This is a genomic window from Aequorivita iocasae, assembly GCF_016757735.1.
Lineage (GTDB): Bacteria > Bacteroidota > Bacteroidia > Flavobacteriales > Flavobacteriaceae > Aequorivita > Aequorivita iocasae.
In genome coordinates, this window is sequence record NZ_CP068439.1 from 691,762 (window position 1) to 807,104 (window position 115,343).

The window sequence follows — 115,343 nt, forward strand, 5'->3', positions numbered from 1 at the left end:
GGTGAACGGCGGCGAGGAAACGGTGACGGTCGTACCGGCAGTGCCCTCACAGCCCGTCGCCAGCTCGGTATAGGAAACCGTATAGGCACCTCCCTGCAGCGCTATGATGGAAGGGCCGTTCTCGCCCACGAGGATCATACCGTCGAGCTCCCAAACGAAGGAATACAGGGCCGGGTCAAGGCCCGTATCGATCACGGGGGGGGACGGGCTCCCCTCTTCCTCGGCAATGGGGTTCCCGTTCTCGTCCACGCAAAGGCGGTATTCGCCCTCAAGCAGGACCTCGGGCAGCTGCTCCACCTTAAGGATGACCTCCGCCACCGCATAGCACTGGGGCGAGAAGGGGTTGGCCGTATTGGTCACCCGCGCATAGATGCGCTGCGGGTTGATGATGTTCGTATAGGGGAAAGCGATGGCGGGAGCCCCCGCCTCTGCAGACCCCACCGTCTCATGGAAGGTGATCTCATAGACCGCCGGATCCTGGCCCGCCAGGATCCCGGCGCGAAGGTCCGATACCTGCTGGCTGGAGAGATCGCCAAGGTCGAACTCGGCAAAACCGTCGCTGGGGGCCACGTTGTCACAGATCACGAAGGGCTCCGCCGGCGCGACCGCGACCGCACCCCGCTGGACAATGAGCTCAAAGCTCTGGAGCCCACCGATGTAGCAGCCCGTCTCAGTGTTCAATATGCCCGTATAGATAAGCTGCGGGTTGATCGGGTCATTGTTGGCGTCCTTGTTCTGGTGGGCGGTCGTATTCACGATCGCATTATCCCCGCTCTCCGCATCCGCCGGGTCCAGGTAGAAGCTTACCGCGAAAGGCGGCTGCGGCTGTCCGCCCAGGATCTCCCCGACCTTGGTCTCCAGGTTGAAGACCCCGATCTCGCTATCGTCCGGCGCGCAGAGTATGTACGGCGACACCACGGCGGTATCGTCGGGCAAGGGGTTGACGATCAGCTCCAGCTCCACGATCTCAAAACAGAGCGAGGCGGCATTGGTGGTCCGCACATAAATGGTCTGGGGATTGGAGGTGTTCTGGTACGCGGTGAGCTCCGGCGCGACAATCTCCGCGTTCTGGTTGACGGCGTCGTCGTAGCTCTCATAGTAGCCAAGCGTCCAGCCGTTCCCGTTGAGTATCTGCGCCTCCCGAACCGTCAGGTCGAAAAGCTCGGTCTCATCGTAGGGGCCCGGGGGCACGATCACCGTCACGTCGCACAGTTCGATCGGGTCCGGGGCGACGGGGCTCGGGTTGGCCACCACGCTGATGGTAAGGGTGGTATAGGCGATACAGCCGCTGTTGCTGTCCTCCACGCGCACGTAGAGCACCTGCGGGTTCGAGGTGTTCGCATAGGCCGTATCGGGGTCGATCGGGTTCTGGCCCTCCTGCGCGTCCTGCTCCGTCTCAAAGTAGTGCACGCCCTGGGTGAGCACCCCGTTGGTGATCTCCGCATTGCGCGAGGTAAGGTCGAAAAGGGCGGTGCCGTCAAAGGGAACGCCCAGGTCATCGCACTTGGCCCAGGGCTCGGGATCGGTTATCGGGAGGCCCTCGGTGACCACCAGGTCAAAACTGCCCACCTTGTAGCAGCCCGAGGCGGTATCGGCCAGCCGCACCCAGATGGTCTGCGGGTTGGAGGTGTTGGTATAGCTCTCGGGCTGCGCGATGAACGGCGTGCCGGCCTCGGCGTCAGCCCGGCTCAAGTGGTAGGTAACCGTAAAATCGTCCGGGTCCTGGCCGCCCAGGACCAGGTCCTCGTTCTCGCGGAGGTTGAACTCATGGAAGCCGCCCTGGTCACAGGCGGTAAGGTCCGGCAGGTCCTGCGGCAGCTCGGGGCTCTGCGCCACCACAAGCTCCATCTCAAGGACCGTGTAGCAGCCCGTGCCCGCCGGCGGTGCGGCAAAGGCAGCCCGTACATACAATGTCTGGTTGAAGAGCACGATGTTCTGGTAGGGGCTCGTCAAGGCGTACTGGCCGTTCACAGCGTCCAGACGCGTCTCGTGGAAGGTGACCGCCAGGGTCGGGTCCCCGCCCTGTATCTCGGCAATCTTGCTGTCGAGATCAAACTGGGTAATGCCGTCATTGTCCACATCGCAGCCGAACAGGGGCGAGGGCTGCACGGGCTCCGGGTTGGGAAGGACGGTAATAAAAAAGCTCTCGGCCGCCCGGCAGCTGTTCTGACCGGCGATCGACACGAAGATCTCCTGCTGCGGGACCACCACGTTCTGGTAGGCGCCCGGGGCCGCGATCGGGATATCGTTGTCCAGGTCACCCTGGCTGGCATAGTACAGCACCGTAAGGGTCGGGTCGCCGCCCAATATCAGCGGGGTGTTCTGCGTAAGGTCGAAGGTCGAGACGCCGTCGTCACCGGTGCTCCCGTTGAGCTCGTCGTCGCAGGCCTCCAGGTCGAGCGGGCTCCCGTGGACGGGGAAGGCGCCTACCTCGAGCTGGAACTCCGTGATGCGCACGCAGCCCGTGACCGCGCTCTCCAGGCGCACCCAGATGGGCTGGCCCGCGCTCGGGAAGGCACCGGCGGGATCGATAGGGTTGGCCCCGGCCTGGGCGGCCACAAGGTCCGTATAATAGGTAACGGGAAGAAAGTCCCCGGGATCCTGGGCCCCATAGACCGATGCGTCCTGGGCCGTCAGATCGAAGATGGCCTGGCCGTCGCCGTCAAGGTCGCACACCAGGTACGGGTCCATAAAGGTCGCGTCCGGGGCATCGGGCAACGGGACCACGATGAGCTGCAGCTCCACGAGGGCATAGCAGTCCGTGCTCACGTTCTCCACGCGTGCCCATACGGAGTCGCTGAAGGGGTCGTCGTTCGTGTAGAGGAAGGGCGCGATGATCTCACCGGGGCCACCGGCCTCCGCCAGCGCACGCTCCGGAAAGTACCGGACCACTACCCCGGGCTCCCCGTTGATGATCTCAGCGGTACGCAGGCTAAGGTCGAACTCGGCAAAACCGCCCCCCTGGTCGCAAAGCTCCAAGGGCTCCGGCTGCGCCGGGGTGGGCAACGATTCCACTACCAGGGTCAGGGTCACGAGATCCCTGCAGCCGAAACCGTTCGAGAGACGGGCCACCACCGTCTGGGCATTGGATATGTTCTGGTAGGCGCCCGGGACCGCGATGGGGAGGTCCGCCGCCTCGTCGGCAGGGGTCTCGAACCACGTAACCAAAAGACCGGGAACCCCGCCCGAGACCTCAAGGTCACGCGTGGTAAGGTCGAAGGTGCTTATCTGGTCCGTGGGCGTGCTACCGTTGAGCTCGTCGTCGCAAAGACGGTAGTCCGCCGGCTCGACGGCCGTGGGCGCAGGGTCCACGATAAGCTGAAGCGGCACGATATCGTAGCAGCCGCTGGCACCGTTGTTGGGAGTGGTGTTGGCAGCCGTGCCCACCCCCAGCACGTAAATGGTCTGGGAATTGGGCGTGGCATTGGTATAAGAGCCCGGATTGCCGATGGCAAGCGAAAAATCCGGCGCCGTAAGGGCAGCCATACCCGCATCGATCGCGTCCTGCTCCTGCTGGTAGAAGTAAAGGTCGTAGCGCAGGGGGTCCAGACCGTTGAGAACCTCCGAGCGCTTGGCGTTGAGATCGAAAACCTCGAAACCGTCACCGTCACCGTCGCAGAGACGGTAAGGCGTGGGCTCGGTCAGGACAGGGCTGTCACGGACCTCGAGCAAAAGCTCAACGATGGCATAGCAGCTGGTGGTAGTGCTCTCCACGCGCGCCCAGACACGGTCGTCGTAAGGGTTGATGTTCACGAACGGGTCCAAAAGCTCGTTCTCGTCCGTCTGCGCGTCAAGGTACGTGTAGTGGTAGGTCACCGTGAGGGCAGGATCGCCGCCCGTAATGGCAAGATCAGCGTCATGGAGGGTGAACTCCGTATACCCGTCACTGTCAGGATCGCACGAAACCAAAGGATCCGGAGGGGTGTTAGCAATGGGGGGTGAATCTACGATTATTACAATGGTGGTAGTGTCAAAACAATTTATATCTATAACAGGCTCAATTCTTGCATAAATAGTTTGTCCAGGAACTGGAACTGTGTATAAATCTGGCAATGGATTGATTCGCATATCGGCATCGTTCTGAGAAATATGATATGAGATATTGTACGCGGCTGCATTTTGACCATTTAAAATTGTTGCATTAAACTGAACAGGTAGGTTTATTTCTTCACCCCCATTGCCATCTTGATCGCAAGTTGTAAATGGCGGCACAGTATGCGCTTCAACAGGAGTAAAATATATCTCAAATTGAGCGAGGTCATAACAGAACTCTTGTGCCCTATCATGAATACGGACATAGATAGTTTGTTGAGGAGGAGTAGCAATGGGATATGCGCCCGGGTTAGGTATGGCATTAACATTATTTTCGCTATCTGCTTGTGTGGTGAAATATTTTACTTCAAAAACAGTGGGATCTTGTCCTCCTAAAACGTTTTCATCATTCTGTGTAAGATTAAAAATTCCAGTATGTGCTCCATTATCACAACGAAAAAGATCAGCCGGAGTATTAGCGATTGGCTGTGGACTAAAGTTAACGACAAATGCCGGTGATTCTGAGACAAAGCAAGCTGCCTTAGTTCCGCTTACGGTATAGATTCCTGACTGGGTAACTTGAAGTGTTGGGGTATTGCCACCAATAGGGTTTCCATTAATGAACCAGTTATAAACATCCAAATCGTTAAAATTAGCAGTTAAGGTTTCGGTTCTGCCCTCACAGCTTTGGTTGTTGCCCAAAATTAACAAGCCTTGCTGCGAAAGGTCTATGTTCTGTGAATATTCGTTATTGCCTTCATCGGTTTCCAAAACCACACCATTACCAGTTCCGTCGTCATCTACGACGGCTCTTAAGGTAAATAGCTGTGGAGTTCCCAACGGTATATTCAAATTAATCGTTCCGCTTTCAGTACCATCTATAGGGATGTCATTAACTGTCTGGGCTTGACCTAACAATACTGCATCGGCATAAAAGGCGATAGGTGTGTTGGCGGGCAAAACTGCTGTGCTGTTGAAATTTGCGACAGTATATTCAACCTCCATATTCCTATCTTGACAAAGCACACCAATATTGTCTATTACGATTGTGGCATCCGGAAGCTCCGAATTTACGCTCACAATAATATTGTTTACCATAATAAAATCTTGACCAGAACTTAGTTGGATATCTATCTGGTCGTCTCCCGGCTCTATGATATTCAACCCCTGAAGATCGTAATAATCCAGATCCATATTATACAACAATTCTGAATTGGTATAGCTATTGGTACCGTTAAAAGCATTATTGCCAGGATTAAGAGGGGGATTATCTATAAGGATATTGTTAAGTCTGAGACTTTCATTTATGTCGATGCCCCGGTCACCTTCCCAAGCCAAGAAGCCTATCTTGGCTGCTTGATCTGAAGCAGCATTTATATTTCCGAGAACAATATTTATATCATTATTATTTCTATCTACATAATCTAAGCCATCAAACAAGGTTATTTGGTTTAGTAATAAGGATGGATCTTCATAAATAACAATAATGGCCCAACCACCAAAATTTGTACCGCCAGCGCAATAGGGACCTATAGCGCCGGTTAAATCAAGGTTAGAAAGTGTATAGAGTCCTTGTCCATTAAAAGCAACAAGATTGGTAACATCTGCATAAGCCGAAAAATAGGTTAATCCTGTATTAGCAGTTAATGAAAAAGTACGCTGGGCTGTTATATTTGTACCATTGAGAGTAACATTAAAATCACCACTTCCCGGACCTGACCAGTAAAGATGGGCAGAGACAAAAGTTTGCGTAGGGCTTAATTGAAAATCTGCACTACTTTGGGTTAAAATTGTACAGTTTGAGAAAGTCCCATTTTCTTCCGTATTCAGCGTATTTCCAAAGGCAGTAAAATCATAGCGACCATTAAATTGCAAATAACGAGATATTGGAACAACTTGTGAAAAAATCAATAGGGGCATCAAAAAAATTAAGATAGAGAGTAGAAGTTTTTTCATAATTTAATTAATTAGAATATCAAATATATCGAATACAATGCTTTATATTAATATTTTACATGCAAAACCTGATAAAAAACAAAAATTTTTATATTAATCAGAAAAATTCTGTGCATTTTTTAAGATTAATATTTTTTTTAAAAGTATCAATCCTCCAAAGCTTAATAAAAAACAGAGCAGGAATTTTACTTTAAAATGTAGGTCTTTAAGGTTGTGATTTCTACATTTGTATTCCTTTTAAATATAGCGTATGAAACCAGATTTATTTGAAGCTCCAGATTATTACAATCTAGACGAATTACTTTCCGACGAACACAAATTGGTACGCCAAGCGGCCCGTGAATGGGTGAAGCGCGACGTATCACCCATTATAGAGGAATATGCCCAAAAAGCTGAATTTCCCGAACAGATAATCAGCGGGCTTGCTGAGATTGGCGCCTTTGGCCCCTATATTCCGGAGGAATATGGAGGCGCTGGGCTCGACCAAATTTCATATGGATTGATCATGCAGGAAATTGAACGCGGCGATAGTGGTGTTCGCAGTACTGCTTCGGTACAATCTTCTTTGGTTATGTATCCCATCTGGAAATATGGTAATGAGGAACAACGTAAAAAATATTTACCAAAACTCGCTTCCGGTGAATGGATGGGTTGTTTCGGGTTGACCGAGCCAGACCACGGTAGTAATCCCGGGGGCATGACTACCAACTTTAAGGACAATGGAGACCATTATCTTTTGAATGGCGCTAAAATGTGGATAAGCAATGCACCTTTTGCGCAGGTTGCCGTAGTTTGGGCAAAAAATGAGGAAGGTAGAATTCACGGATTGATCGTGGAACGTGGCATGGAAGGTTTTTCAACTCCTGAAACACATAACAAATGGTCGCTTCGTGCTTCGGCAACGGGAGAACTTATTTTTGACAATGTAAAAGTTCCCAAGGAAAATCTGCTTCCAAATAAATCTGGATTGGGCGCACCCCTTGGCTGTCTTGATTCCGCACGCTATGGAATCGCTTGGGGCGCAATCGGTGCGGCGATGGACTGTTACGATACGGCGCTTCGCTATTCAAAAGAACGGATTCAATTTGGAAAACCTATTGGGCAATTCCAACTTCAACAAAAAAAACTGGCCGAGATGATTACCGAAATCACAAAAGCACAATTATTGGCTTGGCGCTTGGGCGTTATGCGAAACGCTGGAACCGCAACCAGTGCACAGATTTCAATGGCAAAACGAAACAATGTCGAAATGGCTATTAATATTGCGCGCGAAGCAAGACAAATGCTTGGCGGAATGGGAATCACAGGTGAATACAGCATTATGCGCCACTCGATGAATCTTGAAAGCGTTATTACCTATGAAGGAACACACGATATTCATTTGTTAATTACCGGTTTGGACATCACTGGTTTAAACGCTATTCAATAAATGAAAAAAAATCTTTTTCTACTAGCGATACTGATATGCCTGCAATCTTTTTCACAGGAAAAAGATAAAAAAAACGTAAGTCTAGATGCGCTTTTAAGCGATACGCAGTTTAGTAGCGATAACCCCGAAATGTTAGAGTTTGTATGGTGGTTACCAAGAGAATTTTGGGAAGTCTCCTATGCCCAAGACCCAACCTCTTCGGAAGAAGAATTTAAGGAATTGAACAACATTTTTGGTGATTACGAACTTTTTGGGGTGATTAGAGGAAATATCGGTCATTTTGGCGGCATTACATACCATACCGAGGAAGCCATACTGAAAGAACTAACCGTACATTATAAGGGAGAGAATCTAATGGTGGTACCAGAAGATGAAATTTCAGCAGATTTTATGAATTTCTTTATGATTATCCAGCCCATGATTGGCAATATGCTAGGACAGATGGGCAACAATATACATTTTGTTCTTTATAAAAGCATTCGAGGCAACGAAGTGTTACCCGTAGATCCCTTAGGCAATGGTGAACTAACCATAAAGCTAGGTGATTTTGAGCGCACGGTGGATCTTCCATTAAATAGTTTATTACTTGAGAAAAAATGTAATGAGGACGGTAAATTATATTCGGGCAAGTATATTTTTTGCCCCATCCACGGTAAAAAGTTAGTTAATCAATAAAAAATTGATTATTTGAAAAGCTTCTCCAACTGGGAAGCTTTTTTTATTTGCCATTACTTTTGTACTGTTTCAAATTGTATCTTTAAAAAAACAATTGATACATGTCTTCTAGAAACCGAATGTCCCGAGCCTACAAGAATGCCCGACGTATTCAGTTTAATGACGACTCAAAGTTTATAATTTTTAGCGACTGCCATCGAGGCGACAACAGTTTTGCAGACGATTTCGCCAATAATCGGAATATCTATTTCCACGCTTTGCAGGATTACTATAAAAAAGAATTTACTTATTGTGAAATAGGCGATGGAGATGAGCTATGGGAAAACCTTTTTTTTAAGGATATTTTTGAAGCCCATCAAAATGTGTACGAGCTTTTGAAGCTTTTCTATGCAGAAAATAGACTTTATAGATTGGTCGGCAACCATGACATGGTCTATATGAATCAAAGATTTGTTGAAAAAACACTTTACACCTATTTTGATAAAATCACAGGTAAGGATGCACCTCTCTTTCCAGGAATTAAATTTACGGAAGGCCTTATTTTAGAGCACGAAAAAACTGGACAGGAAATCTTTATGATGCACGGGCATCAAGCCGATTGGATGAACTACGTAGGTTGGAAATTTAACCGTTTTATGGTTCGGGCACTATGGCGACAATTGCAAATTTTTGGCATTGGCGATCCCACAAGTCCCGCAAAAAATTACAAGGAGCTTATAAAAGTTGAAAGACGCACCAAGCGATGGATTGTTGAAAATAAAAACATTTTTACCATAATTGGACATACGCACAGACCGCGTTTTCCAGAGCCGGGAGACATTGCTTTTTTTAATGACGGAAGTTGTGTACATCCACGAAGTATAACCGGATTGGAAATAGAAAATGGTGAAATTACATTAATAAAATGGCAAATTTCTACAACAGAAGACGGGACGCTAAAAGTTGTGAAAATGCTTCTCGAAGGACCACAAAAATTAATTGATTACAAAACTGAATCGTAATATGTTAAATTTCAAGAATTTATTGCTTTTTATAATTTTATCCACATTTTCCTGCGCAGTCTCGAAAAAGAATACTCCATCGGAAAAACCAACATATAAATATCTTGCGCTTGGCGATAGCTACACCATTGGCGAAAGCGTTTGCAGTGACTGCAATTACCCAAAACAACTTACGGATAGTTTAAATACAATTTTAAAAGAAAAAATTTCAGTTAAAATTATTGCCAAAACAGGCTGGACAACAACTGATTTGTTGAAGGCGATTGCTGCTGAAAATCCTTCCGAAAATTATGATTTGGTAACATTGCTCATAAGCGTAAACAATCAATACCAAGGGAAACCTTTCTCGCTTTACGAAAAAGAATTACCAAAATTAATGGATATGGCTATTGATTTTGCAAAAGGCAAAAAGGAAAATGTGATTGTGCTTTCCATTCCAGATTATGCTTTTACGCCTTTTGGACAGAAATCTGGAAAAAGTGAAAAGATTACTTCGGAACTGATAAAATATAACGCTTTCGCGGAAAAGACTGCTGATGAAAAAGGAGTGCGGTTTGAAAATATCACACCGATAACGCAACAGGGATTGGAAAAACCAGCATTGGTTGCTTCAGATGGGTTGCATCCTTCAGAAGTTGCCTATAATATGTTTGTGAAAATGATGCTTGGCGACGTGTTGAAAATACTCCGCTAAACTTCGGGAGCCAATTCTACTTGCAGGCCATCGAGTTCTTCCTTTATAAAAATTTGACACCCCAAACGGCTATTTTCCTTCACATTAAAGGCTTCGGAGAGCATTAAATCTTCATCATAGCTCATTTCGGGAAGTTCATGATTGCTCAAGACATAACATTGGCAGGACGCGCACATTGCCATTCCACCACAGATGCCTATGGTTCCTTCTGGGGCTAATTCGTAAGAACGAACTATCTCCATTAAATTCATGTTCATATCTGTGGGCGCGTCTACCTCATGTTTTAAGCCTTGACGGTCTATGATAGTAATTTTTACGTCGGCCATCACTTAATCAATTGATTTAACAATCGCTTTTGGTGCTTCCTTTTTACTTCCATCAAAACCTTCCACACCTCCAACGGTAGTATATTTCATTACATAACGTTTGTCTGGAAATATGCGTTGGTAGGCGCTTTGGCACATTAAGGTTGCTTCGTGAAAACCGCAAAGAATCAATTTCAACTTTCCGGGATAAGTGTTTACGTCGCCAATGGCGTAGATACCGGGAATATTTGTTTGATAGTCTAGGGTATTATCTACTTTAATTGCATTTTTTTCAATTTCAAGGCCCCAATCGGCTATTGGGCCAAGTTTTGGCGACAAGCCGAACAAAGGAATAAAATGGTCGCACTCACGGTTGAAGACTTCAGCTCCTTGTTTTATTACTACTTCTTCCAAAGTATTAGTTCCTACCAAACCTATTACTTCGGCAGGAGTTATAAGTTCAATTTTTCCAAGGTTTTTTAATTCCTGTACTTTTTCAACACTGTCCAAAGCCCCGCGGAATTCATTTCTTCGGTGAATAAGTGTAACACTCTTTGCGACATCGGTCAAAAAAATACTCCAATCCAAGGCTGAATCGCCACCGCCAGAAATAACTACATTTTTATCCCGATACATTTCTGGGTCGCGAATAATGTATTCCACACCTTTATCCTCATAGTCTGAAAGATTGGTAATAGGAGGTTTGCGAGGTTCAAAACTTCCCAGTCCACCTGCAATTGCAACAATTGGGGCGTGATGCTTTGTGCCTTTATCTGTAGTAACTATGAAAGAACCATCCTCGAGTTTTTCAATTGTATCAGCGCGTTCGCCAAGTGTAAAGCCAGGTTGAAATGGTTCAATCTGCTTCATTAAATTTTTCACCAACTCCCCCGCCAAAACTTCTGGAAAACCGGGAATGTCGTAAATTGGTTTTTTAGGATATATTTCTGTACACTGACCCCCTGCTTGTGGAAGTGCGTCAATCAAATGACATTTCAGTTTAAGTAATCCTGCTTCAAAAACAGTGAAAAGACCCGTAGGTCCCGCACCAATAATGAGAATATCTGTTTTTATCATGAAAGACTATCTCTTAAATTTTTATTCAAATTAAGTGGTTAAAATGTTAGGAATAAATGACGATGGTCATTGTTGTGCAACGCTAACAACCCTTTCTATTTGAGGAGCGTATTTTTTAATGGTTATTTCAACCCCGCTCTTGAGTGTCATTTGGTTTACCGAGCAACCCACACAAGCACCCTGAAGCTGAACGTTTACCACTTTATTATTTTCAATGGAAACAAGTGAAATATCTCCACCATCACTTTGTAAAAATGGACGGATTTCATTTAATGCTTCCTCTACCTTGATTGTTAGTTCTTGCGTTGTCATATTACTTTTTTACGGCGCTGCAACCTGCCATGGTTGTTATTTTTATCGCTTCGGTTGGCGGAAGGTTTTCATTTCTTCTTACGGTTTCTTCAACAACGTTTCTTGTAATTACTTCAAAAGCCTCCTCAATTTGTGTGGCGGTTTGAAGTGCTGCAGGCCTTCCGGCATCACCAGCTTCACGAATACTTTGTACTAATGGAACTTCGCCCAAAAATGGTACTTCCAAATCTTCAGCCAAATGTTTTGCACCTTCTTTTCCAAAGATATAATATTTATTATCAGGAAGTTCGGATGGTGTAAAAAAGGCCATGTTTTCAATGATTCCCAAAACTGGGACATCTATATTTTCTTGACGAAACATAGCCACGCCTTTTCGCGCATCGGCCAAAGCAACGTTTTGTGGTGTGCTAACAACGACCGCGCCCGTAATGGGCAATGACTGCATAATGCTTAAATGAATATCTCCCGTTCCCGGAGGAAGGTCTATCAACATAAAGTCCAGCTCTCCCCAAGCGGCATCAAAAATAAGTTGGTTTAAGGCCTTGGCGGCCATAGGACCGCGCCAGATAACAGCTTGATCAGGTTGAGTGAAAAAACCAATGGAAAGTATTTTTACACCATAATTTTCTATGGGTTTCATTTTACTTTTGCCCCCACTATTTACCGAAAGTGGTTTTTCCATGGCAACATCAAACATTATGGGGATTGAAGGTCCGTAAATATCGGCATCCAAAACACCGACCTTAAAACCCATTTTGGAAAGTGTAACTGCCAAATTTGCCGCAACTGTAGATTTGCCAACACCGCCTTTTCCGGACGCTACAGCGATTATATTTTGGATTCCAGGAATTGGTTTTCCTTTAATTAAATTAGGGTTTTGTGGTTTTGTGGGTGCTTCTACTTTTATATTTACTTGTACTTTGGCATTTGCATCCACTTTTTCGTGAATGGTTTTAATAACATCTGCCTCGGCGCGTTTTTTTATATGAAGTGCTGGCGTGGAAAGTTTCAAGTCCACGATAATTTCATCTGCGAAAGTCACCACGTTTTGCACAGCGCCACTCTCCACCATATTTTTTCCTTCACCTGAAACGGTAATATTTTCAAGGGCTTGAAGGATATCTTGTTTTGAAATGCTCATTTTTTATCTGTAATATTTAGATTGATTCTAAAGTGCAAATATAATGGGAATACTTCGGAAAACGAAGCCGTAGGATTGAAATGATTTATGGCTGGATAGTTAGAATTTTAGATTGCTGGAATATTAGTTTTCTGAAGTTTTTGAATTTCCAATTATTTGTAAATTTTTAAAAATTAGGAAATAAATCAGAGTTCCTTCATTGGGTCCCAAAAATACTTCTCAAAATTTTGTATTTTATTTTCCACAACTTCAACACCCTCACTCTCTAAAAGTTGCTGCATCAAATTTGTGCCTTGAAAATGATGTTTACCTGTTAGCAAGCCATTTCGGTTTACAACCCTATGTGCCGGAACATCTTTTTTTACACTTCCGTTCATTGCCCAGCCTACCATTCTGGCACTTCCCGAGGCGCCCAGATAGTTTGCGATTGCGCCATAGGATGTCACTCTTCCATAAGGAATTAATTTTGCTATTTCATAGACTTTTTCAAAAAAACCTTCATGGGCCATTTTTAGATCTGTCTTAAAATTTTGAAGAATGTAATTATGGAAATGACCGCTGTAACCAGCCCAATAACATAATTCATATTTAACTTTAGTTTTCGAGAATCTTCTTTTGGCCTAAAGAACTGCACATATAGTGCAAGGCTCGAAAAAGTGCCTATGCCAGAAGCTATAACAGCTACCAAAAGTTGCGGTTGTGTAAAAGAAAATGCGCCAAAGGCTGAAAAAGTAATGCTGAGGTACATCCAGTATGGCAATGGAAGCAGGTTGAGCATTGCTATAAAAATTCCTAAAAAGAAACGATTTTTTTTTGAGTTTTCGCCGTGGTCGCGAAATTCCCTGCGCGTATCTTTTGCTATAAAAATAAAGTAAATGGTAAGGCTTATGAAAATGCCCAAAGCCACCTTTTGAAGCATACTTACAATCTCGGGATGTTTGCCTATATAGCGTGCAAAAATCAAAGCTATGTATGTTTGCAACATAACGGTAATGCACACACCTACTGAAAAAAGCAGGCCTCTCTTCCTGCCTTCTTTCATGCTTATCTTGGCAGCGTACATATTTATTAAACCAGGTGGAAGTACCCCAATAAATGACCCAAAAAATCCTATGATTAAATTATAAAAAAGAGCCATTTAGGGCGGTTGTTTCTGTGAATATACTGAAATTATTTCTAACGGAATTTAAACCGGATGTAAGTGATTTTTTTTCCTATCTCAAGATATTGCTGTTCATAAAAGGTTTGAATGTTCGTTACAGCTTCTGGAGTTCCTTGGCTTCCATATACATCGTGATGGGCGTATTCAATTTCTTCTTCCAAACCATGGAGCAGCCCGAGGGTGTAGCCGTGCATAAATTCACTGTCGGTCTTTAGGTGAACCACACCATTGGGCTTTAATATTTTTTTATATTTCCGAAGAAAATCTTTGTTGGTTAAACGGTGTTTGGTACGTTTATACTTTATTTGTGGATCGGGAAAAGTTATCCAGATTTCCGCTACTTCGCTCTCTTCAAATATAAGATCCACAAGTTCAATCTGTGTTCTTAAAAAACCAACGTTATTCAGGTTTTCCTCCAAAGCGGTTTTTGCTCCCCGCCAAAAACGGGCACCTTTAATATCTATTCCTAAAAAATTTACATCGGGATATGCTTTTGCAAGATTTACCGAATATTCCCCTTTTCCACAACCCAGTTCCAAAACCAAAGGATTTTCATTTTTGAAGAATTTTTTGCTCCAGTTCCCTTTTAATTTCAGCGCATCGCTTAACACTTCCTCTCTTGAAGGTTGTACTACATTGTCAAAAGTTTCATTCTCCTTAAAACGCCTCAGTTTATTTTTACTTCCCAAAATTTTAAATTTTCGGTAAAATTAAGGAAATATACTGCCGCAGCAATTATTGCTACCTTTGTTTTTATGCCAAACAAGAAGAACATTCTAGTTGCTCCCTTGCATTGGGGGCTGGGCCACGCAACACGTTGCATTCCTATAATAAGGGCGCTTTTGGAGTATGGCTTCAATGTTGTCGTGGCTTCAGATGGGGCTGCGCTGCTATTGCTGCAAAAAGAATTTCCTCATTTGGAAGCTGTGGCACTCCCTTCTTACAATATTACGTATCCAAAAAAGGGGGGGCTTTTTAAATGGAAAATTCTTTTAAAATTTCCGCAGATTAAAAAAACCATGGCTGCAGAAAAAAGGTTAGTCAATCAACTTGTGGAGGCAGGAAAGATTCAGGGAATCATTAGCGATAACCGTTTTGGGGTTAGGAGTAAAACCATTCCTTCGGTTTACATTTCGCATCAACTAAATGTTCTAACCGGAAGCACTTCCTTTTTAAGCAGCAAATTGCATCAAAATGTCATTAAAAAGTTTGACGCTTGCTGGGTACCGGACGTCGATGATGTGGTTATGAACCTAAGCGGAAAATTAGGCCACCTTAAAAAAGAACCGTTCCCCATTCAGTACATGGGGATTTTGAGCCGCCTGGAGAAAAAAGAACTTCCCAAAACGATAGACGTTCTGTTATTACTTTCTGGACCAGAGCCTCAGCGCACCTTGTTTGAGGAAAAATTGAAAAATATTTTTAAAGGAAGTGAAAAAAATATTTTATTGGTCCGTGGTTTGGTTGAAAAAACACAGAAATGGATGAATTTTGAAAACATCCAAATGGTGAATTTTATGCAAAGCGCAGAACTGCAAGAGACCATCAATAAAAGTGAAATAGTTGTTTCCCGGTCTGGATATACCACAATTATGGATTTGGCATTACTCGAGAAAAAAGTATTTTTCGTGCCCACACCGGGTCAATATGAGCAGGAATATCTGGCAAAGCGCCTAAAGAGTTTAGGGGTAGCCCCTTCATGCAAACAAGAAAATTTTAAACTGAAAAAACTAAATAAGGTGGCAGTTTATAAGGGATTGAAAACTTTATCTCAGCAACCAGTAAATTTTTCAGAATTATTTTCCCTCTTCGAGCGTAAATGAAAACTCTGAGCCAATAGCCAGTTGGCTTTCCACATAAATTTTTTCATTGTGGGCTTCCACAATATGCTTTACTATGGAAAGTCCAAGTCCACTGCCCCCTTCCTTTCGGGAGCCACTTTTATCAACACGGTAAAAACGTTCAAAGATACGAGGAAGGTTTTCTTTTGAAATGCCTTCGCCATTGTCTGTTACGCGTATTAAAAATTTATTTTTTGAGAGACTTTCAACACCCACTTCTGTAGTTCCGTCCTGTTTGCCATATTTCAGAGAATTTACAATAAGGTTGGTAAGCACCTGTTCAATTCGCTCTTTGTCTGCATGCACGATTATTTCATCAAAATATTCCTTGTCAAAAACAAGTGAAATGTTCTTCTTTGCGGCTTTCATCTCAAGCAGGTCAAACACATTCTGTACCATAGTGAGAATATTAAAATTTTCTTTATTGAGAATTAGCCCGCCCACTTCAAGTTTGGTAATCATATCCAAATCCTTGATAATATAAATGAGTCTTTCCACCCCTTTATTGGCCCGTTGCAGATATTTTTTACGCACTTTTTTGTCTTTCATTGCCCCATCTAAAAGGGTAAGGATATAACCTTGAACGGTGAAGAGGGGGGTTTTAAGTTCGTGCGATATATTTCCCATGAACTCCTTCCGATAGTTTTCGCGAATATTTAAGGTTTCTATCTCTAGTTTTTTGTCTTGGGCAAATCGTTCCACTTCACGCGTTAGCACTTCCATATCAGTTGTAATGGAGGGCTTTGTAAAGTTATTTTCATCTAAAAGGCGAACGTCTTCGTATATTTTTTTTATTCGAGTGTAAATAAATTTTTCCACACGATATTGAAGTATGAAAAACGAAAGTATAAAGGAAAAAAGGAAAAAAAGTAGCAGCCAAAGGAATACAATCTCTAAAACTGCGTATAAAAAAATGGCCATTGCGAGTGTTGAGAAGACCGCAATTAACAAAGATGTGGAGGCTGCAAAATTATATTTTTTGGAAAATTTCATCTGCTTTAATATTTTTTTAAGGTCAGATGGAACATCTTACTTGCACCTTTAAATAAATAATGCACACGTTAAACTTAGATGTTTCATTTCCGCTAAACTACAAACTTATAGCCAACTCCTTTTACTGTTTTAAATTTATCGTCGCCTATTTTTTCACGAAGTTTTCTAATATGAACATCTATGGTGCGCCCACCTACGATAACTTCATTGCCCCAGATGGAGTCAAGAATGTCCTCGCGTTTAAAAACTTTGCCGGGTTTAGATGCTAAAAGGGCCAATAGCTCAAATTCCTTTCTAGGCAGGACCATTTCTTTTTTACCCAGTATAATTTTATATTCCTCGCGATTTATCGTCAGGTTTCCGAGTTTTATTTTTTCATCTTCTTCTTCCTCCTTAAATCTACGTAACAATGCTTTTACCTTACTCACCAACACTTTTGGCTTTATGGGCTTTGTTATGTAATCATCCGCACCCGCTTCAAAACCTGCCATTTGGGAGTAATCCTCACCTCTAGCGGTTAAAAAAGTAATTACGGTTTCGGCTAGTTCAGGGATGTTTCTTATTTTTTCACACGCTTCAATACCATCCATTTTTGGCATCATTACATCCATGATAATTAGCTGGGGCCTTACATTTTTTGCTTGTTCTATTGCTTCTAGCCCGTTTTCGGCAGTTTCGACTGTATAGCCTTCGGAAGTAAGATTGTATCTAATTATTTCAAGAATATCCGGTTCATCATCAACCAACAAAATTGTAATATCCCTTTTTTTCATCTTTATAGCTGTTTATTAAAGTGAAATACAGGCTGTGAATATCTGGAGGCGTGCCTCACTGATTGCGAGTATTTCATAATTTTAATGTTTCAAAGATACCATTATTTAACCTGAGCCCAAGTTTAGCACGTTTATTGTTAACCATTAAATAACGTTATGGTAACATCTCGAATTAGGTGTTTATAATACGAAGTTATCATTTCGTTAAAATAAGAATTTCCTTTAATATCAATCTTTTAAACCTAAAACATTTATTTATCTTTGCACAATAATTTTAAAAAAACTCTAATGAAAAAAATTACATTACTTGCGGCTCTTTTTATTGGCGCCGTTTCTTTTGCCCAAGTTGCGGGAACCAGTTTTGAAGAGCCAGCACTTTTTCCTGGCCAATATACAGACACAGGAGACCCAAACACAGCACATGATTTAGTAAACAATACAGATGAACCACTAGTAGATTACACAAATACTGGTGCCGAATTGGGCTTTGATGCTTCTTACGCTCCTTACGACACGCCTGGGGAAGGTTTGACTGACGGTGATTTTGTGGGCGTTACTGATTTTGCCCCAACTCCTTCCGATCCTTATACTGATGGAACTCAAGGCTACCAAATAAGTGACGTGGACGGCAACTACACTTTAACTTTCGATGCAGTAGACCTAACCGGAGTAGCCAATCCAGCAATCAGCTTGGATTATTTTATTTCTGAAACCGGATATGAAGGCGATGGAACTTCAAACGAATCTGGTTCTGACAGATTACGCATCTATGTAAGGGATTTAACTAACAGTACCGAGATTGATATTCTTAATACTCAAGGAAACGATATCAACGATCTTGGCATTGAAGGTGCTTGGATTACGGGAAATGCAGTTTTAACCTCAAACACAAATGTGCAGTTGGTTATAGAAGCTAGAACAAATGCAAGTGCAGAAGCTTTCTTTTTTGATAATATTATTTTTTCAGGAACTTTGGGAACAAACACACAATCTGAAACTCAATTTGCAGTATATCCAAACCCTGCAAGCAAAGGGTATGTGAATATTATTTCAAAAGTTGCCGGCGCCAAGAATGTATCTATCTTTGATGTACTTGGCAAGCAGGTTGTTAAAACTACACTTATTGGTGATAGATTAGACATTTCAAAATTGAACAGTGGTGTTTACATTGTAAAAATAGAACAAGGAAAAACTTCAACTACCAAAAAATTGGTCGTTAGGTAATCCACTTCAAAAATATATTTTAAAAGCTCCTGTTTCGGCAGGAGCTTTTTTATTTGCCTATTTTTGGAAAAAATTGCCTAGTACAAAGACATGCTTGAAAACGAAATTTTTAAAATTAAAACCGCAACGGAATTTCAGCGCCTTGCTATTGAAGTATTCCGCTTTCAGTATGAAAATGTCCGTGTTTATCGTAATTTCTGTAATCTTTTGAACATTAAAGTTTCCGATGTAAAAACCATTAAAGACATTCCGTTTCTTCCCATTCAATTTTTTAAAAGCCATAAAATAATTGCTGAAAATATTTCCGAAGAAACAATTTTTACCAGCAGTGGCACCTCAGGTAGCATCACCAGCAAACATCACATTGCCAATTTAAAAATATACGAAACAAGCTTCTTGAAGGCTTTTGAAATGCAATACGGCAATCCTTCAAATTTTGTGATTTTGGCCTTGCTTCCATCATATTTGGAGCGCGAAGGCTCTTCCTTAATTTTTATGGCTGAAAAGCTCATTGAAAAAAACAATAATCCCCACAGCGGTTTTTATTTATATGAAATGGATGCGCTTATTGAAAAGTTGGATGCTTTGGAAAAGAGCGGCCAAAAAACATTACTTATTGGAGTTTCCTATGCCCTACTCGATTTAATCGAAAAAAGAAAATTCCAGCTAAAAAATACAATTGTCATGGAAACCGGCGGAATGAAAGGCCGCCGAAAGGAAATGATAAAGGAGGAACTTCACGAAATTTTAAAAAAAGGTTTTGGCGTAGCCAAAATACACAGTGAATATGGTATGACCGAATTGCTTTCCCAAGCCTATTCCGTTGGGGATGGAATTTTTAATTGCCCTCCTTGGATGAAAATCTTAACGCGTGATGCGGAAGATGCGCTTACCTACATTTTTGGAAAAACTGGCGGAATAAACGTAGTTGATTTGGCCAATATTTACTCCTGCGCCTTCATCGCCACCCAAGATTTGGGAAAAACCTTTCCCGACGGATCTTTTGAAGTTTTGGGGCGCTTTGACAGTAGCGACATCCGTGGTTGCAATCTGATGGTTTTTTAAAAAAAATTTAACACAAACCAGTGAAATACCGCGTAAGCTATTAAATAATTGTCCGACCAAACCATTGTGAAAAACTGATGATTTTTCATAATTTGGTTGGTTAGTTAATTGAGAAATCCCCGTGCAATCTTTGCCGGGGATTTTTTATATAGTTATAAACCTGAAATTATATCGCCTTGATGATGAAATAATTTTTCTTGCCTCTTTGCAGTAATACAAATTGCCCGTTTATCAGATCATTTTCCGAAATAGTATAACCCTCAGAAACCTTTTCTTTGTTTACCGAAATTGAATTTTCTTTCAATGCCCTACGTGCTTCCCCATTTGATTTTAAAAAGCCCGTTATTTCGGCCAAACCTGTCACAATATCAATTCCTTGTAATATTTCTTCTTTTGAAATTTCTGCTTGTGGAACGCCTTCAAAAATATCGAGAAAGATTTTCTCGTCAAATGTTTTTAAATCTTCGGAAGTAGAATTGCCAAACAATATTTCAGAAGCCTTTACGGCCTTTTCAAACTCTTCAGCACTGTGTACCGTCGTGGTCACCTCCTGTGCCAAACGTTTTTGAAGCAAGCGCATATGTGGTGCTTCCTTATGTTCAGAAACTAGAGAGTTTATGGTTTCCTTATCTAAAAATGTAAAAATCTTGATGTATTTTTCGGCATCCTGATCGCTGGTATTCAACCAATATTGGTAAAATTTATAGGGTGAAGTGCGGTTTGCATCCAGCCAAATATTTCCGCCTTCACTTTTACCAAATTTGCTGCCGTCACTTTTAGTGATTAATGGGCAGGTTAATGCATATCCTTTTCCGCCAGCGATTCTACGTATTAGTTCAGTACCCGTGGTAATATTTCCCCATTGATCGCTACCGCCCATTTGAAGGGTACAGTTCTGATTTCTGTAAAGGTGAAGAAAATCGTAGCCCTGTATTAATTGATATGTAAATTCAGTAAAGGAAAGTCCATCGGCACTCTCGCCGCTCAATCTTGTTTTTACGGAATCTTTCGCCATCATATAATTTACGGTGATGTGCTTGCCCACATTTCTGATGAAGTCAAGAAATGAAAACTCCTTCATCCAATCGTAATTGTTCACCATTAAAGCTTGATTTTCCGCTCCCGATGAAAAATCCAAAAACTGGGAAAGCTGGTTTTTCACACACTCTTGATTGTGGCGCAAGGCAGCCTCGTCCAGCAGATTTCTTTCGGCGCTTTTACCTGAAGGGTCACCAATCATTCCCGTGGCACCGCCCACCAATGCGACGGGTTTGTGGCCACAGCGCTGATAGAACGACAAAAGCATAATGGGCACCAAATTGCCAATGTGCAACGAATCTGCAGTAGGGTCAAAGCCCACATATGCAGAACGCATGGTTTCCATAAGGTGTGCTTCGGTTTCGGGCATTACATCGTGTACCATGCCCCGCCATTGTAGTTCTTCAACGAAATTTTTCAGCTTCATTTTTATAAATTTTGTGCAAAGATAGGGTTCTCAGCGAATAATTAAGAATGGAAGTGCTGAATATAATCTGCTAAAATTTCTTCAGTAAAAAACAGTATTTTCGCTTTATGATATTAGTTACCGGCGGCACAGGCTTAGTAGGTTCGCACCTATTGTATTTTCTGTTGATGGAAAATGCACACGTGCGCGCCATTCACAGGAAGAACAGTAACATACAGGGTGTAAAAAACGTTTTTGAACTTTATACTGCTGAAGTTGATGCGCTGTTTAACAAAATAGAATGGGTTGAAGCAAATATTACTGATATTCCCGCGCTTACGGAAGCTTTCATGGGTGTTACAAAAGTGTACCATTGCGCAGCTTTTATCTCTTTTAATCCTTCAAAATATAAGGCTCTTAAAAAAGCCAATGTGGAAGGCACTGCAAATATTGTGAACCTCTGTTTGGCCAATAACATTGAAAAACTTTGCTATGTAAGTTCTGTTGCCACTTTGGGAAGCAATTTAAAAGATAAATTAATTTCCGAAGAAACACCCTGGAATCCTGACGCTAAAAATAGCGTTTACGCCATAACAAAATATGGAGCCGAAATGGAAGTGTGGCGTGGCACCCAAGAAGGTTTGGATGCCGTCATTGTAAATCCCGGTGTAATTCTGGGCACCTCGCCCGATGGTGATGGAAGCAGTGTAATAATTTCTTTGGGCGCCAGCGGTATCCCTTTTTATCCGTCGGGGGCAATGGGCATCGTAGATGTAAAAGATGCTGTGAAAGCCATGATGGAATTAATAAAGTCTGAAATTAAAAACGAGCAATTTATTTTGGTGGGAGAAAACGTAACCTATAAAGAATTGCTTTCAAGACTTGCACCGCTATTTGGAAAAAAAACGCCCACAAAAAAACTTTCGAAAAACTTGATGTATTTTTTAAGCGGAATGGATTGGCTCTCGCATAAGCTATTCAATACAAAAAGAAGGGTTGTGAAAGCTACGGTGCGGTCTATGTTTACAATTTCGCTTTATGATACATTTAAAATAAAAAACGCAATTGACTTTCAATTTACACCTACGGAAGATACGTTAAAGCGAATTGTAGCAGAAAAGAAAAATGCATCAGATTAAGCTGTCCTTTACAGGTTCAACACTTGCTTTTTCTTCAATTTTTTTTATTTCTATAGTGTCTTTTCTGTTTTTCTCTACTTCGCGGATACTGTCCATTTTCTTTTGCATTGCTACAAGTCTAGCTTCCACTTTTTGAAAAATTTCCATATACGTATTCACATCGGCTGCATAGTAGGCATTACTATTTGCAAACTGAAGGCTGTCCACCCCAAAATTTTTATAGATTAAAGAATCCATTTTTATTCCTTTATCAATAATAGCTTGATTATTCACGCTTCGTGCCGCATTTGCCAAATACGCCTCAGTAAGCAAATCGACCATTTTTTCTTTTGAAATAAGGTCTTTTGGCTTTTCAGGCTGCGCAACATTTTGACAGCCAATAAAGCTTAAAGCTAATAGTAAAAGAAGAAGCAGGTGTTTCATTATCTGTTAAAGGTAAGTCTTTCCGGATTGCTTTTGTTTGGGAACTTTGAATTCTCATAAACCACTATTCCGTTTACCAACGTATGCGTTACTCGCGATTTAAATATGGTTCCTTCAAAAGGAGACCAGCCACATTTGTATAGCAAATTTTCCCTTTTAACGGTCCAAGGGGAATTGAGATCTACTAAAACCAAGTCTGCTTTGTAACCTTTTCGAATATATCCCCGCTCTTTAATTTGAAATAAAATCGCTGGGTTGTGTGCGGTTTTTTCCACGATTTTTTCCAAGGAAATTTTTCCTTTGTGATACATTTCCAAAAGAACAACCAGTGCATGCTGCACCAAAGGTCCGCCCGATGGGGCGTTTAGATATTTATTGTTTTTTTCCTCTATAGTGTGTGGTGCGTGGTCTGTAGCAATTACATCTATGCGGTCATCCAGTAAAGCTTTAAGCAAACCATCTTTGTCTTTTTCTGTTTTTACCGCAGGGTTCCATTTTATTTTTGTACCCTTTGTTTTATAATCCGCATCCGTAAACCATAAATGATGAATGCAAACCTCTGCCGTTATCTTTTTTTCGGAAAGGGGCTTTTTATTGCTGAAAAGATGCGTTTCCTTTTCGGTTGAAAGGTGAAAAACATGAAATCGCGCCCCTGTTTTCTCGGCCAGTTTTATGGCTTTTGAAGAAGAAATATAGCAAGCCTCTTCGCTGCGTATTTTCGGGTGAAGTTCTATAGGAATATCTTCTCCGTATTCGGCTTTATATTTTTCTAAATTCTTTTTAATTGTACCCTCGTCCTCGCAATGTGCCGAAATGAGCAACTTAGTTTTGCTGAAGATTTCTTCCAATGTTTTAGGGTCATCAACTAGCATATTCCCTGTGGACGAACCTAAAAACAATTTCAGGCCGGCGACCTTTTGAGGATCTACTTTTAAAATTTCATCTAAATTATCATTCGTGCCACCAAACATAAAGGAATAATTGGCCCAAGAGGTATTGGAGGCGATATCAAATTTTTCTTCCAGCAACTCAATGGTTGTAGCCTGCGGAATGGTGTTGGGCATTTCAATAAAAGAGGTGATTCCGCCTGCAACAGCAGCCTTTGATTCGGTTTCAATGGTTGCTTTGTGCGTTAATCCCGGCTCACGAAAGTGTACTTGGTCGTCTATCATGCCAGGAAGCAAGTAGCTTCCGTCTGCATCAATAACTTTTGTATCGGAAGATTTTGCACTAATGGTTTCGGAAATTTCCGCAATACGGCCATCCTGAACAAGCACGTCACCTTTTACGATTTTTCCTTCGTTTACAATATTTGCGTTTTTAATTAAAACTGCTTTCATTAAATTTCTTTCTGTTAAATACACTTTTAAATTTCATTGCGAGCACTCCAAAAATAGCTTCAGAGATAATTCCCGAACTCATTTTTGACTCGCCTTTTGTACGATCTGTAAATATTACGGGCACTTCCTTAATTTTAAATTTGCTGAGATACGCCTTAAATTTCATTTCAATCTGAAAAGCATAACCCACAAAACGGATGTTGTCTAGGTTTATTTTCTCAAGCACGCTACGTCGGTAACAAATAAATCCGGCAGTGGTATCATAAATATCAATCCCCATCACGAACCGCACATATTTTGAGGCCAACCAAGACATTAAAACTCTGCTCATGGGCCAGTTTACCACATTAACGCCCTTCACATAACGCGAACCTATGGCTACATCGCTACCACCTTTATGGCAGGCGTTAAAAAGCCTGATAAGATCATTGGGGTTATGCGAAAAATCGGCATCCATCTCAAAAATGTAGTCGTAACCGTTTTCCAACGCCCACTTAAAACCAGCAATATATGCAGTTCCCAGACCATTTTTCTCGGCTCTTTTCAGCAAAAAAAGTTTTTCTGGATAATTTTTAAAATTTGCCTCAACAACTGTTGCTGTGCCGTCGGGTGAATTGTCATCAACTACCAAAACGTGAAACTCACGCTGCAACGAAAAAACAGTACGCAGCAGTCGCTCTATATTTTCAATTTCATTGTAGGTTGGCACCACCACTACCGCCTTGGACATACTGCTATTTTAGCGCAAATGTACCTTTTTTTGAATAAATAAATGGGAAGTAAATTCTAATTAGACACTAAAAAAGGGAAAATATTTTACACTACCTTTACCAAAAAATTGAAGGTGGATTTCAGCGAAAGACTTATAGACTCAACCGATTGGGCGACCTATATGCTGCTGTTATGTTTTGTCCTTTTGGCACTAGCAAAGTATTTCTATCCAAAAAGATTCCATGAATTTTCACTGCTACCTTTGACCAACCAGTATTTTTTTGTGCACGGTAAAAATGACGAGTTGAACCATCCCTTCAACATGATGTTATTTGTGGTACAAATAGTTTGTGTTTCTATCTTTGTTTATCTGCTTTTTGAGGTTTTAAACCCTACTGAGGTTCAACAAAACGAATGGCTTTTTCTTCAAATTTGTACAGCGTACAGTGTTTTCATTTTAGTAAAATTTTCCATGGAAAAAATTGTCGCAAATGTTTTTTCCATAGATGCCGTAATCAATAATTATCTCTATCAAAAGTTAAGCTATCGAAACTTTTTGGGCATTTTGTTTTTTGCCGGCAACCTATTCTTTCTTTATGTATACCCTCCCACAACTTCAGCATTGTTTATTTTTGGGGGAAGTTTATTAATGCTTAATGCTATTGCGCTGCTTTACAGCTACAAGAAAAATGGAAAATTGATATTAAGCAATTTCTTCTATTTTATTTTGTATCTTTGCGCACTTGAAATTTCACCATATATTATCCTTTACAAAACCTTTGTTTAAGGCGTAATATTTAAAAAAATCAGGACTATCTATGAAAGTGAAAACTATTTTGGTTTCCCAGCCCGAGCCTAAAATTGAGAATTCTCCCTATTTTGATTTAATAGAAAAACAAAAGGTAAAAATAGATTTTCGGCCTTTCATACACGTTGAAGGTGTATCAGGCAAAGATGTACGGGCCCAAAAAGTTGACCTTACTAATTATACTGCAATTATTCTTACCAGCAGAAATTCGGTAGACCATTACTTCAGAATTGCCGAGGAGCTACGTTTTAAGGTGCCGGATACCATGAAATATTTTTGTTTAAGTGAGGCTGTAGCCTACTACCTTCAAAAATATGTAGTCTACAGAAAGCGAAAAATCTATGTGGGGAAAAGAACTTTTTCTGAACTTGCCCCGCTCATCAAGAAATATAAAAACGAAAAATTCCTGCTTCCCACTTCAGATAAGTTGAAGCCCGAAGTCCCACAGGTTTTAAATGAGTTGAAAGTAGATTGGAAAGAAGCTACTTTCTACAAAACGGTTATCAGCGATCTTTCAGATTTGCGCGATGTATATTATGATATTTTGGTGTTTTTCAGCCCCAGTGGAATACAATCGCTGTTGGAAAATTTCCCAGATTTCAAACAAAACGAAACGCGTATTGCGGTATTCGGAAATACTACCGTAAAAGCCGCCACCGAGGTAGGCTTACGCGTGGACATTCAGGCCCCAACCCCCGAAACCCCTTCAATGACGATGGCTCTGGAAAAGTATATTAAAGAAGTGAATAATAAAAAATAAGCTAGATACAATTGCAATAAAAAAGGCTTGCCGCACTGGCAAGCCTTTTTTTGTAATATATTTTTAGACTCTATGCCGAAGCAGGGGCGCCGGAAAGAATTTCTTCATTAGCATAGGCTTCAAACTTGGCGAAATTTTCTTTAAATGAATTTGCCAATTCCTTTGCTTGAATGTCATAAGCCTTCTTGTTTTTCCAAGTTTCCTTCGGGTTTAAAATTTCTGAAGGAACATTTGGGCACGATTTCGGCATCATCAGATTGAAAATTGGATGCTTTTCAAATTCAACATTCTTTAATTTTCCTTCCAAAGCAGCAGCAATCATGGCTCTTGTGTATTTCAATTTCATTCTGCTACCTACTCCATAAGGACCGCCGGTCCAGCCAGTATTGACCAGCCAAACGTTCACTCCAGAATCTTTCATTTTCTTGCTCAACATTTCGGCATATTCTGTAGGGTGAAGAGGCATAAATGGCGCACCAAAACACGCAGAAAAATTTGGCGTTGGCTCGTTAACACCTTCCTCAGTTCCGGCAACTTTTGCCGTATAGCCACTAATGAAATGGTAAGCGGCCTGTCCTGGAGTCAATTTTGAAATAGGAGGCAAAACACCAAATGCATCTGCCGTTAAAAAGAATATATTCCTTGGGTTGTGGCCAATGGATGGCACTTGAATATTGTTAATGTGATAGATAGGATAACTTACCCGTGTATTTTGTGTGATAGAAGTATCGGAAAAATCAACTTCGCCATTTTCATCCATTACCACATTTTCTAAGATTGCCCCGGGTTTAATGGCGTGATAAATATCTGGTTCGTTTTCTTCAGAAAGGTTAATAACCTTTGCATAACAACCGCCTTCAAAATTAAAGATTTTGTTATCCTCAGTCCATCCGTGCTCGTCATCGCCAATTAATTTACGGTCGGGATCTGCAGATAAAGTGGTTTTACCGGTTCCGGAAAGGCCAAAGAAAATTGCAGTCTCGCCATCTTCGCCAACGTTGGCAGAGCAGTGCATTGGCATTGTATTTTTATCTACCGGAAGAATAAAGTTAAGGGCAGAGAATATACCTTTTTTAATTTCGCCAGTATAACCAGTTCCGCCAATTAAAGCAATTTTTCTCGTGAAGTTCAGAATGGCAAAATTATGTTGCCTGGTTCCGTCAACTTCTGGGTCAGCTTTAAAACCTGGTGCATTCACAATAATCCACTCTGGATCAAAGGATGCCAATTCCTTTTCCGTAGGGCGCAGAAACATATTGTGGGCAAACATATTGGACCAGGGCGTTTCGTTAATTACACGGATGTTTAATTTGTATTTTTCATCGGCGCAGGCATAGCTGTCGCGCACATAAATTTCCTTTTCAGAAAGATAATTCACAACTTTATCATAAAGCCTGTCAAACATATCTGGAGGAAATGGAATATTTATATTTCCCCACCACACTTTTTCGCGCGTTACGTTGTCTTTTACGATAAACCTGTCTTTCGGGGATCTTCCAGTAAACTCTCCGGTATTTACCGCCAAGGCGCCGCTAGCAGCTTCTTTTCCTTGACCTTTTTGCAATGTTTCGTGGTGAAGTTCTTCAGAAGAAAGTTGATATTTAACTTTTGCGTTTTTGATTCCGTATTTCTCAACGGAAATCGTTTTTGTAGCTTGGTTTTTATCGACCATACCTTTTTTAAATTTTGTAGAGTACAAAAGTAGCAAATCTTAGAGAGATTGAAGAAAATATGAAAAACATTTATTGCTTCTTTAACGAAAGCATTTTAAACGCAAACCAAATCCAGCCAATTATAAATAACAACCCGCCGATTGGGGTAATAAATCCAATTTTTGCCGAATTGAAGGGCAAAACCTCATTCAGCGCAAGCAGATAAATAGAGCCGGAAAAAAGCAATATTCCTAAAATGAAAAGCCAAAAGACGGTTTTTTTAATTTTTTCTGGAATGGAAGGGGCCAATCCCAATATCAGCAAGGCAAGACAATGATACATTTGATACCGGATGCCAGTTTCAAAAGTATTTAATGCCTCAATTTCCACCATATTCTTTAAACCGTGTGCCCCAAAGGCTCCCATTGCAATTGTAACCGCCGTAAGAAAGGAAGCCGTTATCACTATATTTTTATCAAAAACCGTCATTTTTAAAATTTGGAATTAGTAATTTCGTTCTTTACAAAATCTATCCTCAAAGTTAACAAAAAACTCCCCCAATGAGAAACATATTAATAATAGGCGCAGGGAGATCTGCCACAAGTTTAATCCGCTATTTGCTAGACAAAAGTGATGAAGAAGAACTCTTTATCACCATAGGGGATATATCCATTCAATCTGCGCAAAAATTCACTTCTAACCACCCCAACGCCCGTGGAATAATGCTTGACGTTTTTAATGACGTTCAGCGAAAAGAAGCCGTTGAGAGCAGCGATTTGGTAATTTCCATGCTGCCCGCACGCTACCACATTGAAGTGGCGCGCGACTGTATTGAATTTGGAAAACATATGGTTACGGCCTCATACGTAAGCAATGAAATGCAGGCCCTGAACCACAAAGCCGAATCAAAAGGCTTGGTCTTTATGAATGAAATCGGCCTCGATCCTGGTATTGACCATATGAGTGCCATGCAGATAATAGATAGAATTCGTGCCAAAGGAGGAAAAATGCTGCTTTTTGAATCATTTTGTGGCGGATTGATTGCTCCGGAAAGTGATGACAACCTTTGGAATTATAAATTTACCTGGAACCCTCGCAACGTAGTTTTGGCAGGGCAAGGTGGCGCTGCGGAATTTATTCAGGAAGGAAAATACAAGTATATTCCGTATCACCGATTGTTCCGAAGAACAGAATTCATCAATATTGAAGGCTACGGTAAGTTTGAAGTCTACGCCAATCGAAATTCATTGAAATATCAATCTGTTTACGGTATGGAAAACATTCTCACTCTATACCGTGGAACTATACGCCGAGTAGGCTATAGTCGCGCTTGGAATATGTTTGTGCAGTTGGGCATGACGGACGACAGTTATACCATTCCCGATTCTGAAAATATGAGCTATCGCGAATTCGTAAACCTATTTCTTCCCTACTCTCCCTCAGATACGGTGGAATTGAAGCTTCGCCATGCGTTAAAAATAGACCAAGACGATTTAATGTGGGAAAAGCTGGAAGAACTTGATCTTTTTACCAAAGAAAAAAAGCTGGGGATTAAAGACGCAACACCAGCGATGGGACTTCAAAAAATATTAGAAGACAAATGGACGCTGGCGCCACACGATAAAGATATGATTGTGATGTACCACAAATTTGGTTACGAACTTGACGGGAAAAAATACCAGATTGACAGTCATATGACGCTTATTGGTGAAGACCAAACCCACACGGCGATGGCAAAAACCGTTGGACTTCCGGTAGCAATTGCCGCCCTTAAAATTTTAAATGAAGAAATAACCACACCTGGCGTTCAACTTCCAATTGCGAAAGAAGTTTATGAACCAATCTTAAAGGAACTGGAAGAAAATGGAATCATTTTTCACGAAAAAGAAGTGAAATATTTGGGCTATAATCCTGATAATGTGCAGTAATTGTAAAGTAATATTCAATAAAAAACCCGCACTATTTGCGGGTTTTCTATTTTATTAAAATTTTATTTCGTTTATCTTCTTCCCAAGAAAATTGAGATGAAATATAGCAAGGTTGCCAAAGAACCAAGTGCTGCAACTACATATGTTCTGGCGGCCCATTTAAGTGCATCTTTTGCACCAGCATGTTCCTGTGGTGTAACCATATTATTAGTTTCCAACCAAACAAGCGCTCTTTTACTCGCGTCAAATTCTACAGGAAGTGTGATAAAAGCAAATGCAGTTGTAACCGCAAAGAGTAAAATTCCTACTCCGAAAATCCAAGTTCCAAAAGTAGAACCAGTTGCAAAAAGAATAATCCCAGCCATTATCACAAAATTGGAAAGTTTGCTCGAAACACTTACCGCCGGAACGATAGTGGAACGAAGTTTCAACCAACTGTAAGCAGTAGCATGTTGCACAGCGTGACCACACTCGTGTGCCGCAACCGCTGCCGCCGCTGCATTTCGCTGCATATAAACCGGCTCGCTCAAATTCACCGTTTTCTTTGAAGGATCGTAATGGTCCGTTAACTGTCCTGGGACCGAAATAACCTGTACATCGGTAATTCCGTTATCTGCTAACATTTTTTCGGCAATTTCCTTTCCACTCATTCCATTTTGAAGGTGGATTTTGCTGTATTCCTTAAATTTGCTTTTCAATTTGTGGCTAACGTACCAACTCACCAAAAAGATAATTCCGGCAATTATATAGTATCCAAACATTTTTTTAGTTTTTAAATTCTTACTTCAAATTTAATCAAAAAGCGTGCAAATTTTTAACCCACGATATTTACGATTTTTCCGGGCACGATAATTACCTTTTTCGGCGTGCGCCCCTCTAAATACTGGGCTGTCTTTTCATGTGCCATTACGGCAGATTCTATTTCTTCTTTTGAAATATCCAATGGCAATTCCAACGTAAAACGCATTTTTCCGTTAAAGGAGATTGGGTATTCCTTAGTGCTTTCCACCAAATATTTCTCTTCAAATTTTGGGAAAGACGCTGTGGAAATACTTTCCGAATGTCCCAATTTCTCCCAAAGCTCTTCCGCAATGTGCGGCGCGTAAGGCGAAATAAGAATTGCCAACGGCTCCAAAACCTCGCGTGAATTACATTTCTTTGCCGAAAGTTCGTTCACCGCAATCATAAAAGAGGAAACCGAAGTATTAAAACTAAAGTTCTCAATATCTTCCTGTACTTTTTTGATGGTTTTGTGAAGCGTTTTCAAACTGTCTTTTGAAGCCGAATCATCCGAAACATTAAAACTTTCATTTTCACCCGAATGATACAATTTCCAAAGTTTTTTTAGGAACCCGTGTACGCCCGTAATACCCGCGGTATTCCAAGGTTTTGCCTGCTCCAGTGGGCCGAGGAACATTTCATACATTCTTAAAGTATCGGCGCCGTATTGCTCGCAAATATCATCGGGATTTACCACGTTGTATTTGCTTTTGGACATTTTTTCTACTTCGCGGGATATTTTAAAGACACCATTCCCTTCGTCCATAAATGTGAAGCTATCTGAAGTCTCATATCTCCAATTTTTAAATTTATTCAAATCCAATTCATTTGAATTATTCACAAAAGAAACATCTACGTGAGATTTTATTAGATTATCGTAAATTAAATCTTTCATTGGCGAAAGACTTGATTTAAAATATTCAAGCATATGAATATACATATTTCTTCTATAAACATCTTTATTATCTTTTCCTTTTATCTCCAATATAAATTTATCTAGATCTTCAAACCTTAACTTTTTATTTAATAAGTCATTTGCATAATATTCTGAGATATAGAAATGATATTTCGGAATTGTATAAATAAACGCACTCTCCCCCAAAATCATCCCTTGGTTTATCAGTTTTTTAAAAGGTTCGTCAACAGGAACCAAACCGCGGTCGTGCATAAATTTCACCCAAAAACGGCTGTACAATAAATGGCCGGTGGCGTGCTCGCTGCCCCCAATGTACAGATCCACATTTTTCCAATAATTCAACGCTTCCTGTGAGGCAAAAACTTCGTCGCGTTTTTCACTTTCCATATAGCGGAAAAAGTACCAACTGCTGCCCGCCCAACCCGGCATGGTGTTCAATTCTAAAGGAAAAACGGTTTTGTGGTCAATCAAATCGTTGCTTACAACTTCATTGGTTTCGGTATTCCAAGCCCAAACATCGGCGCGGCCCAAAGGCGGTTCGCCTTCTTCTGTTGGCAAATATTTTTCAACTTCGGGAAGGCGCAACGGCAAACATTCGGTTGGGATAATTTGCGGCATTCCATCCTTATAATAAATAGGGAACGGCTCGCCCCAATAGCGTTGGCGGCTAAAAACGGCATCGCGTAAACGGTAATTTATCTTTCCTTTTCCAATTCCTTTTTCTTCCAAAGCAGCGATTATTTTTTCCATCGCTTCGGAATAGGTCATTCCATTTAAAAAATCACTGTTAGTGATGATTGTATTTTCCTTATCGGAATAGGCTTCCGAAGAAATATTCGCATCCTTAAATATATTCGGAATCGGCAGATTGAAATGTTTTGCAAAATCATAATCGCGCTGATCGCCACAGGGAACGCTCATTACCGCACCCGTTCCGTAGCCTGCCAAAACATAATCCCCAATCCAAATTGGGATTTGTTTTCCGGTGAAGGGATGCTCCGCATACGCGCCCGTGAAAACACCTGTAATGGTTTTAACATCGGCCATGCGCTCGCGCTCACTTCGTTTTGCCGTAGCTTCAACATACTTTTCAACTGCTTCTTTCTGTTCGGGAGTGGTGATTTTTGAAACCAAATCGTGCTCCGGTGCCAAAACCATAAAACTTACGCCGAAGATGGTATCGGGACGTGTAGTAAAAACAGGGATTCTAAACTCTGAATTCTGAATTTTGAATTCGACAGTTGCTCCTTTGCTTCTTCCAATCCAATTGGTCTGTGAATCCTTCAATGGTTGCGGCCAATCTATTTTATCGAGTCCGTCAAGTAAACGCTGGGCGTAGGCCGTGATGCGCATACTCCACTGTTTCATTTTCTTACGGACAACGGAATAGCCACCACGTTCGGAAACGCCGTTTACTATTTCATCATTTGCCAAAACGGTACCGAGCTGTGGGCACCAGTTTACTTCGGTTTCGGCGAGATAGGTCAATCTATATTTTAAAAGGATTTCCTGCTTTTTCGTTTCAGAAAAACCAAGCCATTCCGAAGCTGTGAAATGCGCACTTCCCTCATCGCAGACTGCATTTATGTGAACATTTCCTTCGGAAGAAAAAATGGCGCGAAGCTCTTCAATGGAACGGGCTTTATCTAAATCTTTATCGTACCAACTTTCAAAAAGCTGGATGAAAATCCACTGCGTCCATTTGTAATATTCAGGATTTGAAGTACGCACTTCGCGGCTCCAATCAAAAGAAAACCCTATTTTATCAAGCTGTTCACGGTAACGCGCGATGTTCTCCTCGGTAGTTTTTGCGGGATGCTGCCCTGTTTGGATTGCATATTGCTCTGCCGGAAGTCCGAATGAATCATAACCCTGCGGATGTAACACATTGAAACCTTGGTGGCGTTTGTAGCGCGCATAAATATCACTGGCAATGTACCCGAGCGGATGCCCTACGTGCAAGCCCGCGCCGGACGGATAGGGAAACATGTCCAAAACATAGTATTTTGGCTTTTCGCTATGGTTATCGGCTTTAAAAGTTTGGTTATCGGCCCAATATTTTTGCCACTTATCTTCTATTTTGTTGAAGTGATATTTGCTCATCTTCTTTTATTTCTTTTGAAAATTATTTCCAATGGTGGAAAGAGCCGCAAATTTAAGGTTTATTGGAAGAAGTAAAACCCTATATTTTAAAAATTTGGATGCAGCAGATTTCCTGAATAAAGTACCCAAACCATCGAAAGAATTGCGGAAATGTTGATGGCGATTCCGAAGAGTTTCATTTGTTTCAAATTGTAGGGCTTATCTTTAAAAAAAATGAAAATATCCAAGATTAGCCAAATGGAGAACGCTGCCAAAAAGGAAGACAGCACCCAATCGTTAAACCAAAATTTCAAGATATATGCTTCAAATAAAAGCAGGAAAAGCATTAAAAACTTTGCTTTTTTTCTTCCTATTAAAACTGCAGTAGTTTTCTTTCCCACTAATCTATCTGGCTCGATATCCATAATTTCCCCCGCAATATGGGCTTGGAATGCAAAAAGTGAAAGATAGAGCAGAGTTTGCCACGGAATCATTTCCAAATCATTTAAGAGTATGCTGAAAAGTGCGGTGAAAACATAGCCAATTTGAATTAAAATCTCGAATGGTGGGCGTTCTTTCAAACGAAAGGGCTTGTAGTTGTAAATGATATTAATAACAATCATAAACAACAGCAAAATGAAGAGTTCGCCCCCTCCGATGTATGAAAAATATGCCAAAAAAGGAACCATCACGAAACAGATTTGCCATGGTACGTTTGTTAATTCTTCTTTGCTCAATTTGGCACCAAAAAGATAATTTCCCTTTCGCGGATTTAATGAATCTGCCTTTCCGTCGGTAAAGTCATTCAAGCCATATACCAAAAAATTTAAAGGAAAAGTGACAAAGAAGAGCCCAACCCAAAAAAGTGGCCTTTCCCAAAAATTTGAAGATAGGTCAAAAGGAACCATATAAATCCAAATGGTTGGAAACCAAAGTCCGGGGCGGGAAATTTTTAGGGATTCTAGTAGGGTGTTTTTGATAATAATTTAATTTAAGGCACCCCAAATTTAATCTTATTATAACAAATTGGAAACTTTCGGCGTTGTTTAACACAAGATGCAAAATTACTTGTATTTTTACGGCAAAATTCAAAAAACCCTATGAGTTCTTCTTTTGAAAAATATCAAAAACGCAGATTGATTTCTTCCTATTTTTCAGTGGTCATCAGTATTTCGCTGGTGCTTTTTCTATTGGGATTATTGGGATTGTTGGTTTTGAATTCAAAAAAAGTTGCCGATTATTTTAAGGAACAAATAGCGATTACCGTTTTTTTGAAAGATACCGCTAAAGAAGTTGAAATCACGCAACTCAAGCAAAGTCTAGCTTTGGCGGAATACACAAAATCTGCAACTTTTGTTTCAAAGGAAGACGCCGCGAAGGAGCACCAAGAAACCTTGGGCGAAAATTTCATTGAATATTTGGGTGAAAATCCACTGCAAAACAGCATTGACGTTTACATACTTGCAGATTACGTTACGCCACAAAAAATGGAGGAAATAACCAATGAGCTGAAAAGCAAGGATTTTGTGGATGACGTAATTTATGACAAGCCTTTGATTGCACAGCTCACCGAAAATGTAAAACGCATCAGTTTTTGGGTTTTGGTAATCAGTGGAATTTTCACGTTTATCGCCGTATTGCTTATAAATAGCAGCATTCGCTTGAGTATTTACGCAAAACGATTTACAATTAAAACAATGCAAATGGTTGGCGCGACAAAAAAATTTATTCGCAAACCTTTTGTTTGGAAAAGTGTACGCCTTGGAATAGTTGGCGCCATTGTAGCTATGATTGGAATGGGCATAGTGCTTTATTACCTCAACCAAAGCTTCCCCCAATTACAATTATTGGGAGATCCTGTGCTTTTGGCAGTGCTGTTTATATTTATATTTTTAATGGGCGTTTTAATAACGTGGATCAGTACATTTATAGCTACGCAGCGCTTTTTGAACCTGCGAACCGATGATTTGTATTATTGATAGTTTCTTTACAAATCAGTGAAACCTGTAACTTTGAACTTGAAACCTGAAACTTTTTAAACGATGGGAGAGAAAAAACGAAAAGAAAATTACGAGCCGCAGTTTGTTTTTGATAAAAGAAACTACAAATTCATGCTTATTGGCGTGGCTTTTATTGCCCTAGGTTTTATACTTATGACCGGCGGCGGAAGCGACGATCCCAACGTTTTTAATCCTGAAATCTACAATTGGAGAAGAATCCGCTTGGCTCCCGCACTGGTGCTTTTAGGCTTTGCAATTGAAGTGTACGCCATATTATTGAAACCCGATAGCAAAGAAGAAAATTAGTGGATTATCTAGACGCCATTATTCTTGGTATTATACAAGGTTTTACGGAATTTCTGCCCGTTTCCTCCAGCGGCCATCTCGAAATAGGAAAAGCAATTTTGGGAGATACTTCCGTGCCCGAGGAAAGTTTGCTTTTTACGGTAATTCTCCACTTTGCTACGGCGCTCAGTACGCTCGTGGTTTTTAGAAAAGATATTATTCAGATTTTTGGAGGTATTCTGAAATTTCAATGGAATGAAGAGACGCAATTTGCTTTCAAAATCGTTCTTTCCATGCTTCCTGCCGTTATAATCGGTTTGCTTTTTGAACAGAAATTGGAATCATTTTTCGGCGGAAGCATTGCTTTCGTAGGGGCTATGCTCATAATTACCGCTGTCCTTTTGTGGTTGGCAGATCGTTCCAAAAACACTGGAAAGCCAGTAACCATTAAGGATTCCATTATTATAGGAGTAGCGCAGGCCGTGGCTATGTTACCCGGAATTTCCCGAAGTGGCGCCACTATTTCAACCTCTGTTCTTTTAGGGAACGACAAAACTAAAGCTGCCCGGTTTTCATTCTTAATGGTCGTCCCCTTAATCTTCGGAAAAATAGCAAAAGACCTTTTAAGTGGCGAAATAGCTACACACAACTCACATTTGGGCGTTATGGGCGTAGGTTTTTTGGCCGCATTTATCTGCGGACTTATAGCCTGCACTTGGATGATTTCACTTGTTAAAAAAAGCAAGCTGCGCTACTTTTCAATCTATTGCGTACTCATTGGCCTTATTGCTATCATTTCAAGTTTTTACGTGTAATGATTGCAGAGGATTACAAAGAAGGCCAAGTAATTTTGATAGATAAACCCTTGGAATGGACATCTTTCCAAGCGGTAAACAAAGTGCGTTGGCTCATCCGGAAATCCTTCGGAATCAAAAAAATAAAAGTGGGCCACGCCGGCACGCTCGATCCTTTGGCCACGGGGCTTTTAATTATTTGCACTGGAAAATTCACCAAAAAAATAGACACTTTCCAAGCACAGGAGAAGGAATACACGGGTACTTTTACACTTGGCGCCACTACGCCCAGCTACGATTTGGAAACGGAGATTGACCAAACCTTTGACATTTCAGAAATTACTTCGGAAGAAATTTACGAAGCCACAAAACAATTCATTGGTGAAATTCAACAGCAACCGCCCGTTTTTTCGGCCTTGAAAAAAGATGGAAAACGTTTGTATGAATTTGCCCGAAGTGGCGAAGAGGTTGAAATTCCTTTTCGAACCATTACAATTTCAGAATTTGAAATCACAGAGATTGCGCTTCCAAAAGTAGATTTTCGCGTGATTTGCAGCAAAGGCACGTATATCCGCTCCTTGGCAAACGATTTTGGAAAGGCATTAAACAACGGCGCACATCTTTCTGCCCTGCGCAGAACCCGAATAGGTGAATTTTCAGTTGAAGACGCAGTGGGAATTGAAGCTTTTGAGGCCTCGCTTCCAAGTTAAAATATCTTTAATACCGTCTTAATTTTCAGCAGTTTTGTGGAATTTTGCACAAAATTTCGGTACTTGCAATAATGAATTTCAATTATTCATACAGAGCATTCCTCATAACTTCACTGCTTACGGGCAGTTTGGTGCTTTTTCTATTCAGTGTAAAACTTTCAAAAGAACAGGAAGAAAACACTGAAGAAACCTATGATGTAGTGATGGCTCCCGAGGAATTGCTTCCCGAAGACCTCGCCATTGCAGAACTCACTCCCGAAAATGTAAAGATTGAAACCAATCGAGCCTATAACGAAGCCGAAAAATTTATTTCCTCGGTTGAAAATGAAGACGAAGAAATAACTGAAACTACCGAAGGTAAGCTTCAAGAAATGAACGATGCAATGGAAAATTCCAAAAACGATAGTGGTATTGGAACTTCAATTACACCAAAGACTGAAAAAGAAAAAAAGAAGAAATTCTCAAATAGTGATAGCGGTAAAGATGCCGAGGCAGTTGTTAAAGGAGGTAACCGAAATACAACAATAAGTTACCAATTGGTAAACCGAAAAGATATTGACCTGCCCAATCCCGTTTATACCTGTTACGGTTCTGGAAAGGTGGTGATAAATGTTGAAGTGAACAATTTGGGAAAGGTTGTGAAAAATTCTTACAACAAGACGGCTTCTACAACCGCAAATGAATGTTTGATTGATGCTGCGCTGGAATATTCAGAACAAGCACGTTTTACCACAGATGCTTCAAAAGCGAGGCAATTGGGCACGATAACCTTTAACTTCCCGGGCCAACAATAAATAACTATAAAATATGAGTTCAGAAAAAATTCGCTGTGGCTGGTGCGGAACCGACCCACTATATGTAAAATATCATGACGAGGAATGGGGTGTGCCAGTTAAGGACGATGAAACAATGTTTGAATTTCTTCTTTTGGAAACCTTTCAGGCAGGACTGAGCTGGATTACGATTCTTCGGAAGCGTGAAAATTTCAGAAAAGCCTTTGACAATTTCGACTATAAAAAAATAGCCAAATACGACCAAGCAAAAATTGATTCACTTCTGCAGGATGAAGGCATTATTCGCAATAAATTAAAAGTAACTTCTGCGGTTACGAACGCAAAAGCTTTTATGGAAATCCAAAAAGAGTTTGGAAGTTTTACTGAATATATTTGGAAATTTGTAAATCACAAGCCTATTAAAAACTTTTGGGAAACACATAAAGATGCGCAGGCCACAAGCGCCGAAAGTGATGCCTTGAGTAAAGATTTAAAAAAGCGAGGCTTTAAATTTGTGGGCAGCACAGTTGTTTACGCACATATGCAAGCAACGGGAATGGTGAACGACCATATTGAGGATTGCTTCCGCTTTCTCGAGGTGTGATTATTTCAGAAAATATCTTTTTTTGAATTTTTTGAATTGGCTGCAGCAACTGCTTTCAATGCCTGATTATATTGATGGGCAAGTTCTGGATCTGTACTTTTTTCTTCCGAAAATAATTTTTGAAACCAAGAAACTGCTTTATCATATTCACTTTTAAAATAATAAGCTGTGGCCAACTTTTTATAAATAAAGGGAGTGCCATAGCCTTCTTCCACAACTTGCTCATATACTCGAACCACATCAATGTCTTTATTTACATCTGTTTTGTGTGTTTTTGTTTGTGAGAAAGAAATGGTGCAAATGCTGACAAATAAAAATAAGGCAAGCAGGTTACGCTTTGTAATCATTGGGGATATTGAGTTTAATGCAAACAGGCTATATGGGGATATAACTGCTCACGAGGTTTGTTTTTCAAAAAAACTGAAAAACACTCAATATATTGCCAATACGCAATAATTTAACAAATTCAGCCGCCAACCTTATTTAAGTCGTAAAAAATCAAATCTTAAAGTTTTACCACAGCTTTTGAATTTTCAGAAGATTTTACAGCCTTGAGCGTTTGTTTATAACGTTGTAAAATATCTGGATCATTTGTTTTTTCAGCTTCAAAAAGTTTTTCAAACCATAAAAGCGCTTTTTTATAATCACTTTTGAAATAATAGGCATTAGCCAATTCCTTATAGATAAATGCCGTGCCGTAACCTTCTGATACTACTTGTTCATATACACGAACTACATCAATATCTTTATTGACGTCGGTTTTTGTGGCTGATTGTGAAAAGGAAACGGATGTGATTCCTGCAAATAGCAGGAACGCAAGTAGGTTAGACTTGAATTTCATTTGGGGCTAGATTTTAGTTACAAACCGCTGTAGTAAAATGTAGGTTTACAGTGGTTTGTGTAGGTTAATGAAGTAAAAAAACAAAAAAATCCACAATAAATTGTGGATTTTTTGAAAAATTTTGATTTTTAACTAAATCAGTTACAGCTTAATAACTCTTTTGTGGATCTTTCCGAAGTCGCCTTCAAAAGTTACCAAGAGTGTTCCCTTCCAGTTTTGGTTCAGGTCCAAAGTGATTTTTCCGTTGCCGTTTTCAATCTTTGCTTCATATAATTTCTGACCCAAAAGGTTGTGAATTTTCACATTTACAAGCCCTTGAATGGCATTGATATTAAAAGAAACTTTGCCATTTGTTGGGTTTGGATATGCTGCTGAAATATGGTTCTGTGCCCACTCATCAGCTGATAACGTTTCCACTTGAATAGTCCAATACCCTTCCGGTGCTACAATGGGACGATTTAATTCCTTTCCGGAAATAGCCTTCGCCCAAATATAATATTCAATATTCACGGACGAATTTGGAATGGTAAAATCTACTGCCCAATTATCACCGTTTGATGGAGCCATTTCAATTTCGTTATAAGTAGTTGCCCCCTCCTCACGCCAAAAAACCTTTGCCTGCGCTACGCCAGAATTATGTTTAATCATGGCTTCAATAGTAACTGTACTTCCGGCGTTGGCCTCATCAATTGGTTGGTGAACTATCCAAAGTGGATCAGCAACTCCAATAGTATGAGTAATGCAATGGATTGCTCCTAATGAATTTATCAAATTTTCACCTGGATTATCCACATCAATCCCTACTACATTGTAACCTGGTAACATTTCCTGATATTGTGCTAATGCAGGGGCGTCAACCTCTGGACGGTAGGTGGGCACCATAATAGTCTTATTGACAAAAACGGCGTTGCTATAGGTGTTGTATGGCCCTCCAGTATTTGGATAATTTCCGTTTGTACTAGGTGGGGCGTCAATCCATTCAATCTCATAGGGAGTACCAAAAGGTGATTGAAAATTATCCAAAACATACTGGATATTCGCCTCAATCTGTGGACCATCAGCAACTCCGGGAGGATATTTGCTCACAAGTATTGTCTCTTCATCCAATAATTTCATATGCATATCAATATGATGAATTTGATCGTACGGAAGGGTATTCATTTTCACAAAACGGTTAATACCCATATATTCCTGCATAATACCATCTATTTGAGCTTCGGTTTTTACACTTACTCCGTAAGGGTTTCCAGCAGCATTTTCGTTCAAAATAAGTTTAGAGGCAAAGGCATTACCCAAGCCATCACTCATATAATTTCCACCCGTGTTTACCAAATCGTTTGTTCCAGAATTGGTGGTGTAAAGTGGAATTCCCACTTGTGCGGCGTGCGCCGCTGGCATCACGTCATCGCTTGGGCGCGGACGGTTATAAATCCAATCGGTCAGGGCAAGTTCGCCCACATCATCGGAATAAATTGTGTTTCCGGCATAATCGCGAATCCAGATACTGTTCCACGGCACGTTTAAAAAAGTTACATTCGTGATATCAACACCGTTGGTAGTAAGATAATTGGATACTGAAGCTTGATTTTGGGTTGTAATAATAACTTTACACTCCTGCACACCAGCTTGTACTATTTGCCGAAGAATATTGGGGTAAGAAGGATTCCAAGTAACTAAAAGATACTCCACCTCTTCCCATTCTGCTGCTGCTCGCACAGGGCCCGAAGGTGGCGGTGAAAATCTTGGACTTGTAAATTGAAAATCGGAAACGAGACCTTTCTCCGTTTCGGTGAGATTGTGTGGAAGATTTGGTTTTTCCTGTGAAGTGGCCAAAGCAGTTTGTAGTGCCATCAACAATACCAAAAGATATTTTGTGTATTTATGTTTCATTTGAAAAGTGAATTGTGGATTACGAAGATAGAGCTTTATATTATTTTATAATAAACTGTTTGTCGTAATTTTAAAACTCCAGCATTTCCAAAAACTCCCCTCTCCCAATCTCCTCCGCTCCAAGACTTTCTAAATGTTCATTATAAATTTGGCAATCAATAAACTTGTAATCCTTGCTTTTTACGTATTCCGCAAGATAGTAAAAAGCCACTTTTGAAGCATCGCTCACCAAACTGAACATGCTTTCGCCACAAAACACTTTTTTCTGCGGAAGATCAATTCCGTACAATCCGCCGACTAGCTTTTCATTTTCCCAAACCTCAACAGAAATAGCATGTCTCGCTTTATGTAAGGCAGCATACGCTTCCTGCATTTCTCGTGTAATCCACGTTCCGGACTGTCCCTTTCGTGGAACCGTTGCACAGTTTATTATAACTTCCTCAAAATTTCGATTAAAAGTAATTTTGAATTTTTCGCTTTTTAAAGTCTTTCGAAGACTTTTTGAAACTTTAAATTTTTCCGGAAACAAAACCATCCGTGGGTCTGGGCTCCACCACAAAATGGGTTGATCATCTACATACCACGGAAAAATTCCAGAATTATACGCCAATAACAAACGCTCCACCGAAAGATCGCCGCCAATAGCAAGCAAACCATCTTCAGTTGCATTTTTAGGATTTGGAAACCATAGCGTATCGGTTAAATAATACATCATTCAAAATGTATGAAATTTTTTAAATAAAAAGACCCCAGAGTATCGAGAATTTCTGGGGTCTTAATTACTAACCAAAAACCTATGGTCGAAAAATATATTTATTAAAAAGGAAGATCGTCGTGTTCTTCTTCGTTAAAATCGTTTGCAGGTTCAAAAGCTTCCGCCGGAGGCATTGGGGGCATATCGCCATTCGCTGATGCTTGCGAAAGGTTTTCAATACGCCAGCCTTGAATACTGTTGAAATATTTGGTTTCTCCCTGTGGGTTTACCCATTCGCGACCACGGACGTTGATGCTCACTTTTACATCTTGGCCTACATTATAATTGTTCAGTAAATCTGTTTTGTCCTGCACAAATTCAATCATTATATGCTGCGGATATTGCTCTTCGGTAGTAATTACCATCTCACGTTTCCGAAACCCATTATTGCCATAGGTTTTGGTTTCATCTATCATTTTAATTTTTCCTTGTAGTTCCATTTTATTACTTAAATATTTATTGTTCTTCTTCTATTTTCTGCTTAAAAGCACTTTCCAAGCTTCCTCAATCTTACCTTCGCAAAGAAAGTCTTGGGCTTTTTTGTGTATTTCTAAAACATTGCCCTCATCCCGCAGCCATTTCAATTCTTCTGAAGCATTTATAAAGGTATTAATTTCTTCTGAATTTGGGAAATTTTCTATGTTGCCCAACATTCCCAAATCATTGCCCGTCAAAACTTTACTGTGCCTTATTTCTTCGGGAAGCATATCCACGCCCATGCCCAAGGTTGTCAAAGGTTTTGGTACTTCAAAAAGACCTACCTTGGCACGGCTGTACCAATTGCCGCCAAGCCGTGAAACTGTATCAATCTTAAAAGGGTCGATACTGCCATCTTCGGCTAAAATTTCTTCTTTTATGTGAAGTTTTACCACTTCACAAATTACCAAATTTCCGGCACCGCCTTCTTTTCCGAGGGAAATAACTTGGTTCACTTTACATTCCAATTGAACGGGAGCTTCTGCAACACGCGGCGGTTTTACTATTTCGGAAGCCATTTCCGTAAAGCCTGCTTTTTTAAATTCGTTGACCCCCTTGGCATATTCCGTAGAGGAAAGCGACATTTGCTGCACCATGTTAAAACTCACAATGTTAATAACTACCTCGGGGACTTCCAAAACATTTTCATAGGTATGTTTGGTAGTATTGTCACGTCCACGCCTTGCCGGCGAAAAAACCAAAATAGGCGGTTTTGCACTAAAAACATTAAAAAAACTAAAAGGGGAAAGGTTTACATTTCCCTCTTTGTCAATGGTACTTGCAAAGCAAATAGGCCGCGGAGACACCGCGCCCAAAAGGTAGCCGTGCAGTTTTCCGGTGGATAGTTCGTGTGGTTCGATAGATATCATTACTTGCAAATGTACCCAAAGATTATAGCTTGTAAAAACTTGGTTGTACAATAATATTAACATATTTGCTTTATATTTAAACTGAAAAAAATCTTTATGCTGCGCAACAAATCATTCTCCCGTTGGGGTTTTATTTTAGCTTCCCTTATTGTAATCACTCTTATTTTATGGAATACGTATGCGTTTTTCACCCAATTAAAGGCGAACGAACGCGCCAAAATGGAGATATGGGCAGTTGCTCAAGAAGAATTGGCCCAAAGCCTTTCTGGCGAGGGTAATTCTGTTAGCGAGACGGCACTTGCCATTATCCAAAGCAATAGCACTACACCCATGATATTGCATACCTTAAAGGAAGACAGTTATACAGGCAGAAATATTGACGAAAAGGTATTGGAGAGCGAAAGAGCCAGAAAAAAGAAAATCGAACAATTTATTTCAGAATACAAACCTCTTGAAGTAACTTACAATGATCAAGTTCTTTCTATAATTTATTTTGGAAATTCTCCATTAATAAACAAACTAAAATACTATCCGGCAGCATTAATATTGATAATCTTCCTCTTCATCTTAGCCATATATTTGTTTTACAAAACCTCAAAATCTGCCGAACAGAACAGACTTTGGGCCGGAATGGCCAAAGAGACGGCACACCAGATTGGCACGCCGCTTTCCTCTTTGGTGGGATGGACCGAAATTTTAAAAAGTGAAAATGTAAACCCCGAATATGTAGCAGAAATGGAGAAAGACATTTCACGTCTGGAAACGATTACGGATCGTTTTTCAAAAATAGGCTCTGTGCCGAAATTAGAACGTTGTGATTTGGTTGAAGAAACAAAAGCCACTTTTTATTATTTACAAAAACGTACTTCAAAACTTATCGATTTTCAGCTTAACATTCCTGAAAGCCCTGTTCTAGTTCAAATGAACCCCCAACTTTTTAGTTGGACACTAGAAAATCTGGTTAAGAACGGCATCGATGCCATGAAAGGAAAAGGCACCATAAACATTTCTATTGAAAAAAATTCAAAATGTGCATTAGTCCATGTTTCAGATACCGGAAAAGGGCTAACGAAAAGTGAATACCGGAAAATTTTTACTCCTGGTTACACTACTAAGAAACGTGGTTGGGGACTGGGGCTTTCACTTGCAAAACGAATTATAGAGGAATACCATAATGGAAAAATACGTGTTTCAAAAAGCATCCCGAACCAAGGCACTACTATGGAGATAGCCCTAAAGACAATAAATTAGAATGAGCTCTAAAACCCATACACTTCATACTTCGCGATTAAAGAATAACTGCCCAACGTGCTTTGGAACGGATGGTCTGGAATTTACTTTCACGCAGGAAGAAAAAGAAACGCCTTTTTTCAAAAAACCAGCTACAGAAATAAATCACAAATTATATTGCCATACCTGCAAAAACGATATTTATCCCGTAAACTGGACAGAGGATATTGAGCGTGTTTTTGATTACAACAAAAAAATAGCGGAAACCAATAAACAATATTTAAAGGTGAAACCTCTATTTTATGTTTTGGTAATTGTGGCAATTGTTTTGGTTGCCGCAATAGTTTATTTATTAATTCCTACGGTTTAAGTTTTTCGGAAATAGCTTCGGCCAACATTTCAAACTCTTCCGAAGTCATTTTAACCTTTTTGGTAAAGCGCATATCGTCCATGTCATTCAATGGTATTAAATGTACGTGTACGTGCGGCACTTCCAACCCTACAACGGCCATCCCCACACGTTTGCAGGGAACGGTTTTTTCCAAAGCACGAGCAACTTTTCGGGAAAATTGCATCAGTTGTAGGTACATATGCTCTCCCATATCAAAAATTTTATCGATTTCTTCCTTGGGAACACAAAGTGTATGGCCTTTAGCGTTTGGATTTATATCCAAAAAAGCAATAAAATTATCATCTTCAGCAATTTTGTAACAAGGAATTTCACCTTCTATAATTTGTGTGAAAATTGACGCCATAATTAATCTCTTGAAATTTCCAATATCTCGAATTTAAGCACCCCGTTGGGTACTTTTATCTCCGCAACTTCACCTACTTCCTTGCCCAACAAACCGTGGCCTATAGGGGAATCTACCGAGATTTTCCCAGTTTTTAAATCGGCTTCGCTTTGCGCAACCAACTTATAGGTCATTTCCATACCATTATTCAGATTCTTGATTTTTACGGTGGAATGCACTAAAACCTTACTCAAATCAAGTTGCGATTCGTCAATTAATCGGGCGTTGGCAAGTATTTCCTCTAATTTGGCGATTCGCATTTCCAGCATTCCCTGTGCTTCCTTGGCGGCATCATATTCTGCATTCTCGCTCAAATCGCCTTTATCACGCGCTTCGGCAATCGCATTAGAGGCTTTAGGGCGCTCCACATCGCGTAGATGATCTACTTCATCCCTTAACTTTTTTAACCCTTCGGCTGTATAATAAGATACTTTACTCATAACTTCATCGTTTGCGTATAACAAACCCTTTTTTAATTCTTAAATTCTATATAATAAGATTCCCGCCTACGCGGGAATAGAAAAATCCCATACGATGACGGGATTGTGTTTAACAAATATACTAAAAATTTACTTGTTCTATTTATTGTTGTAATTTCGTCATTAAAATTTTGCCTAATTCATGAAAAATATTTTTCTTTTCCTACTCGCCCTTGTATTACACGTTTCCTGTTCAAAAAATGATGACCAGCGAGAGCGGAACCCATATTTAACAGATCCGGTGGTGAGCCTAAATTTAAACCTTAACTTACCGGAATACAACCCCTTGCGATTTCCTGGAAGCTCCGTAATTACTTCACAAGGCATTAAGGGCATTGTGGTTTATTGCGTAAGTGAAACACAATATTTTGCATTTGACCTCACCGATCCGAACCATATTCCCAGTGAGTGTTCCCGAATGGAAATCAACGGCCCAATTGCTACTTGCCCTTGTTCAAATGATGACAACGAGTATAACCTTGTTAATTTTGGAAGACATACTACAGAACCCGATGCTAAATACCCCATGCAATCTTATCGTGCCGAACGCAATGGGAATACCGTTGTAATTAGTAATTAATTGTTTTAAGCCTGAATAAAATTTTCTAAAACTTTATAATAGCTCCCACTAAAAAATTAATCGTTGCCTGCGGATAATAGCCCGCACCTTCAATTGTTGTAATTGTTCCCGGATTGCTGAAATCGTCATCGTAAGTATAAAAATAGCCGTTGGAAATATATTTTACATTAAATATATTGTTTACCAAAGCCGAAAAAACAACTTCTTTTACCCACGGAAGTGTGTCCAAGGTGTAAACGATATTTAGATCATTGATGAAATAGCTATCCAATTTTGAAACCTCGCTGTCAATATTACCCATATATTGCTCGCCCACAAACTTTGAAAGAAAGCCTAATTGCAATTTCTTCATGGGTGAATATTCCAGCATGTTTCCTGCAACTACAGCAGGCGAAAACGAAATATTGGTGTTGCCTAAATTCACTAATTCGCCATCGCGAGAAGCAACGAAATCTACATTTTTATTGGTACTCAAAGCAATATTTGGAAGCGTTCTCAAATTTTTCAAAAGCTGTATTTCGGCATCCACTTCCAATCCCAAACGGTAGCTTTTTCCGCTGCTGGTTCTTAAGGCCGCACCCACGTCGTTCAATTCGCCAGAAAGGACTAATTGGTCTTTGTAATTCATATAAAACACATTTGTATTCACTTTTGTTTTTTCTGAAGCGAAACGCCAACCCAATTCAAAATCGTCCAGTTTTTCCGGAGTAATAATTCCTTGTTCATAATCGTTTCGGGAAGGCTCGCGATGGGCTTTTCCATATGAAAAATAGAATTGATTTGAAAGATTCAATTTATAAGTCAATCCCGCTTTTGGGTTGAAAAACGAATAGTTTTCATCTACATTCAAAGGAACCAAATCTGAAGTAATCCCAGAAGTTTTATAATTCAAAAACCTACCCTGCAAATCGCCAAAAACGCTCCACTGCTCGTCAATTTTATAGGTTGCCTTTGAAAAAACGGTGAACTCACTTTTCTCGCCATTTCCTTCGTAATAACGATCTCGAATTTCCGAATCGCTGGCGTAGCGCGCCCAGATTACTTCGCCGTAATGGTCGCCAGTGTAATAACTGTAAAAAGCGCCACCGGTAAAATCAATTTTGTTGTTTTTGTAATTCACGTTTGCATTTGCTGCATAAAAATCATTATCCAACCAACGACGGCGGATTACATCGGTTGTATTTATTGTATCGTTGCCAATTTCAATCGGTTCAAAACCGTAGGTTTCAAAATCTTCGTCTTCTTTATATTGCTCAAAATAACCCTTTCCTTTTGTGTAATTGAAAGAAACATTTGTGCTCCAATTGTTATTGAAACGTTGGTTCCAAAGCAATTGATAGTGATCTTGCGCATAATTATCCACTTCGTTATCATAAAACTGAAGGTTCCCATTTTCATCAGTGTACATTCCAACGGTATTGTAAGTTCTGTCGTTTTTAAGCTTTTCGGGATCTTCCAAACCGTTCCAGGATTGGTAGGTTTCTTCTCTTCCGCCAAAAACCAAAGATTTAATTAAGGTGTTTCTATTTACAAAAGCCCCCTGTAGAAAATACGATTTCAAATCGGAACTGGCTCTGTCTATATAACCATCCGATTGAATGGTTGACAACCTTCCCGCTAATTCAAACTGGTTGGAAAGCAAGCCAGTGCTGAACTTGACGTTATGTTTGTGTGTATTATAACTTCCGAAGGAATTTGCAATTTCGCCATACGCTTCATTTGAAACGACATCACTCAACAAATTCAAACTTGCACCAAAAGCGCCCGAACCGTTGGTTGAAGTACCCACGCCCCGCTGCAATTGCAAACTTTGCACAGAAGAAGTAAAATCGGGCAAATTCACCCAAAACGTGCCTTGGCTTTCAGAATCATTATACGGAATTCCGTTCAAGGTAACATTTACGCGCGAAGCATCACTTCCGCGAACCCGAATGTAGGTATAGCCCACACCCGCTCCCGCATCGCTGGTGGTAACAACCGACGGAAGATAATTGAGCATATATGGAATATCCTGACCAAGATTTCTTTTTTCAAGCTCTTCTGTGTCAAGATTTGAGTGGGTAATGGGCGAATCTGCTTCAACACGGACGGCTTTTACCAAAACTTCGTCCAATGATTCAACTTTTGTGGAATCTTTCGTTTTTTCCTGCGGCGTTTCCTGTGCAGAAACGGAAATAAACAATAAACTGAAAACTGCGGAAATCAATAACTTTTTCATTCGTAAAAAATAATTTTATACGAATAAAAGGGGCGTTATTCTTGGTTTATTAAATGGTTTTATAAAAAAACCCTGAGAATATTGCGTCGTGCAATATTACAGGGGGTTCCTATTTGTTATCCCTTGGCGGCATTACCCGCCCAGGTTCTTTGGGTATAATCTCAGCCTTTTGAAGTTGGAATTTTGAGCGACGAGCGACGAAATAGTTTCGTAACTCGTATCTCCAATTTCGTACTTCCAAAAGCACCCCTTTGAGATGTTCGGCAAAAGTACATTTCTTTTTTCAATTTCTTCCAATACTTCGGCATCGTTTTAGTTTTTGATTTCGATTTCGATTTTTTTTACCATATTCTTAATACTTCCTCTTTTTTTTAGTCTTTACATTTGAACGATGGCCACTTCAAAAAATAAATTCACCTTTAAAATTATTCTTAGCTACCTCGTTTTGGGAGCTTTATCGGTTTTGGTTGGCGCTTTTTTATATTCTGAATTCAAAAATTTCACTGCCGAATCTACTGAAACAAAAGGCGAAAAAAAATTCATTGAAACCGGAACGCTCATCAATCTGGTTTACGAAACAGACGGATTTTCAAGACTTGCGCTCTTAACGGAAAGCGATGAAGATTTTGAAAAATATATGGCCAAAACCGATTCGCTTTTTAAAAAAATTGAAGAAATAAAGTCGCTCACAAATAATGATTTTCAATTAAAGCAACTTGACAGTGTAAAATCTTTATTAAAAGATAAAAACCGAAATATTGAACAGCTTCGTATTCTTCGATTGACCAACAAAAAAGACACTTCGCTGGACGATATTATGCGCGAAGTGCGTAAACTAGAAGCTTCTGTTGGCCTGAACTCAGTAGAGTCATTAATTAGAAATCCCTCGAAATTAAACTCCCAAGAACGCAGAATATGGCAAAACTATGCCGATTACCTCAACAGTGACGCCACGCGCGATACTTCTACCGTAAAATCGAAAACAGTAGATTCTATGCTGCTTGCAGCGCGGTATATTGTTGCCGAAGCCAAAAAAGAAAACTCGAGAATTCGGGAATCTTTGATACAAAAAGAGAATGAATTGATTCGAAACGACCTCAATATTTCAGAACGTTTGCGGGAAATAATTGCCAGTTTTGACCTCGAAATTGCAAAAAACAATAATCTGGAAAAACAACAGCGGGCCGAATCTATGGAACGCACAAAGGAAATTCTGAAGTTTGCGGGCATCTTGGGCGGCATCGTGGTTTTGTTATTTTCATATTTTATACTTTCAGATTTTTTTAGGGCAGAACGCTTTAAAAAGAATTTGGAGGAATCCAAAAATTATGCTGAATCATTACTGAAAAGTCGCGAGCAGCTTATTTCCACGGTAAGCCACGATCTAAAAACACCTTTGAATACAATCAGCGGTTATTCCGAACTATTTGAAAATTCAAACCTTTCGGAAAAGCAGAAATACTATTTGGGGCAAATCACTTCAAGCTCACATTTTATTTCACATTTGGTGGATGATTTGCTGGATTTCTCCAAACTGGAAGCAGGAAAATTGCCTATTGAAAGCGTTCCATTTTCTTTGGAAAATATCATCGTTGAGGCTGGAAATGCTGTGAAACAACAATTTCCGCAAAAAGCTGTTGATTTAAAGCTTTCCATTTCAGAGAAAATAAAAAGTAAAATTTTTGAGAGCGACCCGTTACGGATTCGTCAGATAGTGAATAATCTCGTGGGCAATGCCTTTAAATTTACTGAAAAGGGAAGGGTTGAAATTAAGGTTGAGGAAATTCAGGAAGTTGGTAAAATTTCAACGGTTCAAATTTCAGTAATAGATACGGGGATTGGAATTTCCAAAGAAAAACAGCAACTTATTTTCAATGAATTCACACAGGCCGAAACTGAGATTGCACACAAATTTGGCGGTAGCGGTCTGGGATTGGCCATTTCAAAAAAAATCACTGAGCTTTTGGGTGGAAGCCTAAAGGTGGAAAGTGTTTTGGGTGAGGGAAGCAACTTTATTTTAACCCTTCCGCTGAAAAATTCAGATAGGATTTTGACGAAAAACATTCCGAAGGAACACATTTCGTTTGAAGGTCTGAAAGCCGTAATTATTGACGATGACGAATCGATGCGCGCACTTTTACAGGAAATTTTTGAACAGATGAATATTGCTTCCCAAGCATTTCAAAGTTACAACGATTTCAAAGCTTACAGTTTGGGGGTTGATTTTGATTTTGTCCTAACAGATATCCAAATGCCAAAAACCGACGGTTTTACTGTTTTGGAAAAATTGAAAAATGGCGAAATAAATTCTTATAAAAACCAGCCAGTTATTGCAATGACTGGAAGTAGGGAGCACAGTCGTGATTTTTACCTCAAAAAAGGATTTTCTGAAATGCTTCCAAAACCCTTTTCAAAACAGGAGCTCGTTGTGGTTTTGGAGCGCATTTTTCCAAGCCGCAGGAATTTTTCGGAAGAAAAAATTGTGGATGAAATTTTCAAATCAGATTCCACAGCCAACGAAAAATTTGACCTTTCCCTTTTAAAATCCTTTTTAAATACGCCTCAAGCCTTGGAAGAAGTCCTGGAGGTTTTCAACGCCCAAACCGAAAAAGATTTGCAACAAATAAAAAATTCTATTGCCGAAAATGAAACAAAAACTATTTCTGAAATTGCCCACCGAATGCTCACGATGTTCCGCCAAATAAGGGCGAAGGAAGTTATTCCCATTCTCGAAAAAATGGAGGATTACACTGCAGAAACAGTGGAATCTGGGGAAATGAAGATGGATTTTGAAAAGCTGGAAATGAACTTCCGCGATTTGCGAAAAGCACTTTCAATCCGATAAACCTTACAATTCTATTTGATAATGCTCCAGTTTGTTATAAAGCGTTTTTCGGGTAATATTCAGCAGTTTTGCGGCCTTAGTTTTATTGAAATCGGTTTCCTTTAAAGCGTTCAAAATAAGTTGTTTTTCGTTGCTTTCCTTTGAAAAATCAACGGTTTCCTTTTTCGTATTTGCAGAAAAAAGAACTTCCCGCGGAATTACTTCCAACGGAATCAATTGTGAATTGGTCAACAAAACGGAACGTTTGATTACGTTTTTCAACTCGCGCAAATTGCCCGGCCAAGCGTAGTTTTTAAACGCTTCCTCCACTTCTTTGGAAAGTCCGATTACTTCCTTTCCCAAAGATTTGTTCGCTTGGTTTAAAAAATATTCAATAAACAAAAAAAGGTCCTCTTTCCGTTCGTGCAACGATGGAATGCGGATTGAAAATTCATTCAATCGATGGTACAAATCCTCCCTAAATTTCCCCTCGGAAACGGCTTTCAGCAAGTCTTCATTCGTTGCGGAAAGTATCCGTACATCCACGTCAATTTCGGTATTGCTGCCCACGGGTTTTATGCGCCGTTCCTGCAAAGCGCGAAGTAATTGAATTTGGTTTTCATAGGAAAGATTACCGACTTCATCCAAAAAAAGTGTGCCTCCGTCTGCCGCTTCAAAATGGCCTTTTTTGTCATTTACCGCGCCCGTAAAACTTCCCTTTACGTGGCCGAAAAATTCGCTCGCGGCAATCTCTTTCGGAATAGCGCCGCAATCTACTGCCACAAAATTTTTGTCTTTTCGGGAACTATAATTGTGGATTGCCTTTGCGGCAACTTCCTTTCCAGTTCCGCTTTCACCTTGAATAAGAACGCACATATCCGTTGGCCCGACGAGTTTTAAATATTCGTTGAATTTTTTGGAGGCTTCGCTGATGCCGATTACAAATTTGGACTTTTCAGAACTTGGTTGGGAAGCAGGTTGTTTCGGCTCAACAGTTTCTGAAATATGCTCTTCGGCAGATTCCCTATTTTGAGAATCCGCTTCAATAATCATCAACAATTCCTCCGGCCGGAACGGTTTCGAAATATAATCCAGCGCCCCTTTCTTTATGGCTTTTACCGCAGTATCCACTTCAGCATAACCTGTCATTAAAATCACTTTTGTTTTCGGGGAAGTTTTTTGTGAAAATTCAAGCAAGTCAAGACCCGAATCGTCCGGCAGCTTTAAATCCGTAATCAGCAAATCAAAATTGCTTTCAGAAATTGTTTTTCGCGCCTTTTCGCCTGAAAGCGAAACAGTGACATTAAAACCTTTTCGTTCCAAAAAAGAAGTGAGCATTTTGCCAAAAGCTACATCGTCTTCAACTATATGTATTTGTTGCGCCATTACGTTTTCTGAGAACGTAAAAATAGTGAGTATATGGCTGGGCAAACTTTAAATTTATCATAAAAAAAGGCGCCCATTTTATGGACGCCTTTCCCAGAAGTATTGAATCTAAAATACCTGCAGCTTACTGCTTCTTCATATCGTTTTTAATCCACTCACCTTTTGCGTTAGCATAAACCGTTGCAGCTTTTTTATCTGCAGTGGCAAGGTCAAGTTTATATTCTCCATTGGCATTCACATAAGCCTTAGAAATAGTGGCACCGCTAAAGTCTTTAGCTACGGCGTCTTTAACGGTTTGTGGTACCTCAGAAGCTTTTACTTCTTTAAAATCTTGTACGGGGGCTGCAATCACAGCTGTTTCGGCATCAACTACATCAGCAGTTTCAGCATCTTGTGCAGCTTCAATTCTGCTTTCCACTTGCGCTTCAACGGCAGTTTGTTTTTGCTCGTTCATTGCAGTCGGCTCTTTATCTTGTGCGGTTGCTGCGGTTAAACCTCCTAATACGATTGCTGTACTTAAAATTAACTTTTTCATTTGTTTTTGTTTTTAATAATTATTTATTCGTTTCTCTAAGTTTGTTTGTTGTCTTGTATATAGAAAAAGTAGTGCCATAGAAAATATGGAACAGAAAAAACCATTAAATAACTGCAAAACAGTTATTTAAAGATTATTCAATTGTTTTGAATTTTAAGAAAAGTGTATAATGGAAAGAACAGTTGTATAAAAATTACACAGTTTTTGTGTAAACACTATTCAATTTTTGGTGGTTTGCGGTTGGATTTTTTAAAGGCATTTTCCTTTTTGGATTTTAAACGTCTTTCAATCGCTCCTTTTGAAGGTTTTGTTTTCTTTCGCGGTTTTGCGACTTTAAGGGTTTTCTGAAGCAATTCAACAAGCCTTTCAATAACGATAGCCTTGTTGCGGTGCTGACTTCGGGTTTCGCCGCATTGAAGAACTATTATTCCTTCGGAAGAAATTTTTGTGGAAAGTTTTGTTCGAAGACGTTCCTTTTCAATTTCTGAAAGTGCTTCGGAATTTTCTAAACTAAATGAAACCTCAACTTTTGAAGCCGTTTTGTTCACATGCTGCCCGCCCGGCCCGCTGCTGCGGATGGCTTTAAAGGAAAGTTCAGAAATTAAAACTTCGGCATTCATTGCGGTTGGTGTTCTTTATTCAAAAGGTCGTTCACCGTTTTTACAGGATTGAAAGTGATCAGCGGCACTTCTACAAAAACCGTGTTCCAGTTTGCCATCGCGCCATTCCAAAGTCCCGGAAGTTCCAATGCTTTTATAGGTTTTCCATAATATGATTTATGTGATATAAAACCTGTATCGGGATCTGAAAATTTCAGCAAATCATACTTTTTTCCTTTATAATTACGCAGTCCGCAAACCAAATCCACGGGATTAAAATGCGTTGCCTTTTCAACCAAAACCTTTTGTTGCGTATTGTTTTTATCAATTTGGGACATTTCCACTATTTGATAGGAAAGGTTTCCGTTTTTGTCTTTTATAAGAAATGGGCCGCCGCCCGGCGCGCCGGTATTTTCAACTACGCCGCAAACGCGGATGGGCCGCTTCAGGATTTTTAAAATTTCCTCTTTATATATAGGAGTGTTTTTTATGAAAAGTTCCTTGGAAATAAATTCGGAAGCGTTTTTCAAAACTTCTTCGGAAGGATTTGCAGCGTGAAGTTTTTCCACAAAACCAAAGATTTTTTGCTGAAGGGAAAGCATTTTTCCAGCGAGCACTTTTTTCTGAAAAGCGATGGTTTCCACATAATTTTGCGAAACCACGTTGTCAATATTTTTTATAAAAACGATGTCGGCATCCACTTCATTCAAATTTTCCAAAAGTGCCCCGTGCCCGGACGGACGAAAAACCAAATCGCCATTTTCATCTAAAAAAGCTTTGTTTTCAGTAGTTGCGGCAACTGTATCAGTTTCCTTTTTCTGAAAGGAATAGGAAATATTGAATCTTACGCCTGTTTTGTTCTCAACGGTTTCCTGAATTTCTTCATATCTTTTTTTGAACTTTTCCTCGTGTTCTTCCGAAACCGTAAAATGCAAATTGGCAATGCCGTTCGCGCTTGCATAAAACGCTGCTTCGTATAATTGTTCGTCAAAAGCGGTAACATAATTTTCGCCGTAATCGTGAAACGGAACGAGCCCTTTGGGCGTGTTGCTGAAATTGAGACCGGTTTCTTTTAGCATTTCCTTTACAAAGAAATAAAAGCGTTTTCCTTTTTCGAAATTTTTAAAATCGGGGAATTTCGCTTCCAATTTTTCTTTCACCAAAGAAGAAAAAGGAAATTTTTCAATTGATTCAAAAAAGATTTTCAAATTTCTATTCTCTTCCTTTTGAAGAAACGCATCGATGTCTTCATTTTCAAAATCATAATTCTCCAAAAACTGATGCAAAAACTTAAACATTCGCGTAGCAGCGCCCGAAGCTGGCACAAATTTCAGCAAATCAAGTCTGTCTTTTTCAGCTTCAAAAAGCGCTACAAAATGGTTTTGTTCCGTTTCTGAAAATACTGCAATGCCATTATCCGCCGAAGCTGGTTCAACAACATTTGCGAACGGGATCCCTTTCTTGAAAATTTCAAGTTGGCGTGCTACTTTAGCTTCGGAAAGCCCGTGATTCTTTATTTGTTGTATGTTTTTTTCTGTAAACATTTTATTCAATGTAATTGCAAGTTTCTTCGCGACCTTTGCGCCTTTGCGGTAAATTATCACCGCAGAGACGCAGAGAACGCAAAGGTTTTTACCTATTTAATAATGCGTCAATTATTTCGTTTGCTTTTTTAAACCGCTCTTCCTCGTTTCCCTTTAAAATTTTATACGGAAAACCCTGTTTTTTCAATTCGGCCTCGAAAATACGAAACATCTCCTTGCGGTTGTTCGGTCGGTCGCGCAAAATATCCGGTTCCCAAGGCGTGTCAACATATGTCAAAAGGTAGATGCTGTAATTGTTTTTGGTTGCTTCGGTTTTTATTTCCGAAGGACAAAATCCGTCGTAATAATATTCGGAATAGACTTTTAGTTCGAGCAGATTCGTATCGCAAATCAGCAGATTTTCAACTTTTTGAGAAACTTCATTTTCAAGTTGCAATTGCCCTTTTGCGATTGGAATTAAATCTTCTTTTTTAACTAATTTCTTTTCGGAATCCCACTTTTTTTGAAGGAATTCGCGCATATATTCGGGAACCCAAAGCGTTTTGTAGTGTTCCGACAACTGTTTTGCCAAGGTGGTTTTGCCAGTAGATTCGGGACCGTATAAAACTACTTTAATCAATTCAGCAGACTGGTTTCGGGTATGTTCAAGTTTTTCTTCCAAGCGCGGTATCCGTAAATGGCAATAATAGTAAATAAAAGATATTGAAACGAAGTAAACACGAGCCCTTTATAAAGGTAAAGTGGCACGGAAATTAAGTCGCCAATAATCCAATAGATCCAGTTTTCGAGTTTCTTTTTCGCCATAAGCCACATTCCCACGAAGAAAATTGCAGTCGTAATTGTGTCAACATAAGCTGTCCAACTGTTCCATTTTTCAAAATATTCGTACACACCAAAAACGAAAATAAGCGTTGCTATAAAAATGTAAATAGATTGTTTGTTTTCGGTTTTTGTGGCTTTTGTGATGGGCGTATAGTGGGTCGCATCCACTTTTCGAGTCCAAATATACCAGCCGTAAATGCTCATTGCAAAGTAATAGGCGTTTATCATCATATCGCCCAAAAGCCCGTAAACGGCAAGAATGTACACAAAAATTGCTGTGCTTATAATCCCCGTGGGATATACGAGAATATTATCCTGCTTGCTAAACCACACGCTCAAAAAACCAAAGAAAACGCCGATGAGTTCCAGCACTATTAAATGTGTGGGAACTTCGGCATATTGCGCAAAAAACCAATCAAAAATGGGGCTCATAGTCGCTGCGGTCTGATTTTACTATTTTGATGTAAAGCAAACCTCTTTCCACAGCTTCCAATGCAACTTTCATTTCTTTTTGAAGAAGGTTCATCACCGCATCATAATCGCCGTAAACCTGTGTGCTTAGCGGATTTTCCAAAACCGTCAGCCCAGAATTTCGAAGGCTTTTTATAAAATTGATTATTGCGGGTTCGTAATCGTCCTGTAAAGGCGTGAGGGTTAATTCTACTGAAATTTTCATTTTTTCATTTTTTTCAAAACTACGATTTTAAAAAGTTTTCAGTCGCAGTTTGCAGTTTTTGGAATCTGGTTTTTTAAGATTTGGAATTTACTCAAACGCCGTTCCCATCACAACCATATTTGCTCCAGCTTCGTAAGCGGTATTTTTTTGTGCTTCGGTTTTTATTCCACCGCCAACAATTAAAGGGATGTTGATTGCTTTTTTTACTTCGGAAATGATTTCGGGCTTTACAGGAAATTTTGCGCCGCTGCCCGCTTCCAAATAAATAATCTTCGCCCCCATAAATTGTCCCGCTAACGCCGTGTGCACAATGTTTTCAATATTTTCCTGCGGAAGCGGTTCCGTATTTGTCACTTTTGAAACCGCCGAATCATTTCCACCGTCAATCAAAATGTAACCTGTGGAAATAATTTCCAAAGAACTATTTTTCAATTTTGAAATAGATTTTATTTGCTGCCCAACTAAATATTCTGCATTTCTTCCTGAAAGCAAAGTCAAAAATAACAAAGCATCTGCTAATGGAGTAATGTGCGAATGATCGCCAGGAAACAAAAAAATTGGAAGCCTTGTTTCAGCTTTCAAAGCTTTTACCGTTTCTTCAGTTTCGCCATTTGCAACGGTACTTCCGCCCACAAAAAGGTGAGTGGTTTCCTTAGGAATTTGTTTCAAAAAAGAATTTGCTTCGGATACTTCAAACTTATCGGGGTCAATTAAAATAGCGAGTTGCTTTTCTTTTTCGGAAACGGATTTCTGAAGATTTTCATAAAAAATTTCTTTCATTTACTATTTTTCAGAAATAAGCGCATAGGCACAAGTGAATTGTTCAAATTCCAAAAAATCCACATCGTATTTTTGTTGTTTGTCCTCGTAAGTCACGGTAGCAGTGGTTTTGTTTTCATCGAGATTAAAGTCTTCCACATAAATATGTTCCAAAAAGCTTACCCCTTTTTCGGCAAAACTTTTATATAAAGATTCTTTGGCGCACCAAACTATAGTTAACTTTCGCATTAAAGCATCTTCATTTGCAAAAATCTTGTACGCTTTCAACGGGGTGAATTTATGTGCGATCCGCAAGATTTTGTGTCGCTGCATTTCAATATCAATTCCCACTTCTATATCACTAATTATTATTGCAGCGAAATTGAAGGAATGGGTAATGGAAATGTGCTTATCGCCTGTTAAATGCGGTTTTCCGTGTTCATCGTAATACAAATCGTGATCGGTATATCCATCCAAAGCCATCAAATGCCGAATACTCATAAAACCGCGACGGTGCAGGTCGCTCTTCATATTATTAACCCGGGTTGCACAATTATCGGTAAGTTGAATACCTTGGGAAAGTGCTTCAAAAGACTCTTCAATCTTCCAAATGAAGACTTTAGTATTGGGATTTACTGTTATAGTTTTGTAAAGTGGCATAAACTTTTAAAGGATATTTCGTAGTTTTGCGGACTTTAGATTTGAAATAATTTTTAACAAAAATCCGCTATTGCGGGTATAAAGATAACAAATATGTCAACGAAAACTGTGCCTTATACGGCGTACAAAGTAAAAGATATTTCCCTTGCTGATTGGGGAAGAAAAGAAATTGAGCTTGCAGAAGCAGAAATGCCAGGGCTTATGAGTTTACGTGAAGAGTACGGAAACGAGCAACCTTTGAAAGGGGCGCGTATTGCCGGTTGTCTCCATATGACCATCCAAACTGCAGTACTTATTGAAACGTTGAAAGCCTTGGGCGCTGAAGTTACTTGGAGCTCTTGCAACATTTTCTCTACACAGGACCACGCTGCCGCTGCAATTGCCGACGCTGGAATTCCAGTATATGCTTGGAAAGGAATGACCGAAGAGGAATTTGATTGGTGTATCGAGCAAACACTTTTTTTTGGCGAGGATCGCAAACCGTTGAATATGATTCTGGATGATGGTGGCGATTTAACAAATATGGTTTTGGACAAATACCCTGAACTTGCCGCTGGCGTAAAAGGTATTTCTGAAGAAACCACCACAGGTGTTCACCGTCTGTACGAGCGTATGAAAAAAGGCACATTGCCAATGCCGGCAATCAATATTAATGATAGCGTTACCAAAAGTAAATTCGACAATAAATATGGTTGCCGTGAAAGCGCCGTGGATGCAATCCGCCGTGCTACTGACATTATGATGGCAGGAAAACGTGTGGTAGTTTGTGGTTATGGCGATGTTGGTAAAGGAACTGCTGCTTCTTTTAAAGGGGCTGGAAGTATCGTTACAGTTACCGAAATTGATCCAATTTGTGCGTTACAAGCTGCAATGGACGGATTTGAAGTGAAGAAGTTGGAAACGGTTGTAGGCAATGCAGACATCATAATTACTACAACAGGCAACAAAGACATTGTTCGCGGTGAGCATTTTGAGGCGATGAAAGACAAAACTATAGTATGTAACATTGGGCATTTTGACAATGAAATTGCAGTAGCCTGGTTAAAGAAAAACCACGGACACACCCATGTTGAAATTAAGCCACAAGTTGATAAATACACCATCAACGGAAAAGACATTATTCTTTTGGCTGAAGGCCGTTTGGTAAACCTTGGTTGCGCCACTGGCCACCCAAGTTTTGTAATGAGTAATAGTTTCACCAATCAAACTTTGGCGCAGATCGAACTTTGGAAAAATGGTGAAAACTATGAAAACGAAGTATATATGCTTCCAAAACATTTGGATGAAAAAGTAGCAAAATTACACCTTGAAAAAATTGGGGTTGAACTTACTGAGCTTTCTGAAGAACAAGCAGAATATATTGGCGTAACTGTTGAAGGACCCTTTAAGCCTGAGTATTATAGATACTAATTCAAAATAAATTTGAAAAGAATAAAACCCTTGCAGATTTGTGAGGGTTTTTTATTTCAAAATATTTAACTTTTAAAAAGCTAAGATTATTTATACTTTAATAGAATGATTTATGAAGAGGAAAAAATAAAAGTCCCACGTTTCAACGAAGAATCTGGTTTCTACACCACGAAAAAGCGTTCCAAAATGATGGGCAAAATTCGTGGGAAGAACACCAAGCCAGAATTGCTTTTCAGAAAAGCCCTTTGGAAAAAAGGCATCCGTTATCGCGTGGACACCAAAAAACTGCCCGGAAAACCCGATATTTCCATCATAAAATACAAACTTGCCATTTTCATTGATGGTGAATTTTGGCACGGCTACAATTGGCCGGAAAGAAAAGAAACACTCAAAAGCAACCGCGGTTTTTGGATTCCCAAAATTGAACGGAATATGCAGCGCGACCGAGAAGTAAACCATCAACTTGAAGAAATGGGTTTTACGGTTTTTCGCTTTTGGACCAATGAAATAAAACATAATTTAGACAAATGCATCAACGATATTTTGGTGTACATAAATACAGGACAGAATGATTAACTCAAAACTCCCAAATATAGAAACCTCCATCTTCGCCAAAATGAGCAAAATGGCAGCGGAACACCATGCGCTTAACCTTTCTCAGGGATTCCCAAATTTCCCCAGCGACCCCACTTTGAATGCTTTGGTGGACAACGCAATGCGCGACGGTTTTAATCAGTATGCGCCAATGCCCGGAGATTTTGAATTGCGGATGGAAATTTCAAAAAAAATAGAAAATCTTCACAATCATTTTTACAATCCCGAAACTGAAATCACAATTACGGCTGGTGCAACTCAAGCTATTTTTACAATAATCGCTGCGACAATTAGTAAAGGCGATGAGGTAATTATTTTCACTCCCGCCTACGATTGTTATGCACCAACGGTGGAACTCTTCGGTGGAAAAATTGCTCCCATTCAACTGAAACCTCCTTTTTATAGTGTGGATTGGCAGGAGGTTTCGGATAAGATTTCTTCAAAAACGAAAATGATTATCATCAACTCGCCACACAATCCAAGTGGAATGCTGTTTTCAAAAAACGATATGCTTCAATTGCAGGATTTGGCAGAGAAAAATAATCTGTTGGTTTTAAGCGATGAGGTTTATGAACACATCATTTTTGACGGGAATATACATCAAAGTGCATCAAAATATGAAGCTTTGGCGGAGCGAAGTTTTGTAACTGCCTCCTTCGGAAAAACATTTCACAATACTGGCTGGAAAATGGGCTATTGTGCCGCACCCAGAAATTTGATGGAGGAATTTCAAAAAGTACATCAATTCGTGGTTTTTTGCGTAAACCATCCCATTCAAAAAGCATTGGCAACTTATTTAAAAGACGAAAATCATTATTTGAAACTGTCGGATTTCTATCAGCAAAAGCGCGATTTTTTTCTGCATTTAATGGAAGGTTCCAATTTCAAAATTATTCCGTCTAAAGGAACTTATTTTCAAATGCTCGACTTTTCAGAAATTTCAAATGAAAACGATATCGCTTTCGCGGAAAGACTTACGAAGGAACATAAGATTGCGACCATTCCAACGTCCGTTTTTAACGAAGGCAAAAAAGATTTTAAACAGATTCGGGTTTGCTTTGCCAAAACGGATGAAACTTTGGCGGAAGCTGCTAAAATTCTTCAACAGCTATAATTTATAAATATTATCAAATTCCCTTCAAAGAATAAGTTTTATCAATCCAAAGATTAAAACAACCGATTGATTTTTAAGGTTGCAGCCTTTTTAATTGTTATTTTCGTAGGATACACTTCAAAATATTTCTACCATGGAAAATAATAACGATAAAAACTATCACAAAGGAAAAAACCCCAGCGGCAACACGAGCGATGTTTGGGAAATTAATGACAGTTCTGCGCAGTGCCCCTATTTTGGCAATGTTCAGCATCAAGTAGCTGGCGGAGGTACCAGAAACAGCGATTGGTGGCCGAATAGTTTACGATTGAATGTGCTGCGGCAGCAAGATTCAAAATCAGACCCCATGGGCAATGGCTTCAATTATAAAAAAGAATTCGAGAAACTGGATTATGATGCTTTAAAAAATGATCTCACAAAATTAATGACCGATTCCCAAGACTGGTGGCCCGCAGATTACGGCCATTACGGCGGATTGTTTATCCGTATGGCTTGGCACAGCGCGGGAACGTATCGTGTAACCGATGGTCGCGGCGGCGGAAATACCGCAAACCAACGTTTTGCACCATTGAACAGTTGGCCCGACAATGGAAACTTGGATAAAGCGCGCTTGTTGCTTTGGCCAATTAAGCAGAAATACGGCAAAAAAATCTCCTGGGCAGATTTACTACTTTTGGCGGGAAATGTGGCGCTGGAATCGATGGGCTTTAAAACATTTGGTTTTGGCGCAGGCCGCGAAGATGTTTGGGAACCTGAGCAGGATGTGTATTGGGGTTCTGAAACACAGTGGCTTGGCAATGACAAGCGTTATGAAGAGGGTCATCTTGAAAAACCCTTGGCGGCAGCGCACATGGGCTTGATTTATGTGAATCCGGAAGGACCAAATGGAGAGCCCGATCCAATGGGTTCTGCACACGATATTCGCGAGACTTTTGGAAGAATGGCCATGGACGATTATGAAACCGTGGCGCTTGTTGCAGGCGGGCACACCTTCGGAAAAGCACACGGAGCAGGCGATGCCGAAAAATATGTAGATGTGGAACCTGCTGGAGCCGCAATTGAACATCAAAGCAAAGGGTGGATAAGCAGCTACAAATCTGGATTTGGCGACGATACCATAACTAGTGGGTTGGAAGGTCCTTGGACGCCCGTACCCAATCGATGGGACCATGATTATTTTAGAGTATTGCTTGATTATGAGTGGGAATTAACAAAAAGCCCCGCTGGTGCCCATCAGTGGAAACCGACAGCGGCTTCAAATGCAGACAAAGCTCCCATGGCTCACGATTCATCAAAAACACAGGACTTAATGATGAGTACGGCAGATATTGCTTTAAAAACCGATCCCGCTTATTTAAAAATCTCAAAACATTTTAGAGACAATCCCGAAGAATTCGAAGATGCCTTTGCGCGCGCTTGGTATAAATTGACCCATCGCGATATGGGGCCAGTTTCCCGTTATATTGGCCCAGAAGTTCCTTCGGAAGAATTGCTTTGGCAAGACCCTATTCCTGCGGTTAATCACACTTTGTTTGACGAAAAGGATATTTCATCATTAAAAGGAAAAATACTCGATACAGGTTTGTCAATTTCTGAATTGGTTTCAACCGCGTGGGCTTCTGCTTCAACCTACAGAGGTTCCGATATGCGCGGGGGTGCAAATGGCGCCCGAATTCGTTTGGAACCACAAAAAAATTGGGAAGTGAACAATCCTTCGCAATTAGCTAAAGTTTTGGACAAGCTTGAGGAAATTCAAAAAGATTTCAACGGCAATCAAAACGGTGACAAAAAGGTTTCGATGGCAGATCTGATTGTTTTGGGCGGATGTGCCGCCATTGAAAAAGCTGCTAAAGATGCAGGGCATAACATTACTGTGCCGTTTACTCCCGGACGTGGTGATGCATCTCAGGAGCAGACCGATGTAGATTCGTTTACACATCTTGAGCCTGCTGCGGATGGTTTCAGAAATTATTTGAAGCCCGACCAGCACGCTTCTTTTGAGGAATTGTTGGTTGATAAATCACAATTATTAACGCTCACTGTTCCAGAAATGACAGTTCTTGTGGGCGGAATGCGCGTTTTGGATACAAATTGGGATGGTTCCAGCCACGGTGTTTTTACCGATAAACCTGAAACATTGACCAATGATTTCTTCGTAAATCTTCTTGATTTGGGAACAACTTGGAAAGCCGTCGGTGATGACGATCGCATTTTTGAAGGTCGCCACAGAGCTTCGGATACTTTTAAATGGACCGGAACTCGGGCAGATTTAATTTTTGGCTCCAACTCAGAGCTTCGCGCAATTGCGGAAGTTTATGCCTGTGAAGATTCCAAAGAAAAATTTGTGAACGATTTTGTTGCAGCTTGGAGCAAAGTGATGAACTTGGATCGTTTTGATTTAAAGTAAACAAAATGTAAATTATTTTATAAATGAAACAGAGTTGCAAAATATGTGACTCTGTTTTTTTACTTTTATGAAACTATGAGAGACAGATTATTTGATTTAATACGCTTGAAAGATGTTTCAGAAGTTAGAACACTGCTGAAAAATTCTCCTGAACTGGTTTCCGAAAAAGACACTCGCGGCTCCACACCACTTTTACTTGCCACTTATTATGGCTTTTACGATATTTCAGAAATCATTTTAAAATTTCCGCAAAATATTGATGCGCAAGATGCTTCTGGCAACACCGCTTTGATGGGTGTTTGCTTTAAAGGTTTTGACCATATCGCTAAGCTGTTGCTCGAAAATGGCGCTAATCCAAATATTAAAAATTTCAACGGTGCTACAGCTTTAATTTTTGCTGCTACTTTTGGACGAAAAGAAATAGTGTGGATGCTTTTGGACAAAGGTGCAGACAAATCAATAAAAGATGACAGAGGGTTGACGGCTGCAGACCACGCAAAAATGCAGGGTAACCGGGAGATGGTTGAATTGCTTGAAGAAAAAAAAGAATAGAAAATAAAGAAAAAGAAAGTTTGAGCAAAAATTTAAAAATAACAATTATTCAAAGCGAACTTCACTGGGAAAATGCCGAAGCAAATCGCGCGATGTTTTCTGAGAAAATCCAAAATATTGAAGGCGAAACAGATTTAATAATTCTCCCGGAAATGTTTCCTACAGGTTTTTCAATGAATGCCGAAAAGCTTGCTGAACCGAACAATGGCGAAACTTTGCGATGGATGATTCAAGAAGCACAAAAAAATAATTGTGCAATAACGGGAAGTATTATCATTTCTGAAGAAAACAATTATTACAACCGCCTATTTTTCGTTTTTCCCGATGGAAGTTTTCAAAAGTATGACAAAAAACACACCTTCACTTTAGCAAAGGAAAACAAAACCTATTCTGCGGGAAATGAACGTTTGATTGTTGAATATAAAGGTTGGAAAATTTGTCCGTTGGTTTGTTACGATTTGCGTTTTCCAGTTTGGGCTAGAAATACGGAAGATTACGATGTATTGATGTATGTTGCAAATTGGCCAAAAGTTCGCACTCTAGCTTGGGACACTTTGCTTCGTGCCCGAGCCATTGAAAATATGGCGTATTGCATCGGTGTAAACCGCGTAGGTTTTGATGGCAATGAGCACGAATATGTGGGCCATTCAGCAATTTATGATGTTTTGGGAAAGCAAATTTCAACAACTAGTTATGAAACTGAATTTACCGAAACAATTGTTTTGGATAAAGAACACATTGAAAGCAACCGAAAACACCTTCAGTTTTTAAACGATCGCGATCATTTTATTTTAAAATAAAAGTCTCATTCAAACTCCAGTTGGCCCTAACTTCAATTTGTGTTGGATAATAAATAATCCGCTCGGGCTGCATTCGGTTCAAGAAACTCCCCGTGTCCCAGCTGCGGTTTTCATTTTCATCGTAAATTATTCTTACAAAATATTTATCGGGTGAAAGTGCTCCAAAAAAAACATCTTTGTTTTCTGTTAGATATTTTTCCGCCACTATATTGTATTTACTGTCAAGTATTTGAACAATAATCGGAAATGCTTCCACATTAACCAGTGTAAGGTTCAACGTGCCATAATCTGACTCCAATCGTGTGTTTACGCTAAACTGAATTGTGTCATTGGTTTTTTCAAAAAAATCAGTCAACGCTCCCGGCAAAATATTTATCGAATACGTTTGGTCTTCGGTCTTTGGAAAATATATTTCGGCCCAATTGTACTTTTTATTTAGCGTAACAGTAGTTTGAACAAAAGAAGAATCTTTTGCCATAACTTGAAATTGTTCGGCATCAAAAGTTATAAGCGGCGTGTTTGCACGCAATTTAAAGGTATCTTTTAATTTCAAAGTGCCGGTTTTCAACGCAGAAATAGTCAATGAATCTTTAAATAGTTCACGCATGCGCACGGTACCGGTATCAATAAAATTTTTGTTAGTCAGTTTAAAAATTAGTGAGTCTGTTTCCATGGCAGGCTTAAACCAATAATGCAAGGTGTCCTTTTTTTCGTCCTTAAAAACCGTTGCGATATAATCTTCCGGTTTTTCTGAAAGCAATTCAATATCTATACTGTCTGCACGACCTTCATACCCAAAAACAATATGGTTTTTTCCTACCTGACTTGCGCGCACAAATTTATAATCGGGCGTTTCCTTAAAAAGTGTAAGTGTGTAACTTGAATCTGCGGGAAGGGTAATAAGTTCTTTTTCAAAACCTATTTTATCATTTTGTGGTTGAAAAATATAATCGTTGTTTTTTTCCTTCAATGCCAAAAGAAGATATTTTCCTTCCTTTAAATTGGTTAATTCAAAAACTCCCGTGCTATCTTTGGTGACGGTTATGTAAGTTGGTTTTTCAGAATAAATAATTGAATCCGTAAAAGCTTCGTTTGCTTCATAAAGCATTACTGTTGTTGGAATTTCCGGCGCTATTAATTGTGCGTCTTTCACTCGTCCCGAAAGCTTTAGACTATCAATATAGCTTCCCGTAGAAAAAATATATTTATAGTATTCAAACTTGTTTTCTTCGTTATTATCCACTATACTATTTCCAAAGTTGAAAGAATACGTAGTATTTGGTTTTAAAGTATCGAGTATTTTAATCCGTAGGGTTTTTGAAGTACTTAAAGGCGTAATAATGGGAGTGTATTTCATTGGTGGTGAAATAATGAGCTCTTTGTTTACTTCTTTAAGTTTTATGTATTCATCAAATCGAATTTCAATTTCACTACCGGTAAAATTTGTAGTGTAATTTTCAGGACTGCTTCTTACTATTATTGGCGGAATGGTATCCCGTGGCCCACCCGATGGCGATCCTTTTTTTGCACAGTCCACGAATGACAAAATCATCAAAAAAGCTATGGGAATGTAAAGCAGGCGGTGTTTCACTAAATGTCTTTTAAAATTTTGTGGCGCAGCGGCACGGCTTCAAAATTAAACAATATGTAGCAACTATTTACAAATACTTTTAGGCTACTGCAATTGTGGCAATACTTAGTGATACGTTTTCACCCTTTAGCAGTTGGAGGGCACATTTTTCCAACGTGGCACCTGTGGTTATTATATCGTCTACTAATAAAATGTGCTTGTCTTTTATTGCTTCCAACTTCTGAATTGAGAAAACCTCTTCGGCCTCAAAACGCAGTATTCTGGTTTTGAAAACCTGTGAACCCGATTTTGAGATTTTAATCAAAATATCATCACGATAGGGAACATTTAACGCTTTGGCTATTTCCATCCCAAAACCTTCCACCTGGTTATACCCGCGTTTTTTTAATTTTTGTTTGTGCAGCGGCACCGGAATCACCAAATCGATTTCTTTATAAGAATCGATTTCAGAAATTTCAGCGCCCAACCATTTTCCGAAGAAAGTGCTGACCTTCTTTTTTCCGCGGTATTTTAAATTGTGCAAAAGTTCTTGCGTCAACCCTCTTTTCTGAAAATAAATGAGTGCTGTAGCATTCTTCACCAAAAATCTTCCGTAGAATTTATCTTTCAAACTATTGTTTCCAGTTTTGTGGAATGAAGCAATTGGTAGCGAATGAATACACGCCGTACACAATACGTCTTCCTGTTTCATTAAATGTTGTTTACAACCCACACAAACTTTTGGAAATAGTAGATTTAACATATTTTAAGAATTTTTACCATTTTGTAAACGTTTGTTAAAGAAATACCTGCCTACTTTTACCACCTAAACTTAACTTATTAATTATGAGTAGCGAAAACGAAAACAATAGTGGCAAATTTAAGATTCTGATTGGCGTACTTTCAGTATTACTTATTGCCTTGGCCGTTTATACTGTAACGTTGTTCAACGATAGTAAAAATACGGTATCAAATCTTGAGATGCAAAAGGCAGATATTGAACAAGAGCTTGAGGGCCTGATTGCAAATTACGATGAAGTAATAAAGGAAAATGAACTTAAAGACAAAGATTTATTAGCAGCGAGAGAAAGAATAACGATTCTGCTAGATTCGGTGAAAGATGCCCAAGCAAATGTGGCCTTGATTGAAAGATACAAAGCCGAAGTAGGCAGACTTAAGCAGGAACGCTCTATGCTTTTTAAACGTGCTGATAGTTTAATTGCTGTAAACAGACAGCTCGCTATGGAGCGCGATAGCACCTCAATGGAGCTTTCCAATACACGAATGGTTGTAGACTCAGTAAGTCAGGAAAATTTGGCTATGAACGAAACCATTAAAAAAGGTTCTATTGTAAAAGCAACCGACCTTCGCGGTGAAGCTGTAATTATAAGAAACAGTGGAAAAGTAGTTGATACCAAACGTGCAAGTCGTGCTGATAAGATTAGAGCTTGCTTTACCTTGGCACCTAACGCCATTGCAACAAGGGGTGACAGGACATTGTATGTTCAAGTTATAAACCCTCGTAACAAAATGATGGGTGATGATGCTGTAAAACAGTTTGAGGAGAAAAACATTAATTATAGTAGTTCTACAAATGTATTTTACGAAAATGACGAATTGGATGTATGTATCTTAGTAAATTCAGCCGAAGCAGATCTTGTGGAAGGACGTTATACCATCAACCTTTTTGATGGGCCAAACCAAATTGCGACCACTACCATGGAGCTTAAATAATCATGTTTTAAAATTAAAAGTAGGTAATTTTAAAATAAATGAAACCGCTGTGAACTTATCACGGCGGTTTTTTTATTTTTGCGCTATGGCAAACAACGACGATCAATTTAAGAAAGTAGTATCTCACGCAAAGGAGTACGGATATATATTTGCATCAAGTGAAATCTATGATGGGCTTAGCGCAGTCTATGATTACGCACAAAACGGAGTAGAATTAAAGAAAAACATTCGCGAATATTGGTGGCGCAGCATGGTGTATATGCACCAAAACATAGTAGGCATAGATTCTGCTATATTGATGCACCCCACCACATGGAAGGCTTCCGGCCACGTTGATGCTTTCAACGACCCTTTGATAGATAATAAAGATTCCAAAAAACGCTATCGTGCCGATGTGCTTATTGAAGATTACGCCGAAAAACTAAACCAAAAGGCCCAAAAGGAAATAGAAAAAGCAAAAGGTCGTTTTGGCGATAGTTTTGATGAAGAACAATTTGTAAGCACAAATCCCCGTGTAGTGCGTTATCTTGAGGAACAGCGTACCGTTTTGGAACGCATGGCACGCTCTCTTGAAAAGGAAGATTTGGCAGATGTAAAGGCTTTGATTGAAGAATTGGGCATTGCCGATCCCGAAACGGGTTCAAAAAATTGGACCGAAGTACGCCAATTCAACCTCATGTTTGGCACCAAGCTAGGAGCCTCTGCTGAAAGCGCCATGGATCTTTACCTGCGGCCAGAAACCGCCCAAGGTATTTTCGTAAACTTTTTGAACGTTCAAAAAAGCGGAAGGATGAAGATTCCTTTCGGAATCGCCCAAACCGGGAAAGCTTTCAGAAATGAAATTGTAGCCAGACAGTTTATCTTCCGTATGCGTGAATTTGAACAGATGGAAATGCAATTCTTTGTACGTCCCGGCGAAGAGCTGAAATGGTACGAATACTGGAAGGAAACCAGATTAAAATGGCACTTATCACTTGGGATGGGAGAAGAAAACTACCGTTTCCACGACCACGAAAAGTTAGCACATTACGCTAATGCCGCAGCAGATATAGAATTTAATTTCCCCTTCGGTTTCAAAGAATTGGAAGGAATTCATTCCCGAACCGATTTTGATTTAAAGGCACACGAAAAATTTTCTGGAAAAAAATTACAATTTTTCGATCCGGAATTGAACGAAAGTTATGTGCCATACGTTGTGGAAACCTCTATTGGTTTGGACAGAATGTTCCTCGCCGTTTTGAGCAATTCATTACAGGATGAAACTTTAGAGGACGGAAGCGTGCGAACTGTTCTAAAATTGCCCGCTATTTTGGCGCCAGTAAAAGCTGCTGTTTTACCATTGGTTAAAAAAGATGGTTTGCCCGAAATTGCCCAAAAAATAATTGACGATCTTCAGTGGGATTATAACGTAATTTATGACGAAAAAGATGCCGTTGGAAGACGCTATCGCCGCCAAGATGCTGCCGGAACGCCGTTCTGCATTACAGTGGACCATCAAACTATTGAAGATGATACCGTAACCATTCGCTACCGCGATACTATGGAGCAGGAACGTATCAAAGTTTCAGAAATTTCAGAAAAAATGAAGGAAACCATTTCATTCAAACATTGGCTTTCCGAATAATTTTTTAAGTGGTTAATTCTATATTTCGAAGGAGGAGGATATTTGGTTATCCTCCTTTTTTTTGACTCCAAAATTATTCATCGCGATTCTTTATTTCGGTAATTTCAACTGGAGCCGCCTTTTCACAACGGTTCATTCTGCGCAGTCCATTAAATTTTAACCAAATAGTTTGATTATCTCTTCTGAAATTTTCACTCAAATTAATGGGGTCAACATAATAAAAATCTTTCTCGCCTTCCTTTAACTGAATGGTGTATTCACAATCATCGGCCAAATCAGAATAGATTATCCTGCCCGGCAAATAACCATCAGCCATCATTTTTGCCGCAAGCGCTTTTTTAGCTTCTATTTCAGCAGCGCTATTGGTTTCCATATTTTGAGATTGGTTTTGTGAAGAAACGCAGGAGAAAACTGCAAAACTAAACAATAAGTAAAACGAAATTTTGGCCAACATTCTTTTTGGTTTTTAAGTAATGTATGAAGATACAAAAATTAAAAATACGCCCGTAACTGAATACTTCCAGTATGCACAGTTTTAGTAGTCTCACTTTTTCTACCGAAATATGAAAGATTAGCATCCAAATATTTAGTTATCCGTTTTTGAAAAAGCAAACGCCAAGTAAAGTTGGTGCCCGGCTGCAAGCCTTCCAACATTTGGTAAGCCACGGGTGAAAAAGGACTTCCTTCAAATTTATTATCAATATAATTGAATTCCCCATTTATTGAAACCTTTTCGGCATTGGTGTAGGCGAAGGAAAAACCCATTGTTTGCTGGTTCAGCTTTTCCATTTCGCCCAATTGATTGTCTTGGTTTGCAAATTCATAAAAAACATCAAAACGTGTTTGTTGGTTCAGTAAATAGGAGATTTTCGGATTGAATTCATAGGAATCGAGACGGTAATTTCTGTTGGCAAAATTTTCAGAAAGACTTTCATTGCTGCCCGTTGCACCTTTTAAATTCAGCAACCAACTTTCCCAAAATTTATGATTGAAATTAAATTGGTGACTTTTCAGATTATTTCTTTGTAAACCCACAGCGAGCAGATTATCTGCCGAAGTAGATATGAAAGTATAACTCGTTGTAAAATGCTGCTTTCCGCGATTGAAAAATAAAGCATTTCGAAAATTCAGGGTAAGTCCCAATTGTTCATCGCCGCCATCTTCAAAAGGATTGATGTTGAAACCGTCGTTTTTCCGCTTTACTTTTCGGTCCAAAACATAAGAGGTTTGATTGTAAAAATGCGAAAGCACATTTCTAAATCCTTCTTTGTTTGACCAATTTTGTGGATTTAACGTAAGAATTTGACTAAACTTATTCTGTCTAATCTTTAGAAAAACCTGATTGGGAAGCAACACCCGAATATACTCCGCTTGATCCTGAAATTGAGCCACTTCAAATTCTTCAAGTTCCTGAATGCCATTGTTGTTGTAATCAATCCAGGTGTAAACGCCCTGTCCCGGTTCTGTCTTAACATACATAAATTCCTGTTGCGGAATCACTCCATTGTTAGACTCCAAAGCGGTATTTAAACGAATGCCGCCATCAAATAGTGATTGATTGTAAATTATTCGAGAGTTTAGCGAACGCTCAGTCTCCCGATTATCGATTACTACCGGGAGCGAATCATTCGGATCAAAACCTGTGCCCGACTTTGGCTCGTATTTCAAGGTTCTGTAGTTTGCAAATGCTGAAAGTTGGGTGTTTTCAGTATTTATAAGTCGAGACTTTAAATAATACGTATTTGAAGAATTCACCTTTTGAAGCACATTATTACGAACACTATCATTAACCCGAAACTGATAACCGGCCTCAACAAAAACCTTAGTACTATCACCAATGCCCGAAAAAACCTCAAAAGCTGCGAATTTTTGACTTATTGGTGAAATACTATCGCGCGTTACATCTTTTATTTGGTTGTCTTCCAAAGCCACTTTACCGCCTACCCAAGCTTTTTTGAAGGAATAAGTTGACGTGTTATTCAATCTAAAAAATTTTGAAGAAATAGAATCTGCCTTGCTGTTCAGAAAGCTTCCATAGGTCTGTAGTCTTAGTTTTTTTAGCTTTATTTCTGAAGCACTTACGTGCCGTGTACCATTGAAATTTTCAGAAAAATTCAAATTTTGGAATTCATACCTTCCGCCACCAATTTTTGGATGTGAAACCTCAACTCCTGAAATCACAAAACTTTGGTTGCCCATAGGGTTGATAAGGTTCCAATCTCGGTTAAATTCAATATTGTAAAGCCTTTCAATGGTTCTAAAATCTTTTTGAACAAAATCCAAGGAACCGAAGCCATCAATTTTTAAAGTATCGGCGGTGGTGAACAAACGTTGCTTAAAAGCCAGCCTTCCCGCAAAACCATTGTTATTATTATCGTCAATATCACTAAAAAGATTCAGGTCGTTTTGGCTTCCTGCCGCTTCAAAGTCAATACGTGTCTTTTCCGAAGGATGGAAACTTCCATTTACACCGCCCACCTGTAATTTTATGGGTGCATTTAGCCTAATAACGGGCGCATAATTTCCTTGGGGCACACCATTAACTGGTGCTACGTATTCAAAAATACGACTGATGGCATTGGTTTCGCTAATCACATAGTCGCCATTATTTGGCCCCACAAGTGAAAATCGCACACTGAAAAGTTCATCATCGGGATTGCTTGAAAAAACGAAAACTTCTTCACCGTTAATAATTTCCTTTTTATAAAGAATTTTATTTTCGGAATAGGTGTCAGGCACCGCCGATGGAGCGTTCATCAGCTCCCTATCATCGCCTGCTGCCTGTAAAATAGCCACTTGTTCTTCGGAAAGATTTTGTTGCAGGGGTTGGTTTTTGGCATCATTTTCCGAATAAACATATACACCTAAATCAAGGTTATCGCTTGTGTAATTTCCTCCCCCATAACCTATAAAACGGGTGTAGCTTCTATCGGTATATTGATATTCTACCGAAATGCGCATATTGCTGGTTATCGGATAGGTAGGGTTGAATTTTATTTCCCCAGCGTTATAATCAATTACATAATCTTCGTTTTCTCCTCGCTGCAAAAGCAGTCCGTTAACGTAAACCCGCTCGCTTCCCGAAACCACCAAAATATAAAGTTCGCCATTGGGACCGACCAATTTATACGGTCCTTGGTTGCCTTCCTGCCCAACAAATTCACTTTTTGAAAATACGCCGCGCACCAAAGCGCCGGAAGCAAAAGCTGAAATTTTGGAACCGTCTTCGTTGTTAAAAGTTCCGCCAAGCGAGATTCCCTGTACTTTTTTTGTAAATCGGCCGAAATAACTATTGCTGTTCTGCAAGTCAATATCACCAGCGCGGATGTTCCAGTTTTCGCCAAAAAGTTCGATGAAAATTTGGTCAAACTCATTCAAACTTTGGGAGTAGCCGCCTTCCTGTGTGGGAATATTGGCGTCCTGAATTGATGCCCGAATGGAAACCTTTTCGCTCAACTTTCCTGTAATTTGAAGGTCGAGTTCGCTATTCACCACCGCATTTTGATTGTTACCTATAGTGATTCCGCGAGAAATGCTACCCGAAGTGTTCAACCCGTCAAAAGGTGTAAATGTGTTTTTAGTATTGCTTTCGTCCAAAGAGTACAGCTTCTCTATTTGGCCCGTATTTTCCACAATAATTTTTGGATCGAGGGCGAAATATTCCCGAGTTAAAAACTCTGGGTATTGTAAATATTGAATAGTGAGTGAATCTTTTTGTTGCTGTAATTCTTCAGAAAAAATAATGGTTCCTTTTTTGAAATCTATTCGATAGCTAAAAGGATCGGGTGAGTTTCCTTCCCTATCAAGAATCACGAAACGTTTTGGGTTGATGCCCGCGCTGTCCAAAACCACGGTATCCCTTAATGCAACTTTTCTTTCTTTATAATTGGAAGTAATATCCTGCGCATGGCCGATGGCAGCAAAAAAAAGAAAAAAAACTAACAGGTAAAACTTCATCATCAATATAACTGAATGTAGCGTTTTATATTTTGTGAATATATTATGAAAATCTTTACGGTCGTGGGCCGTGTAAAAATACAATGTTAATTAACTTAGTGGCCTTTAATAAACGCTACTTACAATGAAAATTATTTCATACAACGTAAACGGAATTCGCGCCGCAATGCGCAAAGGTTTTATTGATTGGTTAAAAGCCGCAAACCCTGATGTTATCTGCCTACAGGAAACCAAAGCCAATTTTGACCAAGTGGAAATCGAAGAAATTGAAAAAGCAGGTTACCCCTATCATTATTGGTACAGTGCCGTAAAAAAGGGTTACAGTGGGGTGGCGATCCTTTCAAAAATTAAACCGAACCATATAGAATACGGCACCGGCATTGAATATATGGACGCCGAAGGAAGAAACATCCGTGTAGATTTTGATAACGTTTCGGTAATGAGTTTATACTTGCCCAGCGGTACAAACATAGACCGGTTGGAGCACAAACTTACTTATATGGACGATTTTCAGAAGTATATTGACAATTTGAAAAAAGAAATTCCAAACTTGGTTATTTGTGGCGATTATAATATCTGCCATGAAGCAATTGATATTCACGATCCCATTCGGAACGCCAATGTTTCCGGGTTTTTGCCTGTGGAAAGAAAATGGCTTGATGGATTTATGAAAAGTGGGTTTATTGACAGCTTTCGGCATTTCAATAAAGAGCCACACAATTACACTTGGTGGAGTTATCGCGCGAACGCACGCAACAATAATAAAGGTTGGCGTATAGATTACAATTTGGTTTCAGAGCCGTTGTTGGACAATTTGAAGCGCGCCGTAATTTTGCCCGATGCCATGCACAGCGATCATTGCCCACATTTGGTAGAACTTGAATTTGAAAAATGAAATACACAATCCTACCAAATACAAATCTAAAAGTCAGCAAACTCTGCCTTGGCACAATGACGTGGGGCCAACAAAATACAGAAGCCGAAGCCCACGAACAGCTTCACTTCGCTATTGGAAAAGGCATCAATTTTATTGACTGTGCTGAAATGTATCCCGTTCCCGCAAACCCAAATACGCAGGGAAAAACGGAAACCTATATTGGAAATTGGCTAGCAAAAAAGAAGAATCGCGAAGATTTAATTATTGCCACAAAAATTGCAGGGCCCAGCCGATCAATGGACCACATTCGACAACCGTTGGATTTCAGCAAAAAATCTTTGGAAGAAGCTATTCATAAAAGCTTGAAACGCTTGCAGACTGAGTATATCGATTTATACCAACTTCATTGGCCTGAGCGTAACACCAATTATTTCGGACAGCGCGATTATACCCATAAAGAAAACGAAGCGTGGCAAGATAATTTCGCTGAAGTTTTAAATAATTTTGAAGAATTCGTAAAAGCGGGAAAAATCCGCCACATCGGACTTTCAAACGAAACACCTTTTGGGGTGATGCGCTGCATCGAGGAATTCCGAAATGGAAAAATAAAAATTGCCTCGGTTCAAAACCCCTATAATTTATTGAATCGAAAAGATGAAATAGGTCTTTCTGAAATTCTTCAACGTGAAAATATTAGCTATTTAGCTTATTCGCCCTTAGGCTTCGGAACACTAACGGGAAAATATTTAGATGGAAAAGCTGATGAAGATTCACGAATAAACCAATTCAAACAATACACCCGTTACAGCAGCAAACCAGCTTTTGAAGCGACAAAAAAATATTTTGAAATCGCGAAAAAGCACAATTTAAGTTTTACGCATTTGGCGTTGGCTTTTATTCTTCAGAAGAAATTTGTAACCGCGCCAATCATTGGCGCCACATCCATAGAGCAACTTGCAGAAAATATTGAAAGTATCAACGTAACCCTTTCCAAAGAAATTTTAAAGGAGATTGATGCTATCCACAACCAAATCCCGAATCCAGCGCCTTAAACAAACGCGCTATAACCGGTAATAGCACGACCAACAATCAATGAGTTGATTTCTTTGGTACCCTCATAACTGTATATTGCTTCGGCGTCTGCGACAAAACGGGCTACATCGTATTCCAAGAGTATTCCGTTGCCGCCCATAACCTCTCGGGCTTGGCTTACCACATCGCGGGTTCGCATGCTACAAAATACCTTTGCCAAGGAAGCATGTTCGTCTGTCAACAAACCTTCGTCCTGCAATTCCGAAAGACGGAAACACATAGTCTGCATAGCTGTTAAATTCGCAACCATTTCAACCAAATGATTTTGCACCAATTGAAATGAAGCAATGGGTTTTCCAAACTGTTCGCGCTTTTTGGTGTATTTCACCGCAGCTTCATAAGCGCCCCTTGCGCAACCCACGGCTTGCCAAGCTACTCCGGCCCGCGTCATCCGCAGTACTTTGGCGGTATCTTTAAAAGAATCGCATTTTTGAAGTCGGTCACTTTCGGGAATTCGACAATCCGTCATTGTAATTAAAGCGTTTTGCACAGTTCGGAGTGCCATTTTATTTTCAATCTTTTCGGCCTTAAAACCCGGATTTCCTTTTCTAACCAAAAATCCTTTCACTTGATCGGAAGCTTCGTCGCGCGCCCAAATTATTGTAACGTCTGCAAATGTTGCATTTCCAATCCATTTTTTTTGTCCGTTTAAAACCCATTCGTTACCTTCCTGCCTGCAGGTAGTTCCCAAACCGCCCGCAACTGCGGAGCCCACGTCGGGCTCGGTGAGTCCGAACGCACCGATAAGCTCCATTTTCGCCATTTTTGGGAGCCATTCCTGTTTTTGCTCCTCGCTTCCGCAGATGTAGATGGAACCCATAGCCAAACCACTGTGCACGCCAAAAAAAGTAGAAATGGAAACATCTACCCGCGCCAATTCCATCGCGATAATGCCTTCCATAACGTAGGTTTCGTAAGGTGTTCCGTAGCCTTCATAGGTAAGTCCGCAAATGTTCAGTTCTGCCATTTTTGGAATAATCTGAAAGGGAAATTCGGCTTTGTTCCAGTATTCATTAGCTATCGGCTTTATTTCATCTTCCATAAAATTGCGCACTTTTATTTGAAGTTCGCGCTGTTGAGGCGTGAGTTTTAATGCCAAATCATAAAAGTCGCCATCTATAGGCGGCAGTTTGTGCTGTCCTTTTTTTCCGCCTTTGTGTTTCAGCATTCGCATCAAACCCGCAAGTTGCCGATCGTCAAGCTCTCCCACGGTTTTCATAATTTCAGAAAGATCTACTTTTTGCGAAAGTTTCCCCAGCGCATCTAGATCGATATCCTGCATTAAGTGAATGGTCTGTTTGATTTTTGAAAAGAAGGACATAATGGTTTTTTTAGAATTGACTTCTAAAGATACCATTATGTGGTTTTCTTAAGGCTAAAAAAAAGTTAATTTGGAGGAAGCGGTTTTAAAGCACAGATTCTATCTAATTACCCAAAAAGATGGCGCACCACATCGTGCACTTTTGCTACTTTTATGATGTTAATGTGGAAGTTTTGCTTCGGAATTTTGCAATATTTTGAAATAACAATAGAAGTGAACCCAAGTTTTTCGGCTTCCAGAATACGTTGTTCCACACGGGTAACGGGACGCACTTCACCAGCGAGACCCACCTCAGCGGCAAAGCAAAGTCGCTTGTCAATGGCAATATCAATATTTGAGGAAAGTACCGCGGCAACTACTGCCAAATCAATTGCGGGATCGTCAACGGTTATTCCCCCGGTTACATTCAAAAAGACATCTTTTGCGCCCAATTTGAAGCCTGCACGTTTTTCCAAAACAGCAAGAATCATATTCAGCCTTTTAGCGTTATAGCCCGTGGCACTTCGCTGCGGTGTGCCGTAAACTGCACTGCTCACCAATGCTTGAATTTCAATCATCAACGGGCGCATGCCTTCCAAAGTTGCGGAAATTGCGGTTCCGCTTAAATCTTCGTCATTTTTAGAAATCAAAATTTCGGAAGGGTTTGAAACCTCACGCAAGCCACTTCCCTGCATCTCATAAATACCTAACTCATTGGTACTTCCGAAACGGTTTTTATTGGCCCGAAGAATTCTATAAATATGGTTTCGGTCACCTTCAAATTGTAAAACGGTATCAACCATATGTTCCAAAATCTTTGGGCCGGCGATGTTTCCGTCTTTGGTAATATGGCCTATTAAAATTACCGGTGTTGCGGTTTCCTTGGCAAATTTTATAAGTTCGGCGGTGGTTTCCCTAATTTGCGAAATGCTTCCCGCTGTGCTTTCAATATAATCTGTGTGAAGCGTTTGGATGGAATCAATCACCACAATATCGGGTTCAATTTCTTCAATATTTCTAAAAATATTTTGCGTTTTTGTTTCGGTTAAAATGAAACAGTTTTCAGAAATAGGCTGGATTCGTTCCGCTCGCATTTTTATTTGCTGGGCACTTTCTTCACCCGAAACATAGAGTGTTTTATAAGGAAGTTGCAGCGCAATTTGAAGCATCAACGTACTCTTTCCAATTCCGGGTTCACCGCCCAAAAGCGTTAGGGAACCGGGAACCAATCCGCCTCCGAGCACACGGTTCAATTCGTTGTTTTTTGTATTCAGCCTCGCTTCAGCTTGTGTTGAAATTTCTGAAACGCGCTGTGGTTTGGCAACTCTCTTGGAAGTGTTTTCGGATGACTTCCAGCTAACCTTTTCGGCTTTTTGGATTACTTCTTCGGCTATGGTGTTCCATTCCTTACAGGAATTGCATTGCCCTTGCCATTTGGCATATTGGGCGCCACAGTTCTGGCAGAAAAATGTTGTCTTTGTTTTGGCCATAATAGTTTCGCTAAAATAAATATATTTACGCTACAAACCTTCGGTAAATGAAACGCTTATTCCTCACATTTTTTTTATTGTGTTTTTGTTCGTTGGTTTCCACCGCACAACGGTATCAATTTAAAAAATATAAAACAGAAGAAGGACTCGTAAACAACGAAACCTTTGCCATATTGCAAGATAGCCAAAACAGGATTTGGGTAAGCACTACCGGCGGAATAAGCTGTTTTAACGGAAAAACTTTCAAAAATTACACCACAGAAGACGGGCTGGTTTCAAATATTGTTTTCAGCATTTTTGAGGATAGCAAGGGGCGTATTTGGGTTGGTACGCTGGATAATGGCATAAGTATTATTGAAAACGGAAAAATCACGAACCCACAAGGCGTGGATTTTGACTTTTTGGGAAGTGCCACCTATATTTTGGAAGGGAGCGATGGCACAATTTATATCATTTTCGTAAAAGGTATAGTGACCTATAAAAACGGAAAACTGGAGTACTTGCTAAAAGGAACTGAAGAAAACCAAATCTCAGGACTACAGCAGGCAGCTTGGTATGATAGCAATACCTTATATCTAAGTTCATCACAAACGGGTATTTTCAAAATGACCCTTAACCCTCTAAAAATTGAAAATATTTACAATGAAAAAGACGGGATAAACAACATCTGCTACTCGGTTTTTGTGGATGCCAAAAAAGATGTCTGGGTGGGTGCTTATGGCGAACTCTACAAAATATCAAAAGGAACGCTTACGAAGTTTAAATTCCAACAAGAGGATTTTGACAAAAACCGTATTTATGGAATTCTCGAAGAAAATGAAAATGAGCTTTTTTTAAGTTTTGAAGGCAATGGCTTTGGAATATTCAATAAGCATACAGGTAATTTAAAAATCATAAATGAAGCCCAGGGCCTTCCCTCAAAATATATTTACAGAGCTATTAAAGATACCGAAGGCAACCATTGGATGACTAGTTATGGTGAGGGAATTATTCGTTACAGGGATACCGCTTTCAAGATTTATGATGATACACAGGGTTTGCCATCAAAATCAGTAAATGATATCGCGGAATGGGACAATGAATTGCTCATGGCCACAAATGATGGGGTGTTTGCTTTAGACGAATCTCAAAACATTCGGCTCATAACAAGAAGCGGTGCCATAAAAAACCTCTTTATTACACCCATGGGAAACCTCCTTTATACTACCGAAAAAGCTGTTTTTGAACACACTAAGAGCAGCCATAGACCTACATTAATAGATGAGGGAGATTACAACCTATTGTTTAAAGACCAGAATAAAACCTTCCTTTTTGGAACCGATAAAATTAAAGTTTTGGCAAAAGATTCCACATATTATATAAATTCCCGAAGAGCCATAACCATTGTACCTATCGCTGATCGTTATATTCTTTGCAAAATAGCAGGTCTGTTCCAAATGAACGATAGAAAAACAGACACCATTCCAGGACTTCACCCCAATTTGCACAATGACTTTAGGAGCTTGGATGTCATCAATTCAAATGAAGTACTGGCGGGAAACGAAAAAAAATTGTACCACATAACACTGCAGAACGAGCGTTTTAAAATTCAGACGTTTGACATGGGCCGCTTTGCCTACTTGAAACAATTTAGGGCATTGAAGGTTGATGGCAACAATTTATGGCTGGCTGGCAGAGATATGTTGTTAAAAGTTGATCTAGAATTTTTATTGAAAAAAGATAGTGTTGTGGCAAAAAAATATACCACTGTCTCCCATTTTTTGGAAAACGATATCGATTTCAATTCACTTTTTATTACGGCGGACAAAACCATTTTGGCCACTTCCCTCAGCGGAATGCTTGCCTTTAATGAAAAAGCATACCTTGCCAATACGCAGCCTCCAAAACTAAATCTTTCGGAAATTCTTTTGTTTTCAGAACCCTTGGAGGATAGCCTTTACAGAACCAACAAAGGCATTGTTCTCCCCCATCAAAAAAACTATTTAAGTTTTTTAATGGAAGCTATAACGTTTACAAACCCAGAAAACGTTCATTATAAATACAGAATGAAAGGACTTCGGGATGGAAATGAATGGTCGCAACCTACCAAAAACCCTATAGCAGTCTTTTCTTACCTTCCCCCGGGTGATTATACTTTTGAATTTATTGCCGATAATGGTGATGGTGTATGGCAAAATGAACCTTTTCAATATGCATTTGTGATAACTGTTCCGTTTTGGAAGACATGGTTTTTTTGGGTTTCTTTATTATCTATTTCATCATTAAGTGTTTTTTTATTTTACTATTTCAAAAACAAAGCAGAACAAAAAAGAAACGAAGCTTATACCCACAATCTCATCAAAGCCCAAGAAGAAGAACGTACGCGTGTTGCACGTGAGCTTCACGACAGCGTTGGACAAAAATTGATGCTGCTCTCTAAAAAAACCAAATCAAACGGCAACCAAGAAATGGAGTTTTTAGCGACTAATACCTTGGAAGAACTGCGTGCAATTTCGAGAGGTCTCCATCCTGCAACACTGGAACGCTTGGGCCCCACAGCTGCCATTCGAAATATGGTGGATGAAGTGGATTCTAATACAAATATTTTCTTTACCCATGAAATTGATGATATCGATGCTTTTTTAAGTAGAGAAGCATCATTACATTTGTATAGGATTATACAAGAAATTTTAAACAATATGGTAAAACATGCTGAAGCAAAAGCCGCTTCAGTTACCATTGAAAAAAAGGACCATAGCATTGAAGCCGTTATTGTAGATAATGGAAAAGGATTTGAAATTTCCGAAAAAGTAAAAACCAGTACGAGCCTCGGAATGAAAACCTTAATGGAACGTGCAAAAATTTTACACTCAAAAATTGATATAAAAAGTCAAATCAATAAAGGAACAACCATAACGCTAATTATCCCAATATAAATGCATGAAAAGAGTAAGATTTCTGTTGTTATTGCAGATGATCATCCTATGATTTTAAAAGGATTGCATGATGAGTTACAAGCAAATAACTACACTGTTTTGGGCCAAGCGGCCAATGGCATGCAGGCACTGGAACTTATATTAACCCACAACCCAACCATTGCCTTACTTGATATTGACATGCCTCTTTTAACAGGTTTTGAAGTTATAAAAATGTCAAAACAGAAAGGTGTAGACACGAAGTTTATTATTCTCTCCTTTCACAAAGACAACGAATATATATCTCAGGCCAAAGCACTTCAAATAAATGGATATCTTTTGAAAGAAGACTCATTTTCTGAAATTGAAGACTGCATTCAATGTGTTTTAAACGGTGATGTTTGCTTCAGTCGTTCATTCGCCCCTTCTTCGCTTGCAAGTGTTTCCGAAGAATTAAAAAAAATAAAGCACTTAACTTCTTCTGAAAAAACGATTTTAAAGTTAGTAGCAGAACAATTGAGCAGCAGCGAAATTGCCGAAAAGCTTTTTATTTCCGTACGCACGGTAGAAAAACACCGGAGCAACATAATCATGAAGCTAGAAATTGAAAATATCACCACCAATGCCTTGACCAATTGGGCATATTTGCATAAAAATGTTATTAAAGAGCTTTAGATTTAATAGCCAAAATCAGCTTTTATCTTGTCTGCCCTGTCCAGTAATTTATCAATGGTTATAAAATCTACCTCTTCTTTATCGTAGGCCCCTTGAAAAATTTTCATTGCTTTTTTGGGTTCGCCGGTTTCTTCGTAATAGCGCCCCAAATAATAATCGCCCAATACCGTATCCGGGTATTGCCTTTTTGCCAAGGTTGCAATCTCTCGTAAAGACTCCCATTGGTTTCGTTTTTCGGCAGCAGTGGCCGTAGCGATAAAATCATTGACGCGAATGTTATTGGTAATGCCAAAAAGATCCTCTATCACTTTATATTTGTCAAGCAAATACTGGCTAATTGGCGTATCCAATTTCAATAAAACTTCAGTGAATTCCTTTTTGCTGATGGGCCTATAAACCGAAAATATTTTTTCCAAAGCATTTGGAATGCCACGACCACCCAAAGAATAGTGGGTCGCTCCATCAAAATTATCATAATAATAATTGAATGATTTGCTTTTCAAACCAGTTAACTGATTGTTGAGATCTTGGGTAGACTCCATCAAGCCTTTAATATCATCGGTTCCCGTTGCCAAATAATAAAATATTCTTCCCGGTATTGCAGGAATACGTTCAATAAGGCGCTCTTCCATCATCGGCGCCAAATCTGGGCTTAGATTTATATATCCATTTAAAAGTGGCGGATCCTTAAAAAGATAATAATTTAAAAAGTTGGCTGTGAAATCATGCCCCACACCAATAATGAATTTTGCAGTCCGGTATTTTTGATCAATATACGGTATCAATTCCAACCCGATGAATTCAAAAAATTTTGCGCCTTTGTCACCCGGCATAAATGTGTTTTCGTCGTAAGAACAATCATCATAACGAGAATCGCCCTGCATAACGCCCACTACTATGGACTCTGGCATATCTTCCCAATAACTGAAATAATCTACGTTTCCGGCAACTGGCTCAAAAAGATAATCGGCGTCCAGCACCAAAACTATAGGGTATTTTTTATCAATATTGCTGTCGTAATTTCTTGGAAGTTGAATTTTCAACCTTCGAGATTCGCCAAGTTTGGCCGAATCAAACTCTTCGTAAATAATTTGGGAAAAACAATTCAGGTTCAATAAAATGCAAAAGGCGAAAAGCAGGAATTTTTTCATTGGTTAGATTTTTTTTTTAAAACTTCGGAAAGATAACAATTTTTGAATTTGTTGTTTTGCGAAATAAAAAAATAGCCAGAAACTTAGAGCTTGAGTCGCTTTCTGTTATAAATAGGAAGTAAAATCAGCGAAAGCACGCCGAAAAAAAGAATGGACGCAATGTTTGAAATCCAAACAATCCAGCCAAAGGCAACGCCAACAGTTTTTGCAATTCCGAAAACAGTTAAAATACCTGCAACCGCTGCAGGATACGTTCCGAAACCACTATTTGTAAACGCAAATGTAAAACTGCCTACCACAAAAGTGATGATTATGGTGCCAAATGTAATATTTGCAGTATCTGGCAACGCATGGAGCGCAGTATAAAAAGATAATAAATAAAGCCCCCAAATGATAAAGGTATGAAAAATGAAAGCCCCTTTCTTGCGCATTTTCAAAATACTGAAAACACCTTCTTTTAGACCAATTACAAAGTTTTTCAATTTTTTGTTAATATTGGATTTTGAAAATTTAATGTAAAGCGGGACACATATTGCAAGAAAGACAATGCCCAAAATGATAACGTAAAAGATAGATACGGGAACATTTTCCGACATATAACCGTACAAGGCATCAAATTTTATGATTAGGGCCAAAACAGTAAAAATCAATAGAAAAAGAAGGTCTACAACTCTTTCAGAAATAATGGTTCCAAAACCTTTTTGAAAAGGAACGCCTTCGTATTTGTCCAAAATAATGCCCCTGGAAACTTCGCCGCTTTTCGGAATAAAGATATTCATCAGGTAAGCCACGGAAATTGCCATAAAATTATTGGCCAACTTGGTTTTATATCCTAACGGTTCCAACATAAAACTCCAACGATACGAGCGGGAAATATGGCTCAATACACTGAATACAACCGAAAGCAGCACAAAATAATAATTTGCATCGGCAAAATATTTCTTTGTTTCTGCAAGTTGTTGGGGGGTGAAAGATTGATAAATATACCAAATCAAGAAGACTCCCAGCCCAAGGGGAATTGCGATCTGCAAAAATTTTGAAAGGGAGCGGCCCAATTTAGCGGAGTAAGTTTGTTTCCTCGTCTGGAAAAACCAAGGCAGGTTTAAAAGCTTTTGCCTCTTCCACTTCCATTAATGCATAGGTAATGAGGATAAGCACATCACCAGGGGCTACGCGTCTAGCGGCAGCACCGTTTAAAGTGATTTCACCACTATTTCTAGGGCCAGGAATGGCATATGTTTCAAGGCGTTCGCCATTATTGTTGTTTACTATTTGGACTTTTTCGCCTTCAATAATGTTGGCTGCGTCCATTAAATCCTCGTCAATAGTGATGCTGCCAATATAATTTAGATCGGCGCCGGTAACTTTTACCCTATGGATTTTAGATTTTACTACGTGTATTTGCATGGTGCAAAGATATTAATTTAAAGGTATATTGTCGATGAGCCGGACTTCGTCCGCAAATGCTGCAATAAAAGCTCTGTACTTCGTGTCTTTGTTTTTTCGCTTTGCGGTTTTGAGTGTTTTTTCGTTTGCTATTTCGAAATATTCCAATTTCAAATGGGGATTTCGCAAAAACCGTTCCGCAACCAGAGCGTTCAATTCATTAATGGATTTGGAACTGAATTTTTCCCGGACTTCTTGTAATGTTTTATAAATGAGTGCTGCTTCTTCAAATTGTTTTGCAGTAAGTCGTTTGTTACGTGAACTCATTGCAAGCCCGTTTTTTTCTCTTAAAATGGGACACCCCACAATTTTTACAGGAATTTTTTCAATATCCACCAATTTTTTCACAATCTGCAATTGTTGAAAATCCTTTTCGCCAAAGTAGGCTGTATTTGGTTTCACGATTTTTAAAAGCTTGCTTACAATGGTTCCCACTCCATCAAAATGTCCTTTTCGGTGTTTTCCCTCCATTTCATTTTCGAGGTTTCCAAAATTGTACTTTTTCGCATATACCGAAGCATCATATAGGTCTGAAACTTCTGGCAAGTAACCAATCACATTTCCTTTTAATTTTTTTAATAGTAAAATATCATCATCGGGAGTGCGCGGATATTTTTCTAGATCTGCACTGTTGTTAAATTGTGTTGGGTTTACAAAAATGCTCACTACCACCACATCATTATCCTCTAAAGCATTCTTTACCAACGATATATGCCCTTCATGCAATGCACCCATTGTTGGCACAAAACCTATTTTGTCACTTTTTGCTACGGAAGACAAGGCTTGTACCAAGGTTTCTTTTTGGGTATGTATTACCATAAAAATTGGGTTAAGAGCGGGCAAAATTAATATATTAAAGACAATCTACATAAATTTTCGTAATTTTGCGTGTTTTTAAGCGCCTCGAGACATTGGGGCAAATTGCAAATAATTCCTAAATACCCAATAGATGAAAGATAAAAGAGTCTTGTATGTGTCTTCCGAAGTAATACCCTACCTTCCTGAGACCGAGATTTCTTCAATGTCGTTTGAAGCTCCACGCATGATTAACAACAATGGCGGACAGATAAGAATCTTTATGCCCCGCTATGGCAACATTAACGAAAGAAGACACCAACTGCACGAAGTGATCCGTCTTTCGGGAATGAACTTAGTAATCAACGATCTGGATATGCCTCTAATTATTAAAGTGGCATCTATACCCAAAGAGCGTATTCAAGTTTATTTTATTGATAATGAAGATTATTTTAAGCGTAAGGCAACCTATGCTGATGAAGAGGGAAATTTTTACAAAGACAATGACGAACGTGCCATTTTCTTCGCAAAAGGAGTAATTGAAACAGTTAAGAAATTAAATTGGGCGCCAGATATTATTCATGTCCACGGCTGGTTGGCTTCATTTCTTCCATTGTATCTGCGAAATTATTACGGTAACGAGCCCCTTTTTGAAAACAGCAAAATAGTTACCTCTGTTTACAATCAAAGCTTCGATGGAACGTTAGCAAAAAACACGATAGATAAAGTAAGGTTTGATGCCATAGATGACGAAGCCATAACTGAGCTTGAAGAACCCAACTATGTAAATCTTATGAAGATTGCAGTTAAGAATTCAGACGCAGTTATTATTGGTTCTGAGGAAATCCCAAAAGAGCTTGAGGATTTTATTAACACTCTTGATAAACCAGTGTTAAAATATCACAATATGGAAAATTTTTCCCAAGCATATTTAGATTTTTACAGCTCGAAAGTTTTAAAATAGATACTCCAACAATTTTACTGAAATGTTGACTCAATATTTCACCAAAACAATTTATAGAACAAATGAAAATTAAAAATTTGTTGCCCATTACAGGTGCTATTTTCTTTATAATAATTGTATCCTCCTCTTGTGAGAAGGATATTTCTACTTTAGGCTCTGAAGTGTTGGGAACAGAAACACCAAATGGTATTTTAGACGATTCCCAAACTGTAATAGCATACAGTCGAAAACTTGGGCCCGTACAAAGCAACAGATTGCCTGCCTATCAATTGGGCGTTTATAACGATCCCGTTTTTGGAAAATCTACCGTTAGCCTCTTATCACAATTAACCTTATCAGAAAACGATCCTATGTTTGGCGACAATGCCGAAGTAGACAGTGTTTTTGTGTATCTCCCTTATTTCAGTACAGCCACTACCGTAGATAGTGTAACCACATATGAATTGGATTCAATTTATGGAACTTCACCCATAAATATTACTATCTCTCCGTCAAATTATTTTTTAAGAGAATACGATCCCAATTCAGGTTTTGAAGAATTCCAAAACTATTATACCACCGAAGGCGAAACCTTTGAGCAATATTTGGATCCAGAGCTTACGGTGGTTGAAAATTTTATCCCCACCAAGAATGGATATATTCTTTATGAAGACACCGACGAGGAAATAGAATTACCCCCCGGGCTTCGGGTTAAGCTACCAATTGAATTCTTCCAAGAAAAAGTTATTGATATGGAAGGAACACCAGAGCTTCGAAACAGCAACAATTTTAAAAATTTTGTAAGAGGCCTTTATTTTAAGGCAAGCTCAGTATCAAACAACGGCAGTCTATTCATTTTTGACCCCTCAAAAGCCTATATTACAATATTTTATAGCTTTGACAACGAAGACGAGCCCGATGAAAGAGAAAACGGAACCTACAGACTGAATTTCAGCGGCATAAATGTAAACACCTTTGAAAACGAACTGCCCTCTCAAATTCAAAATGCCGTTGAAAATCCTAACATACAAACCGGTAATGAAAACCTCTATTTGCGCGGGGGCGATGGTATTATTTCTATTGTGGAACTTTTTGGAAAAGATGCTGACAACGATGGCGTGGCTGACGAGCTACAAACCCTTAGGGACAAAAAATGGCTTATCAATGAGGCAAATCTAATCTTCTATGTCAACCAAGATTTAATGGTTGGCGGTGCTACAGAACCTGAAAGAATTGTAATTTATGACCTAAAAAACAGTAATGTGCTGGCAGATTATAATTTTGACACTACCAATGGACTGGAACCTATAGATGCATTGAACATCCATTACGGAAAATTACAACGAGGCAGTGATGGCAATGGCCAATATTATAAAATGAAAATCACCAATCACATTAGCAATCTTATTAATAAAGACAGCACCAATGTACCGTTGGGCATTGTAGTTTCACAAAATGTACTTACTAGAACTACATCTAAACTTCAAAACCCGATGGAGCCCAATATTGAACAAGTTCCTACCAGTAGTGTAGTTTCCCCCGAGGGAACTATCCTGTATGGAAATGCGACCCAAAACCAAGAAAAAAGGTTAAAACTCCAGATTTATTATACTGAACCAAATTAAAACCCGCTTATGTGTGGAATTGTAGGCTATATAGGCAAAAGAGAGGCATATCCCATCATACTAAATGGATTGAAACGTTTAGAATACAGAGGCTATGACAGTGCAGGAATCGCGCTTTTTGATGGAACCGATATTCAACTTTGTAAGACAAAAGGAAAGGTAGCCAGTTTAGAGGAAAAAGCCGAAAATGAAATTTCACGCAAAGGCAACCTCGGTATTGGCCATACCCGTTGGGCCACACACGGGGTTCCAAATGATGTAAACAGCCACCCACATTATTCCAATAGCGGTGATCTGGTTATAATCCACAATGGAATTATCGAAAACTATGATTCCTTAAAAAAGGAATTAAAAAAAAGAGGCTATACCTTCACTTCAGATACTGATACCGAAGTTTTGGTAAACCTTATTGAGGATATCCAAAAAAACGAAAATGTAAAACTTGGAAAAGCTGTACAGATTGCATTAAATCAAGTTGTAGGCGCCTACGCAATTGCACTTTTTGACAGAAAAAAACCCGACGAAATTGTAGTTGCTAAACTGGGCAGCCCCTTGGCCATTGGTATTGGCGAAGACGAATTTTTTGTGGCCAGTGATGCTTCCCCATTTATTGAATTCACTAACAACGCCATCTATCTTGAAGATGAGGAAATGGCTATCATCCGTCTTGGCCGCGATGTAAAAGTCAGAAAAATAAAGGACGATAAATTAGTTGCACCCTACGTTCAAGAGCTTCAAATGAATCTTGAACAAATTGAAAAAGGAGGCTACGACCATTTTATGCTGAAGGAAATATACGAACAGCCTTCGGTAATAAAAGACACCTACCGCGGACGCTTACTGGCAGAAAAAGGCATCGTAAAACTTGGCGGACTTGAGGACTATATTGAAAAATTCATCAACGCAGACCGCATTATTATTGTAGCCTGTGGAACTTCGTGGCATGCCGGTTTGGTGGCCGAATATATTTTTGAGGATTTGGTGCGCATTCCCGTAGAAGTTGAATACGCCTCCGAATTCCGTTACAGAAATCCTGTTATTTCAGAGAAAGATGTAGTTATCGCCATTTCACAAAGTGGTGAAACCGCAGATACACTTGCAGCAATAAAGCTTGCAAAATCAAAAGGCGCGTTTGTTTATGGCGTTTGCAATGTTGTGGGATCTACCATTTCAAGGGAAACACACAGCGGTACCTATACCCATGCCGGCCCAGAAATTGGCGTAGCTTCCACGAAAGCATTTACCACACAAATTACAGTTTTAGCGATGATCGCGCTGCGTTTGGCCAAAGCCAAAGGTACTATTAGCCAAAGCGATTTTATGCTCTATTTACGCGAGCTGGAACTTATCCCAAACCATGTAGAAGAAGCTTTAAAGACTGACGGCAAAATTGAAGAGATTTCTGCAGTATTTAAAGATGCCCGCAATTTCCTTTATTTAGGAAGAGGGTACAACTTTCCGGTAGCTTTGGAAGGCGCTCTGAAACTAAAAGAAATTTCATACATACACGCCGAAGGCTATCCCGCCGCCGAAATGAAACACGGTCCAATCGCTTTGATTGACGAGCAAATGCCCGTAGTGGTTATTGCTATAAAAAGCGACCATTACGATAAAGTAGTAAGTAATATCCAAGAAATTAAGGCTCGAAAAGGTAAAATTATTGCGGTCGTTTCCAAGGGAGATACTGCGGTTAGAGAACTGGCAGACTATGTAATGGAAGTGCCCCACACACCAGAAGCATTGTCGCCCTTGGTTACTACCATTCCGCTGCAATTACTTTCTTACCACATTGCCGTAATGCTTGGCAGAAATGTGGACCAGCCCCGCAACTTGGCAAAATCTGTAACAGTGGAATAAATTTTAATTTAAACAATTTTCTTTATTCCGCTTTGCGAAATTTACAAGAAGTCCTTGTACAATTGAATAAGCAAGTAAAATCCCAAAAAAAGAATATTCCACATTGGCATGGCCTTTGAATAATAGAGTCGTACCAATTAAGAGTGCTGCCCAGATAAGGGCGTTTATTATAATAATTTTTTTCATTTTCCCAAATTTAATGTAATGGCCTGATTATACTTCTTCGGTTAGTGCCCAAATTTTAATTGCCATTTCCTATCTTATTGGTAAATCTTTTGAGCAAATTGTTACAAAATTCTTTTCAGTAGTTTAAATTTAAACTATGAAAGTAATTAATCTCATTTCGGGACCACGAAATCTTTCCACGGCGCTTATGTATTCTTTTGCGCAACGTGAAGATATGACGGTTTTGGACGAACCTTTTTATGGATTTTATCTGAAAAACGCTTTGTTGGAAAACGAACATCCCGCGCAAAAGGAAATTCTTCATACCATGGAATTGAGTGAAGAAAGAATAGTTGAAAACATCAATTTACTTTCAAACCAGAAAAACGTTTTCGTAAAAGGAATGGCGCACCACTATTTGACCGATTCGCCTAAATTTATTTTGAATTGGAAAAATGTGATTTTAATTCGTCATCCAAAAAAATTGATTGCCTCTTTTTCCAAAGTAATCCACTCGCCAACTTTGAAAGATATCGGCATCAAAAAAGCTTCGGAACTTTTTTTATTTCTGAAGAAAAACGGAAAAACCCCAATCGTAATCGATAGCGACGAGCTTTTGAAAAATCCCGAAGCCTATCTCAAAAAACTATGTGATTTGCTAAACATTCCATTTTCGGAAAAAATGCTAAGTTGGGAAAAAGGCGGGATTCCGGAAGATGGCATTTGGGCAAAACATTGGTACGGAAACGTTCACAATTCCGAAGGATTTGCCGTGCAAAAAAGCAGTTCACAACCTTGTCCAAAACATTTGGCACCTTTGCTGAAAGAAGCGTTGCCTTACTACGAAACTTTGAAAAATAATATTTTAAGTAATTGAAGTTTTAATATAGAAACTCCATAACTCATAACTCATAACTCATAACTAAAATAATGCTTCAAAAATCCAACCCCAAGAACGACAACATTCAAGTATTTATAAAAGACAAACTATATCCGCGAAGCGAAGCAAAAGTTTCGGTTTTTGACAGCTCAGTACAGGGCGGCGATGCCGTTTGGGAAGGGTTGCGCGTGTATCCCGAAGGTGTGGTTTGCTTGGACAAACACTTAACCCGCTTACAGGAATCTGCCAAAACATTAATGTTTGCAGACATTCCTTCGAAAGAATTCGTCAAAAAAGCTATAAAAGAAACGCTCGAGGCAAATGGAATGAATGACGACACACACATCCGTTTGACTTTGACGCGTGGGGAAAAAATAACCAGCGGCATGGACCCAAGGTTAAACCAAAATGGCTCCTGCCTCATTGTTTTGGCAGAATGGAAACCGTTGGTGTACGATAATGATCACGGCATAAAAGTAATCAGCACGAGCCAGCGTCGAAACTCTCCGCAGTTTTTGGACAGTAAAATACACCACAACAATTTGCTCAATAATATTATCGCGAAAATACAGGCAAACGTCGCTGGAAAAGATGCCGGTTTAATGCTTGACGATCGCGGTTTTATTGCAGAACTGAATGGAAGCAATCTTTTTATGGTGAAAAACGGAAAGGTGTTTACCCCTTTTGGTCACGCTTGCTTGCCCGGAATCACTCGAAATTCCGTGATTGAAATGTGCAAAAAGCACAACATTGAAATCATTGAAGCAGACATCACCCTTTCACAATTCTACAATGCCGATGGCGTTTTCGCAACGGGAACTATGGGCGAACTTACGCCCGTTGTTGAAATTGACGGGCGCAGCATTTCCAAAGATGATTTGCTTCAGAAAAAAATTATTACACTTTTCGGGAAAGAAGTTAGAGGTTTATGTGAAAAGCTTTAATTAATAAGAGTTAAGGGGATATATAAGTTGTTATTGCTTTTCCATAATAACATCAAATTTTTTAAAGATTTCCATTGCAAATTTCATTCAGAAAAAACTATCTTTGCACCGTTCAAAACAGGGGTGGTATTTTCACCCTTAGATAACTATAAAATAAACAGTTACTCATGTCACAAAGTACAGGAAAAGTTGCACAGATTATTGGCCCGGTAGTTGACGTTGCGTTTGATAGCGGCTCGGAACTTCCAAAAATATACGACTCTTTGGAGGTAAACAACAACGGAAACCTTTTGGTTCTTGAAGTTCAATCGCACATTGGTGAAAACATGGTCCGCACCATATCAATGGATTCAACTGATGGTCTTAGCCGCGGCGTAGCTGCAGTTGCAACCGGAGCGCCAATCCAAATGCCAATAGGCGATGATGTTTATGGCCGACTTTTCAACGTAATCGGTGATGCCATCGATGGTATCGGAAATCTGCCCAAAGCGGGCGAAAATGGGCTTCCAATTCACCGTGAGGCTCCAAAATTTGAGGATCTTTCAACTTCTACCGAAGTTCTTTTCACCGGTATTAAGGTAATTGACCTTATTGAGCCTTACGCAAAAGGAGGTAAAATTGGTCTTTTTGGTGGTGCTGGTGTGGGTAAAACGGTACTTATTCAGGAGTTGATTAACAATATCGCTAAAGGCCACGGTGGTCTTTCTGTATTCGCTGGTGTAGGTGAACGTACTCGTGAAGGGAACGATTTGCTTCGCGAAATGCTTGAGTCTGGTATTATAAAATACGGCGACGACTTTATGCATTCCATGGAAAATGGCGGATGGGATCTTTCAAAAGTTGACAAAAAAGCAATGAAGGAATCCAAAGCTACTTTCGTTTTCGGACAGATGAACGAGCCACCTGGAGCACGTGCGCGTGTGGCGCTTTCAGGTCTTACCATTGCTGAGTACTTCCGTGACGGAGCTGGCGAAGGACAAGGAAAAGACGTACTTTTCTTCGTAGATAACATTTTCCGTTTTACACAAGCAGGTTCTGAGGTTTCTGCACTTCTTGGGCGTATGCCTTCAGCGGTGGGTTACCAACCAACTTTGGCAACAGAGATGGGTGCGATGCAGGAGCGTATTACTTCAACAAAAAGAGGTTCCATTACCTCAGTACAGGCGGTTTACGTACCTGCGGATGACCTTACGGATCCAGCACCGGCAACAACCTTTGCCCACTTGGATGCTACAACCGTACTTTCACGAAAAATTGCTGAGCTTGGTATTTATCCAGCGGTGGATCCTTTGGATTCTACTTCACGTATTCTTACAGAATCAATCCTTGGTAAAGAACATTATGCTTGTGCCCAAAGAGTAAAAGAGCTTTTACAGCGCTATAAGGAATTACAGGATATTATTGCCATTCTTGGTATGGAAGAACTTTCCGAAGACGATAAATTGGCCGTAGGTCGTGCACGTCGTGTTCAGCGTTTCCTTTCACAACCTTTCCACGTTGCTGAGCAGTTTACCGGTATTCCTGGAGTTTTGGTTGATATTAAAGAAACAATCAAAGGTTTCAATATGATTATGGATGGCGAATTGGATCATCTTCCGGAAGCAGCCTTCAACCTTAAAGGAACCATCGAGGAAGCAATTGCCGCAGGTGAGAAAATGCTTGCTGAAGCTTAAAATAGTAATTAGAAGTTAGTATTGAGTATTTAGACTTTTACTCAATACTAATTTCTCAATACTCAATACTAAAAATATGTACTTAGAAATAGTAACCCCAGAAGCGTCCTTAGTGGCCGGAGAAGTTGAGAGCATCACCGTTCCCGGTGTGGAAGGAGAATTCCAAATGCTGAACAACCACGCTCCTATTGTTTCCGTTTTGCAGGAAGGAAAAGTGAAATTTAAAGGAAATCCAACCATTGCGGAAGGTTTTCAAAAGAAATTTACGCAGGAAGACGGCAAATGGGTACTGCAAATTTCTGGCGGCACTGTCGAATGTAACAACAATCGTGTGATGGTTTTGGCTGACTAATCAGCTGAAAATTCCAAATAATATAAAATCCCAAATTCCATAAATAGGAGTTTGGGATTTTTTTGTTTTCTTTAAACCCTTAAAGTTATATTAACATTGACCCAAACAATTCCCTGAGATTTGTAAATTTGCCAGTTCAGGAAAATTATGCAACTACAGCAAATAGATAGGGTAAAAACCATTACCAAAGAAGATTTTCTAAAAAATTACTTTAAGCCTCAAAAACCCGTTGTAATTGAAAGGTTTATTGAGGACTGGCCTGCATTTTCAAAATGGAATCTAGATTATATGGCCAATGTGGCCGGCGATAAAACGGTTCCACTTTACGACAACCGCCCGGTGAGCCACAAAGACGGGTTTAATGAACCCCACGCCAAAATGAGAATGCGTGATTATGTGGAATTGCTTAAAACCGAGCCCACGAAGTACCGTATCTTTCTTTGGAATATTTTAAAGGAGGTTCCGCAGCTTCAAAAAGATTTTGAGTATCCGGATTTTGGGCTGAAACTTATGAAAGGCCTGCCCATGCTTTTCTTCGGCGGAAAGGATTCATACACGTTTATGCATTACGATATCGATTTGGCAAACATTTTTCATTTCCACTTCGAAGGAAAAAAAGAAGTGATCCTTTTTGACCAAAAACAGAACGATTACCTCTACAAAATTCCGCATTCATTGATTACTCGAGAAGATATTGACTTTCATAATCCAGATTATGAAAAATGGCCGGCGTTGAAAAAAGCGGAAGGTTATATTGCCAACTTGGAACATGGAAACGTGCTGTATATGCCCGAAGGTTATTGGCACTATATGCGTTACATGACTCCTGGTTTTTCAATGAGCTTACGCGCCATTCCGAGAAATCCAAAGAACTTGGCTAAAGCTGTTTATAACATAGCCTTTATGCGCTATTTCGATCAATTGATGCGAAAACTGAAAGGCCAAAAATGGATCGATTGGAAGAATAAACAGGCAATTCTTCGAACCCATAAAGCGCTTTGATTTCTTAAGAATTCAGTATCTTTCCTTTAATTTTTCAAAAATGAAAGTCTTCGTAACAGTTTTTGCGCTTCTTTGTTTTCAGCTAACTTTTTCACAAGCATATTCGGGTCAGGGAGACGTTAAATTTCAGATTGGTGCCAATTTTCAAAATAACGGCACCGGCATTATGGGAAGCCTTGATTTTGGTGTAGGCGAAAATATTTCGCTCGGCGTGGCCTCTTCCTATCTTTTGGGAATTGATAAAATTACAAATGCAGATGGCGAAGAAGAGCCGTTTGCAAAATTTGAGGATCGCTTTGATTTTCGGGCTCGCTTCAATGCAAACCTTGGTAGCGTGATAAATGTAGATGAAAACTTTGATGTCTATCCCGGACTTTACGCAAGTCTCAAAAACTTCGGCGGCCATTTGGGCGCACGGTATTTCTTTACTAGTGGCTTTGGGATTTTTACTGAAGTAAGTGTTCCCATTTCAAAATACAATACCGATGCGTTAAGTCCTGCGGAAAAGCTTCATAATCAGGTTTCGGTGAATATTGGGGCTTCGTTTAATATTTAAAAATCTATTTGGAAATCTCTCCCACTTTTCCGTACACCAACTCCGGTTCCCACCCGCGATAAAAAAGATAATCGGCCAGCTTTTTTCGCTTTTTCTGAAGATTTTTTTCCGCATTCAACTGTTGCAACCGCTTTTCTGCCAAAGCTTCAAAAATTTTGTAATATTCTGAATCCGGTATTTCCCTTAGGGCAATCTGAATGTTGTATTTTGATATTTCGCGCCGCTTTAATTCATTCACGATCCTATTTCTTCCCCACTTTTTGGTTCTAAATTTTCCCCGTGCAAAAGCTTGTGCAAAGCGCGTTTCATTTAAAAAATTGTTTCGTAATAAATGATCAATTATTTGGTCTACAGCTTCCGGAATCATCCGCATTTCATACAGTTTTTGATTCACTTCTTTATGGCAACGTTCCTGATAGGTACAATAGCGTTCCATTCGCTTGGTAGCTTCCTCAACGGTGTATGTTTTGTGTGTGTTCAAACTGGAAGTAAAACTAACAAAAAAACCCCTTCCGAAGTAAGTCTTCAAAAGGGGTTTTGGTTATTTTATCAATTCACCATCTTTATCGTGAAAGTGATATTCGAGATACGTATATGCATCTCGAGGTTGGATTTTTACCCATTTTTTGTGCTCTAAAAACCATTTGGTACGCACACTCGGGAAACCTTTGGTTAAAAAGGCCGCTATAAAAGGATGCGTATTGAGCGTTATCTTTTTATAGTCTTTTTTGAAAAGGCGTTTTACCTCTTCGTTAATTCTATTTATAACGATGATAGGTGCTTCAATCTCGCCGTCGCCTCCATAACTGGGGTCTTCTTCGCGAGTTTTTATGTTCATCTCTGGCCTAACTCGTTGGCGGGTTATCTGTATCAACCCGAATTTGCTGGGTGGAAGAATTTTGTGCTTTGCCCTGTCATCCTTCATTTCTTCGCGAAGGTGGTTGTAAAGCTGCTTGCGGTGATTGGCGTTTGCCAAATCGATAAAATCCACCACAATAATTCCTCCCATATCGCGCAACCTTAGCTGTCTTGCCACTTCAGTGGCTGCAATCATATTCACTTCCAGCGCGGTGCCTTCCTGTGTTTTTTGCTTGTTGCTTCGGTTACCGCTGTTCACGTCTATTACGTGCATTGCTTCGGTGTGTTCTATAACTAGGTAAGCGCCTTTGCTACCTGATACTGTTTTTCCGAAGGAAGTTTTAATCTGCCGTTCAATTCCGAATTTTTCAAACATCGGAACATTGCTGTCATAAAACTTTACGATATTGTCTTTTTTCGGTGCAATTTCCTGCACATAATCTTTTATTTGCAAGTAAAGGGTTTCATCGTCAATATGTATTGCAGAGAATGAATCGTTAAACATATCGCGGATGATGGATGCGCCCCTGTTTAGCTCGCTCAGCACTTTTGAAGGGTGGTGCGCCCCTTGTAGCTTCTTACACATCGCCGTCCAGCGGTCCATAAGGTTCTGTAAATCTTTGTCCAGTTCTGCTACTTTTTTGCCCTCGGCTACGGTGCGTATAATTACGCCAAATCCTTTAGGTTTTATACTTGTAATCAAGCGTTTTAACCTGTCTTTTTCTTCGTTGCTTTCTATTTTTTGTGAAACAGAAACGCGGTCTGAAAACGGAACCAAAACAATATATCTTCCGGCTATGGAAAGCTCGGAGCTTATACGTGGACCTTTTGTGGAAATGGGTTCTTTTACAATTTGAACCAAGATGGATTGATTGCTTTTTAGGGCATCATTTAAGTTGCCATTCTTATCAATCTCTTTTTCGAATGGAAAATTATTTAAGGTGTAATCCTTTAACTTACCTGAGCTTACGCTTTTCACAAATTTCAATTGCGAAAGCACTTTTGGCCCGAGATCGTGATAGTGTAAAAAACCATCTTTCTCGTAGCCCACATTTACAAAGGCGGCGTTTAGGCCCGGGACTGTTTTACGTATTTTGGCAAGAAATATGTCGCCAACGGTAAAATTGTTGTCCTCTTCCTCTTTGTGGAGCTCTATAAGCTTTCCATCCTTTAATAGGGCAAAATCAACTTCTTGTGAACCGGACCTAATAAATAATTCGTAGTTCACGTTACATTAATTTTGTTGTCCCGAATTCAATTCGGGACTAATTAAACAATATTTTTCACAGATTTCATATAAAAATCCGGCGAAACTGCACCCAAACCAAAAGCCGGCTGTTGCAATCTCATTTTCAAAGAACGATTTTTCGTTTGTTTTATTCGGAAATAGCGCCAAAAAAGCAAAATTTCCAAAACACTTTTAAAACAGAAAAAGTAGTTTAGAAACTACTTTTTCTTTTTGTGGCGGTTAGCGCGACGTCTTTTCTTGCGCTTGTGAGTCGCTACCTTATGTCTTTTTCTTTTTTTACCACTTGGCATACTAAAGTCTTTTTTAATGTTCCAAAAGCGGAACGGGTTAGAATTATTTTACGTCCACGTTGGTCTTTACACCTTCAACAAAAACTTTTGCAGGTTTAAAGGCCGGAATATTGTGAGCTGGTATTTTAATCGTTGTGTTTTTTGAGATGTTTCTTCCTGTTTTCTCAGCTCTTGTTTTAATAATAAAGCTTCCAAAACCTCTTAAATACACATTGTCTCCACCTTCCAAAGAATTTTTCACTTCTTCCATAAAGGTCTCAACTGTAGCTTGTACTTCATTCTTTTCCATTCCTAGCTTTTCTGAAATCTTTGCTACGATATCTGCTTTCGTCATTACTTATAAATTTTAATTAATTATTCTTTTACTAGATTTTTTTTAGAGACCGCAAATATACATATTTTAAAATCAATAATTCAAACCTTAATCCTTTAAAATTTAATGGGATATAGATTAATTTTACCCAATGCCAAAAATAAAGCTTGATTTTTCCAACAAACTCATTACGTGGTATTTACACAACAAACGTGACTTGCCATGGCGGAATACCGCAAATCCGTACCACATATGGCTTTCTGAAATTATGCTGCAGCAGACACGTGTTTTGCAGGGTTTGCCCTACTATTTAAAGTTTATTGAAGCCTATCCAAAAGTGGAAGATTTAGCGACTGCAACCGAAGAGGAAGTACTGAAAAACTGGCAAGGACTGGGCTACTATTCGAGAGCACGCAATCTGCATGCAACCGCAAAATGGATTTCGGAAGAATTTAACGGTGTATTCCCAAACAACTACCAGGATTTATTAAAATTAAAAGGCGTGGGCGATTATACCGCCAGTGCAATCGCCAGCATTTCATTTAACCAACCCGAAGCGGTTGTGGATGGAAATGTATATCGTGTGCTATCCCGGGTTTTTGGAATTTCCACTCCTATTAATATAGGCCCAGGGCAAAAGGAATTTAAAAAGCTTGCGCAACAATTGATAGACACCACCCAGCCCGGCATATACAACCAAGCGATTATGGAATTTGGCGCGCGGTACTGTGTACCACAAAACCCCGATTGCCCCAACTGTATTTTTAATGACAGTTGCATAGCTTTTCAGCAAAAAAAAGTGGCGGAGCTTCCGGTGAAAATAAAGGGAAAACCGGTGAAAAAAAGATATTTCAACTATTTGGTAATCCTTTCGGAAAACGAACGTACCATGCTGCAGCAACGTCTCGGAAAAGGAATATGGCACAAGCTGTATGAATTTCCTTTGATTGAAACTTCGGAAGAAATCACCCTTGCCGTTTTAAAAAAACTTCCACAGTTTCAAGATTTTTCAAAAAAGCTGAATATTGAAAATATTTCCCTTTTTAATGAAAAACCAGTTGTCCACAAACTTTCGCACCAACATTTATATACGCGCTTTTGGATTGTTGAAACTTCGGAAGCAAGTGAAAGCACAATCCCAATATCTGACGTAAAAAATTATGCAGTCCCTGTTTTGATAGAAAATTTTGTTTCAGAGTTTTTTGAAAATTATTGATTTTGCCCTTTTTATTATGCGAAAAATCAGTTCATATAAAAACTTAAAAATTGATTATATTTAAAACGCAAAATTTACCTTTGCATAAATTGAAAAGTTACAATTATGAGTGCAACATTGAACAAAGTAATGTTGATTGGGCATACCGGCGATGATGTGAAAATGCATTATTTTGAAGGCGGAAACAGCTTGGGCCGTTTCCCCCTTGCTACCAATGAAACATATACAAACAAAACGACAAACGAACGTGTAACAAATACAGAGTGGCACAACATCGTGGTTCGGAACAAGGCTGCCGAAATCTGTGAAAAATATTTAAAAAAAGGCGATATGGTCTATATTGAGGGCCGCCTAAAAACCCGTAAATGGCAAGATGACAAAGGAATGGATAGATACAGCACCGAGATTCATTGTACCGATTTTACGTTCTTGACACCTAAGGGCGAGAGCAATAACACGGGCAGCGGCATCACAGGACAAGCTTCCCAAAAGCCACAGTCATCGTCAGCGCCCCAAAACAATACTTCAGTTTCTGAAGAAGAGGATGATCTTCCTTTTTAATGTTTAACTAAAACCAATACCTTGGACACGGAGCCCCCTGGTTTACTTTTCTTTTTTAATGTTTTGGATGTTGCCCAAATAACAAGTGGCGTAATGCTGGTTGTTCTTTTAGCCTGTTCGGCCCTTATTTCTGGTGCCGAGGTGGCTTTCTTTTCTTTAACTTCCTCTGATTTTGAAACCAACGAAGAAAAAACAATTGCAAAAAAACTGGGCATTGTCCAGCGCTTGCTCGCACGGCCAAAGAAATTGCTGGCCACTATTTTGGTCGCCAACAATTTTATAAATATCGCCATCGTGCTACTTTTTGATTCCCTGAGCGATGATCTGTTTTCGGGAATTGAATCAAATTTTTACGGAATTGACGTTCGCTTTATTCTGGAAGTGGGTGTGGTAACGTTCTTTATTTTGCTTTTTGGTGAAATCCTTCCGAAGATATACGCCAACCGTAACCGAATCTCGTTTGCAGTATTTATGGCACAACCGCTGAACGTTTTAGACACTTTACTCTCGCCAATTAGTTTACCGATGCGCTCCGCTACTATTTATCTTCACGACCGCTACGGAAAACAGAAATCGAACATCAGTGTAGATCATTTATCGCAAGCGCTCGAACTTTCCAACCAAGATACCACTTTTGAGGAGCAGAAAATTTTGCAAGGAATTGTGACCTTCGGAAATACCGACACCAAACAGGTGATGAAAAACCGGATGGATATTTTTGCCCTGAACGAGGAGCAGCCTTTTAAGGAAATTCTGCCCGAAATTATCCAGCACGGCTATTCGCGCATCCCTGTTTACAAAGATAGTATGGACAACATTACGGGTATTCTATATGTGAAGGACTTGATACCTTATACAGACCGTAAAATATTGGACTGGAAAACACTTAAACGTGAAGCGTATTTTGTTCCCGAAAACAAAAAACTGGACGATTTGCTCAATGAATTCAAGCAAATGAAGATGCACCTTGCCATTGTTGTGGATGAATATGGAGGCACCAGCGGGTTAATTTCTTTGGAAGATATTATCGAAGAAATTGTGGGAGAAATAAGCGACGAGTTTGACGATGAAGATTTGATTTTTTCAAAGTTAGATGACAATACGTTCGTTTTTGAAGGGAAAACCCCGTTGAAAGATTTTTATAAAGTGATAAAACCAGAGGATCCCGAGATTTTTGAAGAGGAAAAGGGAGAGGCCGAAACACTTGCCGGTTTCCTCTTGGAAATTTCAAAAGGATTTCCAAAAAAAAACGAAGTAATATCTTTCCACCATTATGCGTTTACCATTGAAGCGTTTGAAGGCAAACGCATCAAACAAATAAAACTTTCCATTGAAAATAAATAGTTACATTTTCCTTTTAATTTCCAACTTTTTCATCTTTGCTTCCTGTGAGGACGATGTTTTGGTGAAGCCTTCAGCTATGCTGCGCCTGGATTACCCAAAACCTGAATACCGTACTTTGAATACTGACTGTCCCTATTCTTTTTCAGTAAATAAAAACACTACAATTTTCAACAAAAAAAAATGTGGGACAAACATCTATTACCCAGAAATGAAGGCCACTCTGTATATAACCTATCAAGGCGTTCGGAATAACAATTTGGACTCCTTGCTGCAAGACGCCCAAAAACTGGCTTACGACCATACCATAAAAGCAAATAGCATACCTGAGCAACCCTATGTAAATCCAGACAAAAAGGTTTATGGCATGTTTTATATGATAAATGGAAACGCCGCTACCCAAGCTGAGTTTTACGCAACCGATAGCACTAACCATTTTTTGAACGGCGCCCTTTATTTTGACGCCAAGCCAAATTTCGATTCCATATATCCTGCAGTGGTTTACCTGCGCGAGGATATTCGGAAGTTGATGGAGACAATCACTTGGAAATAAAACCGTTTCAGCTCTCTTGGAAAAAAAGTTAACAATCCATTTGTAAAAGGTTCAGCAAGTTTTTGTAACTTTTGACTGTAAAACCCATAATTATGTTTAAAGTATATTCCCGTTACGGCGTATGGATTGCGATAGTTCTTATTGCATATTTTCTTATTTTAAAATTATTTGGCCTTCACCAATACCCAGTATTGAGCTCATTGAATGGGCTAATTTTTGGTTTTGGAATATACATGGCCCTAAAAAAATACACCTCCCGAAAAAGCAAGTTTCACTATGAAAAGGGATTTGAGGTAGGTTTGCTTTCTGGCGGAATAGCCTCTATACTCTTTACAATTTTTATGGCTGTTTATATGTATCAAATAGATGCCGAATTTGCCGAAAACATTATGGATGTTTGGAACTTAGAATACGATATGGGAACCCTCATGCTCGTACTATCTATTTTAATAATGGGCTTTTCTACCACTTTAGTTTTAACACTTGCTTTTATGCAACTTCTCAAAAATTCCTGGAATACCCAAGACGGGAATCGAAACACCTTTTAAAAAAACGTTACCCAAAGCAGAATGAGGTACCAAAACTAAAACCAATAGAATATCTGAACAATTGGCTTTTAAAAGATTAAATAAAAATACTTTGTTGTTTCCTTTTTAAAAATTATATTTGCACCCGCTTTTACCGGACGGTAGAAGCATTTTGTTTAACTAATTTTATAAACGATTCGCTATGTACGCAATTGTAGAGATAGCAGGGCAGCAAGTAAAAGTTGCGAAAGACCAAAAGGTTTTTGTAAATCGTTTGCCAGTAGAAGAAGGAAAAAAAGTGTCTTTTGACAATGTACTTCTTATTGGTGACGGAGACAACATAACCATTGGCGCCCCGGCTATAAACGGCGCTCAAATAGGAGCCAAAGTCGTAAAGCACCTTAAAGGTGACAAGGTTATAGTTTTCAAAAAGAAAAGAAGAAAAGGTTTCCGTAAGAAAAACGGACACCGTCAGTATCTTTCTGAAATCATAATCGAGAGCATTGTAGCTTCAGGAGCTACTCCTGCTAAAAAGGAAGAGGCTAAAAAAGCCGCTCCAAAAAAAGAAACCAAAGCAGCCGCTCCAAAAGCAAAAGCTGAAACCAAAAAAGTCGAACCAAAATCCAAAAAAGATGTTGAAGTAAGCGAAAACTTGGTGACACGTGCAGAGCACCGCGCTGAAGACGCACAAATCGAAATAAACATCGATAAAGTGCTCCACAGCATTGGTACTGCAACCAAAGCTGAGGCAGATGATTTAAAACAAATCAACGGTATTGGCCCAGCCTACGAAGCTAGACTTAACGAAGTAGGCATCTATACTTGGGAGCAGATCAGTAAGCTTAAAGCGGCAGACCGCGAAGAGCTTTCAGCAATCGACGGAATTACCCGCGATAAGATTGAAGCAGACGAGTGGGTTAAGCAAGCGAAGGAATTGTTGAAAAACAAATAAACCGAAATCATTAATTAAAAAAGTATAAACCATGGCTCACAAAAAAGGAGTTGGTAGTTCCAAAAACGGTCGCGAATCAGAATCGAAACGTCTTGGCGTTAAGATTTTCGGAGGACAGGCTGCTATTGCAGGAAATATCATCGTAAGACAAAGAGGATATACGCACCACCCAGGTGAAAACGTATATGGTGGTAAAGATCACACTTTACACGCACAAGTGGATGGTGTTGTAAAATTTACCAAAAAGAAAGATAACAAGAGCTACGTTTCTATCGTTCCGAACGCTGAGGCTTAGTAATACACTTGTTTGATAATAAATAAAAACCTTCACGTTAATGTGGAGGTTTTTTTATTTTATAATTTTCTGAAATTCTGTAAGTGAAATAGAATTTTTTATCAGCGTCCACCGTTGCGATTCGGGATAGTGAGTATATATAAAATCAGCAGGATTTGTCAAGAACCAAAAATCATCGGGCCCATTGCCATTGCCATAGCTTATAGCCCAAGTAATATCAAGCAGTTGCCACTGTCCGTTTACGAATACAGCATTCCATGTGTGGTTGGGCTGCATGTTTTTTTGAACTTTCCCCGAATAATCTTTTGTGAAACCATGCACCACTTCAGCTGAAATACCAACATCCGCACAAAGTCTTGTAAAAAGAAACGCATAGCCACCGCAAAGCGCCATCTTTCGTTCTAAAACTTTTTTGATTACATTTTCTTCGGAAATATAAATTTTCTTTTGAAGCTTTGGGCTGAGTCTTAATTCGTTATCATAAGAAATATTGGAAGCTATCCATTTATAAATTGCAAAGACCCTTTCCTTATCGGAAGTTGCGTTTTTTGTGATTGAAGAAGCGAGTTTAGCAGTAGAAAAAGTAGCTTTATTACTATGGAAAAAAGATTTTTCATTACTGTGGTCTTTTCCAATTATAGAACCTATTTGTCCAATGGAATTAACCGCAAAACCTAAAAAAAATATAATTATCAATCGCTTTCGCATAAATCTAAACTGATTTACTTGAAAACGCAAATACTAAAAACATATTGAAAAGGAAGGTGTTAAAACTTATTTGGCAATTCCTTCAAATCATTTTCCGAAACAATAAGCTAGCCCTCTTTCGGCAATCGGGCTCAATATTCATTATAAAGTGGTATTTTAGTGCCCTTGAGATAATTTTTTTGAATATTTTTTGAATGTTGAACTATATACGCCTTACTATTCTTTTAATCTGGGCTGTAGGATTTTCGCAAGAAGGCCAAGATACAATTTCAACTAAAAATGATACCGCCTTCACAGCTCTTAAGGATTCCCTCAAGACCATGCAGGACCGAACGGACTACCTTCTTTTTGAAGGAAAATATGATTCAGTAATCTTAAATTCCATTGACAATATAAAATTCGCTGAACTCATAGGCGATATGGGTGCTGCGTATTATTCAAGGTATGTTATGGGTGCAGCTTTTATTTACTTGAAAGATTTCAAGAATGCCCACGAGTATGGTGAAGATTATTTAAATTTCTCAGAAAAATCAAAAGACGAATTAAAAATTGCCCGTGCCTATAATTTTATGGGGGCGCTTTACCTAGCCGAAAAAAAATATGACTCTGCACTCTCTTTTTTTCAAAAGGCACTTCCGCTTTCACAAAAAAGAAATGACACCTTAGATGTCGCTATGGTGTATTACAACCTATCGGAATCTTACCTAAACCAAGGCGACAAAAAAAAGGCGTACGGCTTTTTTAATAAGGCTAAAGAAGGGATAGAAGCTTTAAAATTTAAGGGCCTAACAACCGAAATGAACCTGTTGCAGGGAAAGCTTAACCTTTCCTCAAACAAAACTGGGGATGCTATTGAAAATTTTAAAGAGGCAATTGTTTTCGCGGAAAAGGGCAACTATATTGATGATGTTTTAACCGAAGTTTATAAAGAATATAGTGAGGCTCTTTTTAAAGCGGGTGATTATAAGGAAGCTTTTTTAGCGCGAAAAAAATTCGACAGCCTTACCGCAATTCAGTTTAAGAAAGAAAAAGTAATGGCCATTCAGAACGCGGCAGCACAGTTTAGCGTAAATGAATACAAAAAGCAGGCACGGCAAGCCGAATTAGAAAAAAAATTGATTTCAGAAAAAATATTGTTCAACAATATTCTACTTATATTTTTTATAGGCGCTGTCATCTTGATGGGGCTATTTTTGATAATTCTATACATATCGCACCGAGGAAGAAAAAAACTCACTCTTACTTTAAAAGAGAAAAACCAACAATATTTAAAAGCTAAAGAAAAATCAGAAAAATTGGCCTTGGCGAAAAGCAAGTTTTTTTCAACTGTTAGTCATGAATTGCGCACACCCCTTTATGGTGTTATTGGCCTAAGCTCTGTACTTTTGGAAGACGAGTCGCTAAAAAATCATCAAGCAGATTTAAAAAATTTAAAATTTTCGGCAGATTACCTTTTGGCTCTTATTAATGATGTGCTTCAAATAAGCAAATTAGAATCCAATACGCTTGAGGAAATAAAAGCACCATTTAATTTAAGGGAATTGGCCCAGTCCATAGTTTCCTCATTTCAATATGCCCTGGTCCAAAATAAAAACAAGTTACATGTAGATATTTCAGAAAATATTCCCAACACTCTGGTGGGCGACCGCGTTCGCCTTTCTCAAATATTGATGAATTTAGTAGGCAACGCTATTAAATTCACCACAAATGGTGATATTTATATTTCAGCCCAAGAAGAATCAATTTCTGAAAATGAAGTGACTATACATTTCAGTATTAAGGATAACGGCATTGGCATTCCAAAGGAAAAACAGAGAGCCATTTTTGAGGAGTTCCAGCAAGTAGATTCCGAAGATTTTAAAATACAAGGAACAGGGCTTGGACTTACCATTGTAAAAAAATTACTAGAGGCATCAGGTTCTGCTATTAATCTTAAAAGTGAACCCGGAGCGGGATCAACCTTTAGCTTTACGTTAAGTTTCCAAATTTTGAAACATTTGCTTCAAGACAAAATCCTGGACGACAATAGCATATTAAACGGAAAGAAGATATTGATAGTAGATGACAATCGCATCAATCAGATAGTTACCAAGAAAATACTTGAAAATAACGGAATGCTCGGCGCTGTCGCTGAAAGTGGCGATATTGCCATAAAAAAATTACAGCAAGAAACCTTTGATCTCGTTCTGATGGACATCAATATGCCGGGCAAAGATGGAATTGAGACAACCAAAGAGGTAAGAATGTTCAATAAAATTATTCCTATTGTGGCGTTGACGGCCATTGAAGTGGAAGAAATGAGAAACAGAATTTTAGCTTCCGGAATGAATGATATTATTGTAAAACCGTATGATACCGATAAGTTTTTAAAAATAATTCTTCACAATCTAAATGATGACGAAGAGGATTTGTTTCATTACCACAAAAAAACCGCAATTGAGCAATAAAAAATCCCAAGCAAAATTACTTAGGATTTTTTCTAAAATTTATCGTGTAATCTATTTATCCCTTCAAACTCGCGCTTAAATATTCACGGTTCATACGGGCAATGTTTTCAAGGGAAATCCCTTTTGGACACTCAATTTCGCAAGCACCAGTATTGCTACAGTTTCCGAAGCCTTCTTTGTCCATTTGCGCAACCATATTAAGCACACGTTCGGTAGCTTCAATTCTGCCCTGCGGAAGTAATGCAAACTGGCTCACCTTTGCAGAGGTGAAGAGCATCGCACTAGCGTTCTTACAGGCCGCCACACAGGCACCGCATCCAATACAAGTGGCTGCGTTAAAAGACTCATCGGCATCATGCTTGTTTACTGGAATGGTGTTGGCGTCAATAGTATTACCCGAAGTATTTACGGAAATATACCCGCCAGCTTGCTGAATTCTATCGAAAGCACTTCTATCTACTACCAAATCCTTTATAACTGGAAAAGCCTTTGCACGGAACGGTTCTATCACAATAGTGTCACCATCCTTGAACATACGCATATGCAACTGGCAAGTTGTAACCAATCTATCAGGTCCGTGGGGTTCACCGTTTATTTGCAGTGAACAGCTTCCACAGATCCCTTCGCGACAATCGTGATCAAAAACTACGGGCTCTTCGCCTTTGTTTATTAAACCTTCGTTGAGAACGTCGAGCATTTCCAGAAAAGACATGTCACCCTCTACTCCGTCAATAGGATATGTTTTTAGCTCTCCTTTTGTGGTTGCGTTTTTTTGACGCCAGATTTTTAGTGTAAGTTTCATTTTATAAAGGATTTAGCGATTAGCGAAAAGCGAAGAGCATTATTCTCTATCATTCAAGCTTTTGATCAGTGCATTCAGCATTTTGCTAATTTCAACTATTAAACTTTCAATATTTTCAGTATTCTTATTAAAATTCAGCTCTGCTGAAATAATTATTTGTGTTTCCAATTCAAACAAAGAACCTCCTGCAGTTCTAAGAAATTGAATGTAATTTTTCTTCGACATTCTTCCCCATCCTTCAGCTATATTTGATGGAACTGAAATCGTTGATCGTCTCATTTGGGAAATCAAACCATACTTTTCTTCTTCTGGAAAAGAGCCAGTAAACAAATAAATTTCTTTTACAAGTAAGATTGCTTTTTGCCAAACAATCAATTCCTTATATGATTTTATTGAATTCACTTTTCAACCCTCTTCGCTCTTCGCTAATTCCTACTTATAGGAACGCGATTTAACTTCAATATTCTCGTATTCCAATTCCTCTTTGTGAAGCACTTCATTTCCTGGATCTCCTGTATATTCCCAAGCGGCAACGTACATAAAGTTTTCATCGTCACGCAGCGCTTCTCCTTCTTCAGTTTGATATTCTTCCCGGAAGTGACCGCCACAGCTTTCATTTCTATGAAGCGCATCTTTTGCAAAAAGTTCACCTAACTCCAAGAAATCTGCCACGCGGGTAGCTTTTTCTAGCTCGGCATTCATTTCGTTCAATCCACCGGGAACCTTTACATCTCTCCAGAATTCTTCGCGAAGTGCTCTAATTTCTGCCATCGCAGATTTTAAGTCTTCAGCATTACGTGCCATTCCACATTTGTCCCACATAATATGGCCTAATTTCTTATGAAAATGATCTACAGAATGTGTTCCTTTATTGTTTACCAACTTCTCCAAAAGCTCGCGGACCTTGTTCTCGGCTTCGTCAAATTCTTTTGTATCTGTTGGGATTTTTCCTGTTTTGATATCTTTTGAAAGGTAATCGCCAATAGTATATGGCAATACAAAATAACCATCTGCCAAACCTTGCATCAATGCCGATGCTCCCAAACGGTTTGCCCCGTGGTCACTAAAGTTGGCTTCCCCAGTTACGTAGCAACCCGGAATGGTGGACTGCAAGTTGTAATCTACCCAAACGCCGCCCATAGTGTAATGCACCGCAGGATAGATCATCATCGGGGTTTCGTATGGATTTTGATCAACGATTTTCTCATACATTTGGAAAAGGTTTCCATATTTATTTTCGATAACCTTTTTTCCAAGTTTTGTAACTTCTTCCTTGCTAGGATTATGGTTTCCGTGGATTGCAGCCTGCTCTTTTCCGTAGCGCTCAATGGCAGAGGCAAAGTCAAGATATACAGCCTGTCCTGTTTTATTTACTCCAAAACCTGCGTCGCAACGCTCTTTTGCAGCACGTGAAGCAACATCACGTGGCACCAGGTTTCCAAAGGATGGGTATCTTCTTTCCAAGTAATAATCGCGTTCTTCGGCTGAAAGATCATTCGGCTTTTTCTTGCCTTGGCGAATAGCTTCAGCATCTTCCTTCTTCTTCGGAACCCAAATTCTTCCATCATTTCGAAGGGATTCAGACATCAAAGTCAGTTTACTTTGATGATCGCCAGAAACAGGAATACAGGTGGGATGAATTTGTGTATAGCATGGATTTGCGAAATAAGCACCTCTTTTGTGTATTTTCCACGAAGCGGTAACGTTACTTCCCATAGCATTTGTAGATAGGAAGAAAACATTTCCGTAACCTCCCGAAGCAATAACCACGGCGTGGGCGGAATGTCTTTCAATTTCTCCCGTTACCAGATTGCGGGCAATTATTCCTCTGGCTTTCCCATCCACAATCACCAAATCAAGCATTTCGTGACGGTTGTACGGTGTGATTTTGCCACGGTTTATCTGGCGGTTCATTGCGGAATACGCGCCTAAAAGCAATTGTTGTCCTGTTTGTCCTTTCGCATAAAAAGTACGCGAAACCAACACCCCTCCAAAGGAACGGTTGTCCAAGTATCCACCATATTCACGCGCAAAGGGAACGCCCTGAGCCACACATTGGTCAATAATATTTGCCGAAACCTCAGCCAGGCGGTACACGTTTGCTTCACGTGAACGGTAATCGCCCCCTTTTATAGTATCGTAAAACAATCTGTAATTTGAATCGCCATCGCCTTGGTAGTTTTTGGCTGCGTTGATACCTCCCTGTGCTGCAATGGAATGTGCACGGCGCGGAGAATCTTGATAGCAAAAGGTTTTTACGTTATAACCCAATTCTGCAAGGGTTGCTGCGGCGCTTCCCCCGGCAAGACCAGTTCCCACCATAATGACGTCAATATTACGTTTGTTGGCAGGGTTTACCAGGTTTATATCGTTTTTATGTTTTGTCCACTTATCGGCTAAGGGTCCTTTGGGTATTTTGGAATCTAATTTCGACATCGCTTTTTCTTTTAGTGGAGTTGATTAAAATGAAGGTAAAGGGCAATGAAAATAAAGCCTAAGGGAATAAATATTGCGTAAAACTGTGTGAATGCTCTTAATCCTCTTGAATATTTATTGCTCCAGCCCATACTTTGGAAAGACGAAGAAAAGCCATGCCAAAGGTGAAGCGCTAACAATACAAAAGCCAAACAATACAAGCCAGTACGTACCGGGCTTTCAAACTTGTGCACCAATTCTGGATAATAACGCGTGGCGTCCAGCGTGTTGCCTTCAACGTATTTATACACTATTTCCGGAAACCAAAAATCGTAAAAATGAAGCCCCAAAAACGCCAAAATAACAGCGCCGCTGATAATCATATTGCGCGAGGCCCAAGTAGAGTTTCTGTTTCCCTTAAAGGATTTGTAACTGATCTGTCGCGCATTGTTGTTTCTTATTTCGAGTATAATACCCATAATAAAATGGAAAACTACCCCAAAAATCAAGACGGGCTGTAGGACAAACTGCACCAAAATATTGTGCCCCATAAAATGGGACCAACTATTAAAGGTATCTGGGTCTATGACCGAAGTGACATTGATGGTGAAGTGTTGTGCCAAAAAGAAGACAAGAAACAAGCCGGAAAGCGCCATAGCAACTTTACGTGCAATTGAAGAGGATAATATTGCCATTATGGTTTTTATTTCGAGAATTCGGACTACAAAAATACACTACCCCGCAACCATTGCCAAAAAAATGTAGCTTCAACTTGCTTATTTAGACTTGATATAACCTGCCGATTCTTTCACGCACTGAAAAGCAATACAATCCAGTCTTTAAAAAAATGTTATTTTTTTTATAAAACGAGGTTAATTGATTAAATATTAACTACTTAAAGTATTTATTGTGGTAAATTAATTTTTCAACATAAAAAAAAAGAAAAACTATGAAACCATTAAGAACACTTTTAATTGCCACTTTTTCCATAGCGCTTTTTTCGTGCGGAAATACGCAAACAGCAACTACGAGCGTAGAAAATACGCCCGATACAAAAGGAACCATTAGAGAGGTGGCCGATCCGGATGACAATAGATGGAACAGAAATTCTGACCAAACAACCAGTTCCACCAATGCTCCAACACCTACCTCTACTGACTGGACTATGAATAAGTCCAATACCACTAGTGCCGATATGAATTCTAATAAAAAAGCGAGTCAGCAGAGCACTATGACTTCTACCGCTCCACGTAAACTTAATGATAACGAAATTGAAGTTTACTGGATTGGACTAAAGAAAGTAGATATGACTTCTATGTACGACTATGTAAACATGAGTGAAGACCAAGTTTTAAAATACCAGCGCGGCTATGCAGACTATATTGATAGTATGCAAAACAAGGATATGCGCTTAACTATAGACCAAAAGGACTTGTTAAAGCAACGTGATGGGATTCTTTATGACATTCTAAAGCCCGCACAGTACGAAAAGTACAAAGAGTGGAAAAAGATGAATCCAAACTACGGAATGTAATTTTCCATAAATAGATTTTAAAAAAAGAGGCTGAGGCCTCTTTTTTTTATTGCTATTTTATTTCGAGAAGCTGCGTTGCAGCATTGCTTCCCATGGCTATTGCGATCTTGTATTTTCCCTTGGGGAGATAAAAGGTATCGTTTTCGGCCTTTTTCAATTTGTTATCGGTTTTATCTAAAGCTTTACTTGCTTTTTCAGAAATAGAAAGGTCATAGTTTAACACATTCACGCCTTTGGTTGCATCCATAAAAATAGTGTGCAATTCTTTCCCTTCTTCTGTTTTGATGGTGATGGATGCCTTTCCGTCTTGCGGACTGTAAAACTGAATCTTGACTTCCGGTTCATAAACTTCGCCCCAAGTACTGAATTTGCTTCCCCAGCGCGGTGAAAAGTTTACGGGTTCCATTTCCGCAACCACCACCTCATTTTTATTGGTTTCATTCAACTTTTGAAGCAATGCAATATCGGCAGTATAAAGCGAACGCCCGTGTGTTCCCAAAACCAAATGTTTTGCTTCTGGCTGAATTACCAAATCGTGCACCGCAACATTTGGAAGTTCTTTTGAAAATACTTCCCAACTTTCACCGCGATTAAAGGAAACATACGCGCCGTTATCGGTTCCCAAATACAATAGGTTTTCATTTACGGGATCTTCCTTTATGACATTAACGGAAGATGTTGGCAAATTGCTGCTGATGTCTTTCCAAGTAGTTCCATAGTTTTCACTCACATACACATAGGGTTTAAAATCATCCCAACGATAGCCGTTCAGTGTAACATACACCCTTTCTTTTTTATGTGAAGAAGCAATCACGCGGCTCACCCAAAGATCCTTTGGAAAGGTGTCCGAAATTTTCGTCCAACTACCGCCCGCATCTTTTGAAACGTACACCAAACCATCATCGCTACCGGTGTAGAGCAAGCCAAATTGGAAGGGCGATTCGCTCAGGCTGGTCAGGGTTCCGTAGGCTACGTTTCCGGATTTTCCGCCTTGCGTTAAATCTTCCGAAATGGCCGTCCAATCATCGCCCTGGTTCATGCTTCGCATTAATTTATTTCCGCCCAAATAAAGAATGTCTTGATTGTGGGGACTCAACAGAATAGGTGTTTGCCAGTTGAAACGGTACGGACTGTCGCCCAGTTCGTGTTTTGGTTGAATATAAACTGGCTCTCCTCCTTTTCTATTCAGCCTATAATAATTGCCAAACTGAAATCCTGTATAAACAATATCGCTATTTCTATTGTCAATCTGCACGTGCATGCCATCGCCACCCATGAGGAACTCATACGGGTATTTGCCGTCCTGCATCCAGCCTGGATTTGCTTCATAATCGTGTGGCCCTACCCAAACGCCATTGTCCTGCAACCCGCCGTACACATTATAGTTTTTTTCGTGATCTACATTTACGGAATAGAATTGGCCCACTGCTGGGGCGTTGTTCTTTATCCAGGTTTTGCCATCGTCATAACTTATGTTTACGCCACCGTCGTTACCGTCAATCAAATGGCCGGACATCTTAGGGTTTATCCACAGCGCGTGGTGGTCTGCGTGTACGTTATCTGCACTGATGCTTGTGAAGTTTTTTCCGCCATCGGCAGATTTTAGTATGGGTACGCCGTACACATATATTTTATTGGCATCGCTGGGGTCCACGTGAATTTTTCCGAAGTAGTAGCCGTAAGAATAATACAGATCGTCCAAAAAGCCTTCGTGGGTTTTATTCCACGTTATGCCGCCATCGGTACTTTTATAAACCTCAGCGCCTATTACCGGCGTATCAAACAACTGGCTGTTGGCATCTTCCAGATATTTTGCCAAATCTTCAGGTTTTACAGTGCCTACACGAATCATTTGCTTTACGTTTTCGGCGCGATATTTTTCCTGAAAACCGTTCATTTTTAAAAATTGGTTCAGCTTTTTATCATCCAAGGCCAGAAAGGCAGCCACGTCCATTGTTTTAAAATCGTCTTTGGTAAGGATATCCGTTTCCTCTTTTTTGGGTTCTTCCTTTCGGTGAAATTGGTTGTCAACAATTAAATATACCGTATTGTCATCCACCACGGCAGTGCCCATACGGCCCATGCCTTTTCCTGCTGGCAAACCGCTATTTTCTGTGGAAACCTTGGTCCAGGTGCTTCCCGCATCGGTGCTTTTGTAAACGCCGCTGCCCTCGCCGCTGCCGTCAAAATTCCACGCCTTTCGGTCCTTATCCCACGCCGTGGCATACATCGTATTGAAATTTTTGGGATTGGCTGAAATTTCAATTATACCCGTTTCATCATTTCTAAAAAGGGTTTTGTTCCAGGTTTTCCCACCATCGGTGGTTTTGAAAACGCCGCGTTCGTCATTTGTGGAATACAAATGCCCCACCGCGCCCACAATCACTTCGTTTGGATTTGTTGGATTTATAAGAATACTGCTTATGTGGTGGCTATCGGTAAGCCCCATATTTTGCCAGGTTTTGCCTTTGTCGTCGCTTTTCAGCAAACCAATTCCAGCATACGAGGAACGGGAAGCATTCACCTCACCCGTGCCAACCCAGATGGTTCCGTTTTGCCAATCTACCGCAACACAGCCTACATTTTGGGTGGGGCTGCTGTCCATTACTGGTGTGAAGGAAGTGCCGTTATTGTTAGTGTACCAAAGCCCACCACTGGCGTAGCCCACGTAAAACTCTATGTGATTGTTTGGGTTTACGGCAAAATCTACCACGCGGCCACTCATAATAGTGGGGCCTATGCTTTTAAAGGGTAGATTTTTTACTGGAGAGGCCTGCGCAAATTCAGTTTTTTGTTTCAGCCCTGTTTGTACGGCGGTTGCGGGAGTGGCGGGTTGTTGTGAAAAGGCTACTGCGGTAGCAAGGCAAAGCGCCGAAAGGAAAAGTTTATTCATTGAGACTGGTTTTAAAAAGTGGAAGGTAAATAAATGGGGCGGGTTTTGCAATTGTTTTCTTTATGGGGAATTAGCGAAGAGTGAAGAGCGAGCTTTAAGCCTTAGGCTGAGTTGTACACTCTTTATATACTAAATTTTACCTTT

108 protein-coding genes (1 of these 108 running past the window's edge) are annotated in these 115,343 nt (G+C 39.7%); 51 read left to right on the plus strand and 57 right to left on the minus strand.

Going from position 1 to position 115,343, the window contains the following annotated elements:
* Positions 1 to 5,988, minus strand: partial view of a T9SS type B sorting domain-containing protein gene (locus tag JK629_RS03310; RefSeq protein ID WP_202337213.1) — the 5' portion only. 474 nt of this gene lie to the left of the window's left edge; only the first 5,988 of its 6,462 coding nucleotides appear in the window; it begins with the start codon at positions 5,986 to 5,988; the stop codon falls past the left edge of the window.
* Positions 5,989 to 6,238: 250 nt separating this feature from the next.
* On the opposite strand from JK629_RS03310, the gene JK629_RS03315 reads away from it, so the two are divergent.
* The 4 genes from JK629_RS03315 (at position 6,239) to JK629_RS03330 (ending at position 9,787) form a co-directional block, all read left to right on the plus strand.
* Entirely contained in the window at positions 6,239 to 7,417 is a 1,179-nt protein-coding gene (locus JK629_RS03315; protein WP_202337214.1) for an acyl-CoA dehydrogenase family protein, read from the plus strand.
* Positions 7,418 to 8,092 carry a cysteine peptidase family C39 domain-containing protein gene (locus tag JK629_RS03320; RefSeq protein WP_202337215.1) on the plus strand — a complete coding sequence of 225 codons (675 nt, stop codon included), beginning with the start codon at positions 7,418 to 7,420 and terminating at the stop codon, positions 8,090 to 8,092.
* Between the two features lie 101 nt (positions 8,093 to 8,193).
* Positions 8,194 to 9,093: a metallophosphoesterase gene (locus JK629_RS03325; protein WP_202337216.1), complete on the plus strand. Its 900-nt coding sequence runs from the start codon at positions 8,194 to 8,196 to the stop codon at positions 9,091 to 9,093.
* Position 9,094: 1 nt separating this feature from the next.
* On the plus strand, positions 9,095 to 9,787 hold the full coding sequence (locus JK629_RS03330; protein ID WP_202337217.1) for an SGNH/GDSL hydrolase family protein: 693 nt from the start codon (positions 9,095 to 9,097) through the stop codon (positions 9,785 to 9,787).
* Here JK629_RS03330 and JK629_RS03335 read toward each other — a convergent pair.
* The 7 genes from JK629_RS03335 to trmB form a co-directional block, all read right to left on the minus strand.
* Entirely contained in the window at positions 9,784 to 10,113 is a 330-nt protein-coding gene (locus JK629_RS03335; protein ID WP_202337218.1) for a 2Fe-2S iron-sulfur cluster-binding family protein, read from the minus strand. The genes JK629_RS03330 and JK629_RS03335 overlap by 4 nt on opposite strands.
* A 3-nt stretch (positions 10,114 to 10,116) precedes the next feature.
* Complete coding sequence (locus JK629_RS03340) at positions 10,117 to 11,169, minus strand: NAD(P)/FAD-dependent oxidoreductase (RefSeq protein ID WP_202337219.1); 1,053 nt, start codon at positions 11,167 to 11,169, stop codon at positions 10,117 to 10,119.
* A gap of 66 nt (positions 11,170 to 11,235) precedes the next feature.
* Entirely contained in the window at positions 11,236 to 11,481 is a 246-nt protein-coding gene (locus JK629_RS03345) for a NifU family protein (protein WP_202337220.1), read from the minus strand.
* A 1-nt stretch (position 11,482) separates the two neighbouring features.
* Positions 11,483 to 12,622, minus strand: a complete 1,140-nt coding sequence (locus JK629_RS03350) for an Mrp/NBP35 family ATP-binding protein (RefSeq protein WP_202337221.1) — start codon at positions 12,620 to 12,622, stop codon at positions 11,483 to 11,485.
* A 185-nt stretch (positions 12,623 to 12,807) separates the two neighbouring features.
* Entirely contained in the window at positions 12,808 to 13,131 is a 324-nt protein-coding gene (locus tag JK629_RS03355; protein ID WP_202337222.1) for an MGMT family protein, read from the minus strand.
* Between the two features lie 2 nt (positions 13,132 to 13,133).
* On the minus strand, positions 13,134 to 13,685 hold the full coding sequence (locus JK629_RS03360) for a lysine transporter LysE (protein WP_225626107.1): 552 nt from the start codon (positions 13,683 to 13,685) through the stop codon (positions 13,134 to 13,136).
* Between the two features lie 113 nt (positions 13,686 to 13,798).
* The gene (gene trmB / locus JK629_RS03365) at positions 13,799 to 14,473 is read right to left on the minus strand and encodes a tRNA (guanosine(46)-N7)-methyltransferase TrmB (RefSeq protein ID WP_202337224.1); all 675 of its coding nucleotides are present in this window, start codon (positions 14,471 to 14,473) and stop codon (positions 13,799 to 13,801) included.
* A 66-nt stretch (positions 14,474 to 14,539) separates the two neighbouring features.
* On the opposite strand from trmB, the gene JK629_RS03370 reads away from it, so the two are divergent.
* On the plus strand, positions 14,540 to 15,607 hold the full coding sequence (locus tag JK629_RS03370; RefSeq protein ID WP_202337225.1) for a glycosyltransferase: 1,068 nt from the start codon (positions 14,540 to 14,542) through the stop codon (positions 15,605 to 15,607).
* Here JK629_RS03370 and JK629_RS03375 read toward each other — a convergent pair.
* Both JK629_RS03375 and JK629_RS03380 read right to left on the minus strand, forming a co-directional pair.
* On the minus strand, positions 15,581 to 16,618 hold the full coding sequence (locus tag JK629_RS03375) for a sensor histidine kinase (RefSeq protein WP_202337226.1): 1,038 nt from the start codon (positions 16,616 to 16,618) through the stop codon (positions 15,581 to 15,583). The two genes, JK629_RS03370 and JK629_RS03375, sit on opposite strands and share 27 nt — an antisense overlap.
* 92 nt (positions 16,619 to 16,710) lie before the next feature.
* Complete coding sequence (locus JK629_RS03380; RefSeq protein ID WP_202337227.1) at positions 16,711 to 17,391, minus strand: response regulator transcription factor; 681 nt, start codon at positions 17,389 to 17,391, stop codon at positions 16,711 to 16,713.
* Positions 17,392 to 17,679: 288 nt separating this feature from the next.
* On the opposite strand from JK629_RS03380, the gene JK629_RS03385 reads away from it, so the two are divergent.
* Both JK629_RS03385 and JK629_RS03390 read left to right on the plus strand, forming a co-directional pair.
* The gene (locus JK629_RS03385) at positions 17,680 to 18,615 is read left to right on the plus strand and encodes a T9SS type A sorting domain-containing protein (protein ID WP_202337228.1); all 936 of its coding nucleotides are present in this window, start codon (positions 17,680 to 17,682) and stop codon (positions 18,613 to 18,615) included.
* Between the two features lie 90 nt (positions 18,616 to 18,705).
* Complete coding sequence (locus JK629_RS03390) at positions 18,706 to 19,680, plus strand: LuxE/PaaK family acyltransferase (protein ID WP_202337229.1); 975 nt, start codon at positions 18,706 to 18,708, stop codon at positions 19,678 to 19,680.
* 166 nt (positions 19,681 to 19,846) lie between these two features.
* On the opposite strand, the gene tyrS is transcribed toward JK629_RS03390, so the two are convergent.
* Positions 19,847 to 21,145, minus strand: a complete 1,299-nt coding sequence (gene tyrS / locus JK629_RS03395) for a tyrosine--tRNA ligase (protein WP_202337230.1) — start codon at positions 21,143 to 21,145, stop codon at positions 19,847 to 19,849.
* A 107-nt stretch (positions 21,146 to 21,252) separates the two neighbouring features.
* Between tyrS and JK629_RS03400 the strand changes: the two genes are divergently transcribed.
* Positions 21,253 to 22,263 carry an NAD-dependent epimerase/dehydratase family protein gene (locus tag JK629_RS03400; RefSeq protein ID WP_202337231.1) on the plus strand — a complete coding sequence of 337 codons (1,011 nt, stop codon included), beginning with the start codon at positions 21,253 to 21,255 and terminating at the stop codon, positions 22,261 to 22,263.
* Here JK629_RS03400 and JK629_RS03405 read toward each other — a convergent pair.
* Genes JK629_RS03405 through JK629_RS03415 form a run of 3 tightly spaced genes read right to left on the minus strand, consistent with a single transcriptional unit; the run spans position 22,255 to position 24,756 of the window.
* Positions 22,255 to 22,686 carry a DUF4296 domain-containing protein gene (locus JK629_RS03405; RefSeq protein WP_202337232.1) on the minus strand — a complete coding sequence of 144 codons (432 nt, stop codon included), beginning with the start codon at positions 22,684 to 22,686 and terminating at the stop codon, positions 22,255 to 22,257. The genes JK629_RS03400 and JK629_RS03405 overlap by 9 nt on opposite strands.
* Complete coding sequence (locus JK629_RS03410; protein ID WP_202337233.1) at positions 22,686 to 24,026, minus strand: dihydroorotase; 1,341 nt, start codon at positions 24,024 to 24,026, stop codon at positions 22,686 to 22,688. The genes JK629_RS03405 and JK629_RS03410 overlap by 1 nt, the downstream gene beginning before the upstream one ends.
* Positions 24,007 to 24,756: a polyprenol monophosphomannose synthase gene (locus JK629_RS03415; protein ID WP_202337234.1), complete on the minus strand. Its 750-nt coding sequence runs from the start codon at positions 24,754 to 24,756 to the stop codon at positions 24,007 to 24,009. Before JK629_RS03415 ends, JK629_RS03410 begins: the two co-directional genes overlap by 20 nt.
* 114 nt (positions 24,757 to 24,870) lie before the next feature.
* On the opposite strand from JK629_RS03415, the gene JK629_RS03420 reads away from it, so the two are divergent.
* Together JK629_RS03420 and JK629_RS03425 are read left to right on the plus strand one after the other, a co-directional pair.
* Positions 24,871 to 25,524, plus strand: coding sequence for a DUF4271 domain-containing protein (locus JK629_RS03420; RefSeq protein ID WP_202337235.1), 654 nt, complete (start codon positions 24,871 to 24,873; stop codon positions 25,522 to 25,524).
* Positions 25,525 to 25,555: 31 nt separating this feature from the next.
* Positions 25,556 to 26,305, plus strand: coding sequence for a uroporphyrinogen-III synthase (locus tag JK629_RS03425; RefSeq protein WP_202337236.1), 750 nt, complete (start codon positions 25,556 to 25,558; stop codon positions 26,303 to 26,305).
* Positions 26,306 to 26,375: 70 nt separating this feature from the next.
* Here the strand turns inward: JK629_RS03425 and pckA are convergent, their stop codons facing one another.
* Together pckA and JK629_RS03435 are read right to left on the minus strand one after the other, a co-directional pair.
* Complete coding sequence (pckA, locus tag JK629_RS03430; protein WP_202337237.1) at positions 26,376 to 27,977, minus strand: phosphoenolpyruvate carboxykinase (ATP); 1,602 nt, start codon at positions 27,975 to 27,977, stop codon at positions 26,376 to 26,378.
* Positions 27,978 to 28,047: 70 nt separating this feature from the next.
* Positions 28,048 to 28,446 carry a DUF423 domain-containing protein gene (locus tag JK629_RS03435; RefSeq protein ID WP_202337238.1) on the minus strand — a complete coding sequence of 133 codons (399 nt, stop codon included), beginning with the start codon at positions 28,444 to 28,446 and terminating at the stop codon, positions 28,048 to 28,050.
* A 71-nt stretch (positions 28,447 to 28,517) separates the two neighbouring features.
* Here JK629_RS03435 and JK629_RS03440 point away from each other — a divergent pair, with 71 nt between their 5' ends.
* Positions 28,518 to 29,885, plus strand: coding sequence for a saccharopine dehydrogenase family protein (locus JK629_RS03440; RefSeq protein WP_202337239.1), 1,368 nt, complete (start codon positions 28,518 to 28,520; stop codon positions 29,883 to 29,885).
* Positions 29,886 to 29,956: 71 nt separating this feature from the next.
* On the opposite strand, the gene JK629_RS03445 is transcribed toward JK629_RS03440, so the two are convergent.
* From JK629_RS03445 to JK629_RS03455, 3 genes are all read right to left on the minus strand, one after another.
* Positions 29,957 to 30,646: a zinc metallopeptidase gene (locus JK629_RS03445; protein ID WP_202337240.1), complete on the minus strand. Its 690-nt coding sequence runs from the start codon at positions 30,644 to 30,646 to the stop codon at positions 29,957 to 29,959.
* A gap of 53 nt (positions 30,647 to 30,699) precedes the next feature.
* On the minus strand, positions 30,700 to 33,684 hold the full coding sequence (locus JK629_RS03450; protein ID WP_202337241.1) for a leucine--tRNA ligase: 2,985 nt from the start codon (positions 33,682 to 33,684) through the stop codon (positions 30,700 to 30,702).
* Positions 33,685 to 33,770: 86 nt separating this feature from the next.
* Positions 33,771 to 34,649 (minus strand): UbiA family prenyltransferase, encoded by an 879-nt coding sequence (locus tag JK629_RS03455; protein WP_317193700.1) that lies wholly within the window; start codon positions 34,647 to 34,649, stop codon positions 33,771 to 33,773.
* A 114-nt stretch (positions 34,650 to 34,763) separates the two neighbouring features.
* Here JK629_RS03455 and JK629_RS03460 point away from each other — a divergent pair, with 114 nt between their 5' ends.
* The 6 genes from JK629_RS03460 (at position 34,764) to JK629_RS03485 (ending at position 38,829) form a co-directional block, all read left to right on the plus strand.
* Positions 34,764 to 35,642: a cell division protein FtsX gene (locus JK629_RS03460; RefSeq protein WP_202337243.1), complete on the plus strand. Its 879-nt coding sequence runs from the start codon at positions 34,764 to 34,766 to the stop codon at positions 35,640 to 35,642.
* 63 nt (positions 35,643 to 35,705) lie between these two features.
* On the plus strand, positions 35,706 to 35,969 hold the full coding sequence (locus JK629_RS03465; RefSeq protein WP_202337244.1) for a DUF3098 domain-containing protein: 264 nt from the start codon (positions 35,706 to 35,708) through the stop codon (positions 35,967 to 35,969).
* On the plus strand, positions 35,969 to 36,763 hold the full coding sequence (locus JK629_RS03470; RefSeq protein ID WP_202337245.1) for an undecaprenyl-diphosphate phosphatase: 795 nt from the start codon (positions 35,969 to 35,971) through the stop codon (positions 36,761 to 36,763). Before JK629_RS03465 ends, JK629_RS03470 begins: the two co-directional genes overlap by 1 nt.
* Positions 36,763 to 37,452 (plus strand): tRNA pseudouridine(55) synthase TruB, encoded by a 690-nt coding sequence (gene truB, locus JK629_RS03475; protein ID WP_202337246.1) that lies wholly within the window; start codon positions 36,763 to 36,765, stop codon positions 37,450 to 37,452. The genes JK629_RS03470 and truB overlap by 1 nt, the downstream gene beginning before the upstream one ends.
* A gap of 71 nt (positions 37,453 to 37,523) precedes the next feature.
* Positions 37,524 to 38,246, plus strand: coding sequence for a hypothetical protein (locus JK629_RS03480; protein ID WP_202337247.1), 723 nt, complete (start codon positions 37,524 to 37,526; stop codon positions 38,244 to 38,246).
* 13 nt (positions 38,247 to 38,259) lie between these two features.
* The gene (locus JK629_RS03485) at positions 38,260 to 38,829 is read left to right on the plus strand and encodes a DNA-3-methyladenine glycosylase I (protein WP_202337248.1); all 570 of its coding nucleotides are present in this window, start codon (positions 38,260 to 38,262) and stop codon (positions 38,827 to 38,829) included.
* A gap of 5 nt (positions 38,830 to 38,834) precedes the next feature.
* Here the strand turns inward: JK629_RS03485 and JK629_RS03490 are convergent, their stop codons facing one another.
* The 6 genes from JK629_RS03490 to JK629_RS03515 all read right to left on the minus strand — a co-directional run bounded on the left by JK629_RS03490 (position 38,835) and on the right by JK629_RS03515 (position 43,660).
* On the minus strand, positions 38,835 to 39,176 hold the full coding sequence (locus JK629_RS03490) for a hypothetical protein (RefSeq protein WP_202337249.1): 342 nt from the start codon (positions 39,174 to 39,176) through the stop codon (positions 38,835 to 38,837).
* Positions 39,177 to 39,334: 158 nt separating this feature from the next.
* Entirely contained in the window at positions 39,335 to 39,670 is a 336-nt protein-coding gene (locus JK629_RS03495; protein ID WP_202337250.1) for a tetratricopeptide repeat protein, read from the minus strand.
* 141 nt (positions 39,671 to 39,811) lie between these two features.
* A complete protein-coding gene (locus tag JK629_RS03500) occupies positions 39,812 to 41,560 on the minus strand; it encodes an agmatine deiminase family protein (RefSeq protein ID WP_202337251.1) in 1,749 nt (582 codons plus the stop codon).
* A gap of 70 nt (positions 41,561 to 41,630) precedes the next feature.
* A complete protein-coding gene (gene aat / locus JK629_RS03505; protein ID WP_202337977.1) occupies positions 41,631 to 42,272 on the minus strand; it encodes a leucyl/phenylalanyl-tRNA--protein transferase in 642 nt (213 codons plus the stop codon).
* Between the two features lie 104 nt (positions 42,273 to 42,376).
* Positions 42,377 to 42,754, minus strand: a complete 378-nt coding sequence (locus tag JK629_RS03510; protein ID WP_202337252.1) for a DUF3127 domain-containing protein — start codon at positions 42,752 to 42,754, stop codon at positions 42,377 to 42,379.
* Positions 42,755 to 42,784: 30 nt separating this feature from the next.
* Positions 42,785 to 43,660 carry a flavin reductase family protein gene (locus JK629_RS03515; protein WP_202337978.1) on the minus strand — a complete coding sequence of 292 codons (876 nt, stop codon included), beginning with the start codon at positions 43,658 to 43,660 and terminating at the stop codon, positions 42,785 to 42,787.
* Between the two features lie 96 nt (positions 43,661 to 43,756).
* On the opposite strand from JK629_RS03515, the gene JK629_RS03520 reads away from it, so the two are divergent.
* Together JK629_RS03520 and JK629_RS03525 are read left to right on the plus strand one after the other, a co-directional pair.
* Positions 43,757 to 44,911, plus strand: coding sequence for a sensor histidine kinase (locus JK629_RS03520; protein ID WP_202337253.1), 1,155 nt, complete (start codon positions 43,757 to 43,759; stop codon positions 44,909 to 44,911).
* Position 44,912: 1 nt separating this feature from the next.
* The gene (locus tag JK629_RS03525; protein ID WP_202337254.1) at positions 44,913 to 45,260 is read left to right on the plus strand and encodes a hypothetical protein; all 348 of its coding nucleotides are present in this window, start codon (positions 44,913 to 44,915) and stop codon (positions 45,258 to 45,260) included.
* Here JK629_RS03525 and JK629_RS03530 read toward each other — a convergent pair.
* Together JK629_RS03530 and greA are read right to left on the minus strand one after the other, a co-directional pair.
* Positions 45,250 to 45,645, minus strand: coding sequence for an HIT family protein (locus JK629_RS03530; RefSeq protein WP_202337255.1), 396 nt, complete (start codon positions 45,643 to 45,645; stop codon positions 45,250 to 45,252). The genes JK629_RS03525 and JK629_RS03530 overlap by 11 nt on opposite strands.
* Before the next feature lie 2 nt (positions 45,646 to 45,647).
* Positions 45,648 to 46,124, minus strand: a complete 477-nt coding sequence (gene greA / locus JK629_RS03535; RefSeq protein ID WP_202337256.1) for a transcription elongation factor GreA — start codon at positions 46,122 to 46,124, stop codon at positions 45,648 to 45,650.
* Positions 46,125 to 46,305: 181 nt separating this feature from the next.
* Between greA and JK629_RS03540 the strand changes: the two genes are divergently transcribed.
* Entirely contained in the window at positions 46,306 to 46,743 is a 438-nt protein-coding gene (locus JK629_RS03540; protein WP_202337257.1) for a hypothetical protein, read from the plus strand.
* 25 nt (positions 46,744 to 46,768) lie between these two features.
* Here JK629_RS03540 and JK629_RS03545 read toward each other — a convergent pair whose 3' ends face one another.
* Entirely contained in the window at positions 46,769 to 48,961 is a 2,193-nt protein-coding gene (locus JK629_RS03545; protein WP_202337258.1) for a TonB-dependent receptor, read from the minus strand.
* Positions 48,962 to 49,352: 391 nt separating this feature from the next.
* Between JK629_RS03545 and JK629_RS03550 the strand changes: the two genes are divergently transcribed.
* Complete coding sequence (locus JK629_RS03550; RefSeq protein WP_202337259.1) at positions 49,353 to 51,806, plus strand: ATP-binding response regulator; 2,454 nt, start codon at positions 49,353 to 49,355, stop codon at positions 51,804 to 51,806.
* Positions 51,807 to 51,809: 3 nt separating this feature from the next.
* Here the strand turns inward: JK629_RS03550 and JK629_RS03555 are convergent, their stop codons facing one another.
* From JK629_RS03555 to JK629_RS03595, 9 genes are all read right to left on the minus strand, one after another.
* The gene (locus tag JK629_RS03555) at positions 51,810 to 53,171 is read right to left on the minus strand and encodes a sigma-54-dependent transcriptional regulator (protein ID WP_202337260.1); all 1,362 of its coding nucleotides are present in this window, start codon (positions 53,169 to 53,171) and stop codon (positions 51,810 to 51,812) included.
* A gap of 124 nt (positions 53,172 to 53,295) precedes the next feature.
* Positions 53,296 to 53,706 (minus strand): hypothetical protein, encoded by a 411-nt coding sequence (locus JK629_RS03560; RefSeq protein ID WP_202337261.1) that lies wholly within the window; start codon positions 53,704 to 53,706, stop codon positions 53,296 to 53,298.
* 215 nt (positions 53,707 to 53,921) lie between these two features.
* On the minus strand, positions 53,922 to 54,326 hold the full coding sequence (gene arfB, locus JK629_RS03565) for an alternative ribosome rescue aminoacyl-tRNA hydrolase ArfB (RefSeq protein ID WP_202337262.1): 405 nt from the start codon (positions 54,324 to 54,326) through the stop codon (positions 53,922 to 53,924).
* Positions 54,323 to 55,849, minus strand: a complete 1,527-nt coding sequence (locus tag JK629_RS03570) for a DUF4301 family protein (RefSeq protein WP_202337263.1) — start codon at positions 55,847 to 55,849, stop codon at positions 54,323 to 54,325. Before JK629_RS03570 ends, arfB begins: the two co-directional genes overlap by 4 nt.
* An 88-nt stretch (positions 55,850 to 55,937) precedes the next feature.
* Positions 55,938 to 56,468, minus strand: coding sequence for an AAA family ATPase (locus JK629_RS03575; RefSeq protein ID WP_225626109.1), 531 nt, complete (start codon positions 56,466 to 56,468; stop codon positions 55,938 to 55,940).
* Positions 56,465 to 57,103, minus strand: coding sequence for a nicotinamide riboside transporter PnuC (gene pnuC, locus JK629_RS03580; RefSeq protein ID WP_202337265.1), 639 nt, complete (start codon positions 57,101 to 57,103; stop codon positions 56,465 to 56,467). Before pnuC ends, JK629_RS03575 begins: the two co-directional genes overlap by 4 nt.
* Positions 57,087 to 57,347 (minus strand): thiamine-binding protein, encoded by a 261-nt coding sequence (locus JK629_RS03585; RefSeq protein ID WP_045081418.1) that lies wholly within the window; start codon positions 57,345 to 57,347, stop codon positions 57,087 to 57,089. Before JK629_RS03585 ends, pnuC begins: the two co-directional genes overlap by 17 nt.
* Positions 57,348 to 57,434: 87 nt before the next feature.
* A complete protein-coding gene (locus JK629_RS03590) occupies positions 57,435 to 58,127 on the minus strand; it encodes a geranylgeranylglyceryl/heptaprenylglyceryl phosphate synthase (RefSeq protein ID WP_202337266.1) in 693 nt (230 codons plus the stop codon).
* A gap of 3 nt (positions 58,128 to 58,130) precedes the next feature.
* Positions 58,131 to 58,766: a 4'-phosphopantetheinyl transferase family protein gene (locus JK629_RS03595; RefSeq protein WP_202337267.1), complete on the minus strand. Its 636-nt coding sequence runs from the start codon at positions 58,764 to 58,766 to the stop codon at positions 58,131 to 58,133.
* A 93-nt stretch (positions 58,767 to 58,859) separates the two neighbouring features.
* Between JK629_RS03595 and ahcY the strand changes: the two genes are divergently transcribed.
* From ahcY to JK629_RS03625, 6 genes are all read left to right on the plus strand, one after another.
* Positions 58,860 to 60,176, plus strand: a complete 1,317-nt coding sequence (gene ahcY, locus JK629_RS03600; protein WP_202337268.1) for an adenosylhomocysteinase — start codon at positions 58,860 to 58,862, stop codon at positions 60,174 to 60,176.
* Between the two features lie 105 nt (positions 60,177 to 60,281).
* A complete protein-coding gene (locus tag JK629_RS03605) occupies positions 60,282 to 60,752 on the plus strand; it encodes a very short patch repair endonuclease (protein ID WP_202337269.1) in 471 nt (156 codons plus the stop codon).
* On the plus strand, positions 60,745 to 61,884 hold the full coding sequence (locus JK629_RS03610; protein ID WP_202337270.1) for a methionine aminotransferase: 1,140 nt from the start codon (positions 60,745 to 60,747) through the stop codon (positions 61,882 to 61,884). Before JK629_RS03605 ends, JK629_RS03610 begins: the two co-directional genes overlap by 8 nt.
* Positions 61,885 to 62,017: 133 nt before the next feature.
* Positions 62,018 to 64,291 carry a catalase/peroxidase HPI gene (gene katG, locus JK629_RS03615; protein ID WP_202337271.1) on the plus strand — a complete coding sequence of 758 codons (2,274 nt, stop codon included), beginning with the start codon at positions 62,018 to 62,020 and terminating at the stop codon, positions 64,289 to 64,291.
* 75 nt (positions 64,292 to 64,366) lie between these two features.
* A complete protein-coding gene (locus JK629_RS03620; protein WP_202337272.1) occupies positions 64,367 to 64,843 on the plus strand; it encodes an ankyrin repeat domain-containing protein in 477 nt (158 codons plus the stop codon).
* A 20-nt stretch (positions 64,844 to 64,863) separates the two neighbouring features.
* Positions 64,864 to 65,643 (plus strand): amidohydrolase, encoded by a 780-nt coding sequence (locus JK629_RS03625; protein ID WP_202337273.1) that lies wholly within the window; start codon positions 64,864 to 64,866, stop codon positions 65,641 to 65,643.
* Here JK629_RS03625 and JK629_RS03630 read toward each other — a convergent pair.
* A complete protein-coding gene (locus tag JK629_RS03630) occupies positions 65,630 to 67,234 on the minus strand; it encodes an Ig-like domain-containing protein (protein WP_202337274.1) in 1,605 nt (534 codons plus the stop codon). The genes JK629_RS03625 and JK629_RS03630 overlap by 14 nt on opposite strands.
* A gap of 79 nt (positions 67,235 to 67,313) precedes the next feature.
* Entirely contained in the window at positions 67,314 to 67,925 is a 612-nt protein-coding gene (locus JK629_RS03635; protein WP_225626111.1) for a ComF family protein, read from the minus strand.
* Between the two features lie 134 nt (positions 67,926 to 68,059).
* On the opposite strand from JK629_RS03635, the gene JK629_RS03640 reads away from it, so the two are divergent.
* Entirely contained in the window at positions 68,060 to 68,947 is an 888-nt protein-coding gene (locus tag JK629_RS03640) for a hypothetical protein (protein WP_202337276.1), read from the plus strand.
* Between the two features lie 85 nt (positions 68,948 to 69,032).
* On the plus strand, positions 69,033 to 70,571 hold the full coding sequence (locus JK629_RS03645; RefSeq protein WP_202337277.1) for a glycine--tRNA ligase: 1,539 nt from the start codon (positions 69,033 to 69,035) through the stop codon (positions 70,569 to 70,571).
* Positions 70,572 to 70,644: 73 nt separating this feature from the next.
* On the opposite strand, the gene JK629_RS03650 is transcribed toward JK629_RS03645, so the two are convergent.
* The gene (locus JK629_RS03650) at positions 70,645 to 70,944 is read right to left on the minus strand and encodes a hypothetical protein (protein ID WP_202337278.1); all 300 of its coding nucleotides are present in this window, start codon (positions 70,942 to 70,944) and stop codon (positions 70,645 to 70,647) included.
* Positions 70,945 to 71,063: 119 nt separating this feature from the next.
* Entirely contained in the window at positions 71,064 to 74,528 is a 3,465-nt protein-coding gene (locus JK629_RS03655; protein ID WP_202337979.1) for a hypothetical protein, read from the minus strand.
* 124 nt (positions 74,529 to 74,652) lie between these two features.
* On the opposite strand from JK629_RS03655, the gene JK629_RS03660 reads away from it, so the two are divergent.
* Positions 74,653 to 75,423, plus strand: a complete 771-nt coding sequence (locus tag JK629_RS03660) for an exodeoxyribonuclease III (RefSeq protein ID WP_202337279.1) — start codon at positions 74,653 to 74,655, stop codon at positions 75,421 to 75,423.
* Positions 75,420 to 76,457, plus strand: coding sequence for an NADP(H)-dependent aldo-keto reductase (locus JK629_RS03665; protein ID WP_202337280.1), 1,038 nt, complete (start codon positions 75,420 to 75,422; stop codon positions 76,455 to 76,457). The genes JK629_RS03660 and JK629_RS03665 overlap by 4 nt, the downstream gene beginning before the upstream one ends.
* On the opposite strand, the gene JK629_RS03670 is transcribed toward JK629_RS03665, so the two are convergent.
* On the minus strand, positions 76,454 to 77,818 hold the full coding sequence (locus JK629_RS03670; protein WP_202337980.1) for an acyl-CoA dehydrogenase family protein: 1,365 nt from the start codon (positions 77,816 to 77,818) through the stop codon (positions 76,454 to 76,456). The genes JK629_RS03665 and JK629_RS03670 overlap by 4 nt on opposite strands.
* A gap of 107 nt (positions 77,819 to 77,925) precedes the next feature.
* Positions 77,926 to 79,287 carry a DNA repair protein RadA gene (radA, locus tag JK629_RS03675; protein ID WP_202337281.1) on the minus strand — a complete coding sequence of 454 codons (1,362 nt, stop codon included), beginning with the start codon at positions 79,285 to 79,287 and terminating at the stop codon, positions 77,926 to 77,928.
* 47 nt (positions 79,288 to 79,334) lie between these two features.
* Between radA and JK629_RS03680 the strand changes: the two genes are divergently transcribed.
* A complete protein-coding gene (locus JK629_RS03680) occupies positions 79,335 to 82,202 on the plus strand; it encodes a sensor histidine kinase (RefSeq protein WP_202337282.1) in 2,868 nt (955 codons plus the stop codon).
* On the plus strand, positions 82,203 to 82,856 hold the full coding sequence (locus JK629_RS03685) for a response regulator (RefSeq protein ID WP_202337283.1): 654 nt from the start codon (positions 82,203 to 82,205) through the stop codon (positions 82,854 to 82,856). It abuts the gene before it with no gap.
* Between the two features lie 2 nt (positions 82,857 to 82,858).
* Here the strand turns inward: JK629_RS03685 and JK629_RS03690 are convergent, their stop codons facing one another.
* The 4 genes from JK629_RS03690 to panC form a co-directional block, all read right to left on the minus strand.
* Positions 82,859 to 84,007: an alpha/beta hydrolase gene (locus JK629_RS03690; RefSeq protein WP_202337284.1), complete on the minus strand. Its 1,149-nt coding sequence runs from the start codon at positions 84,005 to 84,007 to the stop codon at positions 82,859 to 82,861.
* An 83-nt stretch (positions 84,008 to 84,090) separates the two neighbouring features.
* Positions 84,091 to 85,038 carry a lysylphosphatidylglycerol synthase transmembrane domain-containing protein gene (locus tag JK629_RS03695; protein WP_202337285.1) on the minus strand — a complete coding sequence of 316 codons (948 nt, stop codon included), beginning with the start codon at positions 85,036 to 85,038 and terminating at the stop codon, positions 84,091 to 84,093.
* Between the two features lie 25 nt (positions 85,039 to 85,063).
* Positions 85,064 to 85,414: an aspartate 1-decarboxylase gene (gene panD, locus JK629_RS03700; protein WP_202337286.1), complete on the minus strand. Its 351-nt coding sequence runs from the start codon at positions 85,412 to 85,414 to the stop codon at positions 85,064 to 85,066.
* 12 nt (positions 85,415 to 85,426) lie between these two features.
* A complete protein-coding gene (panC, locus tag JK629_RS03705; protein WP_202337287.1) occupies positions 85,427 to 86,272 on the minus strand; it encodes a pantoate--beta-alanine ligase in 846 nt (281 codons plus the stop codon).
* A 130-nt stretch (positions 86,273 to 86,402) separates the two neighbouring features.
* Here panC and JK629_RS03710 point away from each other — a divergent pair, with 130 nt between their 5' ends.
* The 3 genes from JK629_RS03710 to glmS all read left to right on the plus strand — a co-directional run bounded on the left by JK629_RS03710 (position 86,403) and on the right by glmS (position 90,673).
* Positions 86,403 to 87,212: a glycogen/starch synthase gene (locus JK629_RS03710; protein WP_202337288.1), complete on the plus strand. Its 810-nt coding sequence runs from the start codon at positions 86,403 to 86,405 to the stop codon at positions 87,210 to 87,212.
* 62 nt (positions 87,213 to 87,274) lie between these two features.
* Positions 87,275 to 88,816 (plus strand): DUF4270 domain-containing protein, encoded by a 1,542-nt coding sequence (locus JK629_RS03715; RefSeq protein ID WP_202337289.1) that lies wholly within the window; start codon positions 87,275 to 87,277, stop codon positions 88,814 to 88,816.
* A 9-nt stretch (positions 88,817 to 88,825) separates the two neighbouring features.
* The gene (gene glmS / locus JK629_RS03720; protein WP_202337290.1) at positions 88,826 to 90,673 is read left to right on the plus strand and encodes a glutamine--fructose-6-phosphate transaminase (isomerizing); all 1,848 of its coding nucleotides are present in this window, start codon (positions 88,826 to 88,828) and stop codon (positions 90,671 to 90,673) included.
* Between the two features lie 3 nt (positions 90,674 to 90,676).
* On the opposite strand, the gene JK629_RS03725 is transcribed toward glmS, so the two are convergent.
* Positions 90,677 to 90,859: a hypothetical protein gene (locus JK629_RS03725; RefSeq protein WP_202337291.1), complete on the minus strand. Its 183-nt coding sequence runs from the start codon at positions 90,857 to 90,859 to the stop codon at positions 90,677 to 90,679.
* Positions 90,860 to 90,995: 136 nt separating this feature from the next.
* Here JK629_RS03725 and JK629_RS03730 point away from each other — a divergent pair, with 136 nt between their 5' ends.
* The 6 genes from JK629_RS03730 (at position 90,996) to JK629_RS03755 (ending at position 96,245) form a co-directional block, all read left to right on the plus strand.
* Positions 90,996 to 91,715, plus strand: coding sequence for a sulfotransferase-like domain-containing protein (locus JK629_RS03730; protein ID WP_202337292.1), 720 nt, complete (start codon positions 90,996 to 90,998; stop codon positions 91,713 to 91,715).
* Positions 91,716 to 91,768: 53 nt separating this feature from the next.
* On the plus strand, positions 91,769 to 92,662 hold the full coding sequence (locus tag JK629_RS03735) for an aminotransferase class IV (protein ID WP_202337293.1): 894 nt from the start codon (positions 91,769 to 91,771) through the stop codon (positions 92,660 to 92,662).
* A gap of 167 nt (positions 92,663 to 92,829) precedes the next feature.
* Positions 92,830 to 94,335, plus strand: coding sequence for a F0F1 ATP synthase subunit beta (gene atpD, locus JK629_RS03740; RefSeq protein ID WP_202337294.1), 1,506 nt, complete (start codon positions 92,830 to 92,832; stop codon positions 94,333 to 94,335).
* Between the two features lie 76 nt (positions 94,336 to 94,411).
* On the plus strand, positions 94,412 to 94,687 hold the full coding sequence (locus JK629_RS03745; RefSeq protein WP_068762573.1) for a FoF1 ATP synthase subunit delta/epsilon: 276 nt from the start codon (positions 94,412 to 94,414) through the stop codon (positions 94,685 to 94,687).
* A 147-nt stretch (positions 94,688 to 94,834) separates the two neighbouring features.
* Entirely contained in the window at positions 94,835 to 95,689 is an 855-nt protein-coding gene (locus tag JK629_RS03750) for a cupin-like domain-containing protein (protein ID WP_202337295.1), read from the plus strand.
* A gap of 40 nt (positions 95,690 to 95,729) precedes the next feature.
* Positions 95,730 to 96,245 (plus strand): DUF6646 family protein, encoded by a 516-nt coding sequence (locus JK629_RS03755; protein ID WP_202337296.1) that lies wholly within the window; start codon positions 95,730 to 95,732, stop codon positions 96,243 to 96,245.
* A 4-nt stretch (positions 96,246 to 96,249) separates the two neighbouring features.
* On the opposite strand, the gene JK629_RS15695 is transcribed toward JK629_RS03755, so the two are convergent.
* From JK629_RS15695 to JK629_RS03770, 3 genes are all read right to left on the minus strand, one after another.
* Positions 96,250 to 96,726 (minus strand): regulatory protein RecX, encoded by a 477-nt coding sequence (locus JK629_RS15695; protein ID WP_202337297.1) that lies wholly within the window; start codon positions 96,724 to 96,726, stop codon positions 96,250 to 96,252.
* Positions 96,727 to 96,786: 60 nt separating this feature from the next.
* On the minus strand, positions 96,787 to 98,331 hold the full coding sequence (locus tag JK629_RS03765) for an Rne/Rng family ribonuclease (RefSeq protein ID WP_202337298.1): 1,545 nt from the start codon (positions 98,329 to 98,331) through the stop codon (positions 96,787 to 96,789).
* Between the two features lie 354 nt (positions 98,332 to 98,685).
* Positions 98,686 to 98,976: an HU family DNA-binding protein gene (locus tag JK629_RS03770; RefSeq protein WP_014782104.1), complete on the minus strand. Its 291-nt coding sequence runs from the start codon at positions 98,974 to 98,976 to the stop codon at positions 98,686 to 98,688.
* Positions 98,977 to 99,106: 130 nt separating this feature from the next.
* On the opposite strand from JK629_RS03770, the gene mutY reads away from it, so the two are divergent.
* The 7 genes from mutY to rpmA all read left to right on the plus strand — a co-directional run bounded on the left by mutY (position 99,107) and on the right by rpmA (position 104,400).
* Complete coding sequence (mutY, locus tag JK629_RS03775) at positions 99,107 to 100,171, plus strand: A/G-specific adenine glycosylase (RefSeq protein WP_202337299.1); 1,065 nt, start codon at positions 99,107 to 99,109, stop codon at positions 100,169 to 100,171.
* 105 nt (positions 100,172 to 100,276) lie between these two features.
* Positions 100,277 to 100,732: a single-stranded DNA-binding protein gene (locus JK629_RS03780; protein WP_202337300.1), complete on the plus strand. Its 456-nt coding sequence runs from the start codon at positions 100,277 to 100,279 to the stop codon at positions 100,730 to 100,732.
* Positions 100,733 to 100,753: 21 nt separating this feature from the next.
* Complete coding sequence (locus tag JK629_RS03785) at positions 100,754 to 102,076, plus strand: gliding motility-associated protein GldE (protein ID WP_202337301.1); 1,323 nt, start codon at positions 100,754 to 100,756, stop codon at positions 102,074 to 102,076.
* Positions 102,063 to 102,626 (plus strand): gliding motility lipoprotein GldD, encoded by a 564-nt coding sequence (gene gldD, locus JK629_RS03790; RefSeq protein WP_202337302.1) that lies wholly within the window; start codon positions 102,063 to 102,065, stop codon positions 102,624 to 102,626. Before JK629_RS03785 ends, gldD begins: the two co-directional genes overlap by 14 nt.
* A 92-nt stretch (positions 102,627 to 102,718) precedes the next feature.
* On the plus strand, positions 102,719 to 103,174 hold the full coding sequence (locus JK629_RS03795; RefSeq protein WP_225626113.1) for a DUF4199 domain-containing protein: 456 nt from the start codon (positions 102,719 to 102,721) through the stop codon (positions 103,172 to 103,174).
* A 181-nt stretch (positions 103,175 to 103,355) separates the two neighbouring features.
* Positions 103,356 to 104,105, plus strand: coding sequence for a 50S ribosomal protein L21 (gene rplU, locus JK629_RS03800; RefSeq protein WP_202337303.1), 750 nt, complete (start codon positions 103,356 to 103,358; stop codon positions 104,103 to 104,105).
* Positions 104,106 to 104,136: 31 nt separating this feature from the next.
* Positions 104,137 to 104,400, plus strand: a complete 264-nt coding sequence (gene rpmA, locus JK629_RS03805) for a 50S ribosomal protein L27 (protein ID WP_045081398.1) — start codon at positions 104,137 to 104,139, stop codon at positions 104,398 to 104,400.
* Positions 104,401 to 104,454: 54 nt separating this feature from the next.
* On the opposite strand, the gene JK629_RS03810 is transcribed toward rpmA, so the two are convergent.
* Positions 104,455 to 105,108, minus strand: coding sequence for a transglutaminase domain-containing protein (locus JK629_RS03810; RefSeq protein ID WP_202337304.1), 654 nt, complete (start codon positions 105,106 to 105,108; stop codon positions 104,455 to 104,457).
* A gap of 194 nt (positions 105,109 to 105,302) precedes the next feature.
* Between JK629_RS03810 and JK629_RS03815 the strand changes: the two genes are divergently transcribed.
* The gene (locus tag JK629_RS03815) at positions 105,303 to 107,555 is read left to right on the plus strand and encodes a tetratricopeptide repeat-containing hybrid sensor histidine kinase/response regulator (protein WP_202337305.1); all 2,253 of its coding nucleotides are present in this window, start codon (positions 105,303 to 105,305) and stop codon (positions 107,553 to 107,555) included.
* A gap of 55 nt (positions 107,556 to 107,610) precedes the next feature.
* Here JK629_RS03815 and JK629_RS03820 read toward each other — a convergent pair whose 3' ends face one another.
* The 4 genes from JK629_RS03820 to JK629_RS03835 are packed head-to-tail and all read right to left on the minus strand — an operon-like array spanning position 107,611 to position 111,467.
* Positions 107,611 to 108,357, minus strand: a complete 747-nt coding sequence (locus tag JK629_RS03820) for a succinate dehydrogenase/fumarate reductase iron-sulfur subunit (protein ID WP_202337306.1) — start codon at positions 108,355 to 108,357, stop codon at positions 107,611 to 107,613.
* Between the two features lie 39 nt (positions 108,358 to 108,396).
* Positions 108,397 to 108,759 carry a four helix bundle protein gene (locus JK629_RS03825; RefSeq protein WP_202337307.1) on the minus strand — a complete coding sequence of 121 codons (363 nt, stop codon included), beginning with the start codon at positions 108,757 to 108,759 and terminating at the stop codon, positions 108,397 to 108,399.
* A 30-nt stretch (positions 108,760 to 108,789) separates the two neighbouring features.
* Positions 108,790 to 110,793, minus strand: coding sequence for a fumarate reductase/succinate dehydrogenase flavoprotein subunit (locus JK629_RS03830; protein ID WP_202337308.1), 2,004 nt, complete (start codon positions 110,791 to 110,793; stop codon positions 108,790 to 108,792).
* An 11-nt stretch (positions 110,794 to 110,804) separates the two neighbouring features.
* A complete protein-coding gene (locus JK629_RS03835) occupies positions 110,805 to 111,467 on the minus strand; it encodes a succinate dehydrogenase cytochrome b subunit (RefSeq protein ID WP_202337309.1) in 663 nt (220 codons plus the stop codon).
* Between the two features lie 254 nt (positions 111,468 to 111,721).
* Between JK629_RS03835 and JK629_RS03840 the strand changes: the two genes are divergently transcribed.
* A complete protein-coding gene (locus tag JK629_RS03840; RefSeq protein WP_202337310.1) occupies positions 111,722 to 112,306 on the plus strand; it encodes a hypothetical protein in 585 nt (194 codons plus the stop codon).
* 52 nt (positions 112,307 to 112,358) lie between these two features.
* Here JK629_RS03840 and JK629_RS03845 read toward each other — a convergent pair whose 3' ends face one another.
* Positions 112,359 to 115,199, minus strand: coding sequence for a VPS10 domain-containing protein (locus JK629_RS03845; RefSeq protein WP_202337311.1), 2,841 nt, complete (start codon positions 115,197 to 115,199; stop codon positions 112,359 to 112,361).
* Positions 115,200 to 115,343: the final 144 nt, after the last annotated feature.

Excerpts from the sequence above, each read along its gene's own strand:
- JK629_RS03745 (WP_068762573.1), top strand. The coding sequence starts at position 94,412 with ATGTACTTAGAAATAGTAACCCCAGAAGCGTCCTTAGTGGCCGGAGAA.
- JK629_RS03335 (WP_202337218.1), bottom strand. The coding sequence starts at position 10,113 with ATGGCCGACGTAAAAATTACTATCATAGACCGTCAAGGCTTAAAACAT.
- JK629_RS03520 (WP_202337253.1), top strand. The coding sequence starts at position 43,757 with ATGCTGCGCAACAAATCATTCTCCCGTTGGGGTTTTATTTTAGCTTCC.
- JK629_RS03685 (WP_202337283.1), top strand. The coding sequence starts at position 82,203 with ATGCATGAAAAGAGTAAGATTTCTGTTGTTATTGCAGATGATCATCCT.
- JK629_RS03680 (WP_202337282.1), top strand. The coding sequence starts at position 79,335 with ATGAAACGCTTATTCCTCACATTTTTTTTATTGTGTTTTTGTTCGTTG.
- JK629_RS03445 (WP_202337240.1), bottom strand. The coding sequence starts at position 30,646 with ATGTTTGGATACTATATAATTGCCGGAATTATCTTTTTGGTGAGTTGG.
- JK629_RS03485 (WP_202337248.1), top strand. The coding sequence starts at position 38,260 with ATGAGTTCAGAAAAAATTCGCTGTGGCTGGTGCGGAACCGACCCACTA.
- JK629_RS03340 (WP_202337219.1), bottom strand. The coding sequence starts at position 11,169 with ATGATAAAAACAGATATTCTCATTATTGGTGCGGGACCTACGGGTCTT.
- JK629_RS03780 (WP_202337300.1), top strand. The coding sequence starts at position 100,277 with ATGAGTGCAACATTGAACAAAGTAATGTTGATTGGGCATACCGGCGAT.
- JK629_RS03530 (WP_202337255.1), bottom strand. The coding sequence starts at position 45,645 with ATGGCGTCAATTTTCACACAAATTATAGAAGGTGAAATTCCTTGTTAC.
- JK629_RS03715 (WP_202337289.1), top strand. The coding sequence starts at position 87,275 with ATGAAAATTAAAAATTTGTTGCCCATTACAGGTGCTATTTTCTTTATA.
- JK629_RS03815 (WP_202337305.1), top strand. The coding sequence starts at position 105,303 with ATGTTGAACTATATACGCCTTACTATTCTTTTAATCTGGGCTGTAGGA.
- JK629_RS03555 (WP_202337260.1), bottom strand. The coding sequence starts at position 53,171 with ATGGCGCAACAAATACATATAGTTGAAGACGATGTAGCTTTTGGCAAA.
- JK629_RS03435 (WP_202337238.1), bottom strand. The coding sequence starts at position 28,446 with ATGACGGTTTTTGATAAAAATATAGTGATAACGGCTTCCTTTCTTACG.
- JK629_RS03690 (WP_202337284.1), bottom strand. The coding sequence starts at position 84,007 with ATGAAAAAATTCCTGCTTTTCGCCTTTTGCATTTTATTGAACCTGAAT.
- JK629_RS03770 (WP_014782104.1), bottom strand. The coding sequence starts at position 98,976 with ATGACGAAAGCAGATATCGTAGCAAAGATTTCAGAAAAGCTAGGAATG.
- glmS (WP_202337290.1), top strand. The coding sequence starts at position 88,826 with ATGTGTGGAATTGTAGGCTATATAGGCAAAAGAGAGGCATATCCCATC.
- JK629_RS03640 (WP_202337276.1), top strand. The coding sequence starts at position 68,060 with ATGAGTAGCGAAAACGAAAACAATAGTGGCAAATTTAAGATTCTGATT.
- JK629_RS03450 (WP_202337241.1), bottom strand. The coding sequence starts at position 33,684 with ATGAGCAAATATCACTTCAACAAAATAGAAGATAAGTGGCAAAAATAT.
- JK629_RS03320 (WP_202337215.1), top strand. The coding sequence starts at position 7,418 with ATGAAAAAAAATCTTTTTCTACTAGCGATACTGATATGCCTGCAATCT.
- JK629_RS03655 (WP_202337979.1), bottom strand. The coding sequence starts at position 74,528 with ATGAAGTTTTACCTGTTAGTTTTTTTTCTTTTTTTTGCTGCCATCGGC.
- JK629_RS03820 (WP_202337306.1), bottom strand. The coding sequence starts at position 108,357 with ATGAAACTTACACTAAAAATCTGGCGTCAAAAAAACGCAACCACAAAA.
- aat (WP_202337977.1), bottom strand. The coding sequence starts at position 42,272 with ATGTATTATTTAACCGATACGCTATGGTTTCCAAATCCTAAAAATGCA.
- JK629_RS03405 (WP_202337232.1), bottom strand. The coding sequence starts at position 22,686 with ATGAAACACCTGCTTCTTCTTTTACTATTAGCTTTAAGCTTTATTGGC.
- JK629_RS03410 (WP_202337233.1), bottom strand. The coding sequence starts at position 24,026 with ATGAAAGCAGTTTTAATTAAAAACGCAAATATTGTAAACGAAGGAAAA.
- JK629_RS03545 (WP_202337258.1), bottom strand. The coding sequence starts at position 48,961 with ATGAAAAAGTTATTGATTTCCGCAGTTTTCAGTTTATTGTTTATTTCC.
- JK629_RS03605 (WP_202337269.1), top strand. The coding sequence starts at position 60,282 with ATGATTTATGAAGAGGAAAAAATAAAAGTCCCACGTTTCAACGAAGAA.
- JK629_RS03525 (WP_202337254.1), top strand. The coding sequence starts at position 44,913 with ATGAGCTCTAAAACCCATACACTTCATACTTCGCGATTAAAGAATAAC.
- katG (WP_202337271.1), top strand. The coding sequence starts at position 62,018 with ATGGAAAATAATAACGATAAAAACTATCACAAAGGAAAAAACCCCAGC.
- JK629_RS03495 (WP_202337250.1), bottom strand. The coding sequence starts at position 39,670 with ATGAAATTCAAGTCTAACCTACTTGCGTTCCTGCTATTTGCAGGAATC.
- JK629_RS03350 (WP_202337221.1), bottom strand. The coding sequence starts at position 12,622 with ATGAGCATTTCAAAACAAGATATCCTTCAAGCCCTTGAAAATATTACC.
- truB (WP_202337246.1), top strand. The coding sequence starts at position 36,763 with ATGATTGCAGAGGATTACAAAGAAGGCCAAGTAATTTTGATAGATAAA.
- ahcY (WP_202337268.1), top strand. The coding sequence starts at position 58,860 with ATGTCAACGAAAACTGTGCCTTATACGGCGTACAAAGTAAAAGATATT.
- JK629_RS03840 (WP_202337310.1), top strand. The coding sequence starts at position 111,722 with ATGAAACCATTAAGAACACTTTTAATTGCCACTTTTTCCATAGCGCTT.
- JK629_RS03610 (WP_202337270.1), top strand. The coding sequence starts at position 60,745 with ATGATTAACTCAAAACTCCCAAATATAGAAACCTCCATCTTCGCCAAA.
- JK629_RS03830 (WP_202337308.1), bottom strand. The coding sequence starts at position 110,793 with ATGTCGAAATTAGATTCCAAAATACCCAAAGGACCCTTAGCCGATAAG.
- rpmA (WP_045081398.1), top strand. The coding sequence starts at position 104,137 with ATGGCTCACAAAAAAGGAGTTGGTAGTTCCAAAAACGGTCGCGAATCA.
- JK629_RS03330 (WP_202337217.1), top strand. The coding sequence starts at position 9,095 with ATGTTAAATTTCAAGAATTTATTGCTTTTTATAATTTTATCCACATTT.
- JK629_RS03665 (WP_202337280.1), top strand. The coding sequence starts at position 75,420 with ATGAAATACACAATCCTACCAAATACAAATCTAAAAGTCAGCAAACTC.
- JK629_RS03755 (WP_202337296.1), top strand. The coding sequence starts at position 95,730 with ATGAAAGTCTTCGTAACAGTTTTTGCGCTTCTTTGTTTTCAGCTAACT.
- JK629_RS03585 (WP_045081418.1), bottom strand. The coding sequence starts at position 57,347 with ATGAAAATTTCAGTAGAATTAACCCTCACGCCTTTACAGGACGATTAC.
- atpD (WP_202337294.1), top strand. The coding sequence starts at position 92,830 with ATGTCACAAAGTACAGGAAAAGTTGCACAGATTATTGGCCCGGTAGTT.
- JK629_RS03385 (WP_202337228.1), top strand. The coding sequence starts at position 17,680 with ATGAAAAAAATTACATTACTTGCGGCTCTTTTTATTGGCGCCGTTTCT.
- pnuC (WP_202337265.1), bottom strand. The coding sequence starts at position 57,103 with ATGAGCCCCATTTTTGATTGGTTTTTTGCGCAATATGCCGAAGTTCCC.
- mutY (WP_202337299.1), top strand. The coding sequence starts at position 99,107 with ATGCCAAAAATAAAGCTTGATTTTTCCAACAAACTCATTACGTGGTAT.
- JK629_RS03635 (WP_225626111.1), bottom strand. The coding sequence starts at position 67,925 with ATGAAACAGGAAGACGTATTGTGTACGGCGTGTATTCATTCGCTACCA.
- rplU (WP_202337303.1), top strand. The coding sequence starts at position 103,356 with ATGTACGCAATTGTAGAGATAGCAGGGCAGCAAGTAAAAGTTGCGAAA.
- JK629_RS03550 (WP_202337259.1), top strand. The coding sequence starts at position 49,353 with ATGGCCACTTCAAAAAATAAATTCACCTTTAAAATTATTCTTAGCTAC.
- JK629_RS03620 (WP_202337272.1), top strand. The coding sequence starts at position 64,367 with ATGAGAGACAGATTATTTGATTTAATACGCTTGAAAGATGTTTCAGAA.
- radA (WP_202337281.1), bottom strand. The coding sequence starts at position 79,287 with ATGGCCAAAACAAAGACAACATTTTTCTGCCAGAACTGTGGCGCCCAA.
- JK629_RS03380 (WP_202337227.1), bottom strand. The coding sequence starts at position 17,391 with ATGAAAAAAAGGGATATTACAATTTTGTTGGTTGATGATGAACCGGAT.
- JK629_RS03590 (WP_202337266.1), bottom strand. The coding sequence starts at position 58,127 with ATGAAAGAAATTTTTTATGAAAATCTTCAGAAATCCGTTTCCGAAAAA.
- JK629_RS03810 (WP_202337304.1), bottom strand. The coding sequence starts at position 105,108 with ATGCGAAAGCGATTGATAATTATATTTTTTTTAGGTTTTGCGGTTAAT.
- JK629_RS03355 (WP_202337222.1), bottom strand. The coding sequence starts at position 13,131 with ATGGCCCATGAAGGTTTTTTTGAAAAAGTCTATGAAATAGCAAAATTA.
- JK629_RS03315 (WP_202337214.1), top strand. The coding sequence starts at position 6,239 with ATGAAACCAGATTTATTTGAAGCTCCAGATTATTACAATCTAGACGAA.
- JK629_RS03645 (WP_202337277.1), top strand. The coding sequence starts at position 69,033 with ATGGCAAACAACGACGATCAATTTAAGAAAGTAGTATCTCACGCAAAG.
- JK629_RS03795 (WP_225626113.1), top strand. The coding sequence starts at position 102,719 with ATGTTTAAAGTATATTCCCGTTACGGCGTATGGATTGCGATAGTTCTT.
- JK629_RS03710 (WP_202337288.1), top strand. The coding sequence starts at position 86,403 with ATGAAAGATAAAAGAGTCTTGTATGTGTCTTCCGAAGTAATACCCTAC.
- JK629_RS03845 (WP_202337311.1), bottom strand. The coding sequence starts at position 115,199 with ATGAATAAACTTTTCCTTTCGGCGCTTTGCCTTGCTACCGCAGTAGCC.
- JK629_RS03595 (WP_202337267.1), bottom strand. The coding sequence starts at position 58,766 with ATGCCACTTTACAAAACTATAACAGTAAATCCCAATACTAAAGTCTTC.
- JK629_RS03670 (WP_202337980.1), bottom strand. The coding sequence starts at position 77,818 with ATGTCCTTCTTTTCAAAAATCAAACAGACCATTCACTTAATGCAGGAT.
- JK629_RS03570 (WP_202337263.1), bottom strand. The coding sequence starts at position 55,849 with ATGTTTACAGAAAAAAACATACAACAAATAAAGAATCACGGGCTTTCC.
- JK629_RS03345 (WP_202337220.1), bottom strand. The coding sequence starts at position 11,481 with ATGACAACGCAAGAACTAACAATCAAGGTAGAGGAAGCATTAAATGAA.
- JK629_RS03465 (WP_202337244.1), top strand. The coding sequence starts at position 35,706 with ATGGGAGAGAAAAAACGAAAAGAAAATTACGAGCCGCAGTTTGTTTTT.
- panD (WP_202337286.1), bottom strand. The coding sequence starts at position 85,414 with ATGCAAATACACGTAGTAAAATCTAAAATCCATAGGGTAAAAGTTACC.
- JK629_RS03660 (WP_202337279.1), top strand. The coding sequence starts at position 74,653 with ATGAAAATTATTTCATACAACGTAAACGGAATTCGCGCCGCAATGCGC.
- JK629_RS03400 (WP_202337231.1), top strand. The coding sequence starts at position 21,253 with ATGATATTAGTTACCGGCGGCACAGGCTTAGTAGGTTCGCACCTATTG.
- JK629_RS03390 (WP_202337229.1), top strand. The coding sequence starts at position 18,706 with ATGCTTGAAAACGAAATTTTTAAAATTAAAACCGCAACGGAATTTCAG.
- JK629_RS03360 (WP_225626107.1), bottom strand. The coding sequence starts at position 13,685 with ATGTACGCTGCCAAGATAAGCATGAAAGAAGGCAGGAAGAGAGGCCTG.
- JK629_RS03375 (WP_202337226.1), bottom strand. The coding sequence starts at position 16,618 with ATGAAATTTTCCAAAAAATATAATTTTGCAGCCTCCACATCTTTGTTA.
- JK629_RS03425 (WP_202337236.1), top strand. The coding sequence starts at position 25,556 with ATGAAAGTGAAAACTATTTTGGTTTCCCAGCCCGAGCCTAAAATTGAG.
- JK629_RS03540 (WP_202337257.1), top strand. The coding sequence starts at position 46,306 with ATGAAAAATATTTTTCTTTTCCTACTCGCCCTTGTATTACACGTTTCC.
- JK629_RS03490 (WP_202337249.1), bottom strand. The coding sequence starts at position 39,176 with ATGATTACAAAGCGTAACCTGCTTGCCTTATTTTTATTTGTCAGCATT.
- greA (WP_202337256.1), bottom strand. The coding sequence starts at position 46,124 with ATGAGTAAAGTATCTTATTATACAGCCGAAGGGTTAAAAAAGTTAAGG.
- JK629_RS03510 (WP_202337252.1), bottom strand. The coding sequence starts at position 42,754 with ATGGAACTACAAGGAAAAATTAAAATGATAGATGAAACCAAAACCTAT.
- pckA (WP_202337237.1), bottom strand. The coding sequence starts at position 27,977 with ATGGTCGATAAAAACCAAGCTACAAAAACGATTTCCGTTGAGAAATAC.
- arfB (WP_202337262.1), bottom strand. The coding sequence starts at position 54,326 with ATGAATGCCGAAGTTTTAATTTCTGAACTTTCCTTTAAAGCCATCCGC.
- JK629_RS03835 (WP_202337309.1), bottom strand. The coding sequence starts at position 111,467 with ATGGCAATATTATCCTCTTCAATTGCACGTAAAGTTGCTATGGCGCTT.
- JK629_RS03460 (WP_202337243.1), top strand. The coding sequence starts at position 34,764 with ATGAGTTCTTCTTTTGAAAAATATCAAAAACGCAGATTGATTTCTTCC.
- tyrS (WP_202337230.1), bottom strand. The coding sequence starts at position 21,145 with ATGAAGCTGAAAAATTTCGTTGAAGAACTACAATGGCGGGGCATGGTA.
- JK629_RS03750 (WP_202337295.1), top strand. The coding sequence starts at position 94,835 with ATGCAACTACAGCAAATAGATAGGGTAAAAACCATTACCAAAGAAGAT.
- JK629_RS03415 (WP_202337234.1), bottom strand. The coding sequence starts at position 24,756 with ATGTCCAAGGCGGTAGTGGTGGTGCCAACCTACAATGAAATTGAAAAT.
- JK629_RS03370 (WP_202337225.1), top strand. The coding sequence starts at position 14,540 with ATGCCAAACAAGAAGAACATTCTAGTTGCTCCCTTGCATTGGGGGCTG.
- JK629_RS03730 (WP_202337292.1), top strand. The coding sequence starts at position 90,996 with ATGAAAGTAATTAATCTCATTTCGGGACCACGAAATCTTTCCACGGCG.
- JK629_RS03515 (WP_202337978.1), bottom strand. The coding sequence starts at position 43,660 with ATGATATCTATCGAACCACACGAACTATCCACCGGAAAACTGCACGGC.
- JK629_RS03650 (WP_202337278.1), bottom strand. The coding sequence starts at position 70,944 with ATGGAAACCAATAGCGCTGCTGAAATAGAAGCTAAAAAAGCGCTTGCG.
- JK629_RS03560 (WP_202337261.1), bottom strand. The coding sequence starts at position 53,706 with ATGAAAAAGTTAATTTTAAGTACAGCAATCGTATTAGGAGGTTTAACC.
- JK629_RS03440 (WP_202337239.1), top strand. The coding sequence starts at position 28,518 with ATGAGAAACATATTAATAATAGGCGCAGGGAGATCTGCCACAAGTTTA.
- JK629_RS03500 (WP_202337251.1), bottom strand. The coding sequence starts at position 41,560 with ATGAAACATAAATACACAAAATATCTTTTGGTATTGTTGATGGCACTA.
- JK629_RS03480 (WP_202337247.1), top strand. The coding sequence starts at position 37,524 with ATGAATTTCAATTATTCATACAGAGCATTCCTCATAACTTCACTGCTT.
- JK629_RS03725 (WP_202337291.1), bottom strand. The coding sequence starts at position 90,859 with ATGAAAAAAATTATTATAATAAACGCCCTTATCTGGGCAGCACTCTTA.
- JK629_RS03735 (WP_202337293.1), top strand. The coding sequence starts at position 91,769 with ATGCTTCAAAAATCCAACCCCAAGAACGACAACATTCAAGTATTTATA.
- JK629_RS03325 (WP_202337216.1), top strand. The coding sequence starts at position 8,194 with ATGTCTTCTAGAAACCGAATGTCCCGAGCCTACAAGAATGCCCGACGT.
- panC (WP_202337287.1), bottom strand. The coding sequence starts at position 86,272 with ATGGTAATACATACCCAAAAAGAAACCTTGGTACAAGCCTTGTCTTCC.